Raw genomic sequence first — 115343 nt, 5'->3', positions numbered from 1 at the left:
GAGATCGAAGAGATCACAAAGGAAATGCTGAAACTGCGGAACGTGGATTCAGCTACCGTTAACTCGGTTATCGAAGAATTCTATCATATGATGTCGGCGCAGGACTTCGTTGCACTGGGCGGCATGTCCTATGCTGAGGAAGTATTGAACAGGTCATTAGGCCCCGAGAAAGCCGTAGAGATTATCAGACGTATTGAGCGGATGATTCGCGTGAAGGGGTTTAACGTTCTTAAGAACGTCGATCCCAATCAATTGCTCGCCTTCATGCAAAAAGAGCATCCGCAAACAATCGCTTTTGTGCTGAGTCAACTGCAACCGCAGCAGAGTGCTCAGATTCTCGCCGACCTATCTCCCGATCTGCAGGCTGAGGTAATGATCCGATACGCCAATATGGAGCGTGTCGCACCCGAGACAATTTCGGCGGTTGAGTCGGTGCTTGAGTCAAGAGTGGATTTTTCGCAGAGTTCGAGCAAGTTGGGAGGCGTAAAGGCAGCGGCCGAGATTCTCAATATGATTGGAACTTCTACCGAAAGGTCGATACTCTCCAAAATCAACGAGCGATCGCCTGATCTCGCCACAGATATCAAGAATCTAATGTTCGTGTTTGAGGATATCGTGCAACTCGATGATCGGTCCATTCAAAAGGTGCTTAAAGAAGTTGACAACAAGGATCTTGCCCTTGCACTGAAGCACGTCAGCCCGGATGTCAAAGCACGAGTTCTGGCAAATCTGTCCGAACGCGCGTCGGAGACAATACAGGAAGAAATCGAGTATATGGGTCCAGTCCGACTCAAGGAAGTGGAAGTTGCACAACAGCAGGTGGTGGACACCATACGACGATTGGAAGAACTGGGACAAATCGTCATCGTGAGCGGAAGCAAGGGCGAGGTTATGGTCGAATAGTATGGGACGCGTGCTTAAACGATCTGAACACCAACGGATTCAGCCGGCGGACTTTAAGCGCTTTTCGGAGCGGCCGGTTAACTATTTTCGCGACATCGTTTGGGAACCGCCCCAGAAGGTGAGACCAGTTCTGCCTCTGGCACAAGCAGGCACTGTTCACGACCGAGGACTTGACCGAAGCAAGATCGCTACGGAATTGGAAGCTGCAAGACAGCAGGGACTTCAAGAGGGAAAGCTCCTCGGTCGTCAAGACGCTCAACAAGAGATGATGTCGGCATTTCAACTTCTTGAGCAGTATGCGCAAACGCTGAACGCAGAGCGTGCCGAGCTGGCCTCCCGATTTGAATCACAGCTCGTTGCTCTCGCAACACAAATGGCCGAGAAGATCCTGTTCAGCGAGCTTTCGATTAAACCGGAGCTACTCTACAATATCGTGCGGGCGGCGCTCAGAGAAATCAGCGCAGCACGGCACGTTACCATTCGAGTAAACCCTTACGACATCTCGCACATTCGCTCGCATCTGGGGTCGCTGAGCGAATCCATGAGCAGTGCGGCAGTGCTGGATGTGCGCCCCGACGACTCCTTGCATCGCGGCGACTGTCTGATCGATAGCGACATCGGATCGCTCGATGCTCGACTTGCGACTCAGTTGAATGCACTTCGCGAGCAGCTCGAAACGGCGATGGAGAAGAGCACGTGAGTAACCTTCTCTCGCAAGCCCAGAGCATTCTGCAGAGCGCAAGTGCGGTACGGGCGGTCGGTCGCGTTAACAGCGTGCGCGGCCTGGTGCTCGAAGCGAAGGGGCCGCGAAGCGCTATTGGTAATCTCTGCAGTATCACGACATCGCAAGGCGAAAAGCTTGCTGAAGTTGTTGGCTTTGACGGTGCGCAGACATTGTTGATGGCACTCGAGGATCTTAATGGTGTATGCCCAGGCGACGAAATCGCAGATCTAGGGCGAACACAGCTTGTGCCTGTAGGATCCCAGATGCTGGGCAGAGTCATTAATAGTCTCGGAGAGCCGCTCGATGGAAAGGGACCTATCAACGCAAAAGCGTATCGATCTCTTCAAGCTGAGTGTCCTAATCCGCTAAGACGCCCGCGGGTAAAAGAGCCGCTCCAAGTTGGAGTACGTGCCATTGACGGCATGCTGACTCTCGGAGTCGGTCAGCGGGTTGGTATTTTCGCAGGCAGCGGTGTCGGCAAGAGCATTCTGCTCGGCATGATGGCTCGTTACACGAGCGCTGACGTGATCGTGGTCGGATTGATAGGGGAGCGTGGCCGAGAGGTGCGGGACTTCCTTGAAGACGCGTTGGGGGAGGAAGGGCTTAAGCGTTCAGTAATCGTTTGCGAGACATCGGATCGGTGGCCGTTGCTGCGAATCAAAGGTGCACTTGCGGCAACCGCGGTGGCAGAGTATTTTCGAGATCAAGGATTGCGCGTTTTGCTGATGATGGACAGCGTCACACGTGTCTGCCACGCTTTGCGGGAAGTAGGTCTTTCGCTAAATGAACCGGTCGCAACACGCGGATATCCGCCATCTGTGTTCGCCACGCTGCCCAAGCTGCTGGAGCGCACCGGTAACTCAGAACAGGGTTCAATTACCGCGATTTACACGGTGCTGGTCGAAGGTGACGACATGCTCGAGCCGGTTGCTGACACGATGAGGAGCATTCTCGATGGACATATCGTGCTGTCAAGACAAATTGCAGCCAGAAATCATTATCCTGCAATAGATGTGCTCAACAGCATTAGCCGTGTGATGCCGAACGTCGTTGACGAAGGGCATCGAAGTGCTGTTGCGCAAATCAAAGAGTGGCTTGCAGCCTATCGTGAAGGCGAGGATCTTATCTCAATCGGGGCGTATGCCCGTGGTTCGATTCCTGCGCTTGACCGCGCACTTGAAAAGCTTCCGGCCATCCAGGCGATGCTTGGACAGAATATGTTGCAGCGCTCATCGCTGGAAGAAGCTCGAGCACAAGTTATCGAATTGGCAACAGAGTGAAGAAGTTCCGGTTTGGCCTTGAGCGTGTGCTGCGAGTTCGCAACATTCAGCAATTGCTCCGGCTGGCGGAGCAGAAACGCGCGGAAAAAGCTTTTGGCGCCCAGCAACAACGATTGGCGATGTTCACTGGAGAACGCGACATTCAATCCGAGGCGATGGTCGATTCTCTGTCGAGACCAAACCGAATAGCAGATCGAATGACGGATTGGCGCTATCTGCAGAGGATAGAACGAATCGTAGGATTTCAATCGTCCGTAGTACGTGAGCATGACCATCATATGAGCGAAGCAAGGCGACGGTTCCTGCTTGCACGCAGAGACCGCCTGGGGCTGGAAAAGCTTGGTGAAAGAAAGCGTGAAGCATGGTTCAAGGAGATTCTCCGCGAAGAGCAATCCTTCTCGGATGACATATCACAGTCACGTCCAAAGAACAAATGATCAAGAAATACCTTCCCACCATCGGACTGTACGTCGGCACATTCTTTGTGCTGAACGTCATTGCGCATTTTGTCTTGCGGTTTATGCAGCCTCGGCCTGCTCCAAGCGAAATCGTCCAGAGTACGACGTCTGCTGACAGTCTTCATACCGAGACAGCAGACTCCCTGTTGAGTGACCTGGATGTGGATCCGCTTAGTGATGTTAGCAGCAGTGCGGGCGTGGAACTTGTTTCAGCGGATACATCCAAGAATTTCGCGAGCACAACAGAGCCGATCAACCCGCCAGCGGAGACCGTTCCGGAGATGCCTCTTGCGGCGCAGCAGGCGGTCGTGCAACCCGACCCGAATGGCGAGGAACGAATGCAACTTGATGCAGGCAGTGTCGTCGAGAATCCCGAGGCGCTGGAATCTGAAGTCCGTTCTGCCGCTGAGCTTGCTAAACTTGCAAAAATGCTTGAGGGAATGAAGCCTGCTGAAGCGGCAGTAATTGCGGAGAGATTGCCAACGGATACTATCGTCCAGCTTGTCATGCGAATGAAAGCACGCAGCGGGGCAAAGATGATGGCATCGCTTCCCGTGCCGGTTGCGGCGTCTGTTGCGGAGAGGATGACTGAACTCTCAGGGGCGAGAAAGTCATCATGAAGATTAAGGCGGATCTGCTCGGCCTCATGAAGAGCAACTTGAAGGAAGGCAAGAATGTACGTACCTTCGCTCCTGCGAAGGACGGCTTCAGCGGCTTTCTTCAGATGCATCGAGTCGGCGAGCAGTCACCCAAGGAAGCTCCACAACGAAGTCAATTGCAAAGCAAGCCGCCGGTTCCAAAACCGGCGGTTTCTACTTTAACACGCCATAGCAGTCAGCAAAGCGAGGCGCAAGACAAGCTAAAGTCCACCTCAACGGCCGCCGATCCACCTTCGCGAGTGCCTGAGCAGAAGCAATCTGAGCGAAAGAAGTCAGGTGATTATGCCGAGAAAGTTACGGCAAATGTAACCCACGTGTTGCCGGCGATCGGCGCAAGCGGCGTATTCACTATCACTGACGCATCTTCCATGCTTCCCTCCGTGAAAGGCATCAACAAACTTGACGTTCCGAGTCTCGGAGCTACACAGGCAGCAATCTTGAGTAGGAAGTCTCCTTCGCTCGATCTTTCGAATGTCAGTTTAGAAGAGAACTCCCTGTCCACTAAGTCAGAGACAGACGCGAAGAGCAAGCAGAGCGGCACTTCGAACTCCATTGGATCCAAACCTGAACCTTTGGCGGGACCCCCGCGCTCGATAGCAGAGCGCCCCGCGAAAACCGTGTCGGTGGTTAGCCGAGGCACGTCGGAGCCACGTTCCACAGGGAAGTCCGACTTCAATGGTGGTCAATCTGTGCCGGCTGCTCAAACAAGCAGTGCACGCCGCCAATCAGAGGCTCATGCGGTGACGATACCGGAGTATGTCGTGGAGGCGAAGTCTCTAAGTTCGGCTCGGCTCCCGCTGCAGGAAGCTCGTGCTGTGACGATACCGGAACATGTCGTGGAGGCGAAGAGACAGGTTTCGGGGCTGCATAGACCGCCAGCCGTTCATGTGTCGAGGGAGAATCCCAACCTGAGCAATACCTTTGTAGCAACCAACATTGCTCGTACTGAAACGAATGCGCCCCGTTCGGTCGAATCAGTAATCCGCGCGACCCGAAACGATCTTGCTCGTGGCTCGGAGCCGGTACCGGTTTCAAGGGGAAACCTAAAGGAAACTCTGAACAAGGAAAACCGTGAACGACAGCATGCAACACGTGTTACCCAGCATATCTTGCCCAGCAAAGTGAGTCCAGAGATTCCTGCTCCCCGGTTGACAGGTCAAGGAGCGAATCTGCAGCAGCGAACTTCGAAGATGGGGCAAGAGAGGACTGCCGAAGTAAGGATTCAGCACGTGAAGAATCACCTTGAAGCCCAAAGCGCGACCCCTGCAGCCAAAAGCTCTACTTTAGAGGCCATGAGCTATCAGACATCTGTTGTGGCAAAACCACGCCGTTTCACAAGCGATGTTTCTGCTGGAAGTCTTACGATGGAAGCTCCTGCTCAGGAAGGAGCAAGAAAACAGGATACTGAGTCCGTATCTGCCTTCAGCAGGTCTGCAGAAGGTGTCTCTGAGTTTACGTCACCGGAAGCGATTCAGATGCACCCGAACCATCCAAAACAGACTGCTCATATCCGATCACAGGACCCGGTATTTGCACCACGTCAACCAGTTCTTCCCGATATTTCTTTGCTCCTCAGGAGTGACGTAAGAAGTGATCTCAAGGCAACCGATCCCAGCCTTGTTAGTCAGAACAGCACGGCGTGGCAGAGTAGGAGTAGGGCGAGCGCAAATGTGGATAGTAATCCCACAGTGCTCTCCCTTGACAAATCAGAGCTACCCACGAAGGGAGTTAGCTCTCTGAGCAGCCACGGCTATTTTCCCGGCAGCGAGCATGAATCGACCCATGGAGAACAATCCAACGCAATGCCTTCAGGAGGGTCATCGTTTCCAACAAACGGTCTGAACGGCGTATCCGCGAAGGCGGCAACTTGGGGTCGATTGGCAAACGAAACGCTGCAGGCGGCTCTGCAGCAGGCGCTTGAACAATCCCGTCGCCGGGTGGTTGAACCTGATGAACTTCACTTGGTCGTCCCGTTTGAAGAGTTTGGCACATTAGATATCGATGTTCTTCGCGAGAATGACCTATACTCAATTCGAATTGCGGCGGATCCGACAGTTGCTGCCGTGATGGAAGAGCAGAGAGGGCAGATTGCCATCTGGTTGAGGGATCAAGGTTATCCTGTTCAACAGATAGAAATTTCAGAACGGGGTTCGAAGCAGTATCATCAACACACTCATTCGAACCGTGCCCCTCAAGACGGGGACCCGTCGCAAAACGGTAGCGTACGGCATCCGGGCGATCCAGAGAGACGGCTTGACCACACGAACCAAGCCGCCTCCGATAGACCAGCGTTCTTCGGACGACGAGTCTGGACGGCATAGGTATGAATTGCCCTCACCAAACTTAAACCGCTCCCAAAAGTATCTCTAAAGCATGTATTGTCATATCTTTGAGGCGACCCTCGAGCTTGGCCTGTGCTTTGCAATAGGTGAGACGAACCATGAGACCTTCAACGAAGAACATGCCGATCTGCACGTGCGGGAATCGGCGATTCAAGACGCTACAAGAGGCGCGATCCCGAACTGGCAAGCGCCAGTTCACAGTCGAGTGCCTCACTTGTGGCCGACCGCAGGAGGTAACGAAAACGAGTTACGCTCTGTGCAAGTACTTGATGACTCACGAAGCCAGCACGGCATTTCTGCAGCTCTTCGAACTGGAGAGATAAATGAACGTCAACGCAACAAACAGCACTTTCAATATCCCAGCTGCCGGCCAGCTTAGTTCCCGACAAGACACTCTCGACCAACTCGACTTTCTCGAGATGCTGATTGCTCAAATGCAGAATCAGGATCCCCTTAGCCCGATGGACAGCCAAGAGTATGCGTCTCAACTGGCGCAGTTCACGTCGGTGCAAGAGCTTGGTGCGATTAAAGCCGCGTTAAACGAGTCAATAGACATGAACCTCTTGATGACTCAGTCCATCAATGGGAATCTCGCGGCAGCGCTCGTTGGCAAGGTTGTACGTGCGCAGAGTGATCGCATTGAATTTGACGGTGCGAGCGGAGCCGATTTGCGATTCAATCTTGGCCAAGCGGCAACGTCAATACAAATCAATGTGACAGACGCAGACGGCAATACGATCCGCACACTCTCCATGTCCGCGCATTCAGCAGGGGACACAGCAATCTACTGGGATGGCCGAGACAACGACGGGAATCTGGTGCCGTCCGGAACCTATTCCTACTCGGTTTCCGCAAAGAACGCCAGTGGAGAAGCGATCAACGCCACAACCTACGTTCAGGGAGTGGTCAGCGCTGTGAACTACGAGGGTGGTCGAGTGAGTTTGACGGTGAACGGCTACCAGTTGTTCTTGGGCGACATCCTCTCAGTGATGGCCGACGTGCCACCTGCGGGAGGCAACTCTGCATTGCAGGGGTGACCAAAGTGAGCGAAATAGAGACACTTCTCAATCGGCTCTCGGCCGTTAATCCAGTTGGTTCTCCAACTTCTGTCCAGAAGCAAGCGCCCGCGTCTCCAAGGCGAGGGCCGGAGTTTGGGAATATATTTGAACAGACACTGCGTGATACACAACCTGTTACTTTCTCCACACATGCCCAGAATCGACTGCTTCATCGGCAAATCAGCTTGAGCGATCCGCAAATGGCGCGGCTTGAGAAAGGCGTCAGCAGCGCAGCAGACAAGGGCGGGGAATCGTCGCTGGTACTGCTCGACAATCTTGCCTTCATCGTTAGTGTGCGTAACCGTACAGTCGTGACGGCATTGGATCAGTCGCAAACGGGATCGCACGTCTTCACACAAATTGACAGCGCAGTTATTGCATAAACCATTCAACGGGCCGGTCCTCTTGCAGGAGGCCCCAAACCGAGCTGAACGACAGAAGCTCGAAGAGGGAAAAACACTATGATGACATCATTATTCAGCGCAGTTTCGGGTCTTTCGACCCACCAGGCAAAAATGGATGTCATTGGCGACAACCTCGCCAATGTCAATACCATCGGCTTCAAACAGAGTCGTGTCTCGTTCGCCACGGGATTTTCGCAACTGTTAAAGCCGGCAGAGGGACCGATTGACACGCGCGGCGGTAGCAACGCAATTGAAGTTGGTCTTGGTACCCGGATCAATTCGATTGACAGGATTTTCTCGCAAGGCAACTTCGAGAACACCGGTAATCGAAATGACCTTGCTATTCAAGGTGACGGTTTCTTTGTGCTTGGGGACGGCCAAAGGCAGTTTTTCAGTCGAGCCGGTAACTTCCAGATCGACGCCGATGGCTCGTTGCTTGCGGCAGGCGGCAGGATGCACGTGCTTGGTAGACTGGCAGATAAGAACGGCACTTTGATTCCTTCTTCGGCCATTGAGCCGCTCACACTTCCGTTCGGCGAAAAGGATCCCGCACGGGCAACGACTGAGATTCGATATTTCTGCAATCTTGATGCTAATTCTTCTACCCGCCAAACCTACGCTGCGTCATTTGCCTTTGCCGCTGATGGTGTCCCGGCGACTCGGGCTACCGAGCTTAATAGTCTTGATCAGGCGACCGCGCCGATGGACGACGGTGATATCATCCGGCTCACTGCGACCCGCCGTGACGGAACGGCCGTGAATCTCGAGTTCGTTTACGGCGAAGGCAATAACGGCACGTCTCTCGGTGATTTGTTGGATCACTTCAACTCCGCACTCGGTTTTGATAGCGAGGGTGAAGGCGGCTCACAATTGACAATCGACGCAGCCGGGAAGATGGTTCTAAAGGATAATTTGGCCGGCACAAGCGGAACGACAATATCTATGTCCTTTGAAGACATAAACGGTTCATCAGCTTCCTCGATGCTCCTGCCGACGTTTGTGAACACGCAATCCGGTATGACCGGCACTCACTCCGTTTCCATTTATGTGTACGACAGCCGTGGTGAGCGACACAAAGTTGAAGTGAACTTCACTCAAGATACGTCGGAATCCAATACTTGGAATTGGGAAGCCGTCGTCGATGATGGAGGAATCAACGACATCAATGACCGGTTGATGGGTAACACCGGAACGGTTCGATTTAACAGCGACGGATCCCTGTTGAGCTTTGATGGCGGCCCGCTTACCTTTACGCCCGCGCAAGCGCAGTCTCTGGTCGTCAATCTCAACGCCGGTACCGTCGGGACTTTTGATGGAATTACGCAGTTCTCTGCACCCACAACAACCATAGCGATCCACCAGGACGGACACGCGATGGGTGTTTTGTCCGACTTCACGGTTGACAACGAAGGCAAGATAATCGGCAGTTACTCGAACGGAATCTCGCGTACCCTGGGACAGATTGCCTTGGCGCGCTTCGCGAACCCTTCCGGATTAACACTGTCAGGTGAAAACATATACAGTGCGACGGTGAATTCAGGTGATCCATTGATCGGTGTTGACAACGGAAACGTCAACCAGATCTATGCAGGTTACCTGGAACTCAGCACGGTGGACATGGCTGAGCAGTTTACGGAGATGATCATCGCTCAGCGTGGATTCCAAGCGGCGTCTCGTGTCATTACAGTAGCTGACCAGCTCCTGAATGAAGTGACGCAGCTCAAGCGGTAAGTTAGCATGAGTGTGGCGCGTCCTTAGCTGGGCGCGCCACACCAAGCGACCTGCTTAAGCTCCTGCTTTCCGCCTTCCTCACGGTTCGACCACCGCCGCCATCGTACGTACTGACCATTTGGTCGCAATTTTGTTTTACACTCCTCTGGACAACGATGGCAGAAAAGAAAACTGAAAAACAGGTAAAGCCTGACGCTCAGGTGCAGCAACCTGAATCGGGCAGAAAGCTGCCGCTTAAACGGATACTCATCATATCGGGCATCCTTCTAGCACAGGCTGCGGCAGCCTTTCTCATACAAAAATCCATTTTCTTCCCTGACAACTCTGCGCAGGCAAGATCTACGGTAAATAGCTCGACATCAGTTGAGGCCACCGAATCCGCGCATCACAAAGACGGCGAATCCAGCTCAAAAAGCGAGGCAGTCTCAGCAACAGGAGTTGCCCTCCTCGATGAGATCATTGTCAATCCTGCAGGAACTGGTGGCCGACGTTTCCTTTCGACCATAGTCGGTCTGACACTCTCCAATCCTAAGTCTGAAGCAGAGATTGCATCGAAGATGCCACTTCTGCGCGACGCAACCATTTCCTTGCTGGGGTCTAAGACCCTCGATCAGCTCGCCAGTCTGAGTTATCGAGATACACTTCGTCAGGAGCTTCAGGTTTCAGTCAACTCGCTTCTAACGGAAGCGCCAGTTAAAGGGATCATATTCTCAACTTATGTCCTGCAATAGCGACTCATGAGCAAGATACTCACACAAGAAGAGATTGACGCGCTGCTGAGAAACGTCTCCAGCGGGCAGGGTGTTCAAGTTTCAAAAGGAGCGGGTGAGCGTCCAGTTCACCTTTACGACTTCAAACATCCGGATCGAATCTCCAAGGATCAACTGCGCGCATTGCGCACCATCCACGATGCCTTCTCCCGTACATTCGGTACATATCTTTCGGGAACCCTTAGGACTCTCGTGGATATCAACCTGCTTTCAATCGATCAAGCAGCCTATTCCGAGTACATGCTTTCATTGTCAGTTCCATCCTGTCTTTACATCGTGTCGTCGCACCAGCTGAAGGGATCGCTGATTCTTGAGATCTCGCCTCAATTCTCGCTGATGGTGGTTGATCGGCTCTTAGGCGGCATGGGGACAAGACAAGACGGACTTCGCGAATTGACGCTCATTGAGCAAACGATTCTTCGTCGGGTTGTAGACTCCGGACTCTCCGCACTTGCCGATGCATGGCGGACAGTCACGCCGCTTTCGCTTTATGTGGAGTCATATGAATCGAATCCTCAGTTTGTTCAGATTGCACCTGCTTCGGAATCAGCTGTAGTTATCTCGTGTGAAATCGTTGTGCGCGATTACACTTATCCTCTGAATATCTGTTTCCCTTACTTCGTGCTTGAGCCTACCATGAGTAATCTATCCATCGGGTGGACAAATCTAAGTTCCCGCAGCATTAATCCGGAGGAACGCAACGAGCTTCTTGAGCGCATTCGCCTAAGCAAGTTGCCTGTTCGGGCACAGTTGGGGTCGACAAAGCTAAGCATGCGGGAATATCTCTCTCTCAACACGGGCGACGTTATTCTCCTTGAACAGCGCACGGATGATCCAGTTAAAGTATGGGTCGACAAACGAGTCAAGTTCTGGGCGGAGCCTGGAAATTCAAAACATCAGCAAGCTATTCGAATCACCAGAGTAATCTCCAATCAGGAGGAGATCGTCCATGAGTGAAGCATATCGTGTTCTCGTCGCCGATGACTCACGAATCAGAGCAGAGCGCCTATTCACCGAGCAATTTGAAAAATCAATCCAATCTTTCCTTGAACGCGAAGTCCGCGTTGAGATGGTCGGGCCATTTGCTTTCGACTACAAGGAAGTAAAGGCTGCGCTCTCTGGTGAAGTTGTGATGTGCACGGTTGTGACGGTCGACCTGTCAGCGGCCAAGACCATATTTCTGATGAAAAAGGATGAGGCGGCACTGCTTGCGGATCTACTAAACATGGGGGACGGTTCTGCACGCTTTGCTGCCGAAGAACATCTTGAGCCGATCAGGGATCTGTGCCGTGAAGTGACTGGGATCTACTATAGCGAGGTCGCAAAGGCGGGCGGTCCGCATCTTGTGACAGAGGATGCAAAGGCGGTTGTAATCGATACCTCTCCCCAGGACTTTATCGGTTCATGGTCGGTAACAGAGCTGACTGTTATGCTCGACCAGCCAATCACGATTGTTAAGATAACGTCGAACGAGCTGATTGATGTGCTCTTTCCTCAACCACCTGCGGTGAAAAGGCAAGCGGTTCAGTCGGATGGAAGTGATGCCTTTGATCCTGCCTTGAAAAGAGAAATGGGACTCGTCATGGATATCGAGTTGCCTATCTCGATTGAGCTCGGACGGACACATATGCTTATTCGAGATATCGTGAAACTGTCTCCTGGCTCTGTTGTTGAGTTAGACAAACTGTCAGGTGAACCGGTAGATTTGTTCGTTAATGGCAAGAGATTCGCGCGTGGTGAAGTTGTGGTGATTGAGGAGAACTTTGCAGTGCGAATCACCGAGCTCATCAATCCGGAAGAGCGGTTGAACGCGAGCAAGAACTGATTATGGGTGTCGACTTGATAAAGACGTTTGCGTCCTTGGCAGTCGTTCTTGGACTCATTTTTCTGCTTTCTTGGGCATTCAAGAAGTACCTTCCTTCAGGTCACTTAAATCAAAAGGAACATGACGGGTGGCGGCTGCTTGGAACCAAATCTATTGGACCCGGAAGGCAGGTTGTAGTTCTTGAAGTCGGAAGCAAGCTGCTTTTGATTGGTGTGACAGATAAATCACTGTGCCCTCTCATGGAAATAGACAGTGAAGCGGACAAAAGCAGCATTATTAGTGCTTTGAGCGGAAAGGCCACGACTTCATTCTCTGACATTCTCAAACGGAGCACAGCAAAGTGAGACGAGTGCTTCTCCTCGCAGGAGTGCTGTTTGCCCCCGTAGTTTTCGGGCAGGCATTGCCGACTGTTTCACTTGAGTTTGGAAGCAATCCGGACCCTGCGAGAACCGTGACAACGCTGCAGATTGTCGGATTGATGACGTTGATTGCTCTCGCGCCAGCACTCGTCCTGATGATGACGAGCTTCACCCGTATTATTGTGGTGTTCCACTTTCTTCGGCAAGCCATGGGTGCGGCGCAAGTGCCACCTGCTCAACTAATGGCAGGACTCGCCTTGATTTTGACCTACTACGTGATGAGTCCGGCAATAAACCAGGCAAATACAAACGCGCTTCAACCTTTTCTGCGAGGCGAGATTGAGCAAAGTGTTGCGTGGCAGAATGCAGCAGAGCCATTCAAGGAGTTTATGCTAAGGCAAGTCAGAGAGAAGGATCTTGCTTTGTTTTCGAAAATGGCTAGTGATTCCGCGCCGGCAAATGTCTCGGAGATCGGGCTTTCGGTTCTTCTGCCAGCTTACGTCGTCAGTGAGCTGCGCATTGCATTCCAGATCGGCTTCGTGATATACTTACCTTTCCTTATCATTGACATGGTCGTTTCATCTGTCCTTTTGGCTATGGGAATGATGATGCTGCCGCCCGTGACTGTAAGTCTCCCGTTCAAGATTCTTCTGTTTGTTATGGTAGACGGATGGTACTTACTGGTGCAATCGCTAGTTGAGAGTTTTCATTGAGGAATTCATGACACAAGAATTAGCTGCATATCTCACCAGCCATGCGCTGACTACCGCGCTGGTGGTTAGTGCGCCGATGTTGCTTGCCGGAATGATTGTGGGCGTGGTCGTTTCGATATTTCAGGCTGTTACGCAAATCAATGAAATGACGTTGGCCTTTGTGCCCAAAATCGTAGTCACGGCCTTGGCGCTTCTTGTGTTCATGCAATGGATGGCCGCGAAGTTGGTGGATTTTATGACCTACGTGTTTGCGCTTATCCCGACTATCGCAAAATGAAAACGAGAGAGGATATCCTTAAAACTCTTCGGGACATTCGCTCACTCCCGACGCTTCCCGACAGCGCGACGAGAGTTCTTGCGCTTGCTGACGATCCCGATTCGTCCCATCGCTCCTTGGCGGATGCTGTTGATAGCGACCCCTCCATTGCTACACGACTTCTGAAGCTGGTGAATTCACCTTACTTTGGAATACGCGGTACGGTAACTAGCATTCAGCAGGCTTTGGTCTTTCTGGGAGTTTCCAACTTAAGGAACCTTGTGCTTTCGAGCAGCGCGATGGATCTCTTCAGCAAGGATGGCGAAGTCGGCTCGTTCTCGCGAAAGGACCTTTGGTTGCATTCCCTCGCTACGGCAATCGCGGCACGAGAGCTGGCGAAAGCAACGCGAGCCGCAGATCCTGAAGTCGCTTTCACAGCTGGCCTGATTCACGATGTCGGCAAAGTTGTCATTGACCGCTACTTCCACGATGACTTCAAGCGGATTATTGCTCTCATGGATACGTATCATGTACCGATGCTGGATGCGGAAGCGGCTGTCATTGGCATAGACCATAGCGAGGTCGGTCGCTTCTTGACGGAGCGCTGGTCGCTGCCGAAAGTATTGCAGGATTCAGTGGGATGTCATCATGAGCCGCGACGGGCTACAAGTGACTCGAAACTTGCTGCCCTAATTGGGTATGCGGATCATGTCGCACGAAAACTACGGCTCGGTCAGGGTGGAGGCGAGGATCCCGTGCTAAACGATGATTACTCCGCAATTGTTCACTTGTCTAGCGAGGACATAGACAACTTCTGCCTGAAAACAGAAGACCGCATAATTGAGCAAATTGAAGCGTTTATAGATCTTGCTTCCTGATGGTACTCCCGTTCAACATTGATTCTGTCGAGCAGTTTGTGCTTGTCTTCATTCGGATCAGTGCGGCACTTGCAGTGCTGCCGGTGTTCAGACATCGGGCGGTACCCGGCACAGTAAAGGCTTGTCTTGCAGTCGCGATTGCGCTACTGATTGTGCCAACAACAGAAACGGTCAAGCTACCCGGAAGTTCGACTATCTGGGACTTTGCTTACATGGGTCTCACGGAGACCCTCTGCGGCCTCTTAATGGGATTTGCCGGTCAGTTCGTCTTTTATGCCATAGAGATCTGCGGGCGAATCATCGGTCTGCAATCTGGGCTTTCGATAGTCGCCACGATCGACCCCAACAGCGAAACGCAAAGCGACGTACTCACACAAGTCTACGAAATGCTGGCAATTTTGATCTTTCTGTCGCTCGACGGGCACTTAATGATGCTTGAAGCAGTGCGTGCAAGCTTTGAGGCAATTGCAATTGGTGGATTAAGCGTGGACAGTAAACTCGCCGAATGGTCCATCGCTAAGTCTGGAGTCATTCTATTCCACGGCGTACAGCTTGCCGCACCAATGATGGTTACGCTGTTCTTGAGCGATGTTGCTCTGGGAATTCTGACACGCGTTGCACCAACAATGAATGTCTTTGTCCTTGGCTTTCCGCTCAAAGTAGGACTGACATTGTTCTTCGCGGGATTAACGACAAGCACAGTGGCCGCAATCTTCAGTCAGCAGTACAGTGACTTCAGCAGCGAGATCCCGGGCTTTCTGCGTCTCCTTACGAACTAGCTTCAAATGTTTGATCGCGATTCCCGCACAGAAAAGCCTACACCTCGGCGCAGAACCCAAGCGCGGGAAAAGGGCTCCGTTGCAAGATCACAGGATCTCAATTCAGCGGTTGTGCTACTCGGTGCCGCTATCACGCTTACATGGCTTGGTTCAAGTATGGTCAGCGGTCTTGGAGGAATTCTCAAGGATCTGCTTAAGCGATCAGGGCGACTCGATCTCGGCATAAAGGAGATACAAGATTTGGCCGCGCTTGAACTTGTTGAAGTTGCTGAAGTCGTGTTGCCATTTCTCGTAACACTCATGCTTGTCGGCTTTCTTGTAAACGTGCTGCAAGTTGGCTTTCAGCTGTCTTGGAAGGCTGCGGCTCCCAACTGGTCGCGCCTGAATCCTATGTCCGGGTTTAAGCGCTTCTTTTCAACTCGTGCCGTGGTCGAATTGTGCAAGAGCTTGCTGAAACTTGGTCTGGTCGGCCTTGTACTTTTCTTTACCTTACAAGCAGCTTCTCTCGAGTCATCTTGGCTCTTCTTCATGCCAAAGGAACAGATGATTCCGGAAATGGGGCGAAAACTCGACGATCTTTTCCGTGTTGCAGCATTCGTCCTTTTGGCTATCGGTATCATCGATTATCTGTACCAACGGTATGATCATGAGCGTTCTCTAAAGATGACAAAAGAGGAAGTTAAAGAGGAGGCAAAGCAGCAAGAGGGAGATCCTAAAGTCAAGAGCAAGATTCGTGAGATTATGATACGATCAACCTTGAGAAGAATGATGAAAAGCGTGCCGGAGGCGGACGTCATCATTACGAACCCGACCCATATCGCTGTGGCATTAAAGTATGACAGACATAAGAGTTCGGCTCCAGTCGTCGTCGCGAAGGGGGCGAGGAAAGTTGCAGAACGGATCAAAGAAGTCGCAGCAGAGCATGGAGTACCGATAGTTGAGAATAAGCCTCTCGCACGGACACTTTTCAAGAGTGTAGATGTCGGAATGGAGATACCTGTTGAACTCTATAAGGCGGTCGCAGAGATCCTTGCCTACGTTTACAGGATTAAACGCAGATTTGTCGGAGTTGCATAGCCTGAAATGAACAATGCACTGACAGCAAAGGGCGTTCAGCGTCAAAATCACAGCGCGCTTGGCAACCTACTCAGGCAGAGTGACATCATTATGGCGCTCTGCCTCGTAGCGATTGTCGTTGTGATGATTATCCCCATTCCGACTTTCGTGCTGGATATCGCGCTGGCATGCTCTATCGCGATCTCACTGGCGATTCTGCTGACTGCCCTTTACGTTGAAGAGCCTCTGCAGTTCTCGGTGTTTCCGGGCCTGCTGTTGGTTGTAACATTGTTTCGTCTCGCTCTGAACGTCGCCAGCACACGGCTCATTCTTGGGCAGGCAGACGCGGGTTCAATCATAACGGCCTTTGGCGGTTTTGTCGTCAAAGGAAATTACTTTGTTGGATTGGTCATCTTCATTGTTCTTGTTGTAATCAATCTTATCGTGATTACAAAGGGGTCCGGCCGCATTGCTGAGGTTGCGGCAAGATTTACATTGGATGCCATGCCCGGTAAGCAGATGGCAATCGATGCGGATCTGAACCAAGGCATGATTGATGAAACAGAGGCGCGCAGGCGTCGAGAAAAGATTTCGCGGGAAGCTGACTTCTATGGGGCGATGGACGGTGCTTCGAAATTCGTGCGAGGGGATGCCATCGCAGGGTTGATGATCACCGGCATCAATATTATCGGTGGGTTTGCTGTTGGCGTTGTCCAGCAAGGTATGACATGGCGCGAGTCGGCAGCTACGTTTACTATTCTCACGGTTGGTGACGGTTTGGTTTCGCAGATTCCGGCGCTGCTGATCTCCGTTGCTGCGGGTATCGTCGTTGCGCGGGCGGCGTCAGAGAGCAATCTTGGCGCAGACATCACCAGTCAGCTACTTGGACATCCGCGTGCAATCTATATCGCTTCCGGTGTCCTTGCGCTGTTCGCCTTCACGCCGGGGCTGCCGACGTTACCTTTCCTGGTTCTGGCCGGATCGACGTTCGCTCTCGCGCGAGTAAGTGCTGCCCGAAAGGCAGAGTTAGTTGTGAAGAAGGAGTCGGAGAAGCCCGCTCAGCAAAAGCCACAGGATCGTCTTGAAGACTATGTATTGGTGGACCCGCTCGAAGTTCAAATTGGTTACGGTTTGATTCCGCTTGTTGAAGGTGGACCGGGCGGCGACTTGCTCGACCGCATTACAGTCTTGCGTAAACAAATGGCAGCTGATACCGGTTTTGTTATTCCGCCGGTTCGGATCAGAGACAATACGCAGCTGGCACCGAATATTTACATCATTCGAATTCGAGGCAGCGAAGCTGGACGAGGAGAGATCCGCCCCGGTATGCTAATGGCTCTGGCCGGTGGGGAGGGAGGATTGAAAGTAGAGGGAATCCCGACAAAGGACCCGAGCTTTGGTCTTCCCGCAATCTGGATATCTCGGGAGCAAAAAGAACTTGCGCAATCACGCGGCTATACCGTAGTGGAACCCGCAGCAGTCGTATCGACACATCTGTTGGAAGTGCTGAAACGTGAGAGCTACCGCCTGATGACTCGCGAGCTTGTACAGGAGTTGCTCGAGGCTGTTAAGAGAACTCACAAAGCCGTAATCGAGGAACTAACACCAAGCCAATTAGGTGTTGGACAGATTCAGAAGGTTCTGCAGAATCTACTGAGAGAGGGGTTGCCAATTCGAGATATGGCGACGATTCTTGAGACTCTTGCAGACTATGCCCCGATGACAAAGGACCCGGAATATTTGACCGAAGCAGTGCGAGCATCATTGTCCAAGGCGATAGCAGAGAAATACGAGGATGAGCCCGGCAAATTGTCGGCGATGTCATTGGAGCCAAAAGTAGAGCAAATGATCACTGAGGGCTTACGCTCCGCTGCCAAGGAAGGAACTGAGTTTGCCCTGCCATCCGCAGTTTCGAATCGCCTCATTGCATCAATGAAACAGATTGCCCAGGGTATGTTGAATCGTGGGTACCAACCTATTCTCGTGACCATGCCGGGAACTCGTGCGTTCCTGAAGCGCATGCTGGAGATAGAACTTCCAAACCTGATTGTGCTCTCGACCGCTGAGTTGCCTCCTTCGACGAGCGTTCAGCCGATGGGCACAGTCAAGATCGAAGGATAACAAAATGAATACACGCACATACTCAGGTCGTACGTTTGCTGAAGCACTTGCCAAGGTAAAGGCAGAGTTAGGCGACAATGCCGTAATTCTCAAAAGCGAGAAAAAGTCCACATCCAGTTCGTTCGGACTCGGCGGCAGGGAATTCTATGAAGTAACGGTTACAGATAGCAGGGAACTTCAAGTTAATGTTGAAAGTGGCACCGAATTTGCCAGCGAATTGAATGTGAAACTTCAAGAAGCCACACCTGAACGACGGGCGCCGAGCCAGGCCTACGAAATCGCACTACTTCGGTCTGAGGTCGCAGCATTGCGCGATCAACTTGCAGACATCGTCAAGTATTTTAAGTATAGCAATTTGCCGTCTATGCCCATGCAGCTCTCACGATTACTATCGCGAATGACAGAAGCGGGCTTTGAAAGGGAGCTGGCAACTGACCTGACTACTGAAGCGCTCGTGCAACTTGGCCCTATTCAGCTTGAATCACCGGAACAGATTTCCAGATTCGTGATCAGCAAAGTGGCACAAATGGCTCCGCCCGCAGCAAATCGTCCCATATCCCGAAAGGACGGTCCCTTCAAAATTGCTTTGGTCGGCGCGCCCGGTGCGGGAAAGACCTCGACCCTGCAGAAACTTGCCACAGATGCCAAAGGGTACGGAAAGCTTAAGCTGGGACTGATATCGCTCGACACTCATCGTCTTGCGGCAGTTGAACAACTGCGCACCTTCGCACGGGTTTCAGGGTTGCCGTTGGAAATTGTCTATCAAGCCAAAGACGTCGTTGCAGCGCTTCACAAACTTTCTGCGTGTCAGGTTGTGCTCATCGATACTGCCGGTTGCGCTCCTGGTGAGGACCAAAAACTGCTTGATCAGCTGGCGATGTTGCAGGTGCTGGAACCTGATGAGATGCATTTGCTCCTAAACTCGACAACTCGAGTCGCAGAGCAATCAGCAGTCGCCCGCCGTTTTCGCGATTATGGAATTACTCATTTAAGCTTTTCGCGTTTGGATGAGAGTGAACAGCCCGGCGCATTGGTCACTATTTCGCGACTGACGGGCAAACCCGTAGCCTGGCTGGCGAGCGGGCAGGACTTTCTCAATCGCCTGGAGCGATATCGTCCGGATTGGCTGGAATTGAAAGTGTTTGGTGCTGATTCAGTGGCAGAATCAGTTTTGCTTCGCAACAAGTCAACAGCGGTAGGACTGTAAGTTATGCCAAAGAAACAACACTCCGCCCTGCATGATCTACTTGTCTCTTTGCGTCGAGTGCTTGTGCTGCTGGTTACCGCCTTTGCAATCGCAATGGAATGGCCCATTCATGTTATCGCCGCACGTGTTATCATACTCTGGGCAACGCTGGTCGTTGTGACTCACGCAGCCGAGATTCTCTTTCAGTATCTGACCCAACGCGCGCTTGAGCGGCAGAACGAGATGATTTCCCAGACTTCAAGTGGAGCGGTCAGCTCCTAGCCTTGCCCATGAAGGCGGTCAATACAGCGGCTAAAGGGTGGGAGGCATATGTACTCACACAAAGTCCCGAACTGCGCGAGCAGTTGTTGCTCGAGTATCTGCCAATGGTTCGCCGCCTCGCCTCGCGTCTACTGGGAACACTGCCCCGCAGTGTTCGACTTGATGATCTGGTCTCTGCCGGCGTGATGGGTCTGCTTGCGTCTATTGATAACTTTGATCCATCCCTTGGAATCAAGTTCGAAACCTACGCGATGACGAGAATACGTGGGTCAATGGTTGATAGTCTGAGAGAGCTGGATTGGATCCCTCGCTCTATTCGTCAAAAGGCTCGGAAGCTCGAGCGCGCTATCGATGCACTAACTCAACGCCTTGGTCGAGCGCCTGAGGATGCAGAACTTGCGGCCTTTCTCGGCCTGCCGCTGGAGGAATATCGCTCATTGCTGAATGACGCAAACGTTGCGATACTGCTCTCCCTTGACGACACCCTGCGCGGGCAGGATGGTAGTGAATCACCACTTGCAGATTCAACCCCAGATCCAAACACGCGGGCGCATGATGAGAAATTGGAAGAAGAGGAAGTTCGCGATCTGCTGGTCGATGGCCTCCGTGAATTGCCGGAGCAAGAGCGTTTGGTGGTTGCACTATATTACTATGAAGAGCTGACACTTAAGGAGATCGGAGAAGTTCTCGGCCTGACCGAGTCCAGAGCATCGCAAATACATGCAAAGGCTCTGCTCCTGCTCAGGACGCGCGTTCGTGCGCGCTTGCACAGTTAAGGAGCTTTCACTGACGGACGGAGAACATCTATGTTTCGACCGATCAACAGTGATGACTATACCCGTTTCAGACCACCTGCGGAGCAGGTTCGTCAGGTTGATCCAAGCCATCCTGGTCAGAAGCGTGACTTTGCCTATGAAATTGAGCAGATCAATCGAGACAAACATCAGGAACGTGAGCAGCAAGGGCAGCCGTTTGGTGAGGACACCTTTGAGCACAGCGATGAAAAGTCCGAGAATGAAACGCAGACTGATGCGGCGAACAAGCTTCAGCAATCAAATAATAAACACCTTGATGGGCACATTGACGTCGAAATATAGTTTGCTCGCACCATTGCTGTTTTCCTTGCTTGCTTGTGCGGGCTTGGGAGAGGGGGCAACCCTTTCCGGCGTACGGTTCGGGTCGCACCAAGGGTTTGATCGGATGGTCTGTGAGCTTTCGGAGCAGGTAAACTACTCAGTGTCGCAAAAGAGCGCCGATCACATCGAAGTGCGTCTGCATAGCGTGGATGTAGATGACAGGTTCTTTCTTCCGAAACTTCCGCCTCAGATTAGGCTGATTTCGTCCGTCGAGGCATTTCGCGAGGGCGAGCAGGACATCATACTCGAAATTCGTGGCAATGTGCCTGTTGAAGCACGGCCTATCGAGTTGCAAGGTGAGCATTGGCGGCTTGCGTTTGACATTTCTGCTGTTCAATCTGAGAGTCAAGTCTCCCCTTCGCAGGTTAAGTCACCGGCAACTGAGACACCAAGTACGCAGACTCCTGCAAAGCCACCGAAAAAGAACGAATACGTTCCTGGTGACAAGCCGATGGAGACGCGCTACGCTGACCAGGGACAGGTTGACTCTACTCTTAAGCAACCGAAGAAGAGTAGTGCAGAATCTTCTGATTCAAAGTCTGGACTCTCGGGGCAAGGCGTGGACTCGAGCCAACTGAAGTCTTTGACTGATATTGCTGGAAATTCTATTGAGTCTCTGGATACCGCTAAGGTATTCGAGGTTTTAGCAGAGTTCTTTTATCTTGCGGGCGATCGGCAAACGGCGCGCGAGTTTGCACAACTCTATGTGGACCGCCTTAGACGGAGTGATGCGAGGTCTGATGTTGGACAAGCGCCAAGCCAACAGGCTTTGCCGATCTGGCTGATTTCTCTTATCGCTTTTGTCGCGGGTTTGGCCGGAGGAGTGCTTGGAAATCGCCTGCGGCTAATGAAGCTTCCTTATAACCCGAAGCATCGGCCCGAAGAAGCAGTTGATCCCGCGAGTGAACTCGCAGAAGACATTGATGCACTTGAGAGAGCAGTCGCTAGTGAGCATCCACTCGAATCCACCAAGCCAAGTGTCGCTGAAGGGTTGAGGCAAGGTGCCAATCAGGAAGTTGCTGAAGAGCTGCAACCTGCAAGCGTTGAAGCTGCAATGAAAGAGTCACTCATGGATCGGCGTGTAAAGCGGGTGCTCGAACTATCAGGTCAAAACAAGTCGCTGGCCGAAATTGCACAGGAACTTGACATGGGCCAGGACGAAGTAAAACTAATTATTGATTTGAATTCATAGGTCCCGATTGATGCCTCACTCTCTTCCTCTCCGCGTTGGCGAAATCTTGACAGCCAAGGTTCGCCGCAAACTTACCACGAACCGAGTTATGATCGATCTCAAGGGCCGGATGATGGTCGCTAATCCCGAGCAGCCTGTCTCAGTCGGAGACCACATATCCGTCCAAGTCCTTGCAATCGCTCCCCGCATTCGCCTACGCCTCCTTCCACCTCCGCCTTACCCTCCGACTGGCCCAGTACCCCTCGATTTGCGAACCTAAAAAGTTATTGTCCGAGGATATCCGGCAGGATCTGCCCAAGCCGCATGCTATTTATCTGATTTCGTCGAAATCGCACCTCTTAAGATTCTTAATATTAACATCTTAGGTCTCTTGCCCTTTCGAATGAAGTTGCTATAGCGTGTGGCACCATCCTTGCAGAGATTCTGCAACGGAGGAATCACGCCGCTATGATCAAAGGCATTCATACTTCAGGTTCGGCAATGCGTGCAGGAATCGTTCGCCAGGACATTACTGCGAACAACTTGGCAAACACGGGTACCGCTGGCTTTAAACGCGACCGTTTCCTGCTCGAAGAGCAAGTGGATGGCAGTAAGACGTCTGCCACGAAGCCACTGACAGATTCGCTTGCCGCTTCGCGCTATGTGAGCTACGTGGCCGGCCCGCTCGAACCTACCAAAGCACCCCTTGACTTCGCCCTGCAAGGCAACGGGTTTTTCGTTGTCGCAGATGATTCCGGAACCTTCTACACTCGGAATGGCCGATTTGACCGGAACTCGGAGGGAACGGTCGTGGACGCACAGGGGCGCAGACTGCAAGGACAGGGTGGCGACATTACCCTGCCTCCCGGTACAGTTACCTTGAGCGATGACGGAAGCGTTTCCGTCGATGGCACAGTCGTAGACAAACTCCGAATCGTGGAATTCTCGGCGCCGCACCAGCTCGAAAAGTCAGGCGAATCCCTGTTCTCGGATCCGAGAGCCGCGGCAGGTGAAACCGAAATTGCTCGCCCTCATGTCTCGCAGGGTTTCTTGGAGCAGTCAAATGTCGATGCCGTGCGTGAAATGGTCGAGATGATCGCAACGGCACGTCACTACGAAGCAAGTTCGCGCCTGATGATGGCGCAGGACCAATCTCTCAATCATGTCGTAAACGACATTGGCAGAGTCTAACCTGAAAGACAATCATGATTAAAGCACTATTTACCGCCGCTTCAGGGATGCATGCCCAACAGGCGAATCTCGACAATACGGCAAACAATATTTCCAATGCGAACACGACTGCCTACAAGCGGACACGAGTGGAATTCCAGGACTTGATCTACGAGAATATACGGGTTCCTTCGCCAACGGACCAGGGAACTACTCTTCCTGTCCCGCTGCAAATCGGCGGTGGCACACGTGTTGTCGCAAGTGTCAAGAACTTTGAGGTGGGATCGCCGCAGGAAACTGGGAATCCACTCGATCTCATGATCCGCGGTGATGGTTTTTTTCAACTGCTGATGCCTGACGGAACGATCGGTTACACGCGCGATGGCGCTTGGAAAATCACGTCCGAGGGTGAACTCGTAAACGCTCAAGGTCTCCCTATGGAACCGCCGATTTCGATTCCCTCGGACGCAACATCAGTGCTTATCTCTCCGGAGGGTCGGGTCTCTGTTATGACACAAGGAAACGTCGAACCGTCTGAAATCGGTCAAATCGAGCTTGCCCGCTTCATTAATCCTGCAGGACTATTGAACGACGGCGGGAACATCTACACGCAATCAGTTTCGTCCGGAGATCCTTTGACCTCGACTCCCGGAACTGATGGCACGGGAATTCTCGAACAAGGCTACCTGGAGGCCTCGAACGTCGCCATTGTAAACGAAATGATAAATCTCATAACCGCCCAGCGCAGCTATGAACTGAATTCACGAGCCGTTCGAACAGCCGACGAGATGATTAATATTGCCACCCAGCTAAAGCGGTAATGAAACTCGCACTTCCATTGGTCACATTGCTGTTTTCCGTAGGCACACAGGCTAATGACTTCGCTGTCTTGAGAGAAGCCATTGCCCAGACTTGGCAGCCGGACGGTGTGCATGTGATTTGGGAGCCGCTGTTTGGCGACCCTGCCATCATGGACAATTGGTCAGACGTTCGAGTAGAAAGTGAAATGCCGGAATGTGCGCTCGGCTTGCTTACCATTACATTCTCGGGCAAGAAGCCGGATGGAACAAGTGTGCGAGCGACATTCAAAGGGCGAGCGCGCATCTTCGGAGAGTGCTGGACTGTCGCGTCACGGATCAAAAGCGGGACTTCGATCAGAGAAGAAGATCTCGTTCGCCTCACTGCCGAATTGACTAATCTGCGAACGACTGCACTTCGCGATCTCACTTCCATTGTTGACAAGCTCGCCGTCCGCACACTCGTTCCGAGTCGACCTATACTAAGGTCTGATGTTCGCGAAGCTCCAATCATCCGCTCAGGCGAACCTGTGTCGGTAGTATATTCGCGGGGCCACATTAGCGTCATACTGGATGGAATTGCCATGATGGATGGCGGCGTTGGAGAGCAAATTCCAGTTCGCGTGCCGGAGATTCATAAGAACCGCCTGAAAGGAGTCATTCAAGATGACCACACGCTGCGTTGGGTTCCTTAGTCTGCTTCTCCTGCCGATCTGTGCAATGGCAGGCAGACAAGGCAATGGACTCGCACCTTCGCTATACAGCGATTGCATCGCTCGCAATGTTGGCGACCAACTCACAATTCTGATCATCGAAAGCGCTTCCGCAAGTGCCTCGGCAAGGACGAATACAAAAGGTGAGTATGACGCGGAAGTATCGGCGGGGGGGACTGGCGCACTTGACTTTATACCGCTGCTATCGGGAAGCGGTTCTACCAAGAGCGAGCACAAGGGGACAGGAACAACGACTCGGCAGGGCACGTTGCGGGCGAGTATGGTCGCCAGAGTGGTCGAAGTGTTGCCGAACGGTGACTTGCGTGTGGAAGGACAGAAGTCCGTAATTATTAATGGTGAAAAGCAACTTACAATTCTATCGGGAACCGTGCGTCAGGTTGACATAACGCCGCAGAACACGATTACCTCAGATCTGATCGGCGATGCCGAAATCAGCTACAAAGGAAAAGGTGTGCTCGCAAACACGGAGCGTCCCGGTTTCTTTGCCCGCATCTTTGACTGGATCTTCTAATGCGCATCGTTATTGCTTTACTACTTTTGTCTAATGTCTCCATGTGCGGAGTCCGTATTGGAGACATGACCAACTACCCAAATACGACGCCTGTAACTCTGACCGGCTATGGCTTAGTTGTTGGCCTTGCGGGCACGGGAGACGGCAGCAAATCTACCTTCACGCCGCAAACCTTTGCCAACATGTTGAAGCAGTTTGGCATTGAAGTCTCTGCCGGCGACCTGAAACTGAAAAACGTCGCGGCAGTAATGGTCACGTGCGAACTTCCCGCAGGTGCCAAGCGCGGAGCGAGGTTGGATGCGCTTGTGTCTTCGCTTGGCGATGCAACCAGCTTACAAGGTGGAACGCTCTTGCGGACTGTGCTGAGCGACCCTTGGGGTGTGCCGACTGCGGAAGTTCAAGGTCCAGTGTCTATCGGTGGATTCAACTTCGAATCGAGCGGCAGTAGAGTCTCACGTAATCACTCTGTCGCAGGAAGAATTCCTGCCGGAACGGTCCTCTTCGCAGATGGTCCCGAACTTCCGGCTCCTGCCGACACCTTCATCCTCGTGCTTGAACAGCCCGACCTTCGAACTGCTGTCTCGATTACAAGATCAATTAATCAATCATTCACGGGCTCCGCGCGAATTCAGGACCCCGCAACCGTCGTAATCAACATTCCAGCGCAATACCAGACGCAGAGCGATCGACTGGAGTTTCAGTCCGTCATCGAAGACCTCGAGATAGATCCTGCGGGCACTGATCGAATTGTCATAAATGAACGAACGGGGACCATAGTCGTTGGCACAGAGGTCAGTCTGCTTCCAACCGCAGTCGCACACGGAAATCTGACTGTTGAGATCAGTAAGCAACCTGTCATCAGTCAGCCTAATCCCTTTGGAGAAGGTCAAACGATCGTTGAGAGTCTGACACACATAACTGTTGACAATGCTGGAGTCGGTCTAAAGGAGATCGACGGTGCAGCTTCTGCCGGCGATGTTGCCCGAATGTTAAACTCCTTAGGAGTTTCTCCGCGGGACATGATTGCTATTTTCCAAGGTCTTAAGGCCGCAGGTGCATTGCGCGCAGAACTTGTGATTATCTAATGGAAATTACGCCTCATACTCCTCGCGTCAGTAACCCAATCGTCGAGGAGAAGCAAAAGGCTCTTGTTAATCTCAAGCAGGCTGTTGAGGGCTTTGAAACGCTTTTCGCTCATGAACTACTGGAGTCGATGCAGAAGGACCTTGAAGGTAGCTCGCTATTTGGCGGCGGAGTTGAAGGAAACACCATTGGTGCGATGGCCCAATGGGAGTTGGCAGGAAAGCTCGCGGAAGGATTTGACCTTGGACTGGAAAGACATCTTAAGGCACAGCTTGAGTCGCGAAAGGAGAACACATGAGCCCCGAAGCACACGAATTTGTTCGCGATCTTGGGTGCCTGAAAATCCATATTCAGCATCTGGAAACGCGTCTGCGGAAAAATGACCTTTCTGGAATCGAAACCGAGGCAGGGGAAGTGGAGTCTACTCTCATTCAACTTCTTCGAGCGCAACGCGCCTTGCCGAGAAATGAGCAGCAGCAAATGCGCGGGCGCTTTGTAACTCTGCGTCAAGATGCGCTCCGTGTGCTCGAGATTTCAAGACGGATTCTGGATGAGAGCTTGCGCGCAACAGTAGAGCTGCTCGATATCATCGAGGCTTCGAATGACTATGAGGGTCGCAAAAGTGGGCGGTCAATCATGATTGATCGAAAGGCCTAAACCATGAGCACGCTGTCCAACATTCTTGAGCAAGGTCGCAGGGCACTACAGGTTCAGCAGTTGTCCATGCAGGTCATTGGCCACAATACTTCGAATGCCGGCACTGTTGGCTATTCGCGCCGGAGACTGGAACTTATGACTGCACCGCCCGGGCAGACAGGGCAATGGGGGGTCGGTGCCGGTGTTGATGTTGACAGATTGGCACGAGTGCGTGATTCGCTGCTTGATGCGCAGATCCGTGGAGGCACCAGTGTTTCAGCATACTGGGCAACACGTGATGATCAGCTTGGTCAAGTGGAGGAAGTTTTCAATGCGTTGGGAACTCAAAATCTTGGCGCGCTGCTGGATGGCTTCTGGCAAAGTTGGCACGACCTGGCAAATGATCCTGAGAATATGGCACCACGCTACGCCCTGACTGAGCGAGCCAATGCGCTTGTGAACAGCTTGAAGCGCGTCAGTAGCAACTTGGATTCTCAAGTCGAACAGGTAAACGCACGAATCTCTGCGGGGGCGGAACAGATTAACCAACTTACGTCTGCTATCGCCGAACTCAACGTGCGCATCGCCTCACATGAGATAAGTGGAGAGGAAGCGTCAGACCTACGCGACTCGCGAGATCTTCTGATAGAGCAACTCTCGCGACTAACCAATATCTCCACACACGAGCAGGCTGATGGCACAGTTAACATATACAGCGGCGGGCACATTATCGTTCAACGTGATCTAAGCGTTGCCATAACTGTTGACAGAGTGAGTACAGATCCAAAGCATAAGGTCGTACTTGCTTTGGGGAATTCTCTCGTTGAGTGGAAGCCAACCGGCGGTGAAATGGGAGCGCTCTATGAACAACGTGACGTCGAATTGCCGCGCATCCTCGCCCAGCTTGATCAATTTGCCCGGGACTTCAGCGCCGCGGTTAACACTGTTCACATGAGCGGCTGGGGACTGAACGGCAGCCATGGAATTGAGTTCTTTGTCCCCGGAGTAACAGGTGCTGCTGACCTTCAGATCTCGGCAGCTATACTTGCTGATCCCTCCCGCATTGCCGCTTCGGGAAGTGCGAATTCACCGGGTGACAACTCGATTGCGCTTGCTATTGCGGTGCTCCGCAATAGTACCTCGCCAGCCGGCTATACTTTCGATCAACAGATTCGGAATATATCGCTTGAGGCTGGTAGCCGCCGTGCGTCTGCAAAACAACAGAAGGATGTTGAAGAGGCGGTTCTTGAGAATGCAGTGAACCGGCGATACGCGGTGAGCGGTGTAAGTCTTGATGAGGAGATGGCAAAGTTGATCGAGACACAAAAAGCGTATGAAGCGGCGGCAAAGATCATTCAAACGGTGAATGAAATGATGGAAACAGTCATCAACCTGAAGCAGTAACAATGCGCGTCTCGCTACAGCAGCAACACCACACATTTGTTCGCGACGTCGAGCAGCGCCTTTATAATCTGAATAGAATACAGCAGGAACTCGGTTCTGGTCTGCGCATTTTCCAGCCGTCGGAAGATGTGCCTGCCGCGCAGCATGCGCTACTCTCGCGATCGCAGCTGGCATTAAACAGTCAGTATCAGCGGAACATCGAGAATGGTCAAGGCCTCGTCTCATCCGCTGACGCGAAACTGTCTCAGATTGTCGACCTGATAAATGAGATTGACGCTTTGTCGCTTGCCGCCGATAACGACACGCAGTCGCCGGAGGATCGCACTTTTGCGGCGCAAGAACTCAATCAAAAGCTCGAGAGGCTGATTGAGTATGTAAACTCGAAATTCGGAGATAAGTATCTATTTGGTGGTCATGGAACCCTGACTCCGCCGTTCGAGGTTACTCGGAACGAACAGGGCCTCATAGCCAGTGCAACTCGAGCTGGCGATTCTATATCAGGTCGAATCTATCGCGCCATAGATGAAGGCGAGACTATTGCCGTGAATGTCACTGGGGATCGGCTCTTTCAACCGATCGGACAGGAGAACACAGCTGCAGACTTGTTCTACGTCGTCTCGCAGCTACGGGACACGATTGCGAATAACAATACACCGCCCGAGGGGATGGAAGCTACTCACAGCACGCATGCATTGAGAGCAAGTCTTGAGAGTATTCGCAATAGAGTGATTGAGGAACAAACCTATATCGGATCTTTGGGTCAGCGTCTTACAACAAAACTCGCCGAGCTGCAGCAGTCTCAGATTGACTGGACGAAGCGTCTTGAAAGCTCGCAAGGCTCTGAAATGACAGATCTGGTTAGCCGGCTCTCAGTAGAGGAGGGTGTGTACAATGCCCTTCTCGCAATTCAATCGCGAGTCCTTTCCAAGTCTTTAATTGACTATCTGGGGTAGCCATGTCTAAACGCGCGCTTATTACGGGTATTACAGGTCAAGACGGAAGCTACCTTGCTGAGCTATTGTTGCAGTATGGTTACTCCGTCTATGGCATGGTCAGAAGATCCAGCACGGAGAGCTTCGAACGAATCGAACACATACGTAACCGAATGACGCTCCTGCAAGGCGACCTTTTAGACCCGACGTCGCTGGAAAAGGTGCTTAAGACGTCTGTGCCTCATGAAATTTACAACCTCGCGGCGCAGAGTTTCGTCCCGGCGTCGTGGGAACAGCCGATTCTCACTGGTGAATTCACCGGTTTGGGTGTCGCACGCCTGCTCGAAGCGATGCGTTCGGTCTGCCCCGAAGCACGCCTCTATCAGGCTTCTTCTTCAGAAATGTTTGGAAAAGTTAGAGAAGTGCCACAGCGTGAATCCACTCCTTTTTATCCAAGGAGTCCGTACGGTGCTGCCAAAGCCTACGGTCATTACATCACAATCAATGCTCGAGAATCTTACAATTTGTTTGCGGTTAGTGGGATTCTGTTCAACCATGAATCTCCGCGTAGAGGGTTGGAGTTTGTCACTCGCAAAATTACACGTGCTGCCGCCGCAATCAAGCTCGGATTGATTGACAGTCTTGAGCTTGGAAATCTCGATGCTCGCAGGGACTGGGGGTACGCAGGAGATTACGTGAAGGCAATGTGGCTAATGCTTCAGCAGGACAAACCGGACGACTATGTCATTGCGACTGGGTCGACGCATAGCGTTAAGGATTTTGTCAATGCCGCGTTTGCCGTAGTTGATCTTGCGCCGGAGCGTTTCGTCCGCATACGTGCAGATCTCATAAGACCCGCAGAGGTCGATTTGCTGGTTGGAGACGCCTCGAAGGCAAAGGCAGAGCTGGGCTGGCAGCCTGAGACGAACTTTGCCCAACTGGTTGAGTTGATGGTGAAGGCGGATTACAATCAGTTGCTGAAGACGACAACTGAAAAGAACAGACGCCCGACGCTCAGAGTATTAGACTCGGAAACCCTACAGACTGCATAAACTGCCGTGATGCCGCCGACTTTAAGCATTGAAACTCAACTTAGGCAACTTGCAGCAAATGTACTCGAGCAAGTAATACAGTGTGGCACAGCACAAAAACGCTGGGCGTCTGCTTTCCAAAGTGCGGATAAAAGTGGCATCGATCCTTGGGCAGAGCTTTCGTTAGTCCATGCAAGCTTTCCAGCGGTCTTCCCGATTGAGGGCTGGTACAATTATTTCGCACGCCGTTCCAGCGCACTCCTCCAATCCCGGGAAGTCTCGCTTCTTTCTGCAGAAGAGTATGAGTACTTCAAACGATTGTCCGCACGTTGTGAAGCATTTGCAGGTACTTATATGGTAAAGTGCGATCGTGCGCCCACCCAAGCATGGACACGTTACCGAAAAGCTCTGACGATTGGGGTCGACATACGGCCACTGTCTGTACCCTCCTCGAGAAATCGCGGTATCGGCCGATACCTGATGAATACTATTGAGCAACTCCTTGAACTAAAGTCACAGCACACATTTGTTCTACTCAGCGAGAATGGAGAAGCTGTGGACAAGGAATTGGAGCAGCGCTTTCAATGTGAAAGAGTCGAGTTCCGTCAGTTGGGCAAAGGTTGCGACTTTGATTTGGACGTATTTCTTCTCACAGATCCATGTCCAATGCTGCCCGGGAGGCGCATTGAGAGTCTTCCGATTTCACGTTGCCCTTGGATGTCTATCATATATGATTTCATTCCGCTCGAGTTCCCGGAGCTCTACCTGCTTGGCAATACATCCGTCCTTGATGACTACCTCGCGAACATTCAGAATGTTGGAACGCGATGTACCGCTGTGTTCCCAATTTCCTCGTACGTGGGCATCCAATGCGAGCGTATATTGGGATTCTCCTCAGACTCAATCGTCTCAATCGGGGGAGGAGTCGATCCGATTTTCTGGAACGTTGATAAGGTCAACTATACACCACCTTTCAATGGACGACCATACTTTTTGTACGTTGGCGGTGCCGACGCCCGCAAGAATGTTGCAACACTAGTTGCTTCGTTTGCAGCGGCTACAAAGTGTCTTCCCGCTGATACTCTGCTAATTCTTGCTGGTGAGTTTACCGCCGAGCGTGTGAAACAGCTTCTCGCAAGCTTGAAGCTATCTCAGCTTGAAGAGCAAGTCATTGGCCTCGGCCCGGTCACTGATGAGGACCTCTGTGGTCTCTATGCGCATGCCTGCGCAACGGTTTTCGTATCCTTAAGCGAAGGGCTTGGCCTGCCTGCGCTTGAAGCGATGTCATGCGGATGTCCGGTCATTGCATCAAATGGAACCGCACTTTCTGAGACTGTCGGAAACGCTGCGCTGCTCGTTAATCCTCATAGCAGCACTGAGATTGCGGAAGCGTTGAAGAGCATTTCGCAGAATGGTGCATTACGAAGGGAACTTAGTGACCGAGGGCGCGAGCACTCATCGCATTGGCGTTGGAAGGGTGTCGCATCAACGCTTTTGCAGGGAATCGAAGGACATGTCGCGGAGATTCCTCAAGTTAAGAGACCCAGGACTCCTTTGCGCGTTGCCATGCTGAACCGCACAAATGTGTGGTCAGCACCAGGTGGCGATGGACGAGTGATGGCTCAAATGCGTGATGCCGCAAGTCTTCATGACATCGATATAGTATTTGCAAACACGTATGAGCAGTGTGCTGCGGCGGATGTCATCCATGCTGTCAACGTGACTTTGCCAACGGTTATGCAGTCATCGGTAAGGTTTGCCAGCACACTTAAAAAGCCTCTTGTCGTTACAACACTTTATGAAGATTGGTCACGATATCTTGACATTTCGCATCGAACATTCTCTATGCTCCAACGATATGTCACTGGTAGGGAGCAGCTCGATGCAGTGATTCACAGTATTTCCTTAGCAGTTCCAAATGATCGCGGCCCACGGTTGGACCTGAGTGTATTGGTTGATCACTGTCAGGCCCTTTTGGCTTCTGGAGAAGAGGAGGCAACCCGATTGAAGGGAGACTATCCGGATTTGTCCGAAAGTGTGCAAATAGTTCAGTTTGCTGTGGATCAACCCTTACCAGCGGATCAGAAGTCCATTGCAAGAATGAAACATATGCTTGGTTTTGACCAGTATGTTCTCTGCATCGGACGATTGGAAACACGCAAAAACCAGCTCATGCTGCTGGCCGCTCTGCAGCATGAAGATATCCCGATCGTCTTTGCCACAGGTGGCTATACACCTCAACCGGTTTACCGTGAAGCGGTTCTGCGGTGGAAAAGAAAAGCTCCTGTGAGGTTTATCGAGCGCGTGCCTTGGAACGGGCTGAGCGTGCTCATTCGTGGGGCTTCGCTGCATGCGCTCCCGAGCTTCTATGAACTGCCGGGCCTTGTGCATCTCGAATGCGCACGTGCTGGGATTCCGATAGTTGCCTCGTCTTGGGGAGGCCTTTGTGACTACTTACCGGCAAGCGCATTCCATCACTGCGAGCCCAATGACGCAGCAACAATCCGTGATGCTGTTCACGCTGCACTTCAAGGTTCCGCGTCACCTTTAGCCGCGGAACTAGCGTCTTCCTATAGTCTTGAAAGACTCGCGGAATCTCTTGGCTCCGCGTACGACGCGGCCCTTATCAGAAAACGAACCACATCACATAGTCACACATGTCCGGTGCGGGAGTACCGGAGCAAAGAGGCAACAGGAGTATTGCATGTCACAGCCTAATCGTATCACGGGGAAAGACGTCTCTATCATTATCCCGGTCTTCAATGAATCTGAGTTTACGGCACGCTGCCTCGAAGCGATCTCGATGTCACAGAACAAGGCATCTTACGAAGTAATAGTCATTGACAATGGATCAACAGATGCGACGAAGGAGCTTCTTGCCTCGGTAGAGGGCGATATTACTGTCATTACAAATCGATCGAATGAGGGATTTGCCCGTGCCTGCAATCGTGGAAGCAGATTGGCAACAGGTGAGTATCTGCTTTTCTTGAACAATGATACGCTCGTGTCTGACGCCTATCTTGATCAGATGATTGAGTGTGCTGCCACGCATCCGATGTGTGGGGCAGTCGGTGCAAGGCTCCAATATCCGTCTGGTCGCATTCAGCATGCAGGGATTGCAATTAACAGTGAGGGTATTCCGTATCATATTTTTCAGAATTTTGATGTGAGCCATGAGGCAGTGTCGGAAACGCGGGAGATGATCGCAGTAACGGCAGCATGTATGCTGATAAGACGGGAGACGTTTGCGAGCCTCAACGGATTCGATAGCGACTTTGTGAATGGATTTGAGGACGTTGATTTGTGTCTTCGACTGAGTGAGGCGGGATACAGGAACTACTACTGTGGCGTAACGGGCGTCGTCCACTTTGAGGAGACTTCAAAGGGACGAAAGCAGTTTGACGCTCAGAATCTCGCTTTGCTGCAGCGGAAGTGGAATCACCGACTTCTGCAGGATGATGTGAAATATCTTTCGCAGTACGGATTGACAATCGAGTGGGCGAGTCATGGGGGTACTTATCGAAAGATCGATGTGATCAGTCAGAATAAGGATAGCACTGCCGCTGACGATGTACAGGTATTGCTTGATCTTGCGCAAAAGAAGTATGTTGAAGGACTTCATGAGGATGCAGCTGAGTTGCTGAAGCGAGTCGTTAGCTCGCGTATGAAGCTCGGCAAGGATGATGAGTTTGAATCCTGGCAGTTGCTTGGAAACTGCATGACGCGATTGAACAAGGCTGAGGAGGCTGAGCGGGCATATCTCCGCGCGGCTAATGCAAATCGGAATTCTGAAAGACCGTTTCTTGGTCTTGGGTCCGTCGCCATGCTTCAGGAGAACTGGACTGCAGCACAGTATGGCTTTCTGGCCGCTCTGTCTAAAAAGCCTGACGCTATGCGTGCTGAGTTTGGGTTGGGAGTCAGTATGCTTGCTCGGTCGCAATTTGCGGATGCTCTGCAGCACTTTGTAAGAGTTGTAGATGCCGAACCGGGAAATGCGGAAGCAGTGTTCTATCTTTATAGGTCTGCGATGGAAGCTGGAACGCCGCAAGCCGCGATTGGACCATTGTCGCGCTATCTCGAGAATTATCCTGCAGATGCCGAGTTTTGGTTTCACTTGACGGGTGCGTTATGGAAGAACGGGTCCTTGGATGATGCTGTTGAGGCATGTCAGAAAGTGCTTGAATTGGCACCGGAGCATGCCGATGCGCAGAAGACACTTGAGTATATGACTGCGAACCTGTCGGCTAATGCCTGATATTCTTGTGGTTCAGTGGGCGCGTTTGGGCGACCTGCTTCATACCCGTCCGCTTCTGACTCAGCTAAGGCAATCCAGACTTGAAGCGCGGATCTGGCTTTGCTTTGATGCGAGATATGAGACAATCGTTGCTCGTTTCCCCGAAATTGACGCGATGGCTCCGGTAGATCTCGCAAAGCTCGTTGCCTGTAGCCGAACGGACTTCGGTTTAATTGATTCGATGGACGCCGTTAGGAACTCCTTGGTAAGTGTTCCATCGGTTCACTCTGTCATTAACATTACAAATCACCTCGCGGCGATACACTTTTCCGAGCTTGTTGCCGCAGACTACAGACATGGATACGGATTTCAAGACGACGACTGCCTGATCAGTTCTTTGGTGGAAACTCCCGATGAACTGGTTGGCCAACTAAGACCGGTCCACGTCGCTGATGTGTGGCGACATTTGCTGACAGACCAGGTTGTGAATAAAGCTCTTCATATGAGCGAGCTTCCCTCCACGTGTGAAGAGCGAACAGGTACAGTTATCATAAGTGACGCCGGGTCGCCCGATCGATGCTTCACAGATGAAGCGGTTCGTCGCATGGTTCAGGCATGTCGCGTTAACGGTGAAGAACGCGTAACTCTGGTTGGCGCACTTCGAGCTTCGCAGCCGTTCGAGGATGTGCTCGATCTGCGCGGGCAGACGAACCTTGATTCACTCTACAACACTCTTGCTGGTGCGCGACTGGTCATCGGACCGGATACCGGCGCATTGCATCTGGCTGCGGCTTTGGGTTGCAATACACTTGGGATCTATTTCGGAGGTGCGGATCCCCAACGGACCGGTCAATATAGTCCAAAGTCTACGTGCTACAAGCTAAATGGTGGAGAATCATGGGATCTGGCGGACAGCGCTGGCGAGGCCGTTGCAAAGTGGTCAAACGGTGTTGCACCACCCTGCGTCGGCTCGCTGACACGCTATGTGCCTGACTTTGAAGGTCCGTGGCTGTATTACAAGTCCGTCGTTGACTCAGAAAGATCTACTTTGGCTGGTAGCAGCGAGGTGTCCATTGTCATCACTGAGTGTGGACAGGTGCATTATACGGATGACTTGCTCAAAGACCTGCTCGACAGCGACGGCTCTTTCGAAATCGTCGTGGTTAGCAGTGGACAAAACTCCGCGGATCGTGCCCATGCGCGCTCGCGCGAGGGCGTCAAAATGCATATTGCCGGGCAGCGACTGAGCTTCGCGGAAGCCAATAATATCGGAGCTGCGATGTGTACGAGGGAGTGGTTGCTTTTTCTGAATGACGATTGCCGTATCTCAAAAGCTGCTTTGAAGCAAATCATCGCAGGAAGGGAGTCCGGTAAAATCATCGCGCCACGGCTCATTTATTGGGACGGCACTCTGCAATCGGCGGGCATCACCATAACTGAGCATGGTCTCCGTGAGATTGACTTTGCGAATAACCATGAGATCTCCAGCACAATTAACGCGGTGTGTGCGGCAGTTATGCTTATCAGCAGGCAGCTCTTTGAGAATCTCTCAGGCTTTGACCAGTCGTTCGTGAACGGATATGAGGACGTAGACCTTTGCCTGCGCGCATCATTGCTAGGTGCTACTTGCAGCATCGTCGACGCGGAAGTTGTGCACTTCAGAGGCTCAACTGCAGGCAGATACGATCATGATGAACTGAACCTGAAGCTACTGCATGAACAGTGGCCGCGGACTGCATCTCGAGCCTCAGCTATTAGCGTTGCACCAGGAGATGGCGCACCCATTGTCTTCGTGTCTGATGCGCGATCCGAAGAAGCAGGACCACAGATGCGCTGGATTAGTCCACTGAAGCGCCTTGGCTTACGTGAGAATAGAGACTTCGTTTGGTTGAGCACTCCGAGCACTGTTGGAGTGGAGGCGCTGGAGCTTGTCCACCAGGCCCAAACGATCATCGCATTCAGATCGATAGGCGATTCTGCATTGAGAAGCGAGGTCCTGAAATCGCGGAAACGGCGAACCTGTAAGCTATTGCACGATTGCGATGATCTGCTCGTAAATAGATTTAACGAAAGCTCTGCGCGAGCCAGTAGTCGGTACGATTTTGAACATGGAGTTCGATCCTTGATGGATGCGGCAGATGTGCTCATCGCGCCTGCAAACGGCTTGCATGATATGCATGCCGTCCCAAAGGGAAAACGCTTTGTGCTTCAAACGCTGCCAATGCCAGAACATTTTGTGACCAATGAGCACACCAGAATTGACAACGTGTTTCGAATTGGCTATGCTGGCGGCGCGTCTCACTTACTTGATCTGGCTTTGATTTCGCCAGTGATTGAGACTCTCTTGGAAGATCATGACCATGTGCAATTCTACTGGTGGGGTGCCTATCCGCCCGTTCTTGCAAGGCATCCACAAGTGCGACGAGGCGGAGTGTGGATTCGGAACTATGCAACTCATCTGAGCAGATTGCAGAAGGCACCCATAGACTTATGGATTGTTCCCCTTGCTTCAACGGAGCATAACAGTGTTCGCTCGCCAGTGAGGCTGTTTGAGCACCTGGGCGCAGGGCATATCGCGCTTTTCTCAAAAGTAGTGCCTTACTGTGATGTTCTTGGTGAGTCTGATGACCTTGTGGTCAAGAATACTCTTGAGGCATGGCATGCGGCAATCGTTTCAATGTTCGATTCAAACATACGTGCAAGTGTGAAGGAGTCCGTTGAGCGGACCCGAAGACAGTTGCTTTCGGCATCACAGTGTTTCGAAGACTACAGAGCACTACTTGAAGGAATCTGCGAAACCAGTGTTTCTGTTGCTAATGAAGCCGAGCTATGCGACGCGTAGGACAGTTTGAAGTGTTCGTCGCGAAATCCGGCGTTCCATCCGTTAAGCACATTCCCAGCGGTGTGCTGGTGCACAGCGCATTCGATCCGCTGCGAGAAGCGTCCGAAATCGCGAAGCGGCTGTTGAATGCTCCAGGTGACACCATCATCGTAATTGGCTCCGGACTTGGTTATTTATCGAATGCGCTAAGCGAAGGCGGAAAACATGCACGGTCCGTTGAGGTGTTTCCAGAGTTGGATGTTCTGGCGCGTCAGTGTATCACAGATAGACGAGATCTTCGTGCTGTACGCAATGATAAATCGGTTTCGGAAGGCGCAGGTCAAGTCTACATCGCTCCTTACGTATTAGCGCTTTGTGATCTTCTTTCAGAGGACGCCCGTCAGGGTGTCAATGAGCTGCGTGTTCGTGCAGCTTCGCAATCAAAGTATCGTCCATTGATCGCGGCTAATGAGGCAGTAAATGCGGAACCCTTGGCGACGATTCGGCATCTGAAACTTGGCGAGTGCACCTCGGCGAAGCCCGTTGTCATTGTAGGCGCCGGACCAAGCCTGAATTGGTGTTTACCTGCGATATCCCGATTCCGTTCTGACCTCATTATCGTTGCGGCCAGTGGTGCAGTCCCTAGCCTCTGGAAATCCGCTTTAATACCGGATTGGACGATTGCGCTCGAGGCCCAAGCAACTGTCGCACAAGATCTCGAGTGCCTGCCTGACGGTGCGAGAGTTGTCGTCTTTCCTTGGACAAATCCGGATGTGCTCAGCGCGAAGCGCTGGTCAATTGCCATAGCCGGAACTGACTTTGCACTAAACACGGGCGGCGGGACAACAGCGCTTACGGCAGCGGATTTTGCTGCGAAGATAAGTTGTGGTCACTTGTTTCTTGTAGGGATGGATCTCAGTAATTCGAGTGGTCACTATGCGCTCGGAGCATTAAGAGAAAATGCATCGGGTTTAGCGATCGCGCCTAAGTATGACATTATGCGTGATCGCTTCGATTCATGGCTGATCAGTCTTGCGCCCAGAGTCGTTAATCATGTGTTGCCGGCGGACGGTATCGGATTGATGGGAGCGAGGCACATTATGCCTCACGAGTTCGGCGAGTTGCTTGGAAAGAGCGTGACCGATATCAGAGAGACCGAGTTAGTATGATACGTTTGGCAAAAAACCGATCAAGATCATCTGCAAGTTTGCGAATCGTGCTGCCTACGCCGCTCTACGGCGGTAGCCTTCCCATTGCATACCACGCCGCGGATGCATTCAGAAAGCTTGGCCACACTGTTGAGTTGATGGCCCTCGATAATCACTATGCTCTCTATGCTCTGTGCGGAGAAGAAGCGCGTGATACGGCTACTCGCAGGTCCTTGCAAGGTGCCGTCGCGACACTACTCGCGGAGCTTGCTGTGGTGACAGCTGTAAACCGAAAGGCAGACTTGGTGTGGTACACTGCTCAGTCACCTGTCACGGCAGCGAGCTTGAGGAAGTTGCGCGAGGCGGGTATAAGGACGGCCTTTTGGTTTGTTGAAGACATACAGCGTTTTAACTACTGGGAACATCTGGCCTCAGAGTTTGATTACTTCTTCACGATCCAAGACGGTGAGGCAGAAAGAGTGATAGAGGCGTCAGGTGCACGCGTCGTAAGATATTTGCCATCTGCGGCTAACCCCGAAGTGCACCGGGTTGTTCGAGTGACAGAGGCGGAGAGGCGTCGCTTTGGTTCGCGCTATTCGTTCGTCGGTGCTGGTTATCCAAATCGTGTTGCACTGTTCGATCAGTTGGATGACAAGGATTTCAAGATCTGGGGCAACGATTGGCCAAAGGACTGGCAGGGCAAAGTTCAGGAAGGCGGTAGGCGCGTGACGCCAGAGGAGACTTGTCTCATCTATAACTCGACAGAGGTGAACATTAATCTTCACAGCAGCGTCTCGGGCACAATTCTCGAGCGGGGCGATTTTGTAAATCCTCGAACCTTTGAGATTGCGGCATGCGGTGCGTTTCAGATTGTCAATACTCAAGCTCCGCTGGGCAGACACTTTGAACTCGGAAAGGAGCTGATCGCGGTGGATTCCATTAAGGAGCTGCGCGACGCGATGCATTTCTACGCCGTTCACCCGGCCGCACGGTCCGAAATTGCGACTGCCGGCATGCGCAGGGTTTTGGCGGAACACACCTATGTCCATAGAATGTCAGACGCGCTGACTTGCATGGGTCTTGGTAGCTCAGCACTGAGTCAGAGAATCTCTCATCCGACAATTGCTGATCTAAAAGCAGTGGCCCTGGGTGATCGGGAAATGCTTACCTTTCTGTCGCAGTTCAAAGACGAAAGCCCGGCGCGCTTGGACGATTTAACTGCCAAAATTCCGGCAGGTACTCGGAACCTTACCCGACCTGAATTGCTACTGCTGTTGATGCGTGAATTCCGGCGCTGGGGAATCGAAAAGCAAGCCATCGAGTGATGTCTAAAGTCCTTCTAATCGCGATAACTCGCCTCGGTGACCTGATACAAGCGGAACCCGTGTCTCGTGCGCTCAAAAGAAGCGGGCGAGCGAATCATGTGACGGTGCTGGTCGAAGAGAGCTTCCTGTCCGTCGCAGAATCACTTGACGGCGTCGATGAGATCATGCCGATCAGATTCGCGCGAGTTCTCGGCACTCTGAGTTCCTCAAATCGACAGCTGCCATTGACAGAGTATGCGGTCCTGGAAAAGTTCTTGTCTAAAGAGAGCTACGAAGAGGTCTGGAATCTGACGCATACACGCCCCGCTATGGTGCTTTCGTCACTTGCGATGGGTCAGCGGAAGCACGGGGTAATGCTTGACGCTACTGGATTGCAAATTGTTCAGAATGACTGGTTGACCTATTTCTTCGCTTCGAATCTTGCACGTCCATGGTGTGCCCACAATTTGGTCGACATTTATGTCAATGCTGTTAACGGTCAGACTCCATTCGATGCGCGCATTCCTCGTTTGCGAGGAGTCAGCAACCGCGCTCGTCCGCTGCCAGAGCACTTGAACAATTGTGATGTGCTGCTGCACCCGGGTGCCTCCCAGACCGATAAACAATGGCCGATTGATCGATTCGTTGAAGTTGCAAAGTGGCTTGTCGAACGTGGCGCAAATGTCACACTGATAGGTGGTAAGCGGGAAAAGTCACTGGTCAGTCACTTTTGCTTGGGAGGACGACTGAAATCGTCTGTTGGTGTGACGTCTTTTCGTGAACTAGTCGAGTTATGCTCTAGCGCTGCTCTGCTGATTTCGGGCGATTCAGGTCCGGTACACGTTGCTGCAGCATGTGGTCTGCCTGTTCTTGCTCTGGAGGGAGGTAGCGCGCACGCGTTTGAAACTGCCCCTTACAACACCAATTGCTTCGTTATTCAGCCTCATCTGTCAGATTTGCTAAGTGCGACTCCGGACAAGTACCGTTGCTCTGCACCACCGGACCGTATTGAAAGCTCTACAGTTCTAAGCACTTTGCAATTCATGATCGGTGAAACACGCGAACCCATAGCAAATGAGCCAGTTGGCGTTTATCGCACAGCTATGGATCCGGAAACTCGAGGAATTGCATTATTCAAAGTATCCGGTCAGCAAAATGACTACGAACGGTTGATCCAAGGCCTGAAACTATTCTGGTGTCACGCACTTTCGTGTGATACGCCGACGCTAAGTGTTCCTGATCAATCGCGCCTCGGCCTTGAGTTGAGCCGTTGTTGCAAGCTGACGAGATCAATTGAGCGCGCTTCAGGTGATATGACGTGCCTGTCAGCGCTTGCATCAGAACTTAGTGCCGCTGAGGAGATGTTGGCAACGGATCTAAGCAAGAGGCCGCAGCTTCATCATTTGCAAGCGTTCCTTCAGATCAGCCGGGCAAGCGTCACGGCAGAGTCACTTGAGGAGCAGGCGAGCGCTCTTTCTGACCTCTACGGCAGACTGCGAAAGTCAGCTCACTACTTGGATTCGGACGCAGAGCGATACTCATCATCGGAAATGTCAAACAAACATACAAAGGCACTCACATGAAGATCTATCTGAATGGTCATGCCCTTGCTCGCGAGGCGGATGGACCTATGGAGATAGGGCAAGTCCTGAGCGAGCTTCAGGCAGAAATTCGAGAAGGCGGAAAAGTCATGCTGAACGCGGCTATCGATAATGTCCCGATCGAATACGGCTTTCGTCGCCGCAGACAGCTGGCGACTCCGGTAAACAAGGTCGAAAGACTTGATCTGGTCATCCAAGAGCGTGAAGCAGTCGCTGAGCAAATCTTGAACGATTCGTTACAAGTTCTTTGCGATGTTCAGAAGGAAGTCGGGCCACTTTCCACAAGTTTTCGTATGGGAGATGAGTATGACTCGAATCAGACCCTTGCCGATGTGCTGGAGCGCCTGAAACTGTCGTTGAATGGTGCGGCTCTGGTACTGCAACGAAGTGGAACTGACCCGGCCGTCTTTTCGCAGCTCAATGCGACTGGACAACGGCTGATGCCTGTTGTGGATCGTATTCTCGCGGCTCAGGCTGCCGGCAACTACGTCGCCTTGGCGGACGAATTGGAGTACGAAATGCCTGCCGTGTTGCGGGAATGCTATATCACATTGCTTGATCTGTCTCAAACAGTCCAGAATAGATCCGTTTCATAGATGAATCCGGAAAATTAAAGTTCAACGGCACGTATTCCGATAATCAGAGTGAAAGGAATCTGATCCATCTGGAGTACTTGACATGAAATCTGAAGAAATGATCGCACTACCAAGAGCACGCTCGTCAAAAGGTCCAAAACTGTTCTCAATCGGACAAGTTCACGCCATTACAGGGATACCCAAACCGACCATTCGGTATTGGGAAAAGGAGTTCGAGGACTATCTTGAACCTCTGCGCACGACCGGCAATCAGCGCCGCTACGACGAGAAGTCGATAGCCGATCTTGAGAAGATCAACTACCTCGTCAAAGTTCAAGGGTATACTTTGGACGGCGCGAAGCGCAAGCTTGAGATGCTGCGCAAAAGCGACATCGAGAGACCGCAGAGTAATGACCCGATTGCGGAATTGGCCCGCGCAATGTCGGATTATCTTTTGAAGAAGTCGTCCCGCGATTAGCGGGTAAGTCCTAACATCACGGGAGAAACATGAGCACAAGAATTAATCACAATCTGCTGTCCCTTGGAGCACAGCGATCAGTCTGGATGGCCCAAAACGACCTCGACTCGGCCGTCCAACGCTTGTCGAGCGGTTTGCGCATCAACTATGCGTGGGACGATCCTACCGGATTGGGCATCAGCGAGCGGCTACGCGCGTCGATTTCAGGTATGGTGGAAGCAGAGAAGAATGCCAGCTACAACATTAATATGCTGCAAACCGCTGAAGGTGCCCTTGCGGTAATTGATGAAAAGCTGGTGCGGATGCGTGCCATCGCCGTGCAGGCTGCCAATGGGATCCTTACGACTCTTGACCGACAGGTCGCCAATGTGGAGTTTCAACAGCTCAAGAGCGAGATGGATCGCATTGCACGTACCGCAAATTACAACGGCTTCTATCTGCTTGATGGTTCGCGCCAAGCGTCATCGATGAACACCGATCCAACACTCGCTTTGGGTTACAATGCCGTCTCGACCGCGGCTGAGGCTAACTCCATCAAGTTCCACATCGGCGAAAACAACGAGATCGGCAGAGACTTCTACTACATTAACATCGCGGGAATGACCGCAGGCGATCTTGGTGTGGACGCGTTGGACGTCTCCAATACTGCGTCTGCACAGAGCGCCATTGAGACGCTTATCGCAGCCATTAACTCCAAGGATACGACGCGCACCTTCCTCGGTTCTATGGTGTCACGCCTCCAGAATACAATTCTGAATCTGAAGATCGCGCGCGAGAACGCTACGGCATCGGAGTCACAAATCCGTGATGCCGATTTTGCCGAGGAAATGTCGAACTTTACGCGTGCCCAAATCCTGATGCAGACTGGTGTTTCCATGCTTGGTCAGGCCAATCAGATTCCGAACATCGTCGCCCAACTGGTCGGCTAACAATCCATGACCAGAGTTGCAAAGCACCTGCACGCTGATGACAGCGGTAATCACGGAGATCTGCCTGAACAGCTCAGGCGGATCTCCGCCGCTCTGTGGGAGGCGGCGATGCGACGTGATTTTGAGTCCATGAATACGTTCCTTCTGGATCGCGACTTCCTTCTGGAAAAGCTTGTACCCAGTGAAAGTCTGTCTGACCAGCATCGTCGCGAGTTATTGGCCGTTCAAGCCGCAGATCGCTATTTGATCAGACAGCTTTCCTCTGAGATCGCATTGCTGGAGACCAGATTGAAGGCTATCGATGCACGACGTGCGGCAGCTCGAGGGTATAGGCCAAACGCGAAGACTCAGCTTCGCATTTCGAAGGCGGTGTAACGTGTGCGGGTCGGTTGCGTTCTTGTCCCCGGCCGCTGATGCTTCCACAGTGCTGAAGCGTGCACTGGAGTTGCTCGAGTTTCGTGGTCCGGACACGCAGAGCTTTGCGCTTATTGAGAATGGTGGAATCGGTCATTGTCGTTTGATTTTGCGCGATGCGACTGGTGGTAGCCAGCCCCGCGAACTTCGAGACGGACGAAAACTGGCATTTGTCGGGGAACTATATAATGATGGCTTCCTGCGATCCCTGCTCGAAGTCAGAGGCTCTTACAGTTCCTCGCGAAGTGACACTGAAGTATTGGCCAAAGCTATCGAACTCTGGGGCGATGACGTGTGGTACAAGCTTGACGGGATGTTTGCGGTGACTCTGGTTTCCCGAGATAATCGCTCTCTTCAGCTTGTACGGGACAGTTTTGGAATAAAACCGCTTTTTTACTCGGTTGGCGACCACGGAGCTGCTGCTGCGTCAGAGCCTGCAGCACTTCGCAGCATGTTTGCCAGCCATGCGGCATCGGCGACCGGGGTGACCCACTACTTGCTCACCTCTCAAGTTATTCATCACAACAAGACGGTCTGGCAGGCAATTGATGCGGTTCCTCCCGGTCACTCCGTGACTTTGTCAGATCAGAGTGTAGTTGCGGTATCGTGGCGAAACGAGAACTCAGAGAAGTTGACATCTGTTGACCAGTCGGAAGCTGCGACAAGGCTGCGCTATCTTCTGAGCGAAGCGGTCTATCGACAACGTCAGGCTGATTTTCCCCTTGGTGTCTTCCTCTCTGGTGGTTTGGACAGTTCGTTGATTGCCGCGTTGCTGGCTGAACACCAGACTGAACCACTTCAAACTTTTGCCATTGCTTTGCAAGGCGACTCGGAAGACCTTGATTTTGCCGATCGCATGGCAGTACACATCTCCGCAAATCACGTGGGCGTCGAAGCTACCCCGCAGGAGTTCTTCTCAGCAATGCGCGACCTCACAGAGAGACGCGCGCTGCCGGTTTCGCTTCCAAACGAAGTCTTGATTCACTTGCTCGCGAGGGTTGCCGCACGAAGTGTTAAAGCCGTTCTCTGTGGTGAAGGGGCGGATGAGCTCTTTGGTGGTTACCACCGCCTGCATGCAAAGTTGAGGAGCGTCAATAATGAGCGCGCAGCCCTAATAGATGCCTATCGATCTGCGACGGCTTGGTTCAGCCGAGAAGACTTGCAGGTCGCCCTGCGACTCCCCGTCAGTGTGAGCGCCTGGCAGGAAGCTGATCAGGTGTACCTCTCTGCTATGCTCGAGCATAGCATCGGTGCTGATCAAGTTCAATCGCTTCTCCTATATGATCACTTCCCGCATTTGCTCCTGAGGCTCGATGGAGCAACGATGGCGGCATCGCTTGAAGGCCGTGTTCCGTTCACTGATCCTGACGTCGTGCAATTTGCAAGAAACCTGCCGTCCGAGCTGCTGAAGCCGGTCTACGGACTTGAGAAGGCACTGCTTCGCAAAGCCGGTCAGGGTCTCTTGCCCGAAGCGATTCTCAGTCGTCCCAAGCGCGCCTTCAACGCCTCCCTCGCAATTTTATTTGCTAGCGAGGAGGGTCAAGCTGAGTTAAATCGCGCTTTAGGACAACCGTTCATTGCTAATCTTTTTCATCAAGAAAAGCTTGAGCGGATTCTTATTGAAGACTCCAGAAGTCAAGTCTTTCACCGTACTTGGCTGATTTGCTCTTTGGGTATGTGGTCAGACGTGTGCGGGGTCAGCGAGATTTGCTGACCCTAACCCCTTGTGCAGGGGCAATTTAAGTTCAGGTTTGCATCGCCGATAATTCTGATGAACCGCGCCGAAAGTGTGTGCGGAATTTCAAACTGAGCATAATTCGGTAACTTTCCTGAATAGCTCCCTCGGAGGAGGAACGCATGAGTACACGTATCAACCACAATCTGCTGTCTCTCGGCGCGCAACGCTCCGTGTGGATGGCACAGAACGACTTGGACAAAGCTGTTCAGCGACTGTCCAGCGGTCTGCGCATCAACTACGCTTGGGATGATCCCACTGGCTTGGGCATTAGCGAGCGTCTCCGCTCTTCGATTGTCGGAATGGTCGAAGCTGAGAAGAATGCCTCTTATAATGTCAACATGCTGCAAACGGCGGAAGGCGCGCTGGCCGTAATCGACGAAAAGCTGGTGCGCATGCGCGCTATCGCTGTGCAGGCAGCCAACGGAATTCTCACGACCCTCGATCGACAGGTCGCCAACGTGGAGTTTCAGCAGCTGAAGAGTGAAGCCGACCGTATCGCCCGCACGGCAAACTACAATGGCTACTACTTGCTCGACGGCACGCGTGCGGCGGCGACTGCAAGCACAGACACCACGCAGGCGCTGGGATACAACGGTGTGAGCAACACTGCTGATGGAAACTCCATCAAGTTCCACATCGGTGAGAGCAATAACAACGGCACCGACTACTACTACGTCAATTTGGGCGGTATGACGGCAGCGGACCTCGGTATTGACGGTTTAAACGTTGCGGACACGGCTTCCGCACAGTCGGCAATCGAAACCCTGATCGCCGCCATTAATTCTAAGGATACAGAGCGCACGTTCATCGGCTCGATGGTGGAACGTCTGCAGAACACCATTCTGAACCTGAAGATCGCGCGCGAAAACGCGACGGCGTCCGAATCGCAAATCCGTGACGCTGACTTCGCCGAAGAAATGTCGAACTTCACCCGCGCTCAAATTCTGATGCAGACGGGTGTCTCGATGCTGTCGACGGCGAATTCAATCCCGAACATTGTCGCGCAGCTCGTAGGCTAATCGGAAGGAACTCTCCCTCTGGTGTTCAGGCCGTCCGCGCTTAAGCGCGGACGGCTGGACGGGGGAGCCTTCTGAAAGAGGCCCTCAGTCCAGAACGATCACGGAGGAGCAATGTCACAGCCAGCCACGTCGGTTTCCGGGTTGGTCTCCGGTATCGATTGGGATACCACGATCAAACAACTCATGCAGATCGAGAGGAGAAGAGTCGACCTCTACGAATCGCGCAAGAGTCAAAACGAAACAAAGCTCAATCTGTGGGCTCAGATCCAGGGCAAGATCTCGGCGTTGCAAGGCGCCGCGCAGAATCTTGATCGACGATCCGAATTTGTGGTCAAATCGGCTTCCTCCTCCGATTCGTCCGTTGTAACAGTGCAGGCATCGTCAAGCGCGGCTCGCGGATCGCACACCGTGGAAGTGCTTGCCCTCGCCAAAGCTCACAGTATTGCCGCTCAAGGCTTTAACGACAAGAACAGCACCGGCGTCGGTGATAGTGGTGGAGACTTCGTCATTCAGGTTGGCGACCAATCCATTACAATCGCTGACACCGATCTCTCTTCTGCAACGACCCTTGAGCAGCTCCGAAATCTCATCAACAATTCGAGCGACAACAACGATTTGATTACCGCCTCAATTCTCGATGATGGTTCCGGAAGCGGAAGGTATCGGCTCGTGTTGACATCCAATCAGCCCGGCCTGAATAATCGCGTTTCAGTCACTACCAACCCCACATCTCTGGATTTTGCTAACAACGCGATTGACCAAGTCGAAACCGCGGCAGGGTGGAGTGGAACCTCTGTGATCTCTTCCGGCGGTATTTATACAGGTTCCGTGAACAAAACCTTCGTCTTCACGGTCGCTTCCGGCGGTACGGTCGGAGTGGATACTATTCAAATTGATTGGACCGATAGTGCTGGCAACAGCGGATCGTTTAACGTTGCGCCTGCCGATCTGGGTAATCCCATTGCGGTGGCCGAAGGCCTCGAGCTTACTTTCCAAACCGGCTCCTTGACTTCCGGAGAGACCTTTTCAAACGAGGTCTTCTCGCCGACACTCACTCAGGCTCAAAACTCAAATGTGCGTGTCGACGGAATTTACATCACTCAATCCAGCAACACCCTGGAGAATCTATTTGAAGGAGTCACCCTGAATCTGCTCAGTGCGAGCGTCGGCAAACTGGTGACGATCTCGATTGATAATGACAAAGAGGCGATGAAGTCGAAGATTCGCGGCTTCGTCGATGCCTATAACGCGGTGATGCAGGACATATCGACCTTCTCTGCGTTTGATGAAGAGAACGAAACGGCTGCACCTCTGCTGGGAGACGGTTTCCTTGCGTCGATCCGACGGGAGTTGTCTGCAGTAGTTGCCCAGCAAGTCGGACAACTGCCTTCCGGGCAGCAGCTTAACCGACTTGCTGACGTCGGTATCATGTCATCCTCCCGCAACCTGCTTACGATTAACGAGGGAAAGCTGTCCGAGGCCTTGAACGATAGATTCGAAGAGGTCGTGAACCTGTTTAGCCAGTCTTTTGAGGCAGGCAGCAACCGGATTGGGCTTGTGACGACAAATGAGAATAGTCGAGGCGGGACCTATTCTCTGGTCGTGAACTATGGTGCTGACGGTATGCCCCTCTCCGCGACCATCAATGGGCAAGCCGCAACAATCGATGGCTTGCTGATCCGCGGTGCAAACGGCTCTTCAGCTGAGGGGATAGTCCTCAGCTTCACTCCTGCGGGTTCGGGAGCGGGCACGATCGATACGACTTTCCGACTGGGTAAAGGGATCACCGAAGTGGTCGCAACAGCAGCCTCGCGAATCAATAGCGAAGAGTCAGGTGCCGTCTACTATGCGATCGACAATCTCGAAAAACAGAATCAGAATCTTGACCGCCAGATCGCCTCATGGGAAAAACGACTCGAGACCATTGAATCATCACTTCGACGTCAATACTCTGCCCTTGAAGCCTTGCTATCTAAAATGCGAAACCAAAGCAACTACCTCGCTGGAGTTTTAGGATAATATGAAAGTCGCTCCGAGTTTCACTACATATCGGTCTATGGATGCCGCCTGCAGCACTCCACAACTCGTCTTATTGCTCTGCGATGGCGCGATCCGTTATACTCGCGAAGCTGCAGAGCACATGCATGCAAATCGCTGGTCGGAAAAAGGACAGGCCATCGAGTCTGCCCTTGAGTGCCTGGGCGAATTGCGCAAATGCCTGAATCTCGCGGACGAATCAGACTTCGTGCGACAACTGGACAACACGTACAGCTTCCTGTCCACTAAGCTCTCTATCGGCAACGCCAGCCGGGACATCTCGCAGCTCCACCAGGTCGCCGAGGCCCTGACCCAAGTTCGTTCCGGCTGGTCGGAGCTTTTTGACCGGCTTCGGATGGAAGGCAGGTTGCCCTCCGGCGACTTCGCACCCGTCGGTTCTGTGCAGCTTGGCACAACGGTTGCTAATCACTCTGCTATAACACTTTAAACTCGCGAGCCAACATGCGCGTAGAATCTACACGACCATACGGCCTGCCCGTACAGACCAAAGAAACCACCGAAAATGCCCCGAATCGGACCCAGCGGGGGCCGGAGCGGACCACTAATGCCTCTGGAGATCATTTTGAACTATCGCCAGAACAATTAGTTACGCAGAGCCTTCTGGCTGCCGATTTGGGCAACTCTGTCGGAGAGACGCTGCCGTCAGAAAGGCTCGCCGAGATCCGCGGCAAAATCAGCACTGGGTATTACTTGACCCCCCAGGCGGCAGAAGAGACCGCCGAGTCAATTACCAGCTTTCATCGCTCAATTCGGAAGTAGCCGTCAGTTTCAGAGAATTGCGACCTAAACCGCACATTCTCAGTAGCCGCGAATCTTTTTGCTAATTCTCATGCTGTGCAGACTCAGCCTCGGCTTCCGTTAGCCGAGGCTTTTCTATGGTATGATACTTGCCAAACAATTTGCGGATAGAAGCATGCTGTGATAACTCGACACTTGATACCTTGTTGAAGAACTTTATTTCTGCTCCGCGCGTCCTAATCATCGATGATGACCCGGACATCTCGAGCGTCATTGCGGCCGCTCTTGAGGCTGTTGGATGCCGTGTGACGACGGAGACTAATGCCTTGCGCGCGGAAGACACCTGTGTGCAGTGTCAGCCTGACCTTATTCTCGTTGACATGATGATGCCGGGTCGTACCGGTCTGGAACTTATCGGGCCTCTGCATGAGCGGCGACCGCAAGCAATTATCTGCCTGACGACTGGCATGGGCGATCCGGCGATCTTCAATCGTTCCTTGAAGTCCGGAGCGTGGAACGTGCTCTGCAAACCGTACTCGCTGTCTGATCTGGCAGAGTTAGTCGAGCTAAGCGTCCGCCTCTCAGCAGCTCTTCGCGAGGAGACTCTGGCTGGTGCGGTGACCAGCGAATTCTCTCTCGAATTCCCAGGTGACCACCTGCTCGACCCGGCGGACTTGGCCCGACTGATTGCCGTGGCGGCCTCTGCAAACTTGGACTTGGACTTAGCCTATCGCAAGCTGCCGCTCATTGCGTCTGAGCTGCTGGACAATGCTCAGAAGCATGGCGCGGGCGGCAAGCCCGATGCTCGCTACGGAGCGCACCTTCACGTCGGAAAACATTCTGTGGAGTTACTCGTCTGGGACTCCGGCTGCGGCTTCGACGGTGCCGCCAGAATTCGTGAACTCAGCAGCACCGCGCCGAAGGGCAAGCTCAGCGGGTTGCAGTTGGCGACTTCGCTCGTAGACGAGATTCGGTTCGAGAAAACTCGCAGTGCCGTTACGGTCTGCTGGAAACTCCCGGCCGACCACGTAGAGGCCCAAAAATCATGAAAAGAATCCCGTTGCGCATCCCGAATCTCCAGTCGACGGGCGCGTTGCCTCACGTGCTGATTGTCACACCGGACGACGATGCTCGCGATCTCCTCTCCAGACAACTGGAGGCTGTGGACTCAATTCAAATTGTTTGTGCGAAGACTGCACCGGAGGCGATCAAGTATCTTAGCGAGCGTAGTCCTGCCGTTCTGCTCTGTGATGTCTCTTTGCCTGACCTGGATGGCTTTCAAATCTCGAGATTACTGAAACTGCCTTTCAGGCCGGGGACGGAGCTGACCCCCGTCGTGCTGTTCTCCGGGTCATATCGCGATGTGCTGGCTGAGCACGTTGCGCGGAAAGCCGGAGCATTTGCCTTTCTTAAATTGCCCGGTGACGCGCGGCTCGTTGCTCGAACCATTGAGCTCGCACTGCACAGGCTGTTGGCCAGCCCTGCGGACTGCCAACTTCTGACACATAAAGGGATCGTCCAAGTCGCCTGCTCTGACGATTCGCTCGCGCATCTGATTGTCTCCTCGGCGGAACAGGATGGCTGGCGGACCCAGCGCGGAATGTCCCTCCCGGAAATCGCGAAGTCGTGGAGTGAAGTCGAACCGCAGGTCGTCTTGTTTGAATTGCCGCGCAACGGCAAAACAGAAATTCCCGTGAGTCTGCTTAGTGAGCTTGAAGAACCGCCCGCTTTGATTGCTTTGCTCCGCCGAACTGAGTCGGACGGTTTGCTCGAATTGATGATGCAGGGAGTTGACGATTTTCTGGTCCTGCCTGCCCAGCCACCGCAAATCGTGACGGCGATTCGCGATGCAAGGTTGAAGTTCAACTTCCGAAGCATGCACGGACAGTTTGAGCAGCAATTCGAGAAACTTCGGGAAATCGGCGACTATCTGGATCTCGTGATTACTAATTCACATGAAGCAATCTTCACGTGTGACACGGAGGGCCGCGTTCGCCTGTGGAACAAGGGCGCTGAACGCGTCTACGGATTCACCGCCGATGAAATCATCGGAATGAATATCGATGAGTATCTGGATCCTCCGGGCTTCACCCGCAAGTCGCCGCATGTGGTTAGATTGCTCGAGCAGCGCGGCTCAATGACGGATCCGGAAGTCGAAAGAATGCGAAAGTCCGGCGAAATTTTCCCTGTGACTGCGACCTATACGCTGCTCCGGGACGCGCACGGCAAAGTGCTCGGATTCTCCGTCATCGAGCGCGACGTTACACCGATCAAAGCCCTGGAAAACGAAAAGATCAAATCCGCTCGCCTGCGGGCCATTACCCAAACGGCTGTCACAGCCAATGATCACATCAATACGCCCTTGGGAATCATCCTCGGCTATGCGCAGTTCCTTGAAATGAAACTCGCAAATGTGGATCAGCAGGATCGCGCCGCACTCGAAGTGATCCAGCAGCAAGTCCATAAGATCAAGGGCATCATGAACAAACTGAAACTGATCTCTGACCCCATCGTGAAGAATTATTCCATCGAAGGTGTCACGATGCTCGACTTGACAAAATCGCAACTCACCAATGAAGCGACAATTTAATTCTCTATAGATGAGGGCCGAATGGAAACACTGAAAAAGAAAGTTCTTGTCGTAGATGACGACGAAGTGATTCGCGATCTGCTGATCAACTTTCTGAAGTTCTCGGGTTATGAAGGGATGGGTGCGCCCGATGGTCAAAAGGCGCTTGACCTCGTGCTTGCTGATACGCCGGATCTGATCATTACGGACATTCACATGCCGCTGATGAACGGATTCCAATTGCTGCGTGCGGTCAAACGGCTGAATCCTGACCTGCCCGTAATCTTCATCACGGGATTCGCGCACTTCCGCCGCTTCTTCTCAGACAAGACGGCGCGTGCCGACGGATTCCTTGAGAAACCCTTCTCGCTCGAGTCCATCGACGGACTGGCGAAAAAGTTCTTGTAAAGGGTGGGTCAGCTTGACTTTTCGGCTCGGCTGAACTATCTTCGATGTAATGGCTGAACGGGAAGTCCTGATTGTTGACGATGATGCTCTTGCGCGCGAGGCTCTTGCCGAAGTGTTGCAGGAGCACGGCTACTCCGTATTTCTCGCCGGTGACGGCCAACAGGCCCTCGATCTGCTTGCCGCGCACCCCGCAATTCAGGTCTTGCTCACCGACGTCAAGCTGCCCGGGATGGATGGCATCGAGTTGTTGGCCCGCGTGCGATTAGCTCACCTCCAGACTCATGTTATCCTCGTCACAGCAATCGCAAACCGCAGTCTCGCTCTGCGCGCTCTCAGACACGGAGCCACGGATTTCCTGACCAAGCCGGTGGATGCGCCGGCCCTGATGCGCGTCGTCGAACGTTCTTTCTATCGTACTCGGCTCGACCAGCTCGCCGCCGCAGGTCAACAGGCGCTCGCGCGGCCGACCTCCGCAAGCATCTTTTGTGATGAGGCAGGCAAGGTCCTCGAGGTATCGCCGGACGCCGCCGCGCTGCTGGCGACCGATGCCGCAAGGCTCGTGGATCATCATCTGTGGGAGGTCGTCGGACATGGGGAACTTCAGGAGCTGTTCTTCTCCAATGAGAAACTTAGCCTCGTCGTCGAGCATCGTGACAGGAAGCTGCTCGTTCAGAGATTGATGGGGAACCGTATCCCCGGTGCTCTAATCCTGATAACTGAGATTACCGGTTTGAAGCGTCTTCAGAGAGACTTGAACTCTCTCAGGCAGGATATCGAAGCCAGAGTCGCGGAACGTACCCGCTTTCTCTCTGAAGAAATCGAATTCAACGAGCGCGTTCTCGATACCGCCAACGTGCTCATCGCCTACGTGAATCCCGATGGCAAACTGGAACGCTGGAACAAGTTCGCCGTCGAGTTAACCGGCATGCCCGTCGAAGATGCCGATTTGTGGTTGTCCAATGTCATCAGAGACGGCTCCTCTCCGCTCTCGGAGGTCTTCGACCCGCACCGCAATAGTGAGGTCGCGGGACGTGTCATAACTTTCGATAGTCCCGACGGTTCGATGCGCCTGTTGACGTGGAGCGCGCGCCGCTTTCGTGAAGGCCCGGGGCGCTGGGGAAGGCTGATTGTCGGAATGGATATTACCGAACAGAAACAGCTTGAGTCGACACTGCAGCATTACAACTCTTATCTCGAAGACATGGTTCGACAGCGTTCACGTGAACTGAAAACCAAGAATGCGCAGTTGATTCACACCGCAAGGCTCGCGTCACTGGGCGAAATGGTCGGCTCAATCGCACATGAGATGAAGCAGCCGCTCAATGTGATTGCGATTACCGCCGACTTGATCAAACTCCTGCGCAAAAACGGCAAGCTGACCGATGATGCACTCGAAAACAATCTGGACAAGATTCGCGGCACCGTTGAGCGCATGGCCAATACCATAAATCACCTGCGCGGCTTCACCCATATCGATGCCGCGACCTTCAAGCCGTTGACTGCGGAACAGGCTGTGAACGGTGCACTCGTGCTTGTAGGCGAACAGATCCGGCAGGATGATATCGAGATCGAATCTGATGTGTCCGGCGGTCTCACCCAGTTTAGGGGCGATCTGAACCAGATTGAGCAGGTCCTCGTCAATTTGCTGATAAATGCTCGCGACGCCATTCGCGAAGCTGCTCAAAATGGTGAGCTTGCACCTGAACGTCGCAAGATACGAGTCAGTGCAGTAGATGCTGATGATCCCAAGTGGATCTGCATCGAAATTCTCGACTACGGGATCGGCATGCCGCCCGAAGTCGTCAAGCATGTCTTTGAACCGTTCTACACGACCAAAGATGCGGCGCAGGGCACCGGTCTTGGTTTATCCATTTGTCTGAACATCGTCCGCGCGCATGGCGGCGATATTGAAGTGGAATCCACTCCCGGCGCAGGGAGCTGTTTTCGGATCTACCTGCCTCTCGACGTGGAAGCTGAAATTGCTCAGGATGGCTAATGATGATCTGTGAAGTTGAAAATGGGAGGTCACTGTGACGGGCCAACTCTCGTGGTTTGAACAATGGGATCGCGGCGTTTTCGATATGGTGAACAAGACGTTCACCAGCTCCTTCTTTGACGCGATCATGCCGATTTTCTCTGACCAGAAAATCTGGTTGATTCCTCTTGGATTGCTCTGGCTGTTCTTCATCATTCGCACCTCGCGGCGCGGCCGCATCATTGCGCTCTGCTGCTTCCTTGTCGTCGCCCTGACCGATCAGATTTCCTCGAGCGTCATCAAGCCCGCTGTGCAGCGCATCAGGCCCTGCAATGTGATTCCGCAGACCCACTACTATGACGACGGCAATGAACGCTGGATCTACACAGACAAATTCGCTCTCACGACCTACAAACCGTCGTTCAGCTTCCCGTCCAGCCATGCAGCCAATATGGCCGGTCAGGCTGTCTACTGGAGCTACTTCTATCCCCAGTTTAGTCCTGTCCTGTTCGCGTCCGCCTTGGCAGTCGGTTACAGCAGAGTGTATCTCGGACACCACTACCCGTCGGATGTGGCTGCGGGATATCTCGTGGGAATTCTCTTCGCACTTCTGATTGCCTGGCCCCTGCGGGTCTGGGTTCTACCGGACGAATAGACCTTCTCTCGTGTAGCGAGCACAAAAAAGCCCTGCCTCCAAGAGGCAGGGCTTCTGATTCAAATTATTCGGCCTTACCGGAACATCGCTTTGATCGAACCCCACGTCTGTTGAACAGCCGAGAAATTCAGCGACACTTCCAATGTTTCACTATACGTGAAAGTCCCGTCGCGGTTCACCAGCTTGATCCGGTAGAAGAAAGTCCTCTCCCGATCCACATCCAGTGGGCTTTCATCCGTAAATGAATACTCAGAGAACGAACCCCGGGCTTGCACCACCCCAACGGGCAGGAAAGACTGCCCGTTCGGCGACCTCTCTATGACGAAGCTCTGAAAATTGATCTCCTGACCGGTCTGCCACTCGAGGCGGGCGTGGTCAAACAGCGCATTCACGCTCATCGACAAAAGCTCCACTTCCGCGCGAGCCGCAGGAGCAAGAAGAACAAGCAGTGCCAGGATTGCAGTGAGTCGTTTCATCAAGGAATTAGGGCAGTTTCTAACCAGTTTATTATAGCAATCCCTTGCTCCAGAGTCAAGTATTCCGGGGACACTCCAAGGGTCCAATCACTTCATGCTCCGCAAGCTGCGGGCCGAAGGGAGGACCACTGAGTTAATCCCAGATACCTCTTTAACCTATTATTTTTCCTAAAATAAATCCGATGATTACCCCGACAATCAAGACTACCGTCAGGATCCGCGAGTTGACCACAGACTTCCCGTGTCCTCGCCCGGCAAGAAAGGCCGAGAAAAAGTAGCCCGCACCATTAATCAGCCAAACTACCGGAATCGCCAGCGCTTTCGCGATGAGAGGCCCGATCCATGGGATGAGTGCAATTAGCCCCAGTATCCCTGCAAAGGCTTGCGTCACTATCCCGACCAGCGCCGCCACCGCTGCGATGAGAGCCGCATCCCAGTCCGCGAACAGGCCGATCAGGACGATCAAACAGACTATGGCAAGCCCGACCAGCGTGCGCTTGTAAGTTGCCCAAAATACTGCAAAACTGGGGATATACATTCGCGGACGTTCTTTGGATGACGAACTAATTAACCGCTTGCCCAGTCCAAAGTCAAGTCCCCAATGGTTCGGCGTTGATTGCCGGAAACATAGTCAAAACAGGTAATTTCAAGCAATTTTCTTGCCTAAGAAGTTGCCCAGCCCTATAAGAGTTCGTATATTATCTGTCCTATGCACCTGCCGCCCGCTCGGACCGTTGACCTTAAGCCGCCGGTTTACTTTGTCTCGGATGCCCATCTCGGCGCCGAGCCTGAACCGGTCGCTTCACAGCAGCTTCACCGTTTGAAGCTTCTGCTAAGTCGTGTTCGGGCCGAACATGGCGCCCTGATCATCAACGGAGATCTCTTCGACTTCTGGTATGAATGGCAAACCGTCATACCTAAACAGTATTTCGAAATTCTGCGCGCCCTCAAGGAAACCACCGAAGCGGGGATTCCCGTCCTTCTGCTCCCGGGAAATCATGACTTCCGGCTGCACGGTTTTCTCGAACGCGAGATTGGCTTGGTCACGTGTGACGATGCCCTCATCGTGCAGATTGCCAATCAGCGCATCTTCGTATTTCACGGTGACGGGCTGCTCCGTCGTGATCACGGCTACCGATTCCTGAAGAAAATCTTGCGTAACCCCTTAGCTCAAAGACTCTTCCTCTGGCTGCATCCCGATCTCGGCATGTGGCTTGCGCGCGGTACTTCGCGGCAGAGCAGAAACGCCACGAAAGGTAACCCGTCCGAAGACGAAGATTACTTGCGTTTTGCCCAATCCGTGATTGAGCAGGGCTTTCAGGGCGTGGTGCTCGGCCACGCGCATCGGCCGGCACAGCTCGAATTTCGAGGCGGCACGTATATCAATCTTGGCGACTGGATTTATCACTTTACGTTCGCGCGCCATGACGGAAACAGTCTCTCGCTCTCGAAGTGGGACGATGCAACCGACGGAGCCTCAGCTTGAATCCGCCCAGCATGATTTGGAAAGTCATGGCCATCGTGCTGTCAGTCTGCTTGGCTCTCGCAATCGTGGCTTGGTCAACTTTTAGTTACTTGAAAAAGGGACTGCCCTCGGTAGAACAGCTGGAGAACATCAATCCTGCTCTGGCCACAAAGATTCTGGATCGCAATGGTGTGCTTCTCAAGGAACTCTATACGCAGCGTCGCAGCTACGCTCCGCTCCGGAATATGCCGCCTGCAGTGATACAAGCCTTCTTGGCTACGGAAGATCACAAGTTCTACGAGCATTGGGGAATGCGGCCCGTCTCGCTGTTTGTGGCACTGGCCAGAAGTGCGGTTACGCTCGACCTGACGCCGCGCGGTGCTTCCACAATCACGCAGCAGCTTGCCAAGAATCTCTATTTCAGTCCGCAACGGAGAATCACCCGTAAACTGCGCGAACTGATGACGGCCATCGAAATCGAGCGCTACTATTCGAAGGATGAAATCCTCGAAATGTATCTGACGCAAACGTATTTCGGTGCAGGTGCGTACGGAGTCGGAGCTGCGGCGGCCACATATTTCTCCAAGAACGTTTCGGAACTTGATGTCAACGAGGCGGCTGTGCTGGCGGCGATTCCCAAATCCCCGACTCGCTACAACCCCCTGCAATACCCGCAGAACAACATCGTGCGCAGGAATCTGGTCTTTGACCGGATGGCGGCGGTCGGGTACATTACGAAGGCCGAACGCGACAGTTTGGTGGATACTCCGCTGCCGCTGCGTCCGTCGCTGGATCAAACGCAGATCGGTATCGCCCCGTATTTCACGGAAAACGTCCGACAGGAACTGAACCAGCTCGGCAGACGCCACGGCTTCGACCCGTATCAGGACGGCCTGACGGTCTATACGACGCTTGATGCGCGGCTGCAGAACTGCGCGGAAACGGCAGTCGCAAAAGTGCTGCCGGAGCTGCAGGAGAAAGTCAACGCGATCTATCAGGTGTCTGGTCTGAAACTGCGCTTGAAGGAAATGTATCCTGACTCGACCACGGGGGCAATCCGGAAACTCGCCGGTGACAAAGCACTCGCGGACTCCATCGCGGCCGCCGAAATGCCTGTGGAGATTGCGTTCGTCGCGCTTGATCCGAATACGGGGCAGATTCTGGCCATGATCGGCGGACACGACTTCGAAGTGACCAAGTTCAACCGAGCCACGCAGGCCATTCGCCAGCCCGGGTCGTGTTTCAAGCCGTTTGTTTACGCTTCCGCGATTGACAAGGGTCTGCCGATCTCGACCAAGGTGTCCAACGAGGAGCTCGTCATTACACTCTACAATGGCGATCTGTGGGCTCCGCGCAACTTCTCCAATGACTACGGCGGAATGGTTGACCTTAGACAGGCACTTGCAAAGTCGCTGAACGTTGTCAGCGTGAGGCTGATTCGTGAATACACGACTCCGCAGGATGTCGCACAGCTTGCGCATCAAATGGGAATTACAACGAAGCTCGATCCGTATGACGCGCTGGCCCTGGGTTCTTCCGGTGTGATTCCGATCGACATTGTCGCAGCCTATCAGTGTTTCTACACACTCGGTGTGTGGTCCAAGCCGATAGGTGTGACGGGACTTGATGACAAGTTCGGGCAAACAATTGATCAGTTCCGCACCGAGCGCAAAGTCGTCTTGTCGGAGGAAACCGCTTTTCTCGTGCAAAGTCTGATGCGCTCGGTGAGCGATTATGGAACCGCGGCGTCGCTGCGTTCCAAGTACAATTTCCGTGTTCCGACGGCGGGGAAGACCGGCACGACGAATGACAACACGGATGCCTGGTTTATCGGATTCACTCCGCATTTATTGGCCGGAGTCTGGGTGGGGCTGGATGATCCCGCGAAGTCGCTCGGTCGCGGACAAGAAGGCGGCAAGGCAGCGCTGCCGATTTGGGCGGAGTTCATGCTCGCCGCTTACAAAGTGATGGATTATCCGGACGCTGATTTCAAGACGACGAAAAACGTCATTACTGCCGAAATCTGCACCGAGACCGGCGAGCTTGCCAGTTCGGGCTGTACAGACGTCCGTATTGAATACTTTGCCAGAAAAGCGGAGTTGCCTCCGCCCTGCAGTCTGCACGGCAGTTTTCGAACACCGCGCGGCCGCAAACCTTCCCTATTTGATTAGGCACAACTCAACTGTCGGTGGAGAGCAGTTTCATGGATAAGCTAAGAATCAATCAGCGCGGCGGTGCCACTCTCTGGGCAACGATTGGTGTCCTCGTGCTCGTTGCGGTCATTCTCGTCGTGCACTTCGTCACACGAATGGAACCTGCCGAAGTGCGCTCTTTTCAGGAACTGGTGAACCGCGTCGAAAAGCTGAATACGCAGATTTCCGAGCGTGAGCAGCAGATTTCCGGTTTGGTCAGCCGGTACAACCAGTCGCACCCGGGAAATGAGATTGACACGACGGGCATGTCCACGATGGGTTTGACGGAAGAACAGGCACAACTGCTGGCCAATCGAGTGGCGCAGGAGAAAGACCTTTCCTATCGCGGCCTCCTGCAGGACGTGATTGACGCGTCACGCGAGATGACCAAGCTGACTCAGGAGCTTGCCGAAGTCAAGTCGCGCCTGCGGCCTCCGGTGGTGGTGCAGAAGGGCGACACGCATCTCGGGATCGCTCTGAAGTTTCTGACCGAGGAAATCGGGATGAACGAAGAAGACGCGTTGGCGATGATCGAAAAGGAAGCACTTGTGCCCGAGTTGCTGGCGGGATTCGAAGTGTGGAACTACTACGGCGAAGGGATTTTCGGAACATTTGTGACGCAAGGTCAGGCGAAGATTACTCCCAATGAACTTGCCCGGGCCACGAAGCGCAAGATCGACTCTGAACGCAGAACGCTGATTCAGGAACGCAATCAGAAGCAGCAGGAAGTGGACGATCTCGAGGCGAGGAAAGCCGAGTTGCAGCAGCAGATTCGCGGGCTGGAAGAAGAACGCGCCGCGATGATGCAGCAGGTGACGGCAATGGCTTCGACGAACGACAGTCTTTCGCAGGAACTGAATTCACTCAAGTATCATATCGGAACATTCCGCGATCTCGAACGAAGCGGCGCAATTCGCAAACCCGCACTGGGGAAGTGGAATACGGGTGACATTGAAGCGGTCCGTCATACGGGGTCCCTGGATCTGCGAAAGGACGCGCGAATTGTGATCAATGCGTCGTCGCTCGGATTGGACAAAGTGGAGAGAATTCTGGTTTTTCCGCGTTATTACCGTGAAGATGACGATTATCGAATTGAACTTTCTCCCGACCGCAAGAGCGCGACGGTTATCTTCGAGAAGGCTTCGAAATTCAATCTCTCGCGGCTGGTGATTGCGGTGGGGTAGGGGAAGAGGTATGACAAGCTCTATGCGGCGGCTCGGCAACGGGCCGCCGTTTTCTTTTGTGGAGGAAGGAAAGTGGATTCGTCTGTATTGCGCTGGCTTGTGTTCGCCCCGCGATCGGAGTTACTTAAGTTGGTTCAAGACGAGAGGTGGTTGCTGAGTCATCAGAGCACAGAAGCGTGGGCGGGCCACAGTTGGCCAGTCTGCCCGGTTCCTCCGGTTCGGTGCTTTGGTTGGTTAGCTGGTGCTAATATAATACAATATTTACGAAAAGTCAAGTGTTTTTCGTAAAAATGTTGTAAACATTTGGGCAAATTGGGGTTAGAGGGTCGAGGTGGGTAAACAGGGGATCCTTCAACCGCAACGGCTTCAGGATGACGACGAAGTGTAGGCGAAGCGAGCCGTGGCGGATCCATTGCTTCGTTCGAGGACGAGTGTGGACACCCACAACGGCGATTCAGATAGAATGGCTATGAAGCTCTTGCAGATTCTTCGCGGAGCATATCCAAGACGGAGCGAACCGTTCTTCCCAGTTCCTTTGGGTCGGGCGGCTTTAACATCAACCGCGCTATTCCGAATTGGCGGCAGGTCGTGTCGTCAAACTTCTGAGTGTAACCGGTCATCAGAATGATCGGCAGTCCGCGGCAAATCGTTTGTGCTTCGCGCGCGAGGAGCATTCCCGTGATCTCGGGCATGGTTTCATCCACTATCAAGAGATCCACTTCGTCGGGATGCGCTCGCAAGTAATCGAGAGCTTCCCTGCCCTTTGTAATCACTGTCGCTGCATACCCGTAACGCTTTGCCAGCACATCCTTCAAGGCAACGGCCACATCTTCTTCATCGTCAACAATTAATATCCGTTCCCGACCGCCCAGCACGTCCTGTTCATCGTCATCCTGTTCAAACTCGTTGGCATGAATCAGTGGGAGATAAACGTCGAACTTCGAGCCCTTGCCGACCGCGCTGGAGACAGTGATCGCTCCACTATGGCTCTCGATGATTCCATGCACGACCGAAAGACCCAGTCCTGTGCCCTCGCCAACCGCTTTTGTGGTGAAGAACGGCTCGAAGATGCGTTCGCGAGTCATCTCATCCATACCACAACCGGTATCCGAGACCGAGAGCCGGACAAATTCACCGGCCGTTAGACGCGGCACTTCGCGCGCAGTTTCCTCTGTGACCGTCACCGTCTCAAGCACGATTTTCAAGATGCCGCCTTGCTCCTGCATGGCGTGGGCGGCGTTGGTGCCGAGGTTCATCAGCACCTGATGAATCTGCGAGGGGTCTGCGAGCACTTTGGCCGGGTCAGGCTGAATGTGCGCTTCCATGGAAATCGTCGACGGGAGCGAAGCTTTCAGAAGCTTCATGGCTTCTTTGACAATGGGTGAAAGCTCCATAGGAACGCGAACATGATCGGTCTGCCGGCTGAAGGTGAGGATTTGCTTGACAAGGTCTTTCGCGCGATGGGCCGCCGAGATGACGTGTTCTATGTCCTGACGAAGCGGGTGACTGTCTCCGAGATCGTTCGCGACCAAGTCGGAGTAGACGAGAATAGGGGTCAGAATGTTATTGAAGTCGTGCGCTACGCCGCCAGCGAGAGTGCCGATGGTTTCCAATCGCTGCACCTGCCGTAACTGCGTGGTAAGCTTCTCTCTTTCTGCCTCCAGCAGTTTACGATCGGTAATGTCCTGAATGGTTCCGATCATGCGCACGGCATTGCCTTGATTGTCGAACTCCAGATCCCCCAGGCCGTGCACCCAGCATTCCCGCCCGTCCGAGAATCTGACTATCTTATACTCTTTGTTAAAACGCTGGCCCTTGCCGATGACCTCTTCCAAGAGGTAATGCGCCATCGTTTCGCGCCACTCGGGATGCACAAGCGAGAGCCAATTTTCCGGTGAGCGGTCGAAAGCGTCGTTGATCCCGAAGATCTCGTCGAGCACACTTGAACTTGTCCACTTCCCAGCCGAAATGTCCAAGTCGTAGCTGCCCAGTCGTGCCACGAACTGTGACTCGCGCAGGAGTTCCTCACGTTTGCGCGATTCCTGCTCCGCGAGTTTGCGTGCCGTGATGTCTTTCCCGAAGCTTGCGACACCGATGACTTTTCCCAGATTGTAGTTTGGAACGGAGGTTACCTCAAGGAAAAGTTCAGAACCATCCGCGCGAGGAATATTGACTTCGTATTCCTGAGGTTCACCGTTCAGCGCGCTTGAGAAGATGTCAATGACACGCACGATGTCTTCTTCGTGGAGCAAGGGAACGAAACTGCGACCTATCAGATCGGCGAGCTCGAATCCTGTGACATCGGAGCATTTCTTGTTGGCGTAGACGAAGTTTCCCGCGGGATCCAACGTCCAATACATGTCATGTGAGTATTCGACGACGGAGCGATACTTGGCTTCGCTTTCCTCGACCAGTCGGTAGGAAGCGGTGAGACGGTCTGACAGATACTGCGCGAGCTTCGTACCCGCGATTGCGGCGATGAGTGCTGCGGCCAGGGGGACCAAAAAGTAAACCAGCGCACGGCTCAGCTCTGTTTCACTTGACCAGCGGTAGAGCAACTGCTGAACGAAGCAGGTGAAGATGATCAACGGGACGAAGAGACGGAGCGCCCGACTCTTTATCGTGGCTTCAAGAAACGGGCGCAGGACTGAGTCTGAACCGGCATGCACCAAGAGTCCCATGCCGAGCAGACAGAAGGCAAAGGCGGTCAGTGCTGAGAGCGGGATGACGGTTGAATGATACAGAAACGGTTCGCCAAGCAGGTAGGCATAGAATAAAAGCAGGCCCGAACCACCGACGAAGGCGCCGATTCTGCCCACCCATTGGAGTGTCCGTTTGTTCGGGTATGAGGCTGCGATGATTCCGATGCCGGAGAAAAGGAAGAGCGCTCCGGTCAGCGGCGACATGCGATTGATGATGTGGGTTCCCAAATACTCTTTAGCCGGAAACAGCACGTTCGCAAAAGTCAAGTCCGTCTTTAAAAAGAACTCCAAAGCCTTTAAGAGGCCGTAAATCGATATCAGCGAGACGCCCGCGACGAGAGGGATGCGCGATGGGCGCGAACTCTGCGCGTTACCGAGTGACAGCAGGAGCAGGCCGCAGAGAATGAACGCCACGGACGTGTCCAATGCCATGGGGATATACTTGTGCGAGATGCGCGTCACAAGATCGATATTGGCGATCCAACCGATGCAGGCGAGCGTTCCAATCGTCAAGACGGAGATTCCGCAGACGTTCCGTATTGACTCAAGTATAGACTTGTCGATTTTTCCGGTCATATATCCTTGCCCCCGGGTCAAGTGTGCGGCTGCGGGTCCTACTTGTTAGTTTCCCGTCGCCAGACTGCGATGAGACGTTACCTTTCATAAGGAAGCAGCATTGACCAGCAAGCGCAATTCTTACGCCAGACAGTACGCGCACGTGCAGGGACAATGACCTCAAAGATGAATAGCACAAATCACGGTTTTTGTCGAAGTTTCAAGAATTCATGATGATGATTTGCAGCAAAAGGGCTGTTTTATAGAAGCTCTTCGTGAGGAAGATTCTGCTTCCGAAGAGGGAAATACAGGCATGAGAGGCCGGTTTTGAGACTTCTTCTGTCCGCTTCTGGCAAAGGGTTGTATATAGCAGATGATAAAGCAGGATTTCGTCAGCGTCATGTCATGGCAAGTTCCGAATGCAAAAAAGACCGCAATGCGGTCCTCCAGTGAAGTTGTAATGTGAGGGACGCTATCTCCCGAAAACCTTCAGCCCCGACTTTCGTTGTTTGAACCACAAGAGGATCGCAACGCCGGCGAACAGTACGTTCGGCAGCCACATGGCCACCGCAGGGCTGACACTGCCGCGGTCCGCCAAGTCTTCACCTGCAATCAGAAAGACCCAGTAGATCAAGAAGAAGGCGATGCTGTAACCTGCAGATACGCCAATCCCTGAACGCCGCACCAACTGCCCGAGCAATCCACCCAGCGCTGCGAAAATCAGGCAGGCAGCAGGAATTGAGAATTTCTTGTGAATCTCGACCAAAAGTCGCGAGATATTTTTTGAGTTCTTGTCCGCATCAATCTTACGATAGCTGTCAATCTTGGCCAAGAGCATTTTGACGTCCATCTCGCGGTCACCGCGCCACTGTGTCGTCGTGCGGCGAAGTGACATGTCCGGTGCGTGGATACGGAAGATGGCCCGCTCAAACTGGATACGATGATGTTCGCCGATTCGAACCCGATCTGAGCGCAGAATCTCGCCTTCGCGCAGCGAAAACTCGAATCCTTCGAACCACTCTTCATACTTCAGCTTCCCCTTCGCCGCGATGACCGTTCCGCCGAAGCGCGGATCGTCATCCTGATAGACCATCACATCCGTGACTTCAGAAGTTTCGCCATTGACCTGCTGAGCGTATAGAACATGACCGGGAATATCGGACAGGAAGACGCCGGGTTCAAGCACCATCGCGGGTTTTAGTCTTCGAATATCTGTTTGCAACTGCCGAGAGCGGAAGTTCAGGTCTGGGAGGAGGTAGTTGTTGAAGTAGGCAAGCGCCAAGGACATGAGAAGTCCGAACACCAAGGCGGGAGCGATGAGCTGAAACGGCCCGACACCTGAAGAGCGCAGCGCTGTGACTTCGTTGTCTGAAGAGAGCCTGCCGTAAGCGGAAAGCACCGCGACCAGTACGGCCATCGGCACGGCCAGCGCGATCATCCATGCGAGATTCAGTCCAAAGAATTCAAGCACGGTCCAGATGGGCAGACCCTTGCCGACAATTCGCCCGAGCATCGTGAACACGAGATTCAGGATGAAGAGAAAGATTATCAGCGCGAGGCTGAAGAAGAAGGGTGGGATGAATTCCCTTGTCAGGTAGCGGAAGAGAGTCATGGTTCGGACCGCAAGTTAAGAAAACTGAAGGACATTTCCCAAACCTGAACCGCTTGCTTTTTTGCCGGAAATCGGATATACTTGCTGTTTCGGGGACGGAACGCCTCCGCCCGGAGGACTAGACCTAATTGGTAAGGCAGCGGTCTTGAAAACCGCCGGGCGAAAGCCCTTGGGAGTTCGAGTCTCCCGTCCTCCGCAAGACTAATGATAATATAGTCTTAAGAATCCAATTTGCCTTCTTCTGGAGAGGTGGCCGAGTGGCTGAAGGCGGCGGTTTGCTAAACCGTTGTAGGGGGTAAACCCTTACCGGGGGTTCGAATCCCCCCCTCTCCGCAAGTGTCGCACGCAAACTGTTGTAGATTTGCGACGCGATTTCATCGGGAAAATGTTGCGACTTTTAAGTGACGAGCCTGGCCTTTGCGCCGGGCTTTCTTGTTCATAGGAAGGGTGGAAAGCCAGGGAAAAAAGTGGTGCCATGATGAAACCGATGGCGTTCCGATGCTTGCGAATTCCTTCGATCGGAGTTATCTTATGCGGTAGATAATTATTCTTTAGCAAACTACTTATTGCCCGCATTCTAAGCGGCTACTTCGAATCTACTGTTCTTATCCCGAAGGTTGCGCATGACCTGATGCATTTGACCAATCTGCGCGATCGCAAGTTATTAAGAGCATACTGTGTATCTACTTCGTGTAATCTACCCCGCTCTAATGAGCATAGCGCGTACTTTTGTGCGCAGAGAATCTGGTCGCGAGCTTAGTTTCCAACGTCGTATGCGAGCGGCGGACTGGAAAACGCAGCTTTCGTACAGTCGTAAACGGGCGATAGAATACGCCAATCATATGGCGGAAGTCAGCCCGGCCTATCGGAAACTTCTCAGACAGTGGGAGGTTTGCCTGCCAATTCGTGAAGAGAATTGGCAGACTCTTCCAACACTATGCAAAAAAGACCTCCAGCAGGATCCAAACAGCTGGTTCAACTCAACTCTGCAACCCGACAGCGTCAGTTGGAGCAGTACTTCCGGTTCGTCCGGCGAGCCGTTTCGCTTCCCGGAGACAAGAGAAAGCCGGATGGCGGAGTTTATCTCAGCCGAGCTGAATATGCGGGATATTGGGTGGAGGCCCGGGATGCCGGAAGCGCTGATAAAAGTGCTTCCTCCAAAGATTACCGGCCTTCGTCGTTGCATACGGCAGATGCTGGGAACACTACCGGTGTCCTTTTCCGCAATTAACTACAGGGCTGACGACACACCGATGATCGTTGAAGCGATCAATCGTGCTGGTGTTCAGTACTTGAAAAGCTATCCGACCGTGCTGCTTCTTCTCGCGGAGGAGATGCTTAAACGCAATCTTCGATGTCATGTCCCGATGATTATCGTGTTTGGGGAGGGGCTAAGTCCGGCACGAGCGCAAGTCATTGAAGAGGCCTTTCAAGCAAAAGTCCATCGCGACTACGGCGGCAGCGAGGCGATGCATATCGGCTTTCAGTGCACGAAGTGTCCCAGCTATCGCTTGGATCTCGCTCGGTTTTATGTCGAAGTGCTTGACGGTAATACTCCAGTGCCCTATGGACAGGCAGGGGAGATTGTTGTGACGTCCTTTCGAAACAGCGCTTTCCCCTTTGTCCGTTATCGTATGGGCGATGTGGCCGCAATGATTGACCCGGAAACGAGGTGCCCGTGTGGTGGTGGAGTATGGAGACTTGGCGAGATTCAAGGCCGCATTATTGATGTTATCTACACCCCGAACGGCGAGCGCCTTGACGCAGCCTTTTTGGTTGTTGTGATGGAGCACGCGCATGATCACATTCTGGCATACAAGTTCTTGCAGCGCGAGCCGGATCTTGTAGAGGTGCTTTATGTCCCTCGCCATGAACGTGCGATGCAACATCTTGCACCGATCGAGAAGCAAATTGTCGATCGCGTCAAAGGAGGACTGCGTCTAACCTGGACGTCAGTGCCGGAAATCAGCCCTGACCCATCTGGGAAGCGGAAAATTCTTGTCCCACTAAAGCAAGAGTGGAAGACTTCGGTTGAGTGAAGGTAGCGACTTGAAAGAGTTGAATATCGTGCGTATATTTTGAGTGTGTGCCTGCGACAATTATTCGTACACATTCTATTCTTTCTCCAATTTCCCGCAAAGCCATAACCAAAGCCCTCAGTTGTCTGCCCACGCCCTCTTGCCACGCATTGGTTTCCAACTTAGGAGGTTGACGCGCAAGCTGACCCTGCCTGACGCATTGCCCGGTGTGTCCGTGTTGCTTGTAACTTGGAATCGTGCGCGGTTTCTTGACCTTGCACTGCGCGCGCTGGCAGATACAATTCCTGATGAACACGAGGTCCTGCTCTGGGACAACGCTTCGGCAGACGACACCCCTCAAGTAATTGAGAAGTGGCGGATGAGTCGGCTGCAGTTGAGGCCGTTCCGATCTCCGCGAAACATCGGTACGAACGGTTTTGCCGAGCTTGCCATCCGAGCACGCCGCGAGCTGATTTTCGAAATGGACGACGATGTCTTTTTGCTGCCGCAGGATTGGTTTGAGAAGCTCAAACGAGCTTTTGAGCTGTTCCCGAATTATGCCTACATCGCTCTGGATGTCGTGCAGGACGACTTCACGAATGGTGCGAAACCGCTGCCGAGCCATTATGAATCTGAGACCTGCGACGGAGTGACTATCGAGTTTGGTCCCACTGGAGGGTGGGCGACGGCAACTCCCCGAGAGTTTTACTTCTCGACGAAAGGTTTTTCATATCGGCCGCATAAGCCATATTTCCCGGAAGACGGTTTCTACAACCGCGTGGTGCGCGAAAGTGGAAAGCGGGCGGGAATTCTCAGCGGAGTGCGATGCTACCACGCTTCAGGCCCTAACTGGAACGCCGCATTTGGAAAAGGGAAGCTGCATCTGCAAAAGATGACCTCGCATGGGGCTGTGCGCTCCGATGATTTGGTGAGCAGAGAAATTGGAGATCAAGTCCCTGATCCGAAGATCTTGGATGTTTACCGCGAGCAGCTATGTCCGCAGCAGAGGCAGAGCACAATTTCGTGACGAGGTGTGGAATACACCAGTGGGTAGCAAGATCCCCTGTTCACAGAAGAACAGAGGCACATCAATGAGGATTTCTTCTTGGTTCTGAGTTCGCCTGACCACACAGATCTACGCGAGAAGCGGCGTGCCCTGATACGTATCTGGTTCTCGGCTGCGCTCATGCTGGCAGCTGTGGTGATCGGGTTGATGAGCTGGCTGCGAAACGAAGCTTCTGTATTGATTGTGACATCGTCGCCGGTCGGAGCGGAAGTCGTTCTGAACAATCGTCCGACGTATGTTCACACGAACGCGTATATGTCAGGCTTGCCGGCGGATTCTTTTGTCGTTACGTTGCGGATGGACGGTTACCGACCGGTGCCGCATGAACTTTCGCTGCGGTTGAACGCCGGAGACACGACGCGGATCACATTTTTTCTCGCTCCTATTTCGCAAAACGATGACCGAGAACTGCCGCGATCTGACGGCTTGCCCTACAAGTGGCAATGGCGGTATGTTCGCATGAACTCCGAACCTCCCGGTGCCGAGATCGTGATTGACGACGTGCGCACCGGTTTGTTGACACCGGCAAATGCAATCTTTGAGCGTGGTTTGCATCACCTGCAAGCCCATTGGCCCAACGGCGCAAAAGCGTATAAAAACCTTTTAATCAGTCCTGAGTCTTCACAGCCGGATGTCATGTTCCGAGCGGCAACCTACATACAACCTAATCAATGAGTCGCCGCGAAGTCACACGCATCGAGCCTCGCAGTGCCGTACGAGTCGGTTTCTTCATCGGCCTCGTCATCGGGTTGCTCTTTGGGCTTTACAGCGCGGCGTTGCTCAAGGGAATGAGCGAATCGAGTCTAAGCTTGCTCGGAGGTGCAGACGCTGCACAAATCAAATCGCTGGGCAGTGTTTCAACGATTTTCCTGATGATTTTCATGGGACTGATCGGTGCGCTACTGCATTCTCTGATCGCCGGCTTGTGCGCGATAGTCTATAATCTCTCCGCGCGGATGTTCGGCGGACTTGAATACCATGTTGAAGAGATTCCCGAGTCCGGTTCCACAACGAGTGATCATGCCGAAAATGACTGAAACACGCGTTCGCTTCGCTCCCAGCCCCACCGGCTATCTTCACGTCGGCGGAGCGCGCACTGCAATCTTCAATTGGCTGTATGCGCGCGCAGTCGGCGGTACGTTTCTGGTGAGAATCGAAGATACCGACCCGCAGCGCTCACGCGGTGAACTGGCGCAAGTGATTCTCGATGGCTTGAAGTGGTTAGGGCTGGAATCTGATGAAGAGATAGTCTACCAGTCGGATCACAAGGAACGATTTGTTGAGATTGCACACGAACTTGTCCGACGCGGCGCAGCCTACCATGATTTCACAACGATTAGTGAGCTGGAGCAACTGCGGGCGGATTCGCAGGCAAGGGGTGAAGCGTCTTTTAGATTCAAGGCGGATCTTGCGACAGTACGTGCCAATGCGGAAAGCAGACTGAAGAGTTGTGATCCCTATGCCATTCGCTTTTCGGCGCCCCCGGATGGCATCGGGTGGGACGATCTGGTTCACGGACGAGTTGATTATAAGGGCGATGATCTTGAAGACTTCGTCTTGCTGCGCTCAGACGGATCCCCCACGTATCATCTGTCGGTAGTCTGCGACGACCATGACATGCGCATCAGTCATGTATTGAGAGGGGATGATCACATCTCCAATACACCCAAGCAGATTGCGATCTATCGGGCAATGGGATGGGACGTCCCGCAATTCGGCCACGTGCCGCTCATCCTTGGTCCGGATAAGAAACGACTATCCAAGCGAACGGGTGCCGCTTCAGTCGGCGAGTTCCAGCAGAAGGGATTTCTCCCACAGGCACTGTTCAACTTCCTGACCTTGTTGGGATGGTCTCCCGGTAAAGGCGACCGTGAGATCTTCTCGCGTGAAGAGCTGATTGGTGTGTTTTCTCTTGAAGGAATTCAGGCAAGAAGCGCGGTCTTCGACGAAGCGAAACTCGAGTGGATGAACGGTGAGCATTTTCGTGCATTGGACGATGATTCTGCGGTGAACTATCTGTTCGAGCATTCCGGAAACGCGAGTGTCTCTCTCGCATCGTTGCGGGCCGCGCTGCCACTTGTCAGACCTCGAATTCGCATGCCGCGCGACCTCTTCGAAGAACAGACCTATCTGTTTAAGGATCCCGGCGAGTATGACGCGAAAGGTGTGGAAAAGCACCTGAGCGATCCGGCAATTCTGAAGAACTTAAGCATCTATGTTGCAGACCTTGAAACGATTCCGTTCGTGGCCGCCGATCTGGAGGCAAAACTTCGCGGGCGCTGCGAGGAGTGGGGTGTGAAAGCGGGGCAGCTCATTCATCCGATTCGTCTAGGATTGACAGGCAGGACGGTCAGCCCCGGACTCTTTGAAATGATGGAATTTCTCGGCAGAGAGACCGTTATTCGCAGGTTAAACCTCCTCTTGAAAGTGCATCTTCCCGCGTGACTTTGCTGGATAGATACATTCTCTCCGCCTTCGCGCGGAGTTTTTTCTTTGCGATGGGCGCGGCACTCCTGATTTTCATCACGATTGACCTCGTCGAGCATCTGGACAAGTTTGTCGATGCCGAAGTCGGATTCGACCTTGTCGCAAGATACTACTTTCTCTATGTGCCCTACATCATCTATCTGACGATTCCGGTCGGTGTGCTGCTTGCTACGCTCTTTTCCATTGGAGGCTTTGTCTATCGCAACGAACTGACCGCCATGCAGAGCTCAGGCGTAAGTCATTGGCGAATTCTTGTCCTTCTGCTCTGCTTCGCCGCGCCGCTCGCCGGTGGTGTCTGGTACCTTGGAGAGAACGTCGTACCGCGCTACAACTTCGAACGCAAGGAGCTGTACAGGGTTGAAGTTCGCAAAGGCAAAGGTTCCGTCTCCTCGCGACAGGGCAGAATCTATCTGCAGACCTCTCCGACGGAATTTCTGAAGATGGAAAGCTACGATCCGAAATTCAGAACGGGTTATCGCGTTCAGCTTCAGCACGTCGAGGAGGGAAGAGTCGTCTGGCAGGTGGAAGCCGACAGTATGATGTTTCACGATGACGCTTGGACCTTCCGCGGCGCGCGCAGAACGGAATTCAGGGATCGCAGCATTGCCGTCAGTAATCCGGACATGTATGTGCGGCCCGACTTCCAGTTTACCCCCGATGACCTGATACGTGTGAACATCGAGCCGGACGAAATGAGCTATCGAGATATCCAAAGTCTGATTGGCCGTCTGCAAGCGGCCGGCATTCGGGGAGCGCGTTGGTCCGTCGACCTTGCCTTTAAGTTTGCACAGCCGTTTGCGACATTCATCATCGTGCTCTTCGGAGTGCCCTTTGCCGCGTTTCGCCGCCGCGGCGGACTTGTGCTCGGTTTCGGATTGTCACTGCTCGTTTGCTTTATCTATTTCGGTCTTCAGCAGGTCGGCAAGATTCTTGGCTACGGCGGCGAACTCACTCCTTTCTGGGCTGCCTGGATCGGTAACATCGTGTTTGGCGTGTTTGGCCTTGGCCTCGTGTGGCGCGCGCCGAAGTAGCAATGCTTTATGAGAAATGAAAGAGGCCGCATCACTGCGGCCTCTTATTCTTGGTCAAACTCTTGCTTACCAGTGAATCGAATGTCCTATGCCGAAGGAAAGTCCTCGTGTCGCTGAAAACAGCCCTTCGTGCCATGCACAACCAAGATCGAAGTCGTAGTGCTTCGTTCGCACTCCTCCGCCCACCGAAATCCGAGTTCCCAACGGACCGCCCGTTCCCAGTCCGGCGCGTAGCAGCAGCACTTTGGTCGCAGAATACTCTCCTCCCAGCGCAATCTCCGCGCCAGCCTTGCCCTGTGCGGACTCTTCGAAACGCGCACGAAACGTTGACAACAGAAGAGCACGGGGAGCCAATTGATATCGACCGGACAGTTCGAGAGTTGCAGGGATCTTTGATTCGATGCTGCCGCCTGCGATTGAAGTCGTGCTGCTTCGGAATGCACGCTTGACGTAGCCATCATCATCCAGTGAATCGACAATCACGCCTGCAGAATCCACTTCGAAGGCATCAAGCTTCGCTTCGTTAACAACCCACGTTATGCTACCGCCGATCTGCTTGAGTGCCACGCCGAGCGACCACTTGTCGTTGATATCGGCCAACATGCTCAGATCAAATCCGATGCCGTCTCCTTGGTTCGAGTTGACACGTTGCACCGCTCCGTAACCGGTGAGCAGGGAGTCCGTCGCTTGAAGTTCTCCGACGGCGTCCACTACCTTGTCGAGATGCTGACCGAGATAGAAGTGGAATCCGATCCCGCCATACAACCCCTTGATTTTGTCTTGCTGAAATTCGTAGGCAATGGCGACTCCGGCATCCAGAAGCGCATACTGTTCGCCTCCCAGGTCTTCGAGTTTGTAGCCGCGATTAAGCTGATTCCCGAACAACGCAAGCTCGAAGAGTTCGCGGTCCGCGTTCACGTTCAGCGCGTATTCTTCGGAAATCTGGAACGCCATCTTCTTGTACACGCCGCCCAAAATGGGCGCCGAGGCGATCGCCGAGACTTTGAGGCCGTCTGAGGGAATACTGCCCAGGATTTCGCGTTTGTCGGTCGCCGACAGGTAGCGATCTCGGCCAATCTGATCATTCCACCGATTGACGCTGAAAGAATTGTTATGCGCACTCGCCGTGAAACGCGGCAAATCTATTCGCCATGTCATGGAATTGGGTCGCGCAAGGACAGCCGCGTTGCCGTGCAAAACATCCGAAGAGTGTTCCAGTATGTCCATTGCACCGGCCAATCCCAATTGACGGCCAGATGGCGCCTGCGCGTAGAGTGCCGTAGCGCACAACAGAATTACGAGGAACTCTTTCACTCGATTTCTCCGGGTCTGACCGTGTATACAATTCTGGCGAACGGTTGAACCGCGACAAAGTCTCGCCCTGTCAGAACCAATGTGTCGTTGTGTGCCGCACTGATGGCGATTTGCGTGCGAACGAAGAAGTGCTCGGACTTGAAGAAGTTCAACCATCGCTCGTCAAGCGTGACGTCAAACGAAAGTTGACTTGCGTCTACTGTCATTCCATTCACTACGGTCGGAGCAGGAATCAGAACGTCAAAAAGCGTATCGGCATCGGTTCCTGATTCCTTTTGCAGTCTCGCGCTGTCAAATCCGGCCACAAGGAAGCACCTTCCGTCTGTCGGGAGATGATTCCAAATCCGAATCGTTGCCGTGCCGCTCTGAATGTCCTCTAAGTCCCGTGGCGACACTCGTTCAATCTCGCCCTCAGGCTCAATGTCCCCGGTCAATTCCACAGCCAACGCCGCTCGCAATTCAAGCCCGACCCTGACACGTGCGTTGTTATAGACCGCGATTTCGCCATGCAGCACGGATGTTCCGGAAACCGTCAGCAAATCGGGATAATCAGCAAGTAAGGTCGCCAAGCCGTTAATTGTCGCGAGTGAATCGTTGACAAGAGATAGATTGGAGATGCTAACGACGGTGTCGCCTACAGTCTCGCCGCCGAAACTCGTATGTGCAGTAATCTCTGCGTCCAAGAGTCCTCCGATGCCTTGTTCCACGTGCAACAATGCTGCAACATCAAGCGGACGCGCTTTCTCCCAACCTTGCGGAGGACGGTCGATTTCGACTTGTGTGTCTTCTATTGGCAATTCAAGATTATTCAACGTTCCCGCGAAATACTCAATTGGCAGCCGCTCAAACTCTACTCTCGCATAAACGTGTTCGTTGCCGGAAACAAAAGCACGTCGATCGGCTGTCGCCGGAGTATGCGAGATGATTTGTCCGGTTATCTTTTGATCTTCGTCCTGACTCGGTCGCAACCGGTAGTGTGCCAACGGGATGACCGCGACATCAGAATCCCCCGGCATAAGAAAGCGTTTGACTGCAAGTGTGTCGTTCAGCCTGCTCACAAGATTCGGAATGCGCAGGGTTACAGTGTCAGCGAATTGGGACTGATTTGCCAGCGTCACGATCATGTTTCCTGATTCGATGATTGCAAGATTGATGCGATGACGCTGCTCGATGGATACTGCGCTGTCGCGGACAACCGTTTGCACAGGAACAAATCCGTAGAATCTTGAGGCGGTTACTGTGTCCACTCTGACGGAAACGGAAATGCGCGACGCCGAATCAACGGAAATGCCCGTGCCGCCCTGACCTGTGGCAGAGAGGGCAAAAGTGAAGTCGGAAACCAATATGGCCTCCGCAAGTGATACGCGATCCACAAACTGCTGATCGGGGTTTAGTGCGCTCACGTCTGCAATGACTTTGCTGCCTGCGCGCAACTGAAGCCCCGTCACCTCGTAGGCAAGACGATTAATGATAACAATGGATATGGTCGCCGTGTCCACTTCAAGACTGTCATACCCTGCCGGAAGCGGCAGCGCGATGGTGTGTTCCAGCGCATGAGGCGGTATGTCCTGAACTGTGCCGTGCAATGCCGCGAGACCGGGATTCAGGGATCCCAGTGAGTAGCCGAGCAGTGTGTCGTAGTCGAGCGGTGCTTCGATCGCAGTTAGATAACGATCGATGGTGCGTTCTACCGGAGATGCGTATAAGCTATCGCCGATTTCCGCGAGCAGACTTGCCCATGCACTGAAATACATCGTACTGTCGTCGCTCATGCCGATGCCCGAACCGTTCGCGCGTATCACACTGTCCGGATCGGCAAGCTCCCACATCCCGTACGTCCGGACTCCGAAAGGAACATTCAGATCCACGTCCCACCACATATCGCCCGGCGGTTGCGGAATTTCACATCCCGCCACGATTGTCATCAAGCACAAACACAAAAGACGGAGCTGCCTCCGTCTTTTGCATACTGTCGCCGTTGGACAGCGCATCAGGTACCCATCTCCCAATTGGAGAGGTATTTCTTCTGATCCGGAGTCAGCTTGTCAATCTTGATCCCCATCGTCTTGAGTTTCAAATTGGCAATATAGTCTTCGATGGACTTCGGTACGTCGTGCACGGACACGTCAAGCTTTTTGGCATTCTTGATCGCATACTCTGTGGCCAGCGCCTGCGTGGCGAAGCTCATGTCCATGACCGAAGCCGGGTGCCCGTGTGCTGCGCCGAGGTTGACCAGCCGCCCTTCAGCGATCACGTTGATTTGATTGCCGCTCGGCAATGTATAACGATCCACATACGGGACGACATTCTTTTCGACGCGCTTGGATATTTCGGCGAGACCTTTGAGGTCCAGCTCAATATCAAAGTGACCGCTGTTGCAGACGTAGGCGCCGTTCTTCATCTTTTCGAAGTGCTCAGGGCGAATTACGTGCATATTGCCTGTCACAGTGCAGAAGACATCGCCGATTTGAGCCGCCTGCGCCATCGGCATCACGCGAAAACCATCCATTCGCGCCTCAAGCGCGCGAATCGGATTAATCTCCGTTACGACTACTTCGGCTCCGTGTCCCTTGGCGCGCATGGCGAAACCCTTGCCGCACCAGCCGTAACCCGCAACGACCAAAGTGCGACCCGCAATCAGCATATCCGTTGCACGCACGATTCCGTCGAGTGTGGATTGGCCCGTGCCGTAACGATTATCGAAAAGGTGCTTGGTGTCTGCATTGTTCACGGCAATCACGGGGAACCGCAGCTTGCCCTGCTTGGCCATCGCCATGAGCCGGATCACGCCGGTTGTCGTTTCCTCGAGTGAGGCGACGATCTGATCGCCGTATTCGACATGGGTCGTGTGCAGCCCGTGAACAAGATCTGCGCCGTCGTCCATCGTAATGACCGGATTGTGGCGCATTGCCGCATCGAGGTGCTGATAGTAGGTCTTGTTGTCTTCACCCTTGATCGCGTAAACGCGCACGCCGAAATCCTTGACGAGCGACGCCGCAACGTCGTCTTGGGTTGAAAGCGGATTCGAAGCCACCAGCACAAGTTCGGCGCCTCCGGCCTTCAGAGTGCGTGCGAGATTCGCTGTTTCAGCAGTCACATGCAGGCAGGCCGACATGCGCATATTCTTCAGCGGCTTTTCCTTTTCAAAGCGCTCACGAATCTCGGCCAGCACGGGCATATCACGATCCGCCCAGAGAATTCGATTCTTCCCCTTGGGTGCCAAGCTCTCGTCAGCCACATGGTAGCTCGCGGCTGCCGTCACGGATTGTCCCTTCTTCACCTTCGTCGTTGTCGTAGCCATGAAACCCCGTTTCTTATGCTAATGAACTTATTCTGTCTGTCTTTTCCCATGTAAACGTCTCTTCGCTGCGGCCGAAGTGTCCATAGGCCGCCGTCTTGCGATAGATCGGACGGCGGAGGTCGAGAGCTGTGATAATTCCACGGACCGTGAGGTCAAACGCCTTCCGCACTTTCTTCTCAATCTCTTCATCCGGAAGAATTCCTGTGCCCTTCGTGTCTACCATGATGGACACCGGTTCGGCCACTCCGATCGCATAGGCAAGCTGAATGGTGCATCGCTCGGCCAAGCCGGCAGCCACAACATTCTTGGCAATCCAACGCGCCGCATACGCGCCGCTGCGGTCAACTTTTGTCGGATCTTTGCCGGAAAAAGCGCCGCCGCCATGAGGCACCCAACCGCCATAAGTGTCGACGATAATCTTGCGACCGGTAAGTCCCGCGTCACCTTGCGGGCCTCCGACCACGAACTTGCCCGATGGGTTAATGTAGATTTTGCAGTCACTGCTCATCTTGTAGCCGGACAACACTGCCGGGAGCAGATCGCGCTTTAAGTCCGCCTCGATTTGCTTGCGCTCTGCGCTTGGATCGTGCTGTGTCGAAATGACGACCGCCACAATTTCCGTCGGCTTTCCGTCCACGTATTTCACCGAAACCTGCGACTTCGCATCGGGGCGCAGGTAGCCCAGCTTCCCGGCGCGGCGCATGTTCGCAAGTTCATGCACCAGCTTGTGCGACAAGACGATCGGAAGAGGCATCATCTCCGGTGTCTCCTTGGACGCGTAGCCGAACATCATGCCTTGATCTCCCGCACCGTCGGCGTCCACCGCCTGTGCAATGTCGGGACTCTGCTTGTCGATCGTCGTGATCACTGCGCACGTCTCATAGTCAAAACCATACGCGGCGTTTGTGTAGCCAATATCCTTGATGACACCGCGTACAAGTGCCGGAATGTCCACGTAGGTATGAGTCGTAATCTCGCCGCCGACCAGAGCCATACCCGTCGTGACAAAAGTCTCGCACGCGACACGTGCCATCGAATCGTCCTTCAGCATCGCGTCGAGAACCGCGTCCGAAATCTGATCCGCAATCTTATCAGGATGTCCTTCACTGACCGACTCGCTGGAAAAGACAAATGTGCTCATGGATGGTTGCTGCTGCTCCGTCGTGAAAAGTGAAATGCTATAGCTCGTCGCCTATACCTTCTATGATGGCGCTGGAATCGCCCAAATTGTAACGGTGAAACATTCCCTTCACCACCGCGTTATTGCCGACCAAGGACCCGGCCACTAAGGCCTCCTCGACTCGCGCGCCCTCACCTAAAATGGCATCCCGCACCATCGCGTTGCGTACTTCCGCCCCTTGGCCGATCGTTGCAAATGGACCAACGATTGCCTGCTCAATGATGGCCTCGGGATGTACAAACACCGGCGGGATAAACACCGCGCCCTTGCGCTGCGGCAAATCGCCGTTTAACTTCGCAAGCAAATGACGGTTCGTTTCAAGAAGAGTCTCGGGTTTCCCGCAGTCGAACCAGTTATCCACCGGAAAGGTTGTAATCTGAGTTCCACTCTCGATCATCAGCTGTAGGGCATCGGTTAGCTGGAACTCCCCGCGGGTCGTCAAGTTGCGCTCGAACAGTATCTCAATGGATTCTTTCAGGGCCTGCGCCTGCCGGATAAGATAAATTCCCACAATAACCAGATTTGAGCGCGGGTTCTCAGGTTTCTCAACAAGACGCGTGACGATGTGGTCGCGCGTCTCAACGACTCCGAACCGGCGCGGATCTTCGACCGTCTTCACCCCGATTGCGTTGTCAGCCGATTCGCTCAACACACGTTTGAGGTCGAATTCAAATATCGTGTCGCCAAGTATGACCAGAACTTCCTGATCCTCGGATGTCAATCCCAAATGCACGGCATGAGCAAGTCCCCGAGCTTCCTGCTGAACCACGAAGTCCGCGGGAATCGCGTAGTGCTTACGCACGTAGCTCTCAATCAAATCGCCCATCGCACCAACAACCAATGTTACTTGGTCTATGCCGGATGCGATGAGATGATCGAGTATATGGCCGAGAATGGGTTTCCCGGCCACGTTGAGGAGGACTTTGGGCCGGGTGAAGGTGTGCGGTCGCAAACGCGAACCTATCCCTGCGACCGGAATGATTGCTTTCACTGAGGACTTACGTTTTCTTAAAGTCTTGTAATCTACAGATTTCGACCGTAAATATCAAGACCCTGTCAGCAGCTCTTTAAGCCCCGTAATTCTCGGGATTTCCATCGGGTCCTCTGCTTTGAGGATCGCTAAGTACACCGTTGCCGCATCCAGAAGGAGCATCAGTCGAATTCCTTGTGACAGCCTGCCCCTACTGTCCGGGAACATCACCTGAGGGTCAAGCCTGACTGATGCCACACCCATTTGTGCGAGCATCTCTTCCATCGGGCCGCGCGGGTCGGCAAATGTTCCTGTCATACCCCAGCTGCCGAGAAACATCACGAGTGGAGGAGGCAACACCTGCGCAAGGTGGCCAAAGGCCTCCACCTCGTTGTGCGCAAGTTCCGGCAAATCCGCACTATGCGACCAGACCTTGCTGTTTTCCGCGAGCTGTGCGCGAAGTCGAAATGCCAGTGCCGGTCCGAGCAGACCATCGCATGTGTAAATAACCGGCGTGCGATCCACCAACTTTACCGCAAGGTCGAGGGCCGGATTCTCCTCGCGCGTCAACGTCGCGTAGCGCGCGGCATCCGCCTGCAGCTTCGCCAGCGGCCAAGAATCTATGTCGGGATTGTGAAAGCCATAGGACCTCTGAAACAGGCGATGGAGTGCACCCAGCGAAAATCCCACCGCCGCTCGCGGGGGGTAGCCGCCCGGCAGATTGAGGTAGGGAATTCCGGCGGACGTCGCTTTTTGCTCGAGCCGTCCTCCGCTGGACACAGCCAGCCACACCTGTCTCGGATCCACTTCGGTGAGAGCTTGAATCGCTTCAATCGTATTGCCTGAATAACTGCACACCAGTCTGGGCAAGTCCGACACGCGTGAATGTCGCCGCACAAAAATCCGTCCGTACATCGCCGGCGGCTCGAGACCGAAGGCCTGCAGCAAGTCCCCCGACACCGCGCTCCCGCCCAACCCAAACCAGTCCAGCTTGGGTTCGTCAAGCATCTGATGATGCAGCAGAAACTCGTCCGCGATCTCGTGACCGCGCTCAAGCTGTCCCGCGAGTTCCAGCGTCTTGCCCAGCATGTCGCCCGGATCCAGCTGCTTGAGCCGAGTCTCCGTAAGATTGATTGCTTTTGTTGTAATGGTCATGTTGTTAGAACCAAATCGGCAAATCCGCGAATCGCTTCTTCAATTCGCGCTGCATGTATTGTTGAATCTCCTGTGACGTCGCCATCTTCATCGCCTTGCGCGTCATCCGTCTGCACTCCTCGTACGACAGTGTGCGGATAATCTTCTTGATCTCGGGTATCATGGAAGACGTCATCGAAAGTTCGCGCAACCCCAACCCGATCAACAACGGTATCGCCGTTGGAGTTCCGCCCATTTCTCCGCATATTCCTACATCGACGTGTCGCTTTCTGCCGGCATCGACCGTCATTTCGATCAGCCGCAACACCGCCGGATGATAGCTCCTGTAATATGCGGCCACCTGCTCATTCGCGCGGTCTGTTGCCACTGTGTACTGAATCAAATCGTTCGTTCCAATGGACAGAAAGTCACACTCCTCCGCCAGCCGATCCGCAAACACCGCCGCAGACGGAATCTCTACCATGATGCCTACCGGAATGTTGGGGTCAAAGGCAAGTTTCCGTTGCTGTAGCTCCAGCTTCGCTTCGTCGAGCACGGTTATCGCTTCCCGCAATTCCTCCAACCCGGAAACAAACGGGAACATCACTCTCACGTTCTCGCGCGCGGAAGCCCGCAAAATGGCACGTAATTGCGCCCGAAACAAGTCTCGCCGTGACAAGGAGACACGGATCGCGCGGTATCCGAGAAATGGATTCCTCTCATCCCGCAGATTGATGCCCGCATGATACTTGTCTCCGCCGAGATCGAACGTGCGAATGACAACCGGATGCGGCGCCATGATTTCTGCGGCCTTATCATAGACGCCGAACTGCTCATCTTCCGTCGGCGTTGTCTCTCGCGTCAAGAATAGGAATTCACTGCGGAACAACCCGACGCCTGTGCCACCGTGAGAAAGCACCAAGTCCGCTTCGCGCGGCAATTCAATATTGCCCCACAGCTTGATCTCGTGTCCGTCGGTCGTCACAGCCGGCTGACCGCGCAATCCTTCCAGAATCCGTTGAAAGCCGCGAAACCGCTCACGCTTCGACTGATACTCTGACAGCGATTCGGCGGTCGGATGTAAAATAACTTTGCCGCTGTTGCCGTTGATAATGATCGCGTCGCCGCTGCTCGCTTTGGCTGTCGCATCTCCGATGCCGACTACCGTGGGAATGTCCAGACTGCGGGCGAGGATTGCCGTGTGCGACGTCAGCCCGCCAATATCTGTGGCGATCCCGTGAACCAGCGTCCGGTCGAGGTTCAAAGCTTGAGTGGGGGAGAGGTCCTCCGCGACCAGAATTACCTCATGAGTCGGATGATCGGGAATCACATCCCCTTCACCGCGCAAATGCCTGAGCAGCCTGCTCCGCACATCGCGCAAATCCGCCGCACGCTCACGAAAAACCTCGCCCGCCGAGCGGCTGATCAACTCAATCATCTGTGCAAACGCGTCATAGATAATGTATTCGGCGTCGAACTGCTCGCGCGCGATTCTCCCGCGAACCTGATCCTGAAATATCGTGTCCCCCAGAATCAGCAAGTGCGCGTCGAAGATCTTGCCCACCGCAATTCCGGCCAGGTCCAGCGCCCGATCGCGCGAGCGCTCTATCGCGGCTTGTGTCGCTTCGATCGCGTCGTTGAGCCGGGCCAGCTCTTTCGGCACTTCCGCGGGCGCGAGCTTGCGCGGAAGAACTTCCGGCTCTTCGTAATTGATCAGATGCACGCGGCCGATCGCTATCCCGTGCGACGCCGGAATACCGCGCAATATCTGCTCCTTCTTGCTCTCGCTGCCCACGACTCTTACTCCTCGTAAAACTTGTTCTCAAACAGCTGGACCAAATCGTCCATTAACGACTGCTCGTCATCGCCGATACACTCGATCGTCAGCGAGCTGCCGCGCGCCGCTGCGAGCATCATCACTCCCATGATACTCTTGCCGTTGACGCGCATCCCGTCCTTTAAAAGATACACGTCGGCGTTATACTTGGCCGCAATCTTCGTCAGTTGTGCGGCGGGGCGGATGTGCAGCCCCAAACGATTGAGGAGGGTTACTTCCTTCTGGATCACGACTGGTGTCTGGTCATAGTTGATTCAGGTAATACAAACCGAATGTGGATAAAACCGTGAAAAATGCCGCCGTCAAGGTGCTCACACGCAGCCTCGCTCCGGCCAGCATGATGAGAAAGCCCGCACCGAATTGAGACGCACCGAGTGCGCCGCCGTTCACAAACACCCCAAGCGAACCCGCCAGCGCGAAAGCCGCAGCAAGAATCCCGAAGATCCGCAATCCCTTTTTGAGCTTGATCAGTCCGGGATGCGCGGCAAGCTCTGTCAAGCGCTCCCGCAGTTCAAATCCTCGTGCGAACGCCCACTCGCGGAACATCCAAAGTGTGCTGTTGTATACAGCCAGGATGACCAGCGTGATCCACGGCCATACGTCTTGCGCATACGGGCCCGCTACCAGCAGGAAACCCGCTGCCACCGCCAGCAGCCCGGGTTTGAACCGCTCCCAAATCAACCCGTCCCCGATGGCTCCCATCGGCGTTGAAATCTCCCGCTTCCATGCCGCAAAATCACTCAAGTCAAGAGCATCATCAGACGTCAATCGCCCGGCGATTGCCCCCAGCCCTGCACTGGAAAACACCGGATGACCGTTGATGTAGCTGCCGGCCGCGCGAATCTTCGGTTCAGACAAAGGGGATTGTTTTAGCAACGGACGCAAGGCGAGCAGATAGCCCGGCCCCTGCATCGTGCGATAGTTCAGGAAGAGTTGCAGCGCAAGCGAGCGCAGCAGGATGCTCTGTTTCGGAACACTGTTCATCCCAAGAGCACTCCGCCAACGGCTCCCAGACCAATTACCCACGGCCAATCCTTGCGGGTCGTCAACTGCAGCATCGCTGCCGCCGCTCCCGCACCCAATAGTCCCGGCCAAAGTCCTGCGCAGAGCGCGTCTGTTGCCGCAACGATGTTCTCTCCTGGACCGAGCGCGTAGAACTCGCCAAAGTAGAGCCGTAGCATAAAGTGTCCGGCAATCAAGCCCGTCAAGGTAAACAAGGCTCCCGCTACGACGTGCACACCCAGTGCGGCCAACGTCCAGCCGCGTGCCGCAGATTGGTCATCGCGCGCGCACGCTTCAATGAATGAAGCTGCAATTCGATTCATAACCTTTCGCACAGCCGGCGCAAGTTCCCGTCCGGCATGCGCAAGCACCAGCCCCAAACCCGTGCACAACAGCATCACCATCCATGACGGATCGCCGCTGACTTCCGAAGGCGCCACCCGTGCGGCGGTGGCTGTTGCGATGATCGCTCCCAGATTCCCTTCCGAGAATTTCGCCGCGCCGATTTGCAGATTCGCCAGCCACAGAAGCTCGAACACAACTCCGAAGAACAATCCGATCTCCGGCCGACCGACCATCACGCCATAAGCCACACATGCGATGATTGGTTGCCCGAGCAATGTCTGTCCGAGGACAGACGTGTCCAAATAGACAACCGTTCCCGCCAGCGCGCCCAGCCACATCGGTCAGAAAGTCCGGTCGATCATATAGTGCGCCCAGTCCGACAGCCACTCCCGATACTGTGTCTGTGGCAGCGGCTCAAGATGCTTTAGCCCTCGCTCCACGTGTGCAGTCGCGCGGCGTGCAGTCTCTTCCACTCCCCCCAAAGAAACAAACAGCTTCGTCACTTCCTCGATCTGATCCTGCGGTGCGTGCACATTCCCCAGCGTTTCGTCAATCAGCTTGCGCTGCCTGGCATCGGCCCGCACCCATGACTCGCGTGCAATCACCGTTCGCTTGCCTTCTCGGATGTCCGCGCCGACGGGCTTGCCCAGCAGTTTCTCGTCCCCGACCACTCCGAGAATGTCATCCTGCAGTTGAAACGCCGCACCGCACGCGCTTGTGAATTGCTCCAGTGTGCGCACCAGCGGGTGTTTCAAATCCGGTGTGTTCAATCCGATGGCCGCGCCCGAAGCTCCAGCAAATTCGTAGAGCGCACCCGTCTTTTTCCAGAGCATTTCCTCAATCTGTTCACTGCTGAGATTCTCGATGGGCTCTTTGGAATACTGCACGTCCAGCACCTCGCCTTCCACCAGTGTGCACAGAACGCGCGTGTCCAGCTCGTTGATCAGAGTGAGTGTCACTTCCGGTGCGATCCCGAACTTGCGCGTCAGCTCCGTCATCAAACTGATTCCCCAGCCGTGCTGCACGTCGCCCGTCAGCACTGCGATCGAAACCCCGTAGTGCGCCGCGTCCCCGCCGTTTCCAAAACGCGCAATCGTTGAGGGTTTGACACGAAATCGCTCATGCACCGTCGGCGCGCCGCGCCGCAGCGGATCGCGGTCAATAATATCGTCATGCACGAGCGTCCACGTGTGGAAAATCTCCACCGCCGCCGCCGCGCTGATCGCCTTCTCTTCGTCGCCGCCTACCGCCCCGCAGCAGAATAGCATCACCGCCGGGCGCAACCGCTTGCCCCCAGACTCAAAGTAGCACGTGACGGCTTCCCGCATGTCCTCGGGTGAAAATAAATCCAAATATCGCGGTGACAGCACATACTCCTGCACCCTCGCCACCCGATCTTCTATCGCCTTGAATAGTCTATCCGACAAGAAATTCTCCACTCATATCTCAACTAACTGCAAAAAAACAACAGGTTGGAAATCTCCCAACTCAATATAATACATGAAATTCCAATAACTTGCAACCATTTGAGGACCCGACTTTCGGGCGGCAGCCAATCTGGCTCCGCGAATGCCTTTTCCGCCTCTCGGACTTCTCCTGTTCACTCGTAACTTCAGTGCCAATCTCCCCTAATTTCATATTGAACAAATGTATAATAAAATTTGTGTTTTGGGAACAATATGCTTGACATCCGCATTCAAAAGGTATATATTAAACGCAGGATTCGCGCTTCAACTGATGTCCATACGTGAAAAACGGCGACCCGTTGCCGAGCCGCCGTTCAAAGTCCTCTTGGAAACGCTTACCGCAGATTCTTTCCCACCGCAAGCTCCAGCGCAATCAAACTCGACTGATACTCTAATTCCTTCTGCAAATGATCCGTCTCCGCGCGCTCATAGGTCACCTGTGCGTCGCGCAATGAAAGAGCAGAGGTGGCTCCCAGCCGGTAGCGCTCCCGTTCCAATTCGAGAGTCCGATTCGCCAATTCGCGATTGCGGCTCGTCGTCTGCATCTGGTCATAGACCGTCTCCAGATTGCGGTAAGCCTCGCGCACGCTCTTCTCGATCGAAAGTCTAAGCTCGCGCTCAGTCTCTTCTGCTCTCCGCAACTCCACCCGCTTCGACGCCACGTCGTATTCGCGCGCAAATCCGTCAAACAAGTTCCAACTCAGACTGCCGTAATACGTCGTGTTGCGGTTGCGCGGGTTCAAGGTGAACGGCTGATCCGCTCCCGACTGTTCACTCGCAGCCCGCGATGCGCCGATCGAAACTCGCGGCAGATAGGCACCCTTCGAGTAGTTCACGTTATGCCGCGCCTGCTTCAGCCGCAGCCACGCGATTTCCAAATCCGTGCGATTCTGATAGGCGTCCGACACCATCTGATCCAAATCAAACTGATACGGTGACAAACTGCCCGCTTCGGCTATCGGATAACGGCTGCGCAAGTCAATGCCGAGCGTCTGATTCAAGTCCTCGCGCCGCTTTTCAAGTTCACGCTCTGAACTCGCAATCGTGTTCTCCGCAGTTCCCAGCTCAATCTCCGCCTGCAACACATCCAGCTCCGTCACCGCACCCACTTCAAACCGCGCCTTCGCCAAGTCGTAGGCATCCTTGCGCTGATCCCGCAGCCGCTTGCTTAGTGCGACCACCTTCTCCATCGTCAGCACACCAACAACCTGCTGCGCGACACTCCGCGTCAGCGACTTATGTGCGTCGGCCACTGTCAGCGTGTTGATCTTCTTCTGAGCTTGGGCGATTCGATACAGAAAAATCCGCTGCCCACCCTCAAACAACGAAAGATTGGCATTCAAAGACCACGAACTGGAACGCGACTTTCCTTCACGAGGCTCCTGCGTCACCATGATTGTATCGAGCACCAGATTCCCCGCACTGTCCGGCACAATCACCACGTCCTGAAACGTCACCGGCAGCGACGACACACTGCCGTCCGGATTGACGAACGTGCGATTCTCAAATTGCGACTCGGAAAAATTCAATCCCAGAGAAATCGACGGTAGAAACCGGCCAATTGCCGCCATGTCGCCGGGTCTGTTCAGTTTCAGTGCCAGTGCCGACTGCCGGACCTGTGGATTCTGCCGCAGGCCAATGGCCACCAGCGAATCGAGCGTCAGCGGCTGCTCGCTATCCACCCTTACCAACTCCTGCGCGCGGACCCCTCCGCACATGATCCCCAACATCATCACCCACCAAATTAGCTTCCGCACGTCAACACTCCAAAAACTGGTCTTTGATTTCATAAAGGTATTGCAGGACGGCATCGTGCTCATTGGGCACGCGACCTTCCAAAATGGCCTCTTCCAGCGCCGTCTTAATCTTTCCGACTACTGGACCGGGCCGGAGGTTGCAAATCTGCATGATTTCGTCCCCTCTGACCGGACTCTGAAAGGCCCGCAGATGGTCCGATTCAATGACCTCAGCAATACGTGCCTTAAGCTGTTCAAATTGAGCAAGGTAACGCTTGACTTTCTTGGGGTTAGCAGAGGTTATGTCCGCCCGGCACAAGGTCAGCAACTCCTCCAAATCCTCACCGGCGTCCACAATCAACCTTCGGACTGCTGAGTCGGTGACCTCCTCACGGGTCAGATTGATCGGCCGCATGTGCAACGCCGTCAATTTCGACAGTTTCTCGGTCGTCTTCTCAGGCAGTTTCAGCTTCCGGCCGATAGATTTCAACATCCGGCTGCCAATATCCTCGTGGCCGTGAAAGGTCCAGCCTTGCTCTGGAAAGAATCTCTTGGTTCGCGGCTTCGCAATGTCATGCACCAATGCAGCAAATCGCAAAACCGGATCAGGAGTCAATTCTGCAGTTCGATCCACAACCAACAGCGTGTGATCAAACACGTCTTTGTGATGATGCTGCCCGATTTGCTCCACTCCCGCAAGCTCAGCGATCTCCTTGAACACTATCTGCATGACGCCCAATTCATGCATAAGCCGCAGCCCAATGGAAGGCTTGGAAGTGCCAAGTAGCTTGATCAGCTCGTCGGTAATGCGTTCCTGACTGACAATCTTTAAACGCGGAGCCATTTCGCGGCAGGCGGCCTTGGCATCCTCCGAAATCTTAAACTCAAGCTGCGCAGCAAACCGCACCGCGCGCATGATTCTCAGCGGGTCTTCGGAAAACGTCTGCAGCGGGTCCAGCGGAGTCCGCAAAACCTTCCGCTCAAGGTCGCCGAGTCCGTTGTAGAGGTCAACCAACTCCCCGTAACGTTCGGAATTCAAACGGACGGCCAGCGCGTTCACCGTAAAATCGCGGCGCGCGAGATCATCTTCGAGCGCACTCTGCCAGACATTCGGTTTACGTGACTGAGATTCATAAGACTCCGCACGTGCCGTCACAAAATCCAACTGATACCCGCGATAAGGCACCATTGCCGTCCCGAATCGTTCAAACAACACGGGATTGCGCACGCCGAATTCTTTGGCAACAGTCTGTGCAAATGCCACCGCGTCGCCGATCACGGTGAAGTCAATATCCTTGACCTTCTTCCCGAGCAGTCTGTCCCGCACATATCCCCCGACTGCAAACACTTCAAGCCCGTGTGCGTCCGCAAGCCCGCCGATGCGGTCCAGCGTTCGAGATTCCGTTCGTTTGAGGATGCGCAGAGCTGCTCTGTGACTGACTTTCGTCACTTCTGCTCCTCCCGCAGCAGTCTTTCGCGCATCGCGAACAGCGGTTCGCTGCGGCGCTCCAGCGTGTAAGGCGTGGCCTGTGCCGCTAAGCCCGCACGCGCGTAACTGACTGCTGATTCCGAGTCGCCCAGCATGTCGGAACACTCCATCAAAGTGCGATATAGTCCTATCACTTCATAACCGTTGTTTAACTCGTGTGTCTCATACTGTCGGAGCAGGATCAAAGCCGTGCCGCGCGCGGCTCCCCATTTCTCCGTGCGCTTTTCCAGGGAAAGCTTCGGCATCAGGAACGTCCTGCTGTTGGGAAATCGCTCAAGCCCTGCACGCACCATGCTGTCTGCCAGAGTATAGTTCTTCTCCTGCAGCGCGAGCCAGACCATCGATGAGAGTGCCATGAAGCGCGAAAACCTTGCCCTCTCGAGTCCGAGCATCAAGTCCTTCCAACCCTCGCGCTTGCTCGGAACAAAGGGCAGCCATCGCAAGACTCCCAGGTTGCTCGCAGCCGTGTAGCGGTAGGCGCCCCGCCCGACGTACGCGTCGTAAAACTCCGGATCCAAATCGATGGCGCGATCAAAATGAGTTCGCGATGCCATCAGTCTGCGCACACCGTCAATCACTTTGCCTTGCCGATGCCGCGTCAGGCCCGATAGTGAATAGGCCGCGCCGGTCAAATACTCTCGCTCAGCCGCCGCTGAGTCGCGCGCGCGCTTCGCCCAGTTCGAGCATCCCGTCAGGCACTGTTCAATCAGGTATTCGAGTTCTGCCGTTCCCAGCGTGTCCTCAAAATCAGTAAGCTTGGCGTAAATAACGCTCGCCTTCGCATACGGTACGCCGGGATGATCCCCGAACTGATTGGCAATTTCACGGACAACCTCATTGGCCGCAGCATAATGCTGGCCCAGCAAGGTGTCAAACAGTGCCTCATAGCTGTCCAGCGGGGATGCGGCATAGACCGGCCGTCGCAGGGGCAAGAGGCCCGCACAACAGCAAAGCAAACAGATGACTAACGGTGGAATTTGCCTATTCACAAGGTTTTCAATAGCTTTGACAACTGAAGTTAGGACTATTCAAGCAAAAAGCAAGGCCCATACCGCTCCAATTAGTGAAAGCAACCCGTCTTTGCTCTGGCCTTCCGCATTGGAATTTACTATATTTTAGAGAGTTTATAGGCCTACAGTGTGCAAGTTTTGACCCATGGGAATGATATAGAGTTCGAATGCTAAGTCAGTGTCCGTATTTCGTTCGGTTTATCTTTATCCTTTTGTTTGCTTGTGACTTAGCATTATCTGCTGAGTCAACGGAGCAATTTATACTGGTTTTGGACCCCCCGAGTGCGGCTATTTCTGCTGCCAGAATCCCCGGAACGGACTCGCTGTGGCTGGCTCGTGCACACCAATTCGTCCTGAATTCGGCTGTCGAGCACGCGGCTCATACTCAGGAGCCAATTCTCAAGAGGCTTCACGATTTGCAAGCCGATGGGCGAGTCTGGGACATCCGGCCCTTCTGGGTAGCCAACGCCATCAGCTTTCGATCCACTCCGCTCATTGCAAATGAGCTCCGCTCGTGGCCCGGTGTGCTCAATGTTCAACCGGACCTGCCGTTAGAGCCCATCCCCATTCTGCCTCGTGACTCCTCTCGTTCACAACGTTCCCTCGACGAAGACGGTGTTTCCAATGCGCTCACCTCGATTCGCGCCTCGCGCGCCTGGCAGCTCGGGTTGACCGGTTCAGGTGTATTGGTTGCGAATTTTGACACGGGAGTCAATGCGACTCACCCGGGATTATCCTCGCGCTGGAGAGGGAATTCCGGCTATCCGGCAAACCAATGTTGGTTCGATCTGATCACTCCTGTGACGCCGACGCCCGGAGATGTCGACGGTCACGGCACGCAAACCATGGGAATCATCTGCGGTCAGGTTACCGCTGATACCGTTGGGGTTGCGTGGAATGCACAGTTTATCGCTGCCGCCGTGGCGGGCGGAAGCTCCACAATCTCGAATGCGCTGCAGGCCTTTCAGTGGATCATTGATCCTGATGGCAATCCGGCCACATTCGATGACGTCCCGCGCGTGCTCTCTAATTCCTGGGGATTCTCCGGCGGCATCTCCGTGTGCAACGACGTCCTGTTTCAAAGCATGGATCTTTGCGAAGCGGCGGGCATCGCCATCGTCTGGGCCGCAGGGAACGAGGGACCCAATCTGGGTTCCATTCGTAATCCTGCAAACCGCGCAAATAGCCCAGTTTCGGCTTTCGCAGTTGGTGGTTGGGACGACCTGACCAATGCCGTTTGGGTTTCTTCAAGTCGTGGTCCCAGTCCGTGCTCTGAAGATCCCATCCTTCGCATAAAGCCCGAAGTCGTCGCACCTTCCGTCAATGTGCGGACCACGCACGGAAGCTCATCTTTCGTGCAAAGCACCGGGACTTCATTCGCCGCTCCGCTTGCAGCTGGAACTCTTGCGCTGATGATTGAGGCCAATCCGATGCTTGCGCCCGATTCCTTGCTCGAATTGTTGATGTATACGAGTGTTGATGCGGGATCACCCGGGCTGGACAACACGGCGGGCTATGGAAAGATTGACGCTTTGTTGGCGTGTCAGGCCGCGCTCACGGGGTTGGGATGGGTTCGGGGTGCTGTTCAGAACACCCTCGGACAGGCTATCAATGCTGAGATTCTTGTTGTGAATCATCCGCATCACAGCTTCACGAATACCAGCGGAGTCTTCCGTCAGGCGCTGCCGGCATATCACCCCTTTCAGCTGCAGGTTGTTGCATCCGGCTATGTCCCGCAGCTGTTAAACGTCTCAACCTTGCCGCAGGATACATTGGAGATAACCATTACGTTAGCTCCGACCGCTCAGGGGATTCTGACCGGCAACGTCATTGACTGCCGCGGCATGCCCGGTCCGAATGCAACAATCTCTATTCCCGGTCAGCAGATTACTCCTGTTGTCACGGATGGGAACGGCCGCTTCCTCATGACATTGAATGCCGGAACGTATACAGTCGCGTGCACGACGTCATATTGTAACGGCATGCTCGTTCCGGATGTGCAGATTCAAACCGGTGCGATTACGGATATCGAAATCGTGCTCACTCTCAATCCCGCATTCCTGTGTTCGGATGAAGACCCATGCGGATACTTTCTCTGCGATAGCTACGACTTTGGTGGGCCGACAAGTGTCTATTCCTCCGTGTCGCCGACCGTTGGCGGAAAGGGGATTATTCACAATCTGCCCGATGACGGCCATGTCCCTCTCTCCCTGCCGTTCGCGGTGACCTATTACGGCCAGACCTACCAGCGTATCTTTCTGAACTCAAACGGCATTATCAGCTTCGTGCGTTCTGCCACGGCATATAACAATCAGCAGCTTCCATACGGCACGACACCCTCGCTATACCCCTTCTGGGATGACTTCAGCGACCCGATTGGCGGGCACATTCTCTCTGACTATGACCCGTCGCATGGCACGTATACGCTGGAATACTACGAAGTCCCGCACTTTATCGCACTCCCGCCGCCCACCGACAGTGTGAATTTTCAAGTGGTCTTTTACGACCCTGCAGTCTATCCATCAGCCAGCGGAAACACGTTCATCGAGTTTCGCTACGGCCGGGTGGACCGCAACACGAGCGCAACTGTCGGCATAGACGCAGCAGCAAATGGTTGCTACGTGCGGTACGGCTTCAACGGCTTATGGGAGTCCCATGCCGTTCCGGTGATGGGACAGCTTTCCATTCGCGTCGCAGACAGCGACTTCCCTGCAGGCATTCCGTCGTTGCATGTCGAACCGACCTCGCTTGCGCTCTGGCTCGGTGTTGGCGAAAGTATCGATACCACATTCCACATCTATAATTTCGGAAGTTCGGCTCTCGCGTATTCGATAGGGAATAACTCCACTGCGTTGAGTTCTGTTTCCGGCGCTCCTCATCCGGACAATGCGGTCGAGTGGGAGGAACACCCAAAAGGATACATTCCGCCGCGCATTGAGCAGATGACGGCGACTCTTGATGACCCCATTCCTGACATTCATGGATATGCGTGGAGAACGTCGCGCAACGATAACAGCATCATCTATCAGTTTGACGACATCTCCGGGATCGGTACAAACGTCGGGCTTACGCGCGACGACACGACCTCTTATCCGCGTCCGCTGCCGTGGGAATTTTACTTGTACGGCCGGCGGTTCGAGCAGTATTCCGTCTGTTCCAACGGATTCATTTCCTTCTGGTCGCAGGTCCGCAATTACATCAACGATCCTCTGACACAGGCCCGTGATCCGTATTATACACTTGCACCGTTGTGGATGGATCTGGATCCCACGACAACCGGTCAAGTCCTTGAGCACTATGACGTCGTGAACGATCGTTTCATCGTGCAATGGAATGAAATTCCGCCACACGGGGCGCAGCCCAGTCAGAATATGACTTTTCAGGCAATTCTCTATCCAACCGGACAGATTGACTTCGTCTACGAACATCTGCGGGGTTCGCGCAGTTTGTATACGACGGGCATCAAGGGCGGCAGAACCGGCGAGTATCTGCAGCTCTCCTACAATGGAACGCTCGTGGACAGCCTGATGACCATCCGCTTCTTGCGACCTGACACGAGTGCGGCGTCGGTGCGCATCCTTGCGGGTGCACAAGGAGTTGTCCCTTCGCAGGGAATGCAGGAAGTCAGGCTGCGATTCAAAAATAATTCACTTGCGCAAGGCCTCACGTCGTTCCCGTTGACCATTCAAACGTCGGCTCCGGATGGCGGAGATGTGCAGTTTCTTGCCGCAGTGCAAGGTGGCGTGCCGTTCGAACCGCGCACCGTGATCTCCTGGGACAGCAGTATGCTAAGACTACGATGGTCCTCCCACCCAACCGGCGCGTACAGCGTCTGGAGTGCGCTGCCCGGCGACTCAGTATACTCTCTGTTGACCGCGCAAACTACGGACACGACACACTCGGTGTCTTTGCCTGCTGACCCGATTCGCCTTTACGTTGTTACCCTCGCCGGATCTCCTGCTCCTGTTGTGGCATCGGATTCGCGCTCTTATGATTTGGAAAAATCTGTTACTCATTAGCCCTGTTCGAGGTGTCAAATGATTAGGTCCGCTTGCTTGCTTGCTCTGCTCACGATAGGACTGACTGTGGCCTATGCTTCAGACTATGCACACCATGCCTTGATTCGCGTATACGGTAAGACTCCGGTTCACGAGAAAGCGCTGTTGCAGGATGACCGCTTGGATCTTATGCCGCAGGATGCAGAACCCGGCGTGCTGGTTGCGGCCCTGCCGGGCGACTTTGCCTATCTTGAAGCTCAAGGATACACTTGGGATGTAATCGAACCCGACCTTGAAGAGTTTTATGCCCGTCGCGCGCGAGAAGAAGGATCTCTCGACGAGATGGGGGGATACAAAACTCACTCCGAAGTTTTGGCCGCGATGGACTCGATTCACGCGCAGCATCCCGATATCACCACCGCACGATTTGTGGTCGGGCGGACGATTGAAGGGCGTGACATCCACTGCATGAAGATCAGTGACAACCCGGAAGTGGATGAGGACGAAATTGAATTGCTCTACAATTCGCTCATTCACTCTCGTGAACCGGCCGCGATGGAGCTGCTCTTTGTCTTCATGGACTACCTGACAAACAATTACGGTGTATACCCCGACGTCACATACCTCGTGGATAATCGCGAATTCTACTTCATCCCCTGCATCAATGTTGACGGCTATCTGTACAATCAGCAGACCAATCCCAACGGCGGCGGCATGTGGCGCAAGAATCGGCGCAATAACGGCAACGGCAGCTTTGGAGTTGACTTGAATCGAAATTGGGGCTTCAACTGGGGATATGACAATAGCGGCTCTTCGCCAACACCCAGTTCAGAGACCTATCGTGGAACCGGCCCGTTCTCTGAGCCGGAGACTGATTCGCTTCGCAGGTTTATTGAATCGCGCGACTTTGTCTTGGCGATGAACTATCACACTTATTCCAATCTGATTCTCTATCCGTGGGGCACTCAGTCCTTCCAGGGTGGCTTCACACCCGACAATCCGGCTTTTGCGATGATGGCCGACTCCATGCAGTACCTGATTCAGCAAGTCAATGGTGCAGTCTACGATGTGGGTCCGCCTTGGCAGCTCCTGTACAATGTGAACGGGGATTGCAACGACTGGTGCTACGGAGAACAGTCCACCAAGAATAAGGTTTATAGCTTCACTACTGAAGTCGGGAGCGCCTCTGACGGCTTCTGGCCGCAGCCGTCGCGAATTGGGCCTCTTGCCCTGGAGAATCTTCCTGCCAATCTGTTCGTTGCGCGCTATGCGGAATTTCTCGTGCCACCCGACTTTCGTGTCACGAAGATCTTTCAGGATCAAACCGACGTGAACGGCGATCAGGACGGAGTTGTCGAACCCGGTGAAAGTGTGGCCATGTATATTCACTTGCGTAATACCGGCGCGCAGAACCTCGATGCGATTTCCGGAGTGATTTCCACAAACACGCCGGGCATCACGGTTGAGACGGGCGCTGCCTCTTGGCCAGCACTTCCGACACAAACCTCGGATGAAAACACGACACCCTTTGTTCTGAACGTGTCTGCGGGATTTGCTTCACCCGGCGCGATTCTCTGCGAGCTTCATCTAATGACTGCCAACGGTCTCGATACGACCCTCTCCGTGACGGCCGTAGTCGGCAATCCGGTGTTTGCGGACAATATGGAATCCGGCGACAACGGCTGGACACACTCGGGGACGAACGACCTCTGGCACCTCTCTACACGACGCTCTGCGTCCCCAACGCACGCGTGGTACTCCGGGAATGAAGGGACGGGCCAATACCCCAACAGCATGAACGCTATCCTGACATCACCGCCGATTCTTCTCGGCAACAATCCGGTCATCTCCTTCACCCATCGCTATGCTCTTGAGACCGGTTTTGACTTCGGGTTTGTCGAAGTCGATGACGGAACCACGTCGCAAATCGTCGCCGGACCTTTCACGGGCAACAACGGCACCTTTGAATCGGTTACTGTGCCGCTGGCGCAATTCGGACCGGGAAGTATTGTCCGTATCAAGTTCCGCCAGACGAGCGACGGGTTTGTCACGGACGAAGGCTGGTTTGTGGACGACGTCACGTTGGGAACCGCACCGACCATTAGTCCCAATCCCGACCTCGTGTTGGTGGCGATGGATACGAATAGCACCACCGACCGCAACGTCATCATCAATAATGCCGGTGGTTCCGATCTTGTCTATTCTGTGATTTTCCAGAACGGAACGGCGGCTACCGACACGGGCGGACCCGATTCCTTCGGCTATCGCTGGCAGGACTCCGATGATGCCTGCGGTCCCGCCTACACGTGGTTGCCGATTGGTGCGTTGGGTACGCCGCTAACGTGGGTCGAAGGTGAAGGTGATTTGTCACGTGGTCCGTACTCGCTGCCCTTTGAGTTCCCGTTCTACGGAGAACTGTATGACCGGATCTGGATCAACGCGAACGGCTGGGTGAGCTTCATCGACTCAACCAGCACGGCATATCTCAACACGTCGCTTCCTTCTGCGAGTGCGCCGGCGGCGGCGATCTTCCCCTGGTGGGATGACTTGAAGCCGCAGCTTGCCGGAACGAACGTGCGCTATTGGAACAACGGTCTCGACTCTGCCGCAGTGCACTTTGAGAATATTCGCGCAGGCACGGCCCCGACACAAGGCACATACAACTTCCAGCTGCTGTTGACCGCGTGGGGTGAATGTCGCGTGTTCTACGGAAACATGGGAACAATTCGGCTGACCAGCGCGACCATCGGAATCCAGAATGCCGCGAAGTCTGTGGGCTTGACCGTTTTGAATAACCAAGCCGGTGTCGCAAGCAACGAAGCTCGGCGTTTCGCGCTCGGTCCCCGTTGGGTGTCTGTGCTTCCCACAAGTGGAGTTGTTGCTCCTAACTCGGCGGACACACTGCGGCTGCATTTCCTCGGTCCCGAGCTCTGTGGCATGCCCAGTCTTAGCGGACTGATTGTTCGCAGCAATGATCCTCGCTCGGCTGAGATAACGATACCCATCTCCGTGTCTGCGGATGTCTCGCTCGATGCTCCGGCCGAGCTGACTATCTACCCGGACGGCGAGAACATCTTGCTTCGCTGGCAGCCCGTTGCAGGCGCTTCCTCGTATGATGTTCTTTTCTACTATGAAACCGGAGGGTTGCCCACGATTATCGGAACGACCGGCTCAACTTCGTATACTCACGTTGATGCGCTGGATGTGCCGATCGGATTCTATCAGGTCGTTGCGCTGCCGTGAGGACTTACTTGTTGTCTAACCGCCTTTGCGTCTCGATAACATTTGTTCTGCTGGTTTGCTCGTCGGTCACGTGGGCCGCAACACGCAAGCCGGCCTACGCTCCGAACGTCATGATCGCAAGCGCCGACACGCATGCAACGCGTGCCGGACTGCAAATCCTGAAGGAAGGCGGGAATGCCGCCGATGCAGCCGTCGCGGTCGCATTCGCACTCGGAGTGTCGGAAGGATACTCAAGTGGTATCGGAGGCGGCTGCTTCATCGTCGTGCACATGGCGGACGGCCGTTCCGCGGCAATCGATGGACGGGAAGTTGCACCGAGTCGCGCGTCACGGCTGATGTTCGTGCCGCGCAAAGATTCAGATCGCACAGATTTGTCTCTCTACTCCTCGCTCGCGGCGGGTGTGCCGGGTGAAGTCGCCGCGCTCGACTTGCTGGCACAGGACTTCGGGACGTTGCCATTTTCGCAATTGCTGGAGCCTGCGGCATCACTTGCGGACACCGGATTCATCGTCAATGACTACTATTCCGGAGTCCTAAAAGTCTATGCGGACCGCCTTGCGGCTGACCCGGGTTCGCTGGAGGTCTACTTCAACGAATGGGGCGCGCCTTACGCGAGCGGAGAGCGTTTCGTGCAACGCGACTTGGCGGAGACGCTGCGCCGCATGCAGACTCATGGTGCCGCAGACTTCTATTCCGGTGAAACCGCGCGCCGCTTCGTAAAGTTTATGGAGCGAAGCGGGGGAATAATCGGTGAACGTGACTTAGCCTCGTATCGGGCCGTCAGGCTTGAGCCTCTACGCGGAAGCTATCGCGGGTTTGACGTCGTGACCATGCCGCTGCCGAGTTCAGGCGGCGTTCACCTGCTGCAAATCCTGAATATTCTGGAGGGATTTCCGCTCTCTTATCTCGGTGCCGGCTCGTCAGAGGCCTTGCACTTGGTAGCCGAGGCTATGAACCTCGCCTTTGCCGACCGCGCGGAGTTCTTGGGAGATCCGGCGTTCACGCCTGTTCCAGTCAGCGCGTTGATTCATAAGGCATATGCCGACACGCTGCGCAAGGCGATTTCACGAACCTCGCATTTCAGCAATCCCGCGCCCGGCGCCGCATGGGAGTTTCAGTCGCGGATTGAACACCATACGACCCACTTCTGTGTGGTTGATGCCGATGGCAATGCGGTGTCGGTGACTGCCACGGTGAACACTCCGTTCGCAACCGGCATAACTGTTCCGGGCACGGGGATACTCCTGAATAACGAAATGGATGACTTTGTCACCCAACCTGGAAAGGCGAACTACTTCGGGTTGGTCGGCAAGGCAGCAAACGAGATCGAGCCGGGCAAGAAGCCCTTGTCATCCATGACTCCGACTGTCCTCTTGCGCGACGGCAGGCCGTACATGCTGGCGGGCGGAGCGGGCGGGCCAAGAATCATCACGGCGACCCTGCTGGCAATCCTGAATTCGGTGGATCACGGGCTGGACATTCAGCAGTCCGTTGACCTCCCCAGAATTCATGCTCAGTGGACGCCTGATCGCCTCTTCATGGAGCCTGAACACACGTTCGATGTTCAGCGAGGACTCTCCGAACGCGGCCACATCATCGAGATTGGTCCAGCTAAGTCCCGTGTTCAAGCTATTTTGGCTGACACGTTGCGGGGAGGATGGCAGGGCGCCGCCGACAGCAGAGGAACTGGCGCGGCCATTGGATTCTGAGCAATATGTTCGACGCATATGTAATCCGTATTCAGGCTTGTTGACAATCTGCCGAGAGCTTATTATCTTTAGGCTATGTCACCCATAGGAAAATACCCACTCGACATTGGCCCCCTGATTCGTGCGGCCCGCAAGCAAACCGGGATGTCACAGGAGGCACTGGCTTCACTCGTCCACGTCAACCGCTCCTACCTGTCGCTGGTTGAGAATGGCCGTTCATCGCCTACGCTGGAGTTTCTCGAGAAGATATCCTCCGGTCTGAACTTGAGCATCGAGGAGCTAATCCTCGGGCGAGAGGCTTTCCGGCACATCACGTACACTCCGGAACAGGGCTACGTCTATCGCGGCTTGCAGGAGTTTCTCGAGGACCGCGAACAGCTCTTGCTGATGAACCCGACGGAGAGTGAAATTGCGGCCCTGAAAGCCATCCGTCTGCATCCGGATCACGATCCCACCAAGCGCTTCTTTGTGGATGCGTTGCTCGATCTGCGCCGGACTCGCGCGCCGGAATAGCACAATCCAGTTTGAGTCCCAATCAGGAGTGATTCATCGTCATGCTCAGCGTTAGTACGCGTCGGGACAACGACACGTTAATAGTCGAGCTCGCCGGTAAAATGATGGGCGGTATGGAACCAAAGGAGTTTCATACGCTCGTGCGAGATGCAGTGGAAGGTGGCTGCAAGAGTGCCGTCATAGACCTTTCCGACGTCGAATGGCTGAACAGTTGGGGAGTCGGACAGCTCGTTTCCGCATACACCACAATGAAGAATCGTGGCGGGTTGCTGGTGCTTTCCGGTTGCTCTCCGAAGGTCATGACCGTCCTTCGACTAACCCGCTTCGACAACGTGTTCAGCTTCGAGCCTACTGTGACGTCGGCACTCGAAGTCTGCAAGCGGCAGATGCCGCCGGCACATTAAGTTCTCAAGTCCGATTATAGAATTTTAAGATACGGAACCTGCACAAGGAGTTATTGCAACATGAAGGTCAAAACGTCCGATCAGAACGGCATTTATATCGTCGGGCTGTCGGGAAAGATCATGGGTGGACCCGAATCCGCTCAGTTTCACGATGCCATGAAACACGCTCTGGCAAGCAGCCACAAGCGAGTTGTAATTGATCTCGGCGAAGTCGAGTGGATGAACAGCTCGGGAATCGGGTTGCTTGTTTCTGCATACACGACGCTCAAGAATGCCGGTGCCGAAATGAAGCTTGCGCGCACCACCGACAAGATTCAGTCCCTGCTGGTCATCACCAAGCTGAATTCGGTTTTTGATAGTCACGACAGCGTCGATGCCGCCATCAAAAGCTTCAGCTAAATCGTAAATCTCCCTTCGCCTGACTGTGGCTGTTCACTCTCCTATGACTGATTCGCCTCGAGATGTTGAACGGACACTCCAGAGTCTTGACGAACTGGAGCGGCTCGCGAACGAACTGAGCGGTGATCTGGTTGACCAGCACTTGGATCCGGCCAAGGTCGAGTCTTTGGCAAAGCTTACGGAGTCGCTTGCCAAGGCTCGCAACTACCTTCGTCTGCAGGCCGAAATCGAACGCGAGCGTCAGGAATACCGCACACTCGAAGAAGTCTCGCTACGGCTTTCGAGTGCCGCGGAAGTTCGCGATGTACTCCGCGCCATCCTTGAGTCTCTGCGGCAGGTCGTCCGATATGACGCCGCAGGAATCTTTGTTTTCAACCGGGAACTCGGTATTATTGAAGTAGACATGCTTGCGGGCTATCACGGCACGCAGAAGCGCAGAGTCTACTCCAAATTTCAAGAGGGCGTCAAACAGGGGGAAGGCATTGTCGCGACCGTTGTCTTTGCCGGTAAACCGCTCTACGTTCCTGATGTGACAAAGGATCCGCGCTATGTCGAGGTTCGCCCGACCACGCGATCTGAACTTGCCGTGCCGATCTTCGTTCGTGACGAACTGATCGGCGCGTTCAACCTTGAGTCCGACCAGACGGACGCGTTCTCTGTTCGTGATTTGCGAATCTTGAAGACCTTTGCGAGTCATGCGGGTGTCGCGCTGGAGCGTGCCCGTGCGGATCGCCAGCGGCTCCATACGCGTCGAATTGAAGAGGAACTCAATTTGGCGCGCAAGATTCACACCGGCTTCCTTCCCAAGGCGATGCCGGAATTCGCGCCCTATGACTTGGGTGGAATGAACTTCCCTTCGAGTGAAGTGGGCGGCGACTACTACGACTTCATAAATATCACTCCCGACGACCTCGGGATCGTCATGAGTGATGTCGCAGGCCACGGAGTGGCTGCGGCACTCCTGATGGCAAACTTCCGCGCCTGCATTCGCATTGAATCCCGGGCGCATTATGCCATCGAAACCATCCTTGGCCGTGTCAATGAGTTTCTCGTCGAGAGCAACCCTCCCGACAGCTTCGTGACTGCGGTGTACGGCGTACTCAGCCGCAAACACCACGTCTTGACCTACGCCAATGCGGGACACAATCCCCCTTTGCTGCTCCGGGTCGGTGAAGAGATGAAACTGCTCGACAGCGGTGGACCAATTCTCGGTGTTCTTCCTGAAGCGAAGTATGCGGAGAGCCAGATCCATTTAAGGCCGGGTGACTTGCTGGTGTTCTATACGGATGGTGTTACGGAAAGCCGTAACGAGAATGGTGATGAGTTTGGGATTGAACGGCTCGCGGAGTTAGCGCAGCGCTACCGCACACTTTCCGCTTATGAAATGACCCGGCGAATGAGTCATGAAGTGCACGCATTTCAGGCGCCGGATTCGACTGTGGATGATTTGACCTTGTCGATTGTGAAATATGACCCAGCCGTTAAGAACTGAACAACTCGTTATCCCCTCTTCGGTGGATCAAATCGAGAAAGTTGACGAGTTCGTCGAGAGTTGTGCTGCGTCTATGGGATTTGAGCAGGATGCGCTTGCCGATATCGGAATTTGCGTGACCGAGCTCGTGATGAACGCGATCGTCCATGCGCACAAGGAACAGGCGGAAATCCCCGTGCACGTCGACCTTGAGTGTCATCCGGATGGATTGCGCGTGAGGGTTCGCGACCACGGCCCCGGTTTTGACACCGCCTCCGTTCCTGATCCCACTTCGCCGGATCACCTTATGCAGGATCACGGCCGTGGAATCTTGATTGTCCGGTCAATGATGGATGATGTAGTTTGCACGCGGCTTGATGACGGAATGCAGGTGACCTTTTTCAAAAAACTCCAGTGACCGTCGTATGCGCACTGCGATCTACCCCGGCACTTTTGATCCCATCACCTACGGTCACCTTGATGTCATCGAGCGCGCCGCCGCGTTGTTTGAACGAGTAATTGTCACGCTCGCAATTCATTCCCAAAAAGTTCCACTTTTTTCCACGGACGAGCGCCAGAAGCTGATCGAGCAGGCCACTTCGCACCTGCCGGGAGTTACAGTTGGAAGATGCAGCGGATTGCTGGTTGACTATGCACGCGAGAACAACGCGGTTGCCATCATTCGCGGGTTGCGCGCCGTTTCAGACTTTGACTACGAGTTTCAGATAGCTTTGGCAAATCGTATGCTCGCGCCGAGCATCAGCACGGTCTTCCTGATGCCGGGAGAACAGTACACGTATCTCAATAGCTCGATTGTGCGTGAAGTCGCTCGGCTTGGTGGCTCCGTGGAAAGTTTCGTTCCGCGGCACGTCGCCGAGGCTTTGGCCGAGAAATACGGGAAACCCAGATCGTGAACCTGCGGCCGCAGGTCTCGTTTGAGCTGGCTGCGAGTCTTGTGTTTATCGTCACGCCCTGCCGGGCGTTTTGTGTTTTGATGCTCAACCGAACAGTATCTCATTAAGCTTAATTTTACATCATGCGTTTTCCTGCCGAACCCTTCCGCATTAAAGTTGTCGAAAAAATCCGCCGTACGACTCGCGATGAGCGCGAGGAACTTCTCAGACGTGCAGGATTGAATGTTTTTCTAATCCCGTCCGACGCTATTTACGTTGACCTCTTGACCGATTCTGGCACAGGCGCGATGAGTGACCAGCAGTGGGCCGGGCTGATGATCGGCGATGAAAGCTATGCCGGCTCGAAGAGCTTCTTCAAGTTTGAAGCCGCCGTTCGTGATATCACGGGCTTCCCGTTTGTGACTCCGACGCATCAAGGTCGGGTTGCGGAGAATCTGCTGTTCTCGACCATCTGCGAGAAAGGCAAGACGGTTATTGCGAACACGCACTTTGACACTACGCGTGCCAATGTCGAGATGAATCACGCTGTGGCGCTTGACTTGCCAGTCAAAGAAGCGTACGATCCGCAGCTCGGGACCCTTTGGAAAGGCAATATGGATCTCGGCAAACTGGAAAGTGAGCTGAAATCCAATCGTGACAATATCCCGCTGGTTGTAATGACGGTGACGAATAATTCGGCGGGCGGTCAACCGGTGTCCATGGAGAATATCCGTGCGACGTCACGTCTCTGCAAGCAATATGGCGTACCGTTCTTCATTGATTGTGCGCGCTTTGCGGAGAACTGCTGGTTTATTCACGAATTCGAACCGGGTTACAAAGGCAAATCAATCATCGAAATCGCCCGCGAGTTGTTTAGTCACTCAGACGGCTGCTGGATGTCTGCAAAGAAAGATGCGCTTGTCAATATCGGTGGTTTCATCGCCATGAACGATCTTGATCTCGCGCGCAAACTCCAGCAGAAACTTATCCTGATTGAAGGATTTCCAACTTATGGGGGGCTTGCCGGACGAGATCTGGAAGCCGTCGCAATCGGACTCTATGAGGGCATGGAGAGCGAGTACTTGCAATACCGCACTGCGCAAGTGAGATATCTCGGTGAAATGCTGCTCGAGTCCGGCATTTCGATCGTCCGTCCCGTTGGAGGGCATGCCGTGTTCATTGATGCGAAAGCCTTTTGTCCGCACTTACCCGCTGAACAATTCCCGGGAGTTGCGGTCACCGTCGCGCTCTACCGCGAGGCAGGTGTGCGCGGCGTTGAGATCGGTTCACTGATGTTCGGACATCTGGATCCCAAAACGGGAAAGCACGTCGCTCCGCCGCTGGAGCTGGTGCGACTTGCCGTGCCGCGACGCGTTTACACGACCGCGCATATCACCTACGTTGCAGAGTCTCTTGCCGATCTCTACAAGAATCGCGAGAAAATCAAAGGACTGAAGCTCACCTACGAAGCTCCGGTATTGCGGCACTTCACTGCAAGAATGGAAGAAGTCGACTGACCACGGAACCAACAGTCGTTATCACAGGTTGCTCAAGCGGAATTGGCCGCGCCACGGCATTCTGCTTTGCACGTGCAGGGTTTCGAGTGGTTGCCACGGTTCGGCACGAATACGAGCAAAAAATCCTGTTTCAGGAGTTGCATCAATGCTCGCTTGAGACTCTCGTGGTTCGGTGCGATGTCACGCGTGACGACGATTTGCTGGGTTTGGTTGATTCTGCGCTGGAGCGATTTGGAAGTATTGATGTATTGGTCAATAACGCCGGTTACGGGCAGTTCGGCGGCATCGAGTTGGTAACGGCAGCACAGGCAAGGGCGCAGCTTGAAGTTAATACGATTGCGCCGCTGCGGCTTGCCCAACTTGTCCTGCCGCACATGCGGGAAAAGGGTAGAGGGAAAATTATTAACATCTCCTCGGTTGCAGGGCGTGTCGTGCTTCCGTGGGGAGGATGGTATGCGGCGTCAAAGTTTGCACTCGAGGCACTAACTGATGCCATGCGGCTCGAGTGCCGACCGTTCAATGTGCAAGTTGTTTCCGTCTTGTCCGGCCCCGTTCAGACTGACTTTGTCACCAAGTTGCAAATGAGTGAACCCGGTGCCACCAGTCCTGAGTTTCAACACAGGATACACGAACACGCACAGGCACGCCGAAAGCGTTCTCGCGAGGGTGCATGGACTTCGCAGATGACTGCCGAGCTTCTCCTGAGCATAGCCAGGAGTTCCAACCCGCGCACACGCTACGTGACGACGTCAGTCGGTAAGGCCGCCGTCCTATTGCGCAAATTCCTCCCTGATCGATTGTGGGATAGGTTGATTGTTCGAGCTTACGGTGCGCAGAAAATCTTTAACAAGCCGACACCATGATCCGAGCAGTTTTTTTTGACTTTGACGGCACACTGATTGACTCGATGCCTGCACATGTCGTTGCGTGGGAGAAGATTCTGGGCGAAATCGGCATTCAATTGGATGATCTCTATTTTCAGCTGAATGAAGGTGAAAAAGCAGAAGACACGATATCACGGCTGTTGTCTGAGCGGGGTTATGAGTACTCTGCGGAACAGCAGGCCCAATTGATCGAGCGCAAGCGGGCACTCTACCGGTCCTCCGCCCCGAAAGGATTGATTCCCGAAGCTGCAGAACTTGTCAGAGACTTGCGGAGCCGAAACATCGCTTGCGATATTGTCACCGGTTCCATTCGCAGCAATATGGACGCTGTGCTTTCAGAGAGTGAGTTTGGGTTGTTCCGAAGTATCTTTACTCCCGCCGAATATGGCAAAGGCAAACCTGCGCCGGACCCATATCTGACGGCACTGCATCACTCCGGGCTAGATGCGTCGGAGTGTCTGGTGCTGGAAAACGCTCCGCTGGGAATCCGCTCGGCGCAAGCCGCGGGATTGCGCACTGCAGCGATTACAACCACCTTGCCTCCTCGCTATTTGAGTGAGGCGGATCATGTCATCCACCGTTTTGCCGATTTCTTGAACTTACTTTAGCATCGAGGTTCCGATGAGTGCCGAACGCACCTGCACGATTGAACGTCACTTCATAGATCAACAGTCAAAACATCCCGAGGCAACAGGTGAATTGACACGCCTGATGCACCTACTCGCATTTGCCGCCAAGCAGATAACCAAAGAAGTTCGCAGTGCTGGACTCTCGGATATTCTGGGTGTGGCGGGCCATACGAATATTCAGGGGGAAGTCGTTCAGAAGCTTGACGAGATTTCCAATGACATGATCTATCGAGCCATGGATCACGCCGGAGTATTGTGCTGCATGGCCTCCGAAGAGCGGGAGAAGATGATCTCAATTCCTGCAGAGTTTCAATACGGCAAATATACTCTTGCGTTTGATCCGCTTGACGGAAGTTCGAATATTGATGCCAATATCAACGTTGGAACAATCTTCTCGATTCACAAGCGGATTTCGCCGGACGGCACGCCCGGCACGGAAGCAGATTTGCTGCAGACGGGCAGGGAACAGGTGGTGGCGGGATACATCGTTTACGGCAGTTCAACCATGATGGTTTACACCACCGGGCACGGTGTCAACGGGTTCACTCTTGAACCCTCTATTGGTGAGTTCCTGTTGTCACATCCGGACATGCGTATCCCTGAGCATGGCAAGTACTTCAGCATTAACATGGGTAATTACCACTACTGGAGTGAGGGTGTAAAGCGGTACATAGACCACATCATCACACCAGATAAAGAGCGCGGTACTCCGTATTCCTTGCGTTACATCGGGTCAATGATTGCAGACGTGCATCGCACTTTGCTCTACGGCGGAATTTTCATGTATCCCCTTGACTATAAGGACCCCAAGAATCCCAAAGGGAAACTGCGCCTGCTGTATGAGGCCTCGCCGATGTCGATGGTGATCGAACAGGCAGGAGGTCTTTCAACCGACGGAAAGCAGTCCATCCTCGATGTTGTTCCCAAAGGTCTGCACGACCGAGTCCCGCTCTTTGTTGGAGCACGAAGGAACGTCGAAGAGCTGCTCCATTTTCTACGGCAGTATGATAGCTGAGTAGTCTGACAACCGATGGACGACAAAGGCCCGGATTGTCCGGGCCTTTCTATTCTCGTTGCGGGCAGATAGCGGCTACTTCTTCTTTAACTTGATCAGTGCGACGGCACCAATCATCAGGCCTCCAACCCAGTACGGTGCGGAAAGCCCGACGAATTGAAACAATGCCGTTCCGCTTGGCGGGCCGAACACGCGACCGAGCGCGGCAATCGATTGGGCCGTACCCATCGTGAGACCCTGTTTGCCCGGTGGAGCAGCCTTTGAAATCAGTGAATTGATCGTGGGATTCATGAGAGCAGAGCCAATCGCAAGCAGCGGGGCGACCGCTACCAACTGCAGCGTTGACTGCACGAATCCCATAACTCCTAAGCCAAGTGCCATGAGCAGTAGTCCGGTTCTGGCCAAGGGGGCCTCGCCGAACGCACGCACCAGTTTGCCCATGAGCGCTCCCTGCACGATTGCTGAGATGATTCCGACTTCCGCGAGAATCCATCCGACGTGCACCGCGTCAAGCGACAGTCGGTGCTCGCAGAACAGCGCGAAAGTCGCTTCCATCTGAGAAAACGCGTAAACCTGCACGAAAAATACTCCAATCAGGACTCCGAGCATGGGAACAGAAAACAATTCTCGAAGTGAGCTGATGGAAAGCAATGAGCGGTGAGCTCCAATACTGTGTTCAGACTGAGTCTCAGGCAGTTTCCAGTATGCCCAGATGAAGTTCAGAGCCGACATACCGGATGCGACAAGTGCCGGAAATCCGTAACCGTATTTGGTCAAGATGCCGCCTACAGCCGGACCGAAAATGAAACCTAAGCCAAAGGCCGCACCTATCAGCCCCATTCCTTTGGCGCGATCCGCGTCAGATGTTGTGTCGGCGATGTAGGCCTGTGCAGTCGGCAGCGTTGCACTAGAAAGAATTCCAGCCAGAATGCGTGCCACAAACAGCATGAGCAGGCTTTCTGCTAAGCCAAACATCAAGAATGCTATTGCAGATCCCGCCAGGCCAATCAGCAAAACAGGGCGGCGTCCGAGACGGTCCGACAATCGCCCCCAGAGCGGTGAGAACAAGAAGTGCATGGCGCTGTATGACGCCGACAATACTCCAATTGTGAGGAAGCTCGCACCAAAACTCTCCGCATAGAAGGGCAACGCCGGAATGATCAGCCCAAAACCGAGCAGATCGATGAAAATTGTCAGGAACAGAATCGCGAGTTTGGAGTTCATTACTCACCGGTTGCCGTGAATCGCACAATGTAAGGATGTTCCTATCCAGAGTAAAGGCGTTCCCATGCTGAAAGAGCTTGCTTATTCGAGGGTTGCACCTTTGCGCATGGTTTTGTATTATGGCATGTTAGGCGCGAGAGTGGCGGAATTGGCAGACGCGCCAGATTTAGGTTCTGGTATCCGGAAGGATGTGGGGGTTCGAGTCCCCCCTTTCGCACGAATTTCTAAGTTTTGGAGCAAAATTGCAGCTAACAGTTGAAAACAATAGACTTAATGATGTTCAGCATGAGCTGAAGGTCGCCGTTCCTGCCGAGTTCATGCGAGAGGAGCTGGAGCGGGGGATGGAGGCCATTAAGTCACATGCAAAAATCCCGGGATTTCGTCCGGGGAAGGTCCCCAGAAACGTTCTTGTACAGAGGTATGGTCCGGCGGTCACCGAGGACACGATCCAAAGAGTGCTTCAGGACGCCTATCGAACGGCGCTCGATCAGGAGAAGCTCTATCCGATTTCACCGGGGGAAATGAGCGAAATCAACTTTGAGCCCGGACAACCGCTGACATTCAGAGTGGTCGTAGAGATACTGCCTGAGATCCCGTTGCCCGATTTGGCGACTATCGAGGTGGAGCTGAAAGAACCACAGGCCGGTGACGAAGACGTGGTCACGTCGCTGGAGAGTCTGCGCGAGTCGCAAGCCGTGCTTGTGCCCACAGAGGATCCGATTGACGATCACTCGGTGATTACATTTGATTTGCAGGAGCTTGACGACTCGGGATTTCCACTCGTGGGCCGCTCCCAAAAGGACATTACGATTGACATGAGCAGGCAGCAGTTTGGCGAGGATTTTGCTTCGCGAGTCAAGGGGCTGACTTGTGATCAAACCGCTAATGTCGAGTTCAGGCGCGCTGGCGCGGAAGAAGGCAAGCCGATGCGCGCACAACTCACTATTCGCAATATCCAGCGGAAAGAGTTGCCAGAGTTGGATGATGCCTTCGTCCATTCGGTCAATCCCAATCTTGCCACACTGGACGACCTGAAGAGCGATCTTCGCAGATATATCGAAGCCCGTGCCGGTCATGCTGCGCGGCAGCAAATGTTCCGAATGGCTGCCGACGAATTGCTGCGCAAATCGGACTTTCCCGTCCCGCCGCGCATGTTGGAGAACTACCTTGATCGCATGACCGAGGAAGCCGAGCAGCGATCCCATAGCAAAGGCGATGAGTCTGCTCGCGAGAAGTTCCGGAAGGATTATCGTGCATCTGCAATTTGGACCCTGCGATGGTACCTGATGCGCAATCGCCTGATTCAGGAGTTCGATCTCAGGGTGAAGGATGAAGAGATCAATCAGGAAATCGCAAATCTGGCGACACTCGAAGATGAAATGGCGGAAGACTTTAAGCAACGCCTGACACCGGATCAGTTGCAGCAGATTCAGGACGATGTTCAGGAACGCAAAGTCTTGAATTACCTCGAAAACAACATTACAATCAAGAGAGTATCGGTGCCCCTTGCAGAGTTTGAAGGACGCACCGAATCCTCGAGAATCGTTACGGTTTAAGCATTACTTACGCTACAGGAGAACAGATTTCCATGGCCTTAGTCCCCATGGTCGTAGAGCAGACGGGTCGCGGCGAACGCGCGTTTGACATCTATTCCCGTTTGCTCAAAGAACGCATCATCATAGTCGGAACTCCGATTGACGATCACATCGCCAGTCTGATTATCGCGCAATTGATCTTTCTCGCGGCTGAAGATCCGGAAAAGGACATCAGCCTCTACATCAACAGTCCCGGCGGTATTGTCACATCGGGAATGGCGATATATGACACAATGCAGCATGTGAAACCCGACGTTGCAACTATTTGCATCGGTCAGGCTGCGTCGATGGGTGCTTTTCTTCTGGCTGCAGGAGCCAAGGGTAAGCGCAGCATTCTTCCGAACGCTCGGGTCATGATCCATCAGCCTCTTGGCGGCGCGCAGGGCCAGGCCACTGACATAGATATCATGACCAAAGAGATCCTTAAGACACGGGCAAAGCTTAATGAGCTGTTGTCGTATCATACGGGACAATCCCTCGAGCGAATTGAGCAGGACACGGATCGAAACTACTTCATGTCCGCCGAGCAAGCCAAAGAATACGGCATAATTGACGAGATTATCTATCCTCGCAAGCAAGTCAAGAGCTAAGGCACCATCGTGACAGAATCCCGTTTGGAACAGGCATGCTCCTTCTGTGGCCGCAACGAGGCGCAGGTCGCAACTCTAATCAAGCATCAAGACGGCATCGCCATCTGTGATGTCTGCGTTGAGCACGCCCATCAGATTGTTGCGATGTCGCGGGCAGGCCGCAAGAGTGTCAATCTTGCTGATTTCCCGACGCCGCGTGAATTAAAGCGTAAACTCGACGAATACATCATCGGACAGGACGACGCGAAGCGCAAGATTGCTGTGGCGGTCTACAACCATTACAAGCGAATCACTACCGTAGATCAGGCGTCGGATGTCGAAATCGAGAAAGCAAACATCCTGCTTATCGGTCCGACCGGAACGGGCAAGACTCTGCTTGCGCAGACGATGGCACGCTTCCTTCATGTCCCTTTTGCGATTGCCGACGCTACCACACTTACCGAAGCAGGCTACGTGGGGGAAGATGTCGAGAATGTGCTTGTGCGACTGCTGCAGAATGCTGATTATGATGTTGCCCGCGCGGAAATGGGCATCATCTACATTGACGAGATTGACAAAATTGCGCGTAAAGATCCGAATATGTCGATAACGCGTGATGTTTCAGGTGAAGGAGTGCAGCAGGCGCTGTTGAAAATCCTCGAGGGCACTAACGCCAATCTGCCGCCGCAGGGCGGACGCAAGCACCCCGAACAGAAGTTCATTCAAATGAACACGCGGAATATTCTGTTTATTCTTGGCGGTGCATTTGAAGGACTGGAGAAGATCGTTCGGAGTCGCGTGGCCAAGTATCCCATGGGTTTCGGCGCTACCGAGGCGATTGAAAGTGCGACCAAGGAATACGTCGTAAAGCAAGTCAGCTTTGAGGATCTGAATATGTTTGGGCTGATCCCTGAGTTGATCGGCCGCTTGCCCGTAGTTTCGGTGCTCGAACCGCTCTCGGACGAGGCCATGATGCGGATCCTTCTTGAACCGAGAAACGCACTGGTCAAGCAGTATACCAGGCTGTTCGAGATGGAGGGAGTCAAGTTGACGTTCGAACAAGATGCGCTACTCGCAATTATTAGTGAAGCTCGGCGCCGCAAGACGGGAGCGCGGGCATTGCGGGCGATTGCCGAAGAAGCGTTGATGGAGGCTTTTTTCGAAGTTCCAAGCCGAAAAGACGTTAGCGAGGTCGTCATCAATGCGGAAACCGTATTAGACAAGAAACCTGCCCGCTTCGTTGAGTTGAAGAAGAAAAGCGCGTAGACTACTTCGCGCTATCTCTTTCCGGCGTGGCGACGATTTTCTGTTGTCACGCCTTTCTTTTATGTCCCTGCGAGAATCCTCTTTCCTATTTCTCCTGCTGACGTTGTTTGGCATACTGTCCGCACGTGCCAACGTTCCGGCTCCGCCACCTCCGACTTCGCAACAGGATTCAGTGGCCGCGCGCTGGGAAGGCGGGTCCGAACTGACTCGCTGGCTTGGAGGTTATCGCGTGGATGCCGGAAGTGACACGGCTTGGCGGGTGTCATCGAACTCAAGTTGGGTGACTGGTCTGACTCGCGGCCAATCGTCTGCAGGTCGAATTCGGCATGACGCTCGATGGGCGCTCTCTGCTGCGCGTCCGCTTGCGGAACACGTTCGACTTTGGGCAGGTGCCACCGGACAGCATTACAATGACCGTCCGCGAGCCGGAGCGAGCACATTTGCAGGTCAAGACAATCGTTCGCATCTGATTCGTGGTGGAGTTGGTCCGCAAATCGAGTGGACACGCTACCTCTCCACAACTCACAGTATCGGTGCAATTCAGGATTCGCGTGATGACTATGCGGACAACGGGATTGCGAGCTGGCAATCAGCCTTGCTCCAGCATAGAACACTGCACAATCAACACGACGGAGCTCTCAGTTTCGACCATGAAAGACCGGGAAGTCGAGTTGGTTCGGACGGCCGTTTGAACTACAGCCTCGCGCAGAACTATGAGCAGGCGGCTAACCGGGTGCGTTTGCAAACGAGTTGGACGCGACGGAACATGCTTACCGCGCCATCTTTGCCGGATCAGTTTCGAGAAGAAAAAGCGTTGCAAGTCGCTGATGAACTGAATTACGAGGTCGCAGGAAATACCCGTTTGCGTGGTGGTGGAATCGTCCGCTACTCAGACACGCGTCTCGATGATCGGATGGGGAACGTTTCGCGGCTTGAAGAAGTGGAGTCAGGTTTGAACGTCGCGCTTGACATGGTTCAAGGCAAGCGCGAGGGCACGCTCTCCGCCGAGTTGCGCACGGTTTCGCAGAACGTCAGAGGGGAAATTCTGTCCGGCCGCAAAGTTGTCCTCGGGGCATTGGGAGCGACTGATACAGGACCCTCGAGGTTGACTTTGCAGGCTACTTTCAGTAAGTACTCGCTGGATACACGATCGGAGTTGAATTACGACGACCGTGATGAGCTGTCGTGGCGGTTTGACGGCGGGGTTAGGACACGGCATTCGCCCGCGCTGACCTCGCATGTTCAGGCTCTGGTTGACCTCAATCATCTGGTCTATATCTTTGCAAGAAACAGCGCGAATAATCGATGGACGAGATTACTTGTCCTGTCAACGCGATTCGTGCACACTCCTTCCTCCTCCGTTATCCACGTGCCCGATTTCCGAATCAGTGCAAATTATCAGGCATACGATTTCGAAACGAATCCGAGGCAGGTTCGTTCGACCGTCTTCCGGAAACTTGCTTTAGGTGATAGCGTGGCATGGATGTTTCGTGCTCCATGGAGCGTGACGCTTGCCGCGAGCGCTTCGCGTGAAGAGTTGGGCCGCCTTTACTGGCAGGAATTCGAACAGGAGCGCAGTGATCAAACTGACGTGTTTTTGTCCGTGATTGAGTTTTCGAGAAAGTTCCCGAAAGGCGGTGTAACAGGCTTGGGTGTGGCTTACAGTACTCGCCGTGGCGACCGCTTTGAATTCGAGAAACCGCGAACCCGTGTTCAGGACATAAGAACGTGGGGACCTACGGCGCGAGTTAATCTGAATTCGCGAGGGTGGTTCTGTCAGGGTGCTGCGCAATGGGTGATGCAATCCGAACTCGGCCGCGCAGACCGCGAGTTTATCTCCGGGTCGTTAACTGCAGGGCGCACATGGTAAAGCTAATGCACGGGGAGTTTGTGTATGTGGGCGACGCGCAGCGCGATGGTGACGTCTTCACGATTCCTGCTGAAGAAGCGCATCACTTAATGCGTGTACGACGCAGAAGGGTGGGGCAGGAGGTCTATGCTACCGATGGGAGCGGGAACGTCTATCGGTCACTGATTGAATCTCCGGAGTCGATTCGCGTCATCGAGACGCTTGCGAACTTTGGTGAATCGTCCCTTAGAGTGACGCTCGTTTGCGGGTGTTTGCAAGGTGATGCATCGCGCGAGGTCGTCAATACAGCCGTTCAGTTCGGTGTCAGCGATTTGATTTGGGTGAGAATGATGCACAGTCAGGAAGTGTATACCGCGAATAAGCTCGAAAGACTCAGGCGAGTGGCCATTCAATCCTTGAAACAGACAGGCCGGGCACGCCTGACTCCGCAAGTTCAGCATGAAAGCCTTCAGGAATCCCTTGAGCCTGTCTCCGATCATCAACTCTGGGTCGCGCATCCTGCATCAGGAACAGGCTCGCTTCCACAGTCGCTGCCAACTTCACCCTGTGCCCTAATTGTCGGTCCGGAGGGAGGCTTTGCGGAACAGGAGATCGAGTTCCTGAATCGCGCTGGCGCGCGATTTCTGACGCTCGGTCCTCGCAGGCTGCGGACGGAGGCTGCCGTGTCTGCAGGATTAGCGTTTCTGTTGACCCGGTCAGATGAATTCCGGTGCTGATCCATTCTTCATGAGATGCAGAAGGCCGAACTTCCGTTCGGCCTTTTACTTTTTGGGATCTCTTGATAAGATGTAGGCGATGTCACGCAGGACTCTTGCAGAATTGTAATACCCTTCGTCTATTCGCTTGCGAATCTTGCGATACAGCAGGCACTCGTTGCTCCGATTCTCCGGGACTAACGATAAATCGACATCTTTAGGTCTGTCGCCTTCGCGCCTTGGGCGGTATTCGTCGTGTTCATTCATTCGCGTACATGGCCTCCACTTCAAGTATCGGCGCAAATCATGCGAACTTGACGAACTAAAAAGACCGGTCATTACCGGTCTTTGGGTCCCAGAATGCTGATGAATTGTTTTAACAGACCCTTGTCAATCTCTTCATACATCTTGTCGCGAATGAAAGTTAACGCTTCATACCCACGCATCGCGGGCTTGTAAACGCGATGTGAAGTTAGTGCGTCGTAGATGTCTACCAGCGAACAAATACGGGTCTCCACAGATATTTTCTCGGGAGGCAGCCTCCTCGGATAGCCACGGCCATTCAGTTTCTCGTGATGGGAGTGGATGATGTCAAGAGCGACCTCGCCCACTTCAAGATGTGGTCGCATCAACCCGACGCCATGTTCCGGGTGTTTCTCAACTTCCTTCATTTCAGATGTAGTCAAGACCCCTGACTTGCGCAGAATTTGAGTGGGGACTCTGCATTTGCCGATGTCATGAAGTAGAAACCCCATGGCCGCTTCCTTAACGCGGGCCTCCGGTCCGTACAATTCAAGAAGCAGAGCTGTCGCCATTGTTGCCACATGCACCGCATGCGAATATAACGAGTAGTCCAGTGAAAATTCTGCGGCAAGGGTCCGCAGAAGTGCAGGCTCCAGTGCAAGAGCCTCGACGGTGTGTTCAACCATCGTGCGGTTAGTTTTCATGAGCATTGGCGACTCAGGACGGGTAAAAGTCGCTTGCACCAATGCCGTGGTGGTCTTATAGAGCACGGCTGACCGCTGTGCGGGTGAGGCTCCCTCGTCGCGAAGCGCTTCCCCTACTGTGCGGTCCACGAAACTGAAATACGACCCCGCATCCTCGTCCGTCACGTACAGAAACTGTACCCCGCGCTCAATCAGCTCCTGACGCTTCTGTTCGGTTAAATCCAGGTCTGCGGACTTGAACAGTACGTACTTCTGCCCACCGCGCGTAGGCACGCCGAGGAACAGGTCGAAGTGCGCACCCTTATCCGCACGCAACGTTGCCAGCGGAGCAGGATGATAGATTCGCGTTAAGCTGTCAGTTTCCGTATCCAGCAGGTGGGTCGCCATTGCTCGCCTTTGGTTCATAGCAAACAACTCTAAGCGCGCAAAGCCTGTGCCCTTAAAGCGAAAGGCCCACAACAAGATTGCTGTGGGCTGATCTGTGAGAGCGGCGGGATTCGAACCCGCGACCATCGCCTTAAAAGGGCGGTGCTCTACCTACTGAGCTACGCTCTCCTCCCTGATAACATCATGCACTCTGCACGAAGTCATCTGCGAGGTTTTCCTATCGCAACACTATCGTCTGTTCGCGCGATGCTCCTACAGAGACGATTGATACCGGTACGCCTGTGAATTCCTCGATGAAGCGCAAGTAGTCCTGTGCGGCGCGGGGAAACTCTTCCCATCTCGTCGCCCGATCCAGACTCTCTGTCCAGCCCGGAAGTTCTTCATAGACCGGCTCAATCGTGCTTAGTATGCGGCTGTCAGACGGAAAGTTCCTGTAGATTCGTGCGCCGTCGTCATAGGACGTGCAAACCTTAATGGTTGGCAATCCGGTCAAGATGTCGAGTTTTGTGACCGCCCAGGAATCCACACTATTAACACGTGCGGCATAACGAGCGGCTACGCCGTCAAACCAACCGCAGCGCCGCGGTCTTCCGGTTGTTGCACCGTATTCGTCACCCTTTTCACGCAGCCGATCCTGCTCATCGCCGTCCATGATTTCAGTCGGAAATGGACCTTCACCGACACGCGTCGTATATGCCTTAACGATGCCTATCACGTGATCGATTCGTCTCGGGCCGATCCCCAATCCTGTGCAGGCTCCCCCAGCCGTAGGATTGGAGGAAGTGACGAACGGATAGGTCCCCATATCTACATCAAGCAACGTTCCCTGAGCACCCTCCAGAATTACGTTCTTTCCGGCCCGGATGGTCTCATCCAACAATACGGAGACATCCTTCACGTACGGATCGATACGCTGATCGAAAGCGACGTACTCTTCGACAATTGCTTCGACATCGAGCTCCTGAGTCGCATAGACCTTCGAGAGGAGCCGGTTCTTCTCTTCAACATTTGCACGAATCTTCTTGCGCAACAAGTCACGGTCAAGCAGGTCCACAATTCTAATACCCACTCGTGCGACTTTGTCCACATACGCCGGGCCGATTCCGCGGCCGGTCGTACCGATCTTCACACGCTCGCCCTGAGACTCGTGAATGCTGTCAAGAAGCTTGTGATAAGGCATGATCAGATGCGCCTGATGACTGACGAACAGTCGGCCTGTCAAGTCTATCCCAGCCGCCTCGAGCAATTCAATTTCGTTCAGGAGAGCCGCAGGGTCTACCACCACTCCGCCGCCAATCGCGCAAATGGTGTTCGGCCGCAGGATACCGGCGGGCAACAGGTGCAACACAAACTTCCGGCCATTCTCAATGATCGTATGGCCGGCATTTGCGCCGCCCTGAAAGCGGCACACCACGTCGGCACGCTCGCTCAGGTAATCTACTATCTTGCCTTTGCCTTCGTCGCCCCACTGAGCGCCGAGTATCACTGTT

The 115343-nt window shown here is 53.8% G+C and carries 102 protein-coding genes and 4 tRNA genes (2 of these 106 only partly in view); 83 read left to right on the top strand and 23 right to left on the bottom strand.

Going from position 1 to position 115343, the window contains the following annotated elements:
- The 53 genes from fliG to KJZ99_03505 all read left to right on the top strand — a co-directional run.
- Positions 1-903, top strand: partial view of a flagellar motor switch protein FliG gene (gene fliG / locus KJZ99_03765; GenBank protein MCL4305004.1) — the 3' portion only. It extends 120 nt beyond the left edge of the window; only the last 903 of its 1023 coding nucleotides appear in the window; the start codon falls outside the window, past its left edge; its stop codon occupies positions 901-903.
- A gap of 1 nt (position 904) precedes the next feature.
- Entirely contained in the window at positions 905-1603 is a 699-nt protein-coding gene (locus KJZ99_03760) for a hypothetical protein (GenBank protein ID MCL4305003.1), read from the top strand.
- The gene (locus tag KJZ99_03755) at positions 1600-2907 is read left to right on the top strand and encodes a FliI/YscN family ATPase (protein ID MCL4305002.1); all 1308 of its coding nucleotides are present in this window, start codon (positions 1600-1602) and stop codon (positions 2905-2907) included. Before KJZ99_03760 ends, KJZ99_03755 begins: the two co-directional genes overlap by 4 nt.
- Positions 2904-3344 carry a flagellar FliJ family protein gene (locus KJZ99_03750; protein ID MCL4305001.1) on the top strand — a complete coding sequence of 147 codons (441 nt, stop codon included), beginning with the start codon at positions 2904-2906 and terminating at the stop codon, positions 3342-3344. Before KJZ99_03755 ends, KJZ99_03750 begins: the two co-directional genes overlap by 4 nt.
- The gene (locus KJZ99_03745) at positions 3341-3985 is read left to right on the top strand and encodes a hypothetical protein (GenBank protein ID MCL4305000.1); all 645 of its coding nucleotides are present in this window, start codon (positions 3341-3343) and stop codon (positions 3983-3985) included. The genes KJZ99_03750 and KJZ99_03745 overlap by 4 nt, the downstream gene beginning before the upstream one ends.
- The gene (locus KJZ99_03740) at positions 3982-6345 is read left to right on the top strand and encodes a hypothetical protein (protein ID MCL4304999.1); all 2364 of its coding nucleotides are present in this window, start codon (positions 3982-3984) and stop codon (positions 6343-6345) included. Before KJZ99_03745 ends, KJZ99_03740 begins: the two co-directional genes overlap by 4 nt.
- A 344-nt stretch (positions 6346-6689) precedes the next feature.
- Positions 6690-7403 carry a hypothetical protein gene (locus KJZ99_03735; GenBank protein ID MCL4304998.1) on the top strand — a complete coding sequence of 238 codons (714 nt, stop codon included), beginning with the start codon at positions 6690-6692 and terminating at the stop codon, positions 7401-7403.
- A 5-nt stretch (positions 7404-7408) separates the two neighbouring features.
- Positions 7409-7807, top strand: a complete 399-nt coding sequence (locus KJZ99_03730) for a hypothetical protein (protein ID MCL4304997.1) — start codon at positions 7409-7411, stop codon at positions 7805-7807.
- Between the two features lie 78 nt (positions 7808-7885).
- Positions 7886-9559, top strand: coding sequence for a flagellar hook protein FlgE (locus KJZ99_03725; protein ID MCL4304996.1), 1674 nt, complete (start codon positions 7886-7888; stop codon positions 9557-9559).
- Between the two features lie 155 nt (positions 9560-9714).
- Positions 9715-10290, top strand: a complete 576-nt coding sequence (locus tag KJZ99_03720; GenBank protein MCL4304995.1) for a flagellar basal body-associated FliL family protein — start codon at positions 9715-9717, stop codon at positions 10288-10290.
- 6 nt (positions 10291-10296) lie between these two features.
- On the top strand, positions 10297-11286 hold the full coding sequence (fliM, locus tag KJZ99_03715) for a flagellar motor switch protein FliM (protein MCL4304994.1): 990 nt from the start codon (positions 10297-10299) through the stop codon (positions 11284-11286).
- The gene (gene fliN, locus KJZ99_03710) at positions 11279-12154 is read left to right on the top strand and encodes a flagellar motor switch protein FliN (GenBank protein MCL4304993.1); all 876 of its coding nucleotides are present in this window, start codon (positions 11279-11281) and stop codon (positions 12152-12154) included. Before fliM ends, fliN begins: the two co-directional genes overlap by 8 nt.
- 35 nt (positions 12155-12189) lie before the next feature.
- The gene (locus KJZ99_03705) at positions 12190-12498 is read left to right on the top strand and encodes a flagellar biosynthetic protein FliO (protein MCL4304992.1); all 309 of its coding nucleotides are present in this window, start codon (positions 12190-12192) and stop codon (positions 12496-12498) included.
- Entirely contained in the window at positions 12495-13226 is a 732-nt protein-coding gene (gene fliP, locus KJZ99_03700) for a flagellar type III secretion system pore protein FliP (protein ID MCL4304991.1), read from the top strand. The genes KJZ99_03705 and fliP overlap by 4 nt, the downstream gene beginning before the upstream one ends.
- Before the next feature lie 7 nt (positions 13227-13233).
- Positions 13234-13503 (top strand): flagellar biosynthesis protein FliQ, encoded by a 270-nt coding sequence (gene fliQ, locus KJZ99_03695; protein ID MCL4304990.1) that lies wholly within the window; start codon positions 13234-13236, stop codon positions 13501-13503.
- Positions 13500-14360 (top strand): HDOD domain-containing protein, encoded by an 861-nt coding sequence (locus KJZ99_03690; GenBank protein ID MCL4304989.1) that lies wholly within the window; start codon positions 13500-13502, stop codon positions 14358-14360. Before fliQ ends, KJZ99_03690 begins: the two co-directional genes overlap by 4 nt.
- Positions 14360-15139 (top strand): flagellar biosynthetic protein FliR, encoded by a 780-nt coding sequence (fliR, locus tag KJZ99_03685; protein ID MCL4304988.1) that lies wholly within the window; start codon positions 14360-14362, stop codon positions 15137-15139. Before KJZ99_03690 ends, fliR begins: the two co-directional genes overlap by 1 nt.
- 6 nt (positions 15140-15145) lie before the next feature.
- A complete protein-coding gene (gene flhB / locus KJZ99_03680; GenBank protein MCL4304987.1) occupies positions 15146-16216 on the top strand; it encodes a flagellar biosynthesis protein FlhB in 1071 nt (356 codons plus the stop codon).
- A 6-nt stretch (positions 16217-16222) separates the two neighbouring features.
- Complete coding sequence (gene flhA, locus KJZ99_03675) at positions 16223-18316, top strand: flagellar biosynthesis protein FlhA (protein MCL4304986.1); 2094 nt, start codon at positions 16223-16225, stop codon at positions 18314-18316.
- Positions 18317-18320: 4 nt separating this feature from the next.
- Positions 18321-19523: a hypothetical protein gene (locus KJZ99_03670; GenBank protein ID MCL4304985.1), complete on the top strand. Its 1203-nt coding sequence runs from the start codon at positions 18321-18323 to the stop codon at positions 19521-19523.
- A 3-nt stretch (positions 19524-19526) separates the two neighbouring features.
- Positions 19527-19784 (top strand): hypothetical protein, encoded by a 258-nt coding sequence (locus KJZ99_03665; GenBank protein ID MCL4304984.1) that lies wholly within the window; start codon positions 19527-19529, stop codon positions 19782-19784.
- 8 nt (positions 19785-19792) lie between these two features.
- A complete protein-coding gene (locus KJZ99_03660) occupies positions 19793-20560 on the top strand; it encodes a FliA/WhiG family RNA polymerase sigma factor (GenBank protein MCL4304983.1) in 768 nt (255 codons plus the stop codon).
- A 30-nt stretch (positions 20561-20590) separates the two neighbouring features.
- Positions 20591-20881: a hypothetical protein gene (locus tag KJZ99_03655; GenBank protein ID MCL4304982.1), complete on the top strand. Its 291-nt coding sequence runs from the start codon at positions 20591-20593 to the stop codon at positions 20879-20881.
- A gap of 139 nt (positions 20882-21020) precedes the next feature.
- Positions 21021-22112, top strand: coding sequence for a hypothetical protein (locus KJZ99_03650; protein ID MCL4304981.1), 1092 nt, complete (start codon positions 21021-21023; stop codon positions 22110-22112).
- A gap of 447 nt (positions 22113-22559) precedes the next feature.
- Entirely contained in the window at positions 22560-23282 is a 723-nt protein-coding gene (flgF, locus tag KJZ99_03645) for a flagellar basal-body rod protein FlgF (GenBank protein MCL4304980.1), read from the top strand.
- A gap of 14 nt (positions 23283-23296) precedes the next feature.
- Positions 23297-24082: a flagellar basal-body rod protein FlgG gene (gene flgG, locus KJZ99_03640; GenBank protein ID MCL4304979.1), complete on the top strand. Its 786-nt coding sequence runs from the start codon at positions 23297-23299 to the stop codon at positions 24080-24082.
- The gene (flgA, locus tag KJZ99_03635; GenBank protein ID MCL4304978.1) at positions 24082-24753 is read left to right on the top strand and encodes a flagellar basal body P-ring formation protein FlgA; all 672 of its coding nucleotides are present in this window, start codon (positions 24082-24084) and stop codon (positions 24751-24753) included. Before flgG ends, flgA begins: the two co-directional genes overlap by 1 nt.
- Complete coding sequence (locus KJZ99_03630; GenBank protein ID MCL4304977.1) at positions 24725-25303, top strand: flagellar basal body L-ring protein FlgH; 579 nt, start codon at positions 24725-24727, stop codon at positions 25301-25303. The genes flgA and KJZ99_03630 overlap by 29 nt, the downstream gene beginning before the upstream one ends.
- Positions 25303-26388, top strand: coding sequence for a flagellar basal body P-ring protein FlgI (locus KJZ99_03625; GenBank protein MCL4304976.1), 1086 nt, complete (start codon positions 25303-25305; stop codon positions 26386-26388). The genes KJZ99_03630 and KJZ99_03625 overlap by 1 nt, the downstream gene beginning before the upstream one ends.
- Entirely contained in the window at positions 26388-26684 is a 297-nt protein-coding gene (locus tag KJZ99_03620; GenBank protein ID MCL4304975.1) for a hypothetical protein, read from the top strand. Before KJZ99_03625 ends, KJZ99_03620 begins: the two co-directional genes overlap by 1 nt.
- Positions 26681-27043 carry a hypothetical protein gene (locus tag KJZ99_03615; GenBank protein ID MCL4304974.1) on the top strand — a complete coding sequence of 121 codons (363 nt, stop codon included), beginning with the start codon at positions 26681-26683 and terminating at the stop codon, positions 27041-27043. Before KJZ99_03620 ends, KJZ99_03615 begins: the two co-directional genes overlap by 4 nt.
- Before the next feature lie 3 nt (positions 27044-27046).
- Complete coding sequence (gene flgK / locus KJZ99_03610; protein ID MCL4304973.1) at positions 27047-28426, top strand: flagellar hook-associated protein FlgK; 1380 nt, start codon at positions 27047-27049, stop codon at positions 28424-28426.
- Positions 28427-28428: 2 nt separating this feature from the next.
- Positions 28429-29379 carry a flagellar hook-associated protein FlgL gene (flgL, locus tag KJZ99_03605; protein MCL4304972.1) on the top strand — a complete coding sequence of 317 codons (951 nt, stop codon included), beginning with the start codon at positions 28429-28431 and terminating at the stop codon, positions 29377-29379.
- Between the two features lie 2 nt (positions 29380-29381).
- Entirely contained in the window at positions 29382-30410 is a 1029-nt protein-coding gene (gene gmd / locus KJZ99_03600) for a GDP-mannose 4,6-dehydratase (protein MCL4304971.1), read from the top strand.
- Between the two features lie 459 nt (positions 30411-30869).
- Positions 30870-33107 carry a glycosyltransferase gene (locus KJZ99_03595; GenBank protein MCL4304970.1) on the top strand — a complete coding sequence of 746 codons (2238 nt, stop codon included), beginning with the start codon at positions 30870-30872 and terminating at the stop codon, positions 33105-33107.
- A complete protein-coding gene (locus tag KJZ99_03590; GenBank protein MCL4304969.1) occupies positions 33094-34644 on the top strand; it encodes a glycosyltransferase in 1551 nt (516 codons plus the stop codon). The genes KJZ99_03595 and KJZ99_03590 overlap by 14 nt, the downstream gene beginning before the upstream one ends.
- Positions 34637-37465 carry a glycosyltransferase gene (locus KJZ99_03585; protein MCL4304968.1) on the top strand — a complete coding sequence of 943 codons (2829 nt, stop codon included), beginning with the start codon at positions 34637-34639 and terminating at the stop codon, positions 37463-37465. Before KJZ99_03590 ends, KJZ99_03585 begins: the two co-directional genes overlap by 8 nt.
- Positions 37453-38613 carry a DUF115 domain-containing protein gene (locus KJZ99_03580; GenBank protein ID MCL4304967.1) on the top strand — a complete coding sequence of 387 codons (1161 nt, stop codon included), beginning with the start codon at positions 37453-37455 and terminating at the stop codon, positions 38611-38613. Before KJZ99_03585 ends, KJZ99_03580 begins: the two co-directional genes overlap by 13 nt.
- On the top strand, positions 38610-39917 hold the full coding sequence (locus KJZ99_03575; GenBank protein ID MCL4304966.1) for a glycosyltransferase: 1308 nt from the start codon (positions 38610-38612) through the stop codon (positions 39915-39917). The genes KJZ99_03580 and KJZ99_03575 overlap by 4 nt, the downstream gene beginning before the upstream one ends.
- Positions 39917-41479: a glycosyltransferase family 9 protein gene (locus KJZ99_03570; protein ID MCL4304965.1), complete on the top strand. Its 1563-nt coding sequence runs from the start codon at positions 39917-39919 to the stop codon at positions 41477-41479. Before KJZ99_03575 ends, KJZ99_03570 begins: the two co-directional genes overlap by 1 nt.
- Positions 41476-42093: a hypothetical protein gene (locus KJZ99_03565; GenBank protein ID MCL4304964.1), complete on the top strand. Its 618-nt coding sequence runs from the start codon at positions 41476-41478 to the stop codon at positions 42091-42093. The genes KJZ99_03570 and KJZ99_03565 overlap by 4 nt, the downstream gene beginning before the upstream one ends.
- An 82-nt stretch (positions 42094-42175) precedes the next feature.
- Positions 42176-42550 carry a MerR family transcriptional regulator gene (locus KJZ99_03560; protein MCL4304963.1) on the top strand — a complete coding sequence of 125 codons (375 nt, stop codon included), beginning with the start codon at positions 42176-42178 and terminating at the stop codon, positions 42548-42550.
- A 29-nt stretch (positions 42551-42579) separates the two neighbouring features.
- Complete coding sequence (locus KJZ99_03555; GenBank protein MCL4304962.1) at positions 42580-43479, top strand: flagellin; 900 nt, start codon at positions 42580-42582, stop codon at positions 43477-43479.
- 6 nt (positions 43480-43485) lie between these two features.
- Positions 43486-43854, top strand: coding sequence for a hypothetical protein (locus KJZ99_03550; GenBank protein ID MCL4304961.1), 369 nt, complete (start codon positions 43486-43488; stop codon positions 43852-43854).
- A 22-nt stretch (positions 43855-43876) separates the two neighbouring features.
- Positions 43877-45607, top strand: a complete 1731-nt coding sequence (gene asnB, locus KJZ99_03545; GenBank protein MCL4304960.1) for an asparagine synthase (glutamine-hydrolyzing) — start codon at positions 43877-43879, stop codon at positions 45605-45607.
- A gap of 143 nt (positions 45608-45750) precedes the next feature.
- Positions 45751-46650 (top strand): flagellin, encoded by a 900-nt coding sequence (locus KJZ99_03540; protein MCL4304959.1) that lies wholly within the window; start codon positions 45751-45753, stop codon positions 46648-46650.
- A 111-nt stretch (positions 46651-46761) separates the two neighbouring features.
- Positions 46762-48669 carry a flagellar filament capping protein FliD gene (gene fliD, locus KJZ99_03535; protein MCL4304958.1) on the top strand — a complete coding sequence of 636 codons (1908 nt, stop codon included), beginning with the start codon at positions 46762-46764 and terminating at the stop codon, positions 48667-48669.
- Position 48670: 1 nt separating this feature from the next.
- A complete protein-coding gene (locus tag KJZ99_03530) occupies positions 48671-49135 on the top strand; it encodes a flagellar protein FliS (protein ID MCL4304957.1) in 465 nt (154 codons plus the stop codon).
- 517 nt (positions 49136-49652) lie between these two features.
- Positions 49653-50495, top strand: coding sequence for a response regulator (locus tag KJZ99_03525; GenBank protein MCL4304956.1), 843 nt, complete (start codon positions 49653-49655; stop codon positions 50493-50495).
- A complete protein-coding gene (locus KJZ99_03520) occupies positions 50492-52036 on the top strand; it encodes a PAS domain S-box protein (GenBank protein MCL4304955.1) in 1545 nt (514 codons plus the stop codon). Before KJZ99_03525 ends, KJZ99_03520 begins: the two co-directional genes overlap by 4 nt.
- Before the next feature lie 21 nt (positions 52037-52057).
- Positions 52058-52423, top strand: a complete 366-nt coding sequence (locus KJZ99_03515) for a response regulator (protein ID MCL4304954.1) — start codon at positions 52058-52060, stop codon at positions 52421-52423.
- Positions 52424-52472: 49 nt separating this feature from the next.
- Complete coding sequence (locus KJZ99_03510) at positions 52473-54419, top strand: response regulator (GenBank protein ID MCL4304953.1); 1947 nt, start codon at positions 52473-52475, stop codon at positions 54417-54419.
- Positions 54420-54453: 34 nt separating this feature from the next.
- The gene (locus KJZ99_03505) at positions 54454-55053 is read left to right on the top strand and encodes a phosphatase PAP2 family protein (GenBank protein ID MCL4304952.1); all 600 of its coding nucleotides are present in this window, start codon (positions 54454-54456) and stop codon (positions 55051-55053) included.
- Positions 55054-55127: 74 nt separating this feature from the next.
- On the opposite strand, the gene KJZ99_03500 is transcribed toward KJZ99_03505, so the two are convergent.
- On the bottom strand, positions 55128-55532 hold the full coding sequence (locus KJZ99_03500; GenBank protein ID MCL4304951.1) for a hypothetical protein: 405 nt from the start codon (positions 55530-55532) through the stop codon (positions 55128-55130).
- Between the two features lie 148 nt (positions 55533-55680).
- Complete coding sequence (locus KJZ99_03495; protein MCL4304950.1) at positions 55681-56067, bottom strand: hypothetical protein; 387 nt, start codon at positions 56065-56067, stop codon at positions 55681-55683.
- Positions 56068-56238: 171 nt separating this feature from the next.
- Between KJZ99_03495 and KJZ99_03490 the strand changes: the two genes are divergently transcribed.
- Genes KJZ99_03490 through KJZ99_03480 form a run of 3 tightly spaced genes read left to right on the top strand, consistent with a single transcriptional unit; the run spans position 56239 to position 60370 of the window.
- Positions 56239-57015, top strand: a complete 777-nt coding sequence (locus KJZ99_03490) for a UDP-2,3-diacylglucosamine diphosphatase (protein MCL4304949.1) — start codon at positions 56239-56241, stop codon at positions 57013-57015.
- Complete coding sequence (locus KJZ99_03485) at positions 57012-59165, top strand: PBP1A family penicillin-binding protein (GenBank protein MCL4304948.1); 2154 nt, start codon at positions 57012-57014, stop codon at positions 59163-59165. The genes KJZ99_03490 and KJZ99_03485 overlap by 4 nt, the downstream gene beginning before the upstream one ends.
- A gap of 32 nt (positions 59166-59197) precedes the next feature.
- Positions 59198-60370, top strand: a complete 1173-nt coding sequence (locus KJZ99_03480) for a hypothetical protein (protein ID MCL4304947.1) — start codon at positions 59198-59200, stop codon at positions 60368-60370.
- Between the two features lie 467 nt (positions 60371-60837).
- Here KJZ99_03480 and KJZ99_03475 read toward each other — a convergent pair whose 3' ends face one another.
- Positions 60838-63648 (bottom strand): PAS domain S-box protein, encoded by a 2811-nt coding sequence (locus tag KJZ99_03475; GenBank protein MCL4304946.1) that lies wholly within the window; start codon positions 63646-63648, stop codon positions 60838-60840.
- Between the two features lie 451 nt (positions 63649-64099).
- The gene (locus KJZ99_03470) at positions 64100-65239 is read right to left on the bottom strand and encodes an LptF/LptG family permease (GenBank protein MCL4304945.1); all 1140 of its coding nucleotides are present in this window, start codon (positions 65237-65239) and stop codon (positions 64100-64102) included.
- 112 nt (positions 65240-65351) lie between these two features.
- Between KJZ99_03470 and KJZ99_03465 the strand changes: the two genes are divergently transcribed.
- The 8 genes from KJZ99_03465 to KJZ99_03430 all read left to right on the top strand — a co-directional run bounded on the left by KJZ99_03465 (position 65352) and on the right by KJZ99_03430 (position 71841).
- Positions 65352-65435, top strand: a tRNA-Ser gene (locus KJZ99_03465).
- Positions 65436-65482: 47 nt separating this feature from the next.
- Positions 65483-65572 (top strand) — tRNA-Ser (locus KJZ99_03460).
- A 344-nt stretch (positions 65573-65916) separates the two neighbouring features.
- Positions 65917-67278, top strand: coding sequence for a hypothetical protein (locus tag KJZ99_03455; GenBank protein MCL4304944.1), 1362 nt, complete (start codon positions 65917-65919; stop codon positions 67276-67278).
- Positions 67279-67417: 139 nt separating this feature from the next.
- Entirely contained in the window at positions 67418-68284 is an 867-nt protein-coding gene (locus tag KJZ99_03450; protein MCL4304943.1) for a glycosyltransferase, read from the top strand.
- 78 nt (positions 68285-68362) lie between these two features.
- On the top strand, positions 68363-68998 hold the full coding sequence (locus tag KJZ99_03445; GenBank protein MCL4304942.1) for a PEGA domain-containing protein: 636 nt from the start codon (positions 68363-68365) through the stop codon (positions 68996-68998).
- Positions 68995-69360, top strand: coding sequence for a DUF3566 domain-containing protein (locus tag KJZ99_03440; protein MCL4304941.1), 366 nt, complete (start codon positions 68995-68997; stop codon positions 69358-69360). Before KJZ99_03445 ends, KJZ99_03440 begins: the two co-directional genes overlap by 4 nt.
- A complete protein-coding gene (locus tag KJZ99_03435; GenBank protein MCL4304940.1) occupies positions 69344-70768 on the top strand; it encodes a glutamate--tRNA ligase in 1425 nt (474 codons plus the stop codon). Before KJZ99_03440 ends, KJZ99_03435 begins: the two co-directional genes overlap by 17 nt.
- Positions 70765-71841 (top strand): LptF/LptG family permease, encoded by a 1077-nt coding sequence (locus KJZ99_03430; GenBank protein ID MCL4304939.1) that lies wholly within the window; start codon positions 70765-70767, stop codon positions 71839-71841. The genes KJZ99_03435 and KJZ99_03430 overlap by 4 nt, the downstream gene beginning before the upstream one ends.
- Before the next feature lie 66 nt (positions 71842-71907).
- Here the strand turns inward: KJZ99_03430 and KJZ99_03425 are convergent, their stop codons facing one another.
- The 14 genes from KJZ99_03425 to KJZ99_03360 all read right to left on the bottom strand — a co-directional run bounded on the left by KJZ99_03425 (position 71908) and on the right by KJZ99_03360 (position 88547).
- Positions 71908-73155, bottom strand: coding sequence for a hypothetical protein (locus tag KJZ99_03425; protein MCL4304938.1), 1248 nt, complete (start codon positions 73153-73155; stop codon positions 71908-71910).
- Positions 73152-75071 carry a hypothetical protein gene (locus tag KJZ99_03420; GenBank protein MCL4304937.1) on the bottom strand — a complete coding sequence of 640 codons (1920 nt, stop codon included), beginning with the start codon at positions 75069-75071 and terminating at the stop codon, positions 73152-73154. Before KJZ99_03420 ends, KJZ99_03425 begins: the two co-directional genes overlap by 4 nt.
- Positions 75072-75145: 74 nt before the next feature.
- Positions 75146-76456, bottom strand: a complete 1311-nt coding sequence (ahcY, locus tag KJZ99_03415; protein MCL4304936.1) for an adenosylhomocysteinase — start codon at positions 76454-76456, stop codon at positions 75146-75148.
- A 13-nt stretch (positions 76457-76469) separates the two neighbouring features.
- Positions 76470-77597, bottom strand: coding sequence for a methionine adenosyltransferase (metK, locus tag KJZ99_03410; GenBank protein MCL4304935.1), 1128 nt, complete (start codon positions 77595-77597; stop codon positions 76470-76472).
- A 37-nt stretch (positions 77598-77634) separates the two neighbouring features.
- The gene (locus KJZ99_03405; GenBank protein MCL4304934.1) at positions 77635-78627 is read right to left on the bottom strand and encodes an NTP transferase domain-containing protein; all 993 of its coding nucleotides are present in this window, start codon (positions 78625-78627) and stop codon (positions 77635-77637) included.
- Positions 78628-78681: 54 nt separating this feature from the next.
- Positions 78682-79761 (bottom strand): hypothetical protein, encoded by a 1080-nt coding sequence (locus KJZ99_03400; protein MCL4304933.1) that lies wholly within the window; start codon positions 79759-79761, stop codon positions 78682-78684.
- 4 nt (positions 79762-79765) lie between these two features.
- Positions 79766-81535, bottom strand: a complete 1770-nt coding sequence (gene ptsP / locus KJZ99_03395; GenBank protein MCL4304932.1) for a phosphoenolpyruvate--protein phosphotransferase — start codon at positions 81533-81535, stop codon at positions 79766-79768.
- A 5-nt stretch (positions 81536-81540) separates the two neighbouring features.
- Positions 81541-81807, bottom strand: a complete 267-nt coding sequence (locus KJZ99_03390) for an HPr family phosphocarrier protein (GenBank protein ID MCL4304931.1) — start codon at positions 81805-81807, stop codon at positions 81541-81543.
- A 13-nt stretch (positions 81808-81820) separates the two neighbouring features.
- Positions 81821-82561, bottom strand: coding sequence for a PTS system mannose/fructose/sorbose family transporter subunit IID (locus KJZ99_03385; GenBank protein MCL4304930.1), 741 nt, complete (start codon positions 82559-82561; stop codon positions 81821-81823).
- Complete coding sequence (locus KJZ99_03380) at positions 82558-83262, bottom strand: PTS sugar transporter subunit IIC (GenBank protein MCL4304929.1); 705 nt, start codon at positions 83260-83262, stop codon at positions 82558-82560. Before KJZ99_03380 ends, KJZ99_03385 begins: the two co-directional genes overlap by 4 nt.
- A gap of 3 nt (positions 83263-83265) precedes the next feature.
- Complete coding sequence (locus tag KJZ99_03375; GenBank protein ID MCL4304928.1) at positions 83266-84351, bottom strand: polyprenyl synthetase family protein; 1086 nt, start codon at positions 84349-84351, stop codon at positions 83266-83268.
- 374 nt (positions 84352-84725) lie between these two features.
- Complete coding sequence (locus tag KJZ99_03370) at positions 84726-86147, bottom strand: TolC family protein (protein ID MCL4304927.1); 1422 nt, start codon at positions 86145-86147, stop codon at positions 84726-84728.
- A 1-nt stretch (position 86148) separates the two neighbouring features.
- The gene (locus KJZ99_03365) at positions 86149-87549 is read right to left on the bottom strand and encodes an HD domain-containing protein (GenBank protein MCL4304926.1); all 1401 of its coding nucleotides are present in this window, start codon (positions 87547-87549) and stop codon (positions 86149-86151) included.
- Positions 87550-87572: 23 nt separating this feature from the next.
- The gene (locus KJZ99_03360) at positions 87573-88547 is read right to left on the bottom strand and encodes a hypothetical protein (protein ID MCL4304925.1); all 975 of its coding nucleotides are present in this window, start codon (positions 88545-88547) and stop codon (positions 87573-87575) included.
- 347 nt (positions 88548-88894) lie between these two features.
- Between KJZ99_03360 and KJZ99_03355 the strand changes: the two genes are divergently transcribed.
- The 13 genes from KJZ99_03355 (at position 88895) to fbp (ending at position 105300) form a co-directional block, all read left to right on the top strand.
- A complete protein-coding gene (locus KJZ99_03355) occupies positions 88895-92644 on the top strand; it encodes a S8 family serine peptidase (GenBank protein ID MCL4304924.1) in 3750 nt (1249 codons plus the stop codon).
- A gap of 18 nt (positions 92645-92662) precedes the next feature.
- Positions 92663-95866: a zinc carboxypeptidase gene (locus tag KJZ99_03350; protein ID MCL4304923.1), complete on the top strand. Its 3204-nt coding sequence runs from the start codon at positions 92663-92665 to the stop codon at positions 95864-95866.
- A gap of 11 nt (positions 95867-95877) precedes the next feature.
- Entirely contained in the window at positions 95878-97575 is a 1698-nt protein-coding gene (gene ggt / locus KJZ99_03345) for a gamma-glutamyltransferase (GenBank protein ID MCL4304922.1), read from the top strand.
- Positions 97576-97719: 144 nt separating this feature from the next.
- Positions 97720-98088: a helix-turn-helix transcriptional regulator gene (locus KJZ99_03340; protein MCL4304921.1), complete on the top strand. Its 369-nt coding sequence runs from the start codon at positions 97720-97722 to the stop codon at positions 98086-98088.
- Between the two features lie 41 nt (positions 98089-98129).
- Positions 98130-98492: an STAS domain-containing protein gene (locus tag KJZ99_03335; protein MCL4304920.1), complete on the top strand. Its 363-nt coding sequence runs from the start codon at positions 98130-98132 to the stop codon at positions 98490-98492.
- Between the two features lie 60 nt (positions 98493-98552).
- Entirely contained in the window at positions 98553-98891 is a 339-nt protein-coding gene (locus KJZ99_03330) for an STAS domain-containing protein (GenBank protein ID MCL4304919.1), read from the top strand.
- Positions 98892-98934: 43 nt separating this feature from the next.
- The gene (locus tag KJZ99_03325) at positions 98935-100383 is read left to right on the top strand and encodes a SpoIIE family protein phosphatase (GenBank protein ID MCL4304918.1); all 1449 of its coding nucleotides are present in this window, start codon (positions 98935-98937) and stop codon (positions 100381-100383) included.
- A complete protein-coding gene (locus tag KJZ99_03320; protein ID MCL4304917.1) occupies positions 100361-100780 on the top strand; it encodes an ATP-binding protein in 420 nt (139 codons plus the stop codon). The genes KJZ99_03325 and KJZ99_03320 overlap by 23 nt, the downstream gene beginning before the upstream one ends.
- 7 nt (positions 100781-100787) lie before the next feature.
- The gene (gene coaD, locus KJZ99_03315) at positions 100788-101276 is read left to right on the top strand and encodes a pantetheine-phosphate adenylyltransferase (protein ID MCL4304916.1); all 489 of its coding nucleotides are present in this window, start codon (positions 100788-100790) and stop codon (positions 101274-101276) included.
- Between the two features lie 122 nt (positions 101277-101398).
- Positions 101399-102772, top strand: coding sequence for a tryptophanase (locus KJZ99_03310; protein MCL4304915.1), 1374 nt, complete (start codon positions 101399-101401; stop codon positions 102770-102772).
- Positions 102733-103635, top strand: coding sequence for an SDR family oxidoreductase (locus KJZ99_03305; protein MCL4304914.1), 903 nt, complete (start codon positions 102733-102735; stop codon positions 103633-103635). The genes KJZ99_03310 and KJZ99_03305 overlap by 40 nt, the downstream gene beginning before the upstream one ends.
- On the top strand, positions 103632-104264 hold the full coding sequence (locus KJZ99_03300) for an HAD family phosphatase (protein ID MCL4304913.1): 633 nt from the start codon (positions 103632-103634) through the stop codon (positions 104262-104264). Before KJZ99_03305 ends, KJZ99_03300 begins: the two co-directional genes overlap by 4 nt.
- A 13-nt stretch (positions 104265-104277) precedes the next feature.
- Positions 104278-105300 carry a class 1 fructose-bisphosphatase gene (gene fbp / locus KJZ99_03295; GenBank protein ID MCL4304912.1) on the top strand — a complete coding sequence of 341 codons (1023 nt, stop codon included), beginning with the start codon at positions 104278-104280 and terminating at the stop codon, positions 105298-105300.
- A 75-nt stretch (positions 105301-105375) separates the two neighbouring features.
- Here fbp and KJZ99_03290 read toward each other — a convergent pair whose 3' ends face one another.
- The gene (locus tag KJZ99_03290; protein ID MCL4304911.1) at positions 105376-106524 is read right to left on the bottom strand and encodes an MFS transporter; all 1149 of its coding nucleotides are present in this window, start codon (positions 106522-106524) and stop codon (positions 105376-105378) included.
- A 133-nt stretch (positions 106525-106657) separates the two neighbouring features.
- Here KJZ99_03290 and KJZ99_03285 point away from each other — a divergent pair.
- From KJZ99_03285 to KJZ99_03260, 6 genes are all read left to right on the top strand, one after another.
- Positions 106658-106741 (top strand) — tRNA-Leu (locus KJZ99_03285).
- 25 nt (positions 106742-106766) lie between these two features.
- Complete coding sequence (gene tig / locus KJZ99_03280; GenBank protein MCL4304910.1) at positions 106767-108080, top strand: trigger factor; 1314 nt, start codon at positions 106767-106769, stop codon at positions 108078-108080.
- A 32-nt stretch (positions 108081-108112) separates the two neighbouring features.
- Positions 108113-108709 carry an ATP-dependent Clp endopeptidase proteolytic subunit ClpP gene (gene clpP / locus KJZ99_03275; protein MCL4304909.1) on the top strand — a complete coding sequence of 199 codons (597 nt, stop codon included), beginning with the start codon at positions 108113-108115 and terminating at the stop codon, positions 108707-108709.
- Positions 108710-108718: 9 nt separating this feature from the next.
- Positions 108719-109954 (top strand): ATP-dependent Clp protease ATP-binding subunit ClpX, encoded by a 1236-nt coding sequence (clpX, locus tag KJZ99_03270; GenBank protein ID MCL4304908.1) that lies wholly within the window; start codon positions 108719-108721, stop codon positions 109952-109954.
- Positions 109955-110015: 61 nt separating this feature from the next.
- On the top strand, positions 110016-111824 hold the full coding sequence (locus KJZ99_03265) for a hypothetical protein (GenBank protein MCL4304907.1): 1809 nt from the start codon (positions 110016-110018) through the stop codon (positions 111822-111824).
- Positions 111818-112540 carry a 16S rRNA (uracil(1498)-N(3))-methyltransferase gene (locus KJZ99_03260; protein MCL4304906.1) on the top strand — a complete coding sequence of 241 codons (723 nt, stop codon included), beginning with the start codon at positions 111818-111820 and terminating at the stop codon, positions 112538-112540. The genes KJZ99_03265 and KJZ99_03260 overlap by 7 nt, the downstream gene beginning before the upstream one ends.
- A gap of 45 nt (positions 112541-112585) precedes the next feature.
- On the opposite strand, the gene KJZ99_03255 is transcribed toward KJZ99_03260, so the two are convergent.
- From KJZ99_03255 to KJZ99_03240, 4 genes are all read right to left on the bottom strand, one after another.
- Positions 112586-112786 carry a hypothetical protein gene (locus KJZ99_03255; GenBank protein MCL4304905.1) on the bottom strand — a complete coding sequence of 67 codons (201 nt, stop codon included), beginning with the start codon at positions 112784-112786 and terminating at the stop codon, positions 112586-112588.
- Between the two features lie 71 nt (positions 112787-112857).
- Entirely contained in the window at positions 112858-113871 is a 1014-nt protein-coding gene (locus tag KJZ99_03250) for an HD domain-containing protein (GenBank protein MCL4304904.1), read from the bottom strand.
- 77 nt (positions 113872-113948) lie between these two features.
- Positions 113949-114021: transfer RNA gene (locus tag KJZ99_03245), tRNA-Lys, on the bottom strand.
- A 49-nt stretch (positions 114022-114070) separates the two neighbouring features.
- Positions 114071-115343: the 3' portion of an adenylosuccinate synthase gene (locus KJZ99_03240; protein MCL4304903.1), read on the bottom strand. 5 nt of this gene lie beyond the right edge of the window; the window shows 1273 of its 1278 coding nt (coding positions 6-1278); its start codon lies off the right edge, out of view — the gene reads right to left on this strand; it ends in the stop codon at positions 114071-114073.

The sequence above is a fragment of the bacterium genome (assembly GCA_023382385.1).
GTDB lineage: Bacteria > Electryoneota > RPQS01 > RPQS01 > RPQS01 > JABWCQ01.
This window is presented reverse-complemented; position numbering and strand designations above follow the sequence as displayed.

What these genes read in the sequence shown, in the direction of transcription:
- KJZ99_03760 (MCL4305003.1), top strand. Translation starts at nt 905, where the DNA reads ATGGGACGCGTGCTTAAACGATCTGAACACCAACGGATTCAGCCGGCG.
- KJZ99_03745 (MCL4305000.1), top strand. Translation starts at nt 3,341, where the DNA reads ATGATCAAGAAATACCTTCCCACCATCGGACTGTACGTCGGCACATTC.
- KJZ99_03740 (MCL4304999.1), top strand. Translation starts at nt 3,982, where the DNA reads ATGAAGATTAAGGCGGATCTGCTCGGCCTCATGAAGAGCAACTTGAAG.
- KJZ99_03735 (MCL4304998.1), top strand. Translation starts at nt 6,690, where the DNA reads ATGAACGTCAACGCAACAAACAGCACTTTCAATATCCCAGCTGCCGGC.
- KJZ99_03725 (MCL4304996.1), top strand. Translation starts at nt 7,886, where the DNA reads ATGATGACATCATTATTCAGCGCAGTTTCGGGTCTTTCGACCCACCAG.
- KJZ99_03720 (MCL4304995.1), top strand. Translation starts at nt 9,715, where the DNA reads ATGGCAGAAAAGAAAACTGAAAAACAGGTAAAGCCTGACGCTCAGGTG.
- fliM (MCL4304994.1), top strand. Translation starts at nt 10,297, where the DNA reads ATGAGCAAGATACTCACACAAGAAGAGATTGACGCGCTGCTGAGAAAC.
- fliN (MCL4304993.1), top strand. Translation starts at nt 11,279, where the DNA reads ATGAGTGAAGCATATCGTGTTCTCGTCGCCGATGACTCACGAATCAGA.
- fliQ (MCL4304990.1), top strand. Translation starts at nt 13,234, where the DNA reads ATGACACAAGAATTAGCTGCATATCTCACCAGCCATGCGCTGACTACC.
- KJZ99_03690 (MCL4304989.1), top strand. Translation starts at nt 13,500, where the DNA reads ATGAAAACGAGAGAGGATATCCTTAAAACTCTTCGGGACATTCGCTCA.
- fliR (MCL4304988.1), top strand. Translation starts at nt 14,360, where the DNA reads ATGGTACTCCCGTTCAACATTGATTCTGTCGAGCAGTTTGTGCTTGTC.
- flhB (MCL4304987.1), top strand. Translation starts at nt 15,146, where the DNA reads ATGTTTGATCGCGATTCCCGCACAGAAAAGCCTACACCTCGGCGCAGA.
- flhA (MCL4304986.1), top strand. Translation starts at nt 16,223, where the DNA reads ATGAACAATGCACTGACAGCAAAGGGCGTTCAGCGTCAAAATCACAGC.
- KJZ99_03670 (MCL4304985.1), top strand. Translation starts at nt 18,321, where the DNA reads ATGAATACACGCACATACTCAGGTCGTACGTTTGCTGAAGCACTTGCC.
- KJZ99_03665 (MCL4304984.1), top strand. Translation starts at nt 19,527, where the DNA reads ATGCCAAAGAAACAACACTCCGCCCTGCATGATCTACTTGTCTCTTTG.
- KJZ99_03660 (MCL4304983.1), top strand. Translation starts at nt 19,793, where the DNA reads ATGAAGGCGGTCAATACAGCGGCTAAAGGGTGGGAGGCATATGTACTC.
- KJZ99_03655 (MCL4304982.1), top strand. Translation starts at nt 20,591, where the DNA reads ATGTTTCGACCGATCAACAGTGATGACTATACCCGTTTCAGACCACCT.
- flgF (MCL4304980.1), top strand. Translation starts at nt 22,560, where the DNA reads ATGATCAAAGGCATTCATACTTCAGGTTCGGCAATGCGTGCAGGAATC.
- flgG (MCL4304979.1), top strand. Translation starts at nt 23,297, where the DNA reads ATGATTAAAGCACTATTTACCGCCGCTTCAGGGATGCATGCCCAACAG.
- flgA (MCL4304978.1), top strand. Translation starts at nt 24,082, where the DNA reads ATGAAACTCGCACTTCCATTGGTCACATTGCTGTTTTCCGTAGGCACA.
- KJZ99_03630 (MCL4304977.1), top strand. Translation starts at nt 24,725, where the DNA reads ATGACCACACGCTGCGTTGGGTTCCTTAGTCTGCTTCTCCTGCCGATC.
- KJZ99_03625 (MCL4304976.1), top strand. Translation starts at nt 25,303, where the DNA reads ATGCGCATCGTTATTGCTTTACTACTTTTGTCTAATGTCTCCATGTGC.
- KJZ99_03620 (MCL4304975.1), top strand. Translation starts at nt 26,388, where the DNA reads ATGGAAATTACGCCTCATACTCCTCGCGTCAGTAACCCAATCGTCGAG.
- KJZ99_03615 (MCL4304974.1), top strand. Translation starts at nt 26,681, where the DNA reads ATGAGCCCCGAAGCACACGAATTTGTTCGCGATCTTGGGTGCCTGAAA.
- flgK (MCL4304973.1), top strand. Translation starts at nt 27,047, where the DNA reads ATGAGCACGCTGTCCAACATTCTTGAGCAAGGTCGCAGGGCACTACAG.
- flgL (MCL4304972.1), top strand. Translation starts at nt 28,429, where the DNA reads ATGCGCGTCTCGCTACAGCAGCAACACCACACATTTGTTCGCGACGTC.
- gmd (MCL4304971.1), top strand. Translation starts at nt 29,382, where the DNA reads ATGTCTAAACGCGCGCTTATTACGGGTATTACAGGTCAAGACGGAAGC.
- KJZ99_03595 (MCL4304970.1), top strand. Translation starts at nt 30,870, where the DNA reads ATGAATACTATTGAGCAACTCCTTGAACTAAAGTCACAGCACACATTT.
- KJZ99_03590 (MCL4304969.1), top strand. Translation starts at nt 33,094, where the DNA reads ATGTCACAGCCTAATCGTATCACGGGGAAAGACGTCTCTATCATTATC.
- KJZ99_03585 (MCL4304968.1), top strand. Translation starts at nt 34,637, where the DNA reads ATGCCTGATATTCTTGTGGTTCAGTGGGCGCGTTTGGGCGACCTGCTT.
- KJZ99_03580 (MCL4304967.1), top strand. Translation starts at nt 37,453, where the DNA reads ATGCGACGCGTAGGACAGTTTGAAGTGTTCGTCGCGAAATCCGGCGTT.
- KJZ99_03575 (MCL4304966.1), top strand. Translation starts at nt 38,610, where the DNA reads ATGATACGTTTGGCAAAAAACCGATCAAGATCATCTGCAAGTTTGCGA.
- KJZ99_03570 (MCL4304965.1), top strand. Translation starts at nt 39,917, where the DNA reads ATGTCTAAAGTCCTTCTAATCGCGATAACTCGCCTCGGTGACCTGATA.
- KJZ99_03565 (MCL4304964.1), top strand. Translation starts at nt 41,476, where the DNA reads ATGAAGATCTATCTGAATGGTCATGCCCTTGCTCGCGAGGCGGATGGA.
- KJZ99_03560 (MCL4304963.1), top strand. Translation starts at nt 42,176, where the DNA reads ATGAAATCTGAAGAAATGATCGCACTACCAAGAGCACGCTCGTCAAAA.
- KJZ99_03555 (MCL4304962.1), top strand. Translation starts at nt 42,580, where the DNA reads ATGAGCACAAGAATTAATCACAATCTGCTGTCCCTTGGAGCACAGCGA.
- KJZ99_03550 (MCL4304961.1), top strand. Translation starts at nt 43,486, where the DNA reads ATGACCAGAGTTGCAAAGCACCTGCACGCTGATGACAGCGGTAATCAC.
- KJZ99_03540 (MCL4304959.1), top strand. Translation starts at nt 45,751, where the DNA reads ATGAGTACACGTATCAACCACAATCTGCTGTCTCTCGGCGCGCAACGC.
- fliD (MCL4304958.1), top strand. Translation starts at nt 46,762, where the DNA reads ATGTCACAGCCAGCCACGTCGGTTTCCGGGTTGGTCTCCGGTATCGAT.
- KJZ99_03530 (MCL4304957.1), top strand. Translation starts at nt 48,671, where the DNA reads ATGAAAGTCGCTCCGAGTTTCACTACATATCGGTCTATGGATGCCGCC.
- KJZ99_03520 (MCL4304955.1), top strand. Translation starts at nt 50,492, where the DNA reads ATGAAAAGAATCCCGTTGCGCATCCCGAATCTCCAGTCGACGGGCGCG.
- KJZ99_03515 (MCL4304954.1), top strand. Translation starts at nt 52,058, where the DNA reads ATGGAAACACTGAAAAAGAAAGTTCTTGTCGTAGATGACGACGAAGTG.
- KJZ99_03510 (MCL4304953.1), top strand. Translation starts at nt 52,473, where the DNA reads ATGGCTGAACGGGAAGTCCTGATTGTTGACGATGATGCTCTTGCGCGC.
- KJZ99_03495 (MCL4304950.1), bottom strand. Translation starts at nt 56,067, where the DNA reads ATGTATATCCCCAGTTTTGCAGTATTTTGGGCAACTTACAAGCGCACG.
- KJZ99_03490 (MCL4304949.1), top strand. Translation starts at nt 56,239, where the DNA reads ATGCACCTGCCGCCCGCTCGGACCGTTGACCTTAAGCCGCCGGTTTAC.
- KJZ99_03480 (MCL4304947.1), top strand. Translation starts at nt 59,198, where the DNA reads ATGGATAAGCTAAGAATCAATCAGCGCGGCGGTGCCACTCTCTGGGCA.
- KJZ99_03475 (MCL4304946.1), bottom strand. Translation starts at nt 63,648, where the DNA reads ATGACCGGAAAAATCGACAAGTCTATACTTGAGTCAATACGGAACGTC.
- KJZ99_03470 (MCL4304945.1), bottom strand. Translation starts at nt 65,239, where the DNA reads ATGACTCTCTTCCGCTACCTGACAAGGGAATTCATCCCACCCTTCTTC.
- KJZ99_03440 (MCL4304941.1), top strand. Translation starts at nt 68,995, where the DNA reads ATGAGTCGCCGCGAAGTCACACGCATCGAGCCTCGCAGTGCCGTACGA.
- KJZ99_03435 (MCL4304940.1), top strand. Translation starts at nt 69,344, where the DNA reads ATGCCGAAAATGACTGAAACACGCGTTCGCTTCGCTCCCAGCCCCACC.
- ahcY (MCL4304936.1), bottom strand. Translation starts at nt 76,456, where the DNA reads ATGGCTACGACAACGACGAAGGTGAAGAAGGGACAATCCGTGACGGCA.
- metK (MCL4304935.1), bottom strand. Translation starts at nt 77,597, where the DNA reads ATGAGCACATTTGTCTTTTCCAGCGAGTCGGTCAGTGAAGGACATCCT.
- KJZ99_03400 (MCL4304933.1), bottom strand. Translation starts at nt 79,761, where the DNA reads ATGACCATTACAACAAAAGCAATCAATCTTACGGAGACTCGGCTCAAG.
- KJZ99_03385 (MCL4304930.1), bottom strand. Translation starts at nt 82,561, where the DNA reads ATGAACAGTGTTCCGAAACAGAGCATCCTGCTGCGCTCGCTTGCGCTG.
- KJZ99_03380 (MCL4304929.1), bottom strand. Translation starts at nt 83,262, where the DNA reads ATGTGGCTGGGCGCGCTGGCGGGAACGGTTGTCTATTTGGACACGTCT.
- KJZ99_03350 (MCL4304923.1), top strand. Translation starts at nt 92,663, where the DNA reads ATGATTAGGTCCGCTTGCTTGCTTGCTCTGCTCACGATAGGACTGACT.
- KJZ99_03340 (MCL4304921.1), top strand. Translation starts at nt 97,720, where the DNA reads ATGTCACAGGAGGCACTGGCTTCACTCGTCCACGTCAACCGCTCCTAC.
- KJZ99_03335 (MCL4304920.1), top strand. Translation starts at nt 98,130, where the DNA reads ATGCTCAGCGTTAGTACGCGTCGGGACAACGACACGTTAATAGTCGAG.
- KJZ99_03330 (MCL4304919.1), top strand. Translation starts at nt 98,553, where the DNA reads ATGAAGGTCAAAACGTCCGATCAGAACGGCATTTATATCGTCGGGCTG.
- KJZ99_03325 (MCL4304918.1), top strand. Translation starts at nt 98,935, where the DNA reads ATGACTGATTCGCCTCGAGATGTTGAACGGACACTCCAGAGTCTTGAC.
- KJZ99_03320 (MCL4304917.1), top strand. Translation starts at nt 100,361, where the DNA reads ATGACCCAGCCGTTAAGAACTGAACAACTCGTTATCCCCTCTTCGGTG.
- coaD (MCL4304916.1), top strand. Translation starts at nt 100,788, where the DNA reads ATGCGCACTGCGATCTACCCCGGCACTTTTGATCCCATCACCTACGGT.
- KJZ99_03310 (MCL4304915.1), top strand. Translation starts at nt 101,399, where the DNA reads ATGCGTTTTCCTGCCGAACCCTTCCGCATTAAAGTTGTCGAAAAAATC.
- KJZ99_03300 (MCL4304913.1), top strand. Translation starts at nt 103,632, where the DNA reads ATGATCCGAGCAGTTTTTTTTGACTTTGACGGCACACTGATTGACTCG.
- fbp (MCL4304912.1), top strand. Translation starts at nt 104,278, where the DNA reads ATGAGTGCCGAACGCACCTGCACGATTGAACGTCACTTCATAGATCAA.
- KJZ99_03290 (MCL4304911.1), bottom strand. Translation starts at nt 106,524, where the DNA reads ATGAACTCCAAACTCGCGATTCTGTTCCTGACAATTTTCATCGATCTG.
- clpP (MCL4304909.1), top strand. Translation starts at nt 108,113, where the DNA reads ATGGCCTTAGTCCCCATGGTCGTAGAGCAGACGGGTCGCGGCGAACGC.
- KJZ99_03265 (MCL4304907.1), top strand. Translation starts at nt 110,016, where the DNA reads ATGTCCCTGCGAGAATCCTCTTTCCTATTTCTCCTGCTGACGTTGTTT.
- KJZ99_03260 (MCL4304906.1), top strand. Translation starts at nt 111,818, where the DNA reads ATGGTAAAGCTAATGCACGGGGAGTTTGTGTATGTGGGCGACGCGCAG.
- KJZ99_03255 (MCL4304905.1), bottom strand. Translation starts at nt 112,786, where the DNA reads ATGAATGAACACGACGAATACCGCCCAAGGCGCGAAGGCGACAGACCT.
- KJZ99_03250 (MCL4304904.1), bottom strand. Translation starts at nt 113,871, where the DNA reads ATGAACCAAAGGCGAGCAATGGCGACCCACCTGCTGGATACGGAAACT.